At 43.6% G+C, this 113,035-nt stretch carries 117 protein-coding genes, 7 tRNA genes, 3 rRNA genes and 1 pseudogene (2 of these 128 cut by a window edge); 77 read left to right on the forward strand and 51 right to left on the reverse strand.

The window, feature by feature from the left end:
* Positions 1-462, forward strand: partial view of an N-acetylmuramoyl-L-alanine amidase CwlD gene (gene cwlD / locus MKX80_RS00930; protein ID WP_154999523.1) — the 3' portion only. It extends 252 nt beyond the left edge of the window; the window shows 462 of its 714 coding nt (coding positions 253-714); the start codon falls outside the window, past its left edge; it ends in the stop codon at positions 460-462.
* A gap of 85 nt (positions 463-547) precedes the next feature.
* Positions 548-1,609, forward strand: coding sequence for an Mrp/NBP35 family ATP-binding protein (locus MKX80_RS00935; protein WP_154999522.1), 1,062 nt, complete (start codon positions 548-550; stop codon positions 1,607-1,609).
* Positions 1,610-1,662: 53 nt separating this feature from the next.
* On the opposite strand, the gene gerD is transcribed toward MKX80_RS00935, so the two are convergent.
* On the reverse strand, positions 1,663-2,244 hold the full coding sequence (gene gerD / locus MKX80_RS00940) for a spore germination lipoprotein GerD (RefSeq protein ID WP_154999521.1): 582 nt from the start codon (positions 2,242-2,244) through the stop codon (positions 1,663-1,665).
* A gap of 114 nt (positions 2,245-2,358) precedes the next feature.
* On the opposite strand from gerD, the gene MKX80_RS00945 reads away from it, so the two are divergent.
* The gene (locus MKX80_RS00945; RefSeq protein WP_043925528.1) at positions 2,359-2,958 is read left to right on the forward strand and encodes a KinB-signaling pathway activation protein; all 600 of its coding nucleotides are present in this window, start codon (positions 2,359-2,361) and stop codon (positions 2,956-2,958) included.
* An 8-nt stretch (positions 2,959-2,966) separates the two neighbouring features.
* Here the strand turns inward: MKX80_RS00945 and pdaB are convergent, their stop codons facing one another.
* On the reverse strand, positions 2,967-3,731 hold the full coding sequence (gene pdaB, locus MKX80_RS00950) for a polysaccharide deacetylase family sporulation protein PdaB (protein ID WP_154999520.1): 765 nt from the start codon (positions 3,729-3,731) through the stop codon (positions 2,967-2,969).
* 336 nt (positions 3,732-4,067) lie between these two features.
* Between pdaB and MKX80_RS00955 the strand changes: the two genes are divergently transcribed.
* The 5 genes from MKX80_RS00955 to MKX80_RS00975 all read left to right on the forward strand — a co-directional run bounded on the left by MKX80_RS00955 (position 4,068) and on the right by MKX80_RS00975 (position 9,162).
* Positions 4,068-5,617 (forward strand): 16S ribosomal RNA (locus tag MKX80_RS00955).
* Positions 5,618-5,791: 174 nt separating this feature from the next.
* Positions 5,792-8,721: ribosomal RNA gene (locus MKX80_RS00960) — 23S ribosomal RNA — on the forward strand.
* 133 nt (positions 8,722-8,854) lie between these two features.
* Positions 8,855-8,970, forward strand: a 5S ribosomal RNA gene (gene rrf, locus MKX80_RS00965).
* The 16S, 23S and 5S rRNA genes sit together here with 2 tRNA genes alongside, the layout of an rRNA operon.
* A gap of 42 nt (positions 8,971-9,012) precedes the next feature.
* Positions 9,013-9,087 (forward strand) — tRNA-Asn (locus MKX80_RS00970).
* Between the two features lie 2 nt (positions 9,088-9,089).
* Positions 9,090-9,162: transfer RNA gene (locus MKX80_RS00975), tRNA-Thr, on the forward strand.
* A gap of 122 nt (positions 9,163-9,284) precedes the next feature.
* On the opposite strand, the gene MKX80_RS00980 is transcribed toward MKX80_RS00975, so the two are convergent.
* Together MKX80_RS00980 and MKX80_RS00985 are read right to left on the reverse strand one after the other, a co-directional pair.
* A complete protein-coding gene (locus tag MKX80_RS00980) occupies positions 9,285-9,452 on the reverse strand; it encodes a hypothetical protein (RefSeq protein ID WP_176277817.1) in 168 nt (55 codons plus the stop codon).
* Positions 9,453-9,593: 141 nt separating this feature from the next.
* The gene (locus tag MKX80_RS00985) at positions 9,594-10,763 is read right to left on the reverse strand and encodes a serine hydrolase (RefSeq protein WP_154996385.1); all 1,170 of its coding nucleotides are present in this window, start codon (positions 10,761-10,763) and stop codon (positions 9,594-9,596) included.
* Positions 10,764-10,938: 175 nt separating this feature from the next.
* Between MKX80_RS00985 and MKX80_RS00990 the strand changes: the two genes are divergently transcribed.
* From MKX80_RS00990 to MKX80_RS01000, 3 genes are all read left to right on the forward strand, one after another.
* Positions 10,939-11,160: a hypothetical protein gene (locus MKX80_RS00990; RefSeq protein WP_154996387.1), complete on the forward strand. Its 222-nt coding sequence runs from the start codon at positions 10,939-10,941 to the stop codon at positions 11,158-11,160.
* 113 nt (positions 11,161-11,273) lie between these two features.
* Positions 11,274-12,251, forward strand: coding sequence for a bile acid:sodium symporter family protein (locus MKX80_RS00995; RefSeq protein WP_154996389.1), 978 nt, complete (start codon positions 11,274-11,276; stop codon positions 12,249-12,251).
* Between the two features lie 34 nt (positions 12,252-12,285).
* A complete protein-coding gene (locus MKX80_RS01000) occupies positions 12,286-12,699 on the forward strand; it encodes a DUF5391 family protein (RefSeq protein WP_154996391.1) in 414 nt (137 codons plus the stop codon).
* 29 nt (positions 12,700-12,728) lie between these two features.
* Here the strand turns inward: MKX80_RS01000 and MKX80_RS01005 are convergent, their stop codons facing one another.
* From MKX80_RS01005 to MKX80_RS01040, 8 genes are all read right to left on the reverse strand, one after another.
* On the reverse strand, positions 12,729-13,598 hold the full coding sequence (locus MKX80_RS01005) for a PhzF family phenazine biosynthesis protein (protein WP_268310329.1): 870 nt from the start codon (positions 13,596-13,598) through the stop codon (positions 12,729-12,731).
* A 115-nt stretch (positions 13,599-13,713) separates the two neighbouring features.
* Positions 13,714-14,943 (reverse strand): DUF1343 domain-containing protein, encoded by a 1,230-nt coding sequence (locus MKX80_RS01010; RefSeq protein WP_268342981.1) that lies wholly within the window; start codon positions 14,941-14,943, stop codon positions 13,714-13,716.
* A complete protein-coding gene (locus MKX80_RS01015; RefSeq protein ID WP_268342980.1) occupies positions 14,943-16,874 on the reverse strand; it encodes a glycoside hydrolase family 3 protein in 1,932 nt (643 codons plus the stop codon). Before MKX80_RS01015 ends, MKX80_RS01010 begins: the two co-directional genes overlap by 1 nt.
* 15 nt (positions 16,875-16,889) lie before the next feature.
* Positions 16,890-18,239 (reverse strand): penicillin binding protein PBP4B, encoded by a 1,350-nt coding sequence (pbp4b, locus tag MKX80_RS01020; protein WP_339227748.1) that lies wholly within the window; start codon positions 18,237-18,239, stop codon positions 16,890-16,892.
* Positions 18,240-18,305: 66 nt separating this feature from the next.
* Positions 18,306-19,673: a PTS transporter subunit EIIC gene (locus MKX80_RS01025; RefSeq protein ID WP_154996399.1), complete on the reverse strand. Its 1,368-nt coding sequence runs from the start codon at positions 19,671-19,673 to the stop codon at positions 18,306-18,308.
* Between the two features lie 16 nt (positions 19,674-19,689).
* Positions 19,690-20,547, reverse strand: a complete 858-nt coding sequence (locus MKX80_RS01030; RefSeq protein WP_234112532.1) for a MurR/RpiR family transcriptional regulator — start codon at positions 20,545-20,547, stop codon at positions 19,690-19,692.
* A gap of 18 nt (positions 20,548-20,565) precedes the next feature.
* Positions 20,566-21,483 carry an N-acetylmuramic acid 6-phosphate etherase gene (murQ, locus tag MKX80_RS01035; RefSeq protein WP_182069534.1) on the reverse strand — a complete coding sequence of 306 codons (918 nt, stop codon included), beginning with the start codon at positions 21,481-21,483 and terminating at the stop codon, positions 20,566-20,568.
* Positions 21,484-21,657: 174 nt separating this feature from the next.
* Positions 21,658-22,110, reverse strand: a complete 453-nt coding sequence (locus tag MKX80_RS01040) for a DUF523 domain-containing protein (protein ID WP_154996406.1) — start codon at positions 22,108-22,110, stop codon at positions 21,658-21,660.
* A 184-nt stretch (positions 22,111-22,294) separates the two neighbouring features.
* On the opposite strand from MKX80_RS01040, the gene MKX80_RS01045 reads away from it, so the two are divergent.
* The 13 genes from MKX80_RS01045 to MKX80_RS01105 all read left to right on the forward strand — a co-directional run bounded on the left by MKX80_RS01045 (position 22,295) and on the right by MKX80_RS01105 (position 31,792).
* Positions 22,295-22,369 (forward strand) — tRNA-Glu (locus MKX80_RS01045).
* Positions 22,370-22,474: 105 nt separating this feature from the next.
* A tRNA-Val gene (locus MKX80_RS01050) sits at positions 22,475-22,550 on the forward strand.
* A gap of 59 nt (positions 22,551-22,609) precedes the next feature.
* Positions 22,610-22,682, forward strand: a tRNA-Thr gene (locus tag MKX80_RS01055).
* An 8-nt stretch (positions 22,683-22,690) separates the two neighbouring features.
* Positions 22,691-22,775, forward strand: a tRNA-Tyr gene (locus MKX80_RS01060).
* A 4-nt stretch (positions 22,776-22,779) separates the two neighbouring features.
* Positions 22,780-22,851: transfer RNA gene (locus tag MKX80_RS01065), tRNA-Gln, on the forward strand.
* 125 nt (positions 22,852-22,976) lie between these two features.
* A complete protein-coding gene (gene rocF / locus MKX80_RS01070) occupies positions 22,977-23,891 on the forward strand; it encodes an arginase (protein ID WP_268332685.1) in 915 nt (304 codons plus the stop codon).
* Between the two features lie 226 nt (positions 23,892-24,117).
* Entirely contained in the window at positions 24,118-24,681 is a 564-nt protein-coding gene (gene sigW, locus MKX80_RS01075) for an RNA polymerase sigma factor SigW (RefSeq protein ID WP_003178438.1), read from the forward strand.
* Between the two features lie 13 nt (positions 24,682-24,694).
* Positions 24,695-25,315 carry an anti-sigma-W factor RsiW gene (gene rsiW / locus MKX80_RS01080; RefSeq protein ID WP_154996410.1) on the forward strand — a complete coding sequence of 207 codons (621 nt, stop codon included), beginning with the start codon at positions 24,695-24,697 and terminating at the stop codon, positions 25,313-25,315.
* A 165-nt stretch (positions 25,316-25,480) separates the two neighbouring features.
* Positions 25,481-26,302 (forward strand): diadenylate cyclase CdaA, encoded by an 822-nt coding sequence (gene cdaA, locus MKX80_RS01085; protein WP_154996412.1) that lies wholly within the window; start codon positions 25,481-25,483, stop codon positions 26,300-26,302.
* Entirely contained in the window at positions 26,295-27,611 is a 1,317-nt protein-coding gene (locus MKX80_RS01090) for a YbbR-like domain-containing protein (RefSeq protein ID WP_152848519.1), read from the forward strand. Before cdaA ends, MKX80_RS01090 begins: the two co-directional genes overlap by 8 nt.
* A 20-nt stretch (positions 27,612-27,631) precedes the next feature.
* Positions 27,632-28,978: a phosphoglucosamine mutase gene (glmM, locus tag MKX80_RS01095; RefSeq protein WP_154996420.1), complete on the forward strand. Its 1,347-nt coding sequence runs from the start codon at positions 27,632-27,634 to the stop codon at positions 28,976-28,978.
* Between the two features lie 441 nt (positions 28,979-29,419).
* Positions 29,420-31,222 carry a glutamine--fructose-6-phosphate transaminase (isomerizing) gene (glmS, locus tag MKX80_RS01100; protein WP_268298438.1) on the forward strand — a complete coding sequence of 601 codons (1,803 nt, stop codon included), beginning with the start codon at positions 29,420-29,422 and terminating at the stop codon, positions 31,220-31,222.
* 249 nt (positions 31,223-31,471) lie between these two features.
* Positions 31,472-31,792 (forward strand): hypothetical protein, encoded by a 321-nt coding sequence (locus MKX80_RS01105; RefSeq protein WP_154995465.1) that lies wholly within the window; start codon positions 31,472-31,474, stop codon positions 31,790-31,792.
* Between the two features lie 140 nt (positions 31,793-31,932).
* Here MKX80_RS01105 and MKX80_RS01110 read toward each other — a convergent pair whose 3' ends face one another.
* The 3 genes from MKX80_RS01110 to MKX80_RS01120 are packed head-to-tail and all read right to left on the reverse strand — an operon-like array spanning position 31,933 to position 33,780.
* Positions 31,933-32,541 (reverse strand): ABC-2 transporter permease, encoded by a 609-nt coding sequence (locus MKX80_RS01110; RefSeq protein ID WP_268342978.1) that lies wholly within the window; start codon positions 32,539-32,541, stop codon positions 31,933-31,935.
* Complete coding sequence (locus MKX80_RS01115) at positions 32,522-33,403, reverse strand: ABC transporter ATP-binding protein (RefSeq protein ID WP_186807176.1); 882 nt, start codon at positions 33,401-33,403, stop codon at positions 32,522-32,524. The genes MKX80_RS01110 and MKX80_RS01115 overlap by 20 nt, the downstream gene beginning before the upstream one ends.
* Positions 33,403-33,780: a GntR family transcriptional regulator gene (locus MKX80_RS01120; RefSeq protein ID WP_154995459.1), complete on the reverse strand. Its 378-nt coding sequence runs from the start codon at positions 33,778-33,780 to the stop codon at positions 33,403-33,405. Before MKX80_RS01120 ends, MKX80_RS01115 begins: the two co-directional genes overlap by 1 nt.
* Before the next feature lie 180 nt (positions 33,781-33,960).
* On the opposite strand from MKX80_RS01120, the gene MKX80_RS01125 reads away from it, so the two are divergent.
* Together MKX80_RS01125 and MKX80_RS01130 are read left to right on the forward strand one after the other, a co-directional pair.
* Positions 33,961-34,263 carry a metalloregulator ArsR/SmtB family transcription factor gene (locus tag MKX80_RS01125; RefSeq protein WP_242793317.1) on the forward strand — a complete coding sequence of 101 codons (303 nt, stop codon included), beginning with the start codon at positions 33,961-33,963 and terminating at the stop codon, positions 34,261-34,263.
* A gap of 142 nt (positions 34,264-34,405) precedes the next feature.
* A complete protein-coding gene (locus tag MKX80_RS01130) occupies positions 34,406-35,587 on the forward strand; it encodes an MFS transporter (RefSeq protein WP_268342976.1) in 1,182 nt (393 codons plus the stop codon).
* Positions 35,588-35,714: 127 nt separating this feature from the next.
* On the opposite strand, the gene MKX80_RS01135 is transcribed toward MKX80_RS01130, so the two are convergent.
* Together MKX80_RS01135 and MKX80_RS01140 are read right to left on the reverse strand one after the other, a co-directional pair.
* Positions 35,715-36,239: a DinB family protein gene (locus tag MKX80_RS01135; protein WP_339227756.1), complete on the reverse strand. Its 525-nt coding sequence runs from the start codon at positions 36,237-36,239 to the stop codon at positions 35,715-35,717.
* Positions 36,240-36,264: 25 nt separating this feature from the next.
* On the reverse strand, positions 36,265-38,001 hold the full coding sequence (locus tag MKX80_RS01140; protein WP_339227758.1) for an ABC transporter ATP-binding protein: 1,737 nt from the start codon (positions 37,999-38,001) through the stop codon (positions 36,265-36,267).
* 195 nt (positions 38,002-38,196) lie between these two features.
* Between MKX80_RS01140 and MKX80_RS01145 the strand changes: the two genes are divergently transcribed.
* The 7 genes from MKX80_RS01145 to MKX80_RS01175 all read left to right on the forward strand — a co-directional run bounded on the left by MKX80_RS01145 (position 38,197) and on the right by MKX80_RS01175 (position 43,538).
* Entirely contained in the window at positions 38,197-38,841 is a 645-nt protein-coding gene (locus tag MKX80_RS01145) for a DsbA family oxidoreductase (RefSeq protein WP_268342630.1), read from the forward strand.
* Positions 38,842-38,893: 52 nt separating this feature from the next.
* Positions 38,894-39,334 (forward strand): hypothetical protein, encoded by a 441-nt coding sequence (locus MKX80_RS01150; protein WP_234112540.1) that lies wholly within the window; start codon positions 38,894-38,896, stop codon positions 39,332-39,334.
* A gap of 74 nt (positions 39,335-39,408) precedes the next feature.
* Positions 39,409-39,933 (forward strand): SRPBCC domain-containing protein, encoded by a 525-nt coding sequence (locus MKX80_RS01155; protein WP_268342629.1) that lies wholly within the window; start codon positions 39,409-39,411, stop codon positions 39,931-39,933.
* Between the two features lie 110 nt (positions 39,934-40,043).
* A complete protein-coding gene (locus tag MKX80_RS01160; RefSeq protein WP_234112542.1) occupies positions 40,044-40,913 on the forward strand; it encodes an aminoglycoside 6-adenylyltransferase in 870 nt (289 codons plus the stop codon).
* Between the two features lie 63 nt (positions 40,914-40,976).
* Positions 40,977-41,924, forward strand: a complete 948-nt coding sequence (locus MKX80_RS01165) for a phosphotransferase (protein WP_268327783.1) — start codon at positions 40,977-40,979, stop codon at positions 41,922-41,924.
* A gap of 22 nt (positions 41,925-41,946) precedes the next feature.
* A complete protein-coding gene (locus MKX80_RS01170) occupies positions 41,947-42,654 on the forward strand; it encodes a YjjG family noncanonical pyrimidine nucleotidase (RefSeq protein WP_268293133.1) in 708 nt (235 codons plus the stop codon).
* A 155-nt stretch (positions 42,655-42,809) separates the two neighbouring features.
* Positions 42,810-43,538 carry an alpha/beta fold hydrolase gene (locus tag MKX80_RS01175; protein WP_268324783.1) on the forward strand — a complete coding sequence of 243 codons (729 nt, stop codon included), beginning with the start codon at positions 42,810-42,812 and terminating at the stop codon, positions 43,536-43,538.
* Between the two features lie 85 nt (positions 43,539-43,623).
* Here the strand turns inward: MKX80_RS01175 and MKX80_RS01180 are convergent, their stop codons facing one another.
* A complete protein-coding gene (locus tag MKX80_RS01180; RefSeq protein WP_154995439.1) occupies positions 43,624-44,517 on the reverse strand; it encodes a LysR family transcriptional regulator in 894 nt (297 codons plus the stop codon).
* Positions 44,518-44,612: 95 nt separating this feature from the next.
* Here MKX80_RS01180 and MKX80_RS01185 point away from each other — a divergent pair, with 95 nt between their 5' ends.
* The 4 genes from MKX80_RS01185 (at position 44,613) to MKX80_RS01200 (ending at position 47,595) form a co-directional block, all read left to right on the forward strand.
* The gene (locus tag MKX80_RS01185; RefSeq protein ID WP_268342628.1) at positions 44,613-45,857 is read left to right on the forward strand and encodes an ATP-grasp domain-containing protein; all 1,245 of its coding nucleotides are present in this window, start codon (positions 44,613-44,615) and stop codon (positions 45,855-45,857) included.
* Complete coding sequence (locus MKX80_RS01190; RefSeq protein ID WP_182069513.1) at positions 45,841-47,067, forward strand: MFS transporter; 1,227 nt, start codon at positions 45,841-45,843, stop codon at positions 47,065-47,067. Before MKX80_RS01185 ends, MKX80_RS01190 begins: the two co-directional genes overlap by 17 nt.
* 71 nt (positions 47,068-47,138) lie before the next feature.
* Positions 47,139-47,387, forward strand: a complete 249-nt coding sequence (locus MKX80_RS01195) for a hypothetical protein (protein ID WP_003178498.1) — start codon at positions 47,139-47,141, stop codon at positions 47,385-47,387.
* Between the two features lie 16 nt (positions 47,388-47,403).
* The gene (locus MKX80_RS01200) at positions 47,404-47,595 is read left to right on the forward strand and encodes a YbxH family protein (protein ID WP_003178500.1); all 192 of its coding nucleotides are present in this window, start codon (positions 47,404-47,406) and stop codon (positions 47,593-47,595) included.
* A gap of 119 nt (positions 47,596-47,714) precedes the next feature.
* On the opposite strand, the gene MKX80_RS01205 is transcribed toward MKX80_RS01200, so the two are convergent.
* From MKX80_RS01205 to MKX80_RS01225, 5 genes are all read right to left on the reverse strand, one after another.
* Positions 47,715-47,981, reverse strand: a complete 267-nt coding sequence (locus MKX80_RS01205) for a hypothetical protein (RefSeq protein WP_075753565.1) — start codon at positions 47,979-47,981, stop codon at positions 47,715-47,717.
* A 58-nt stretch (positions 47,982-48,039) separates the two neighbouring features.
* Positions 48,040-49,917 (reverse strand): thioredoxin domain-containing protein, encoded by a 1,878-nt coding sequence (locus MKX80_RS01210; RefSeq protein WP_339227769.1) that lies wholly within the window; start codon positions 49,915-49,917, stop codon positions 48,040-48,042.
* 38 nt (positions 49,918-49,955) lie between these two features.
* On the reverse strand, positions 49,956-50,117 hold the full coding sequence (locus MKX80_RS01215) for a DUF255 domain-containing protein (protein WP_165425878.1): 162 nt from the start codon (positions 50,115-50,117) through the stop codon (positions 49,956-49,958).
* Positions 50,118-50,201: 84 nt separating this feature from the next.
* Positions 50,202-50,723, reverse strand: a complete 522-nt coding sequence (locus tag MKX80_RS01220) for an ImmA/IrrE family metallo-endopeptidase (RefSeq protein ID WP_105980646.1) — start codon at positions 50,721-50,723, stop codon at positions 50,202-50,204.
* Positions 50,724-50,760: 37 nt separating this feature from the next.
* Positions 50,761-51,135, reverse strand: coding sequence for a helix-turn-helix transcriptional regulator (locus MKX80_RS01225; RefSeq protein ID WP_268351011.1), 375 nt, complete (start codon positions 51,133-51,135; stop codon positions 50,761-50,763).
* Positions 51,136-51,422: 287 nt separating this feature from the next.
* On the opposite strand from MKX80_RS01225, the gene MKX80_RS01230 reads away from it, so the two are divergent.
* The 18 genes from MKX80_RS01230 (at position 51,423) to MKX80_RS01315 (ending at position 65,638) form a co-directional block, all read left to right on the forward strand.
* Positions 51,423-51,617, forward strand: a complete 195-nt coding sequence (locus MKX80_RS01230; protein WP_076792967.1) for an ICEBs1 excisionase — start codon at positions 51,423-51,425, stop codon at positions 51,615-51,617.
* Between the two features lie 30 nt (positions 51,618-51,647).
* A complete protein-coding gene (locus MKX80_RS01235) occupies positions 51,648-51,860 on the forward strand; it encodes a hypothetical protein (RefSeq protein WP_268351021.1) in 213 nt (70 codons plus the stop codon).
* A 57-nt stretch (positions 51,861-51,917) separates the two neighbouring features.
* Entirely contained in the window at positions 51,918-52,205 is a 288-nt protein-coding gene (locus MKX80_RS01240) for a hypothetical protein (RefSeq protein ID WP_076792973.1), read from the forward strand.
* A gap of 354 nt (positions 52,206-52,559) precedes the next feature.
* Entirely contained in the window at positions 52,560-52,946 is a 387-nt protein-coding gene (locus tag MKX80_RS01245; protein ID WP_326094502.1) for a DUF961 family protein, read from the forward strand.
* Positions 52,947-52,973: 27 nt separating this feature from the next.
* Positions 52,974-54,416, forward strand: coding sequence for a DUF87 domain-containing protein (locus MKX80_RS01250; RefSeq protein WP_326094500.1), 1,443 nt, complete (start codon positions 52,974-52,976; stop codon positions 54,414-54,416).
* On the forward strand, positions 54,409-55,467 hold the full coding sequence (locus tag MKX80_RS01255; RefSeq protein WP_268414263.1) for a replication initiation factor domain-containing protein: 1,059 nt from the start codon (positions 54,409-54,411) through the stop codon (positions 55,465-55,467). Before MKX80_RS01250 ends, MKX80_RS01255 begins: the two co-directional genes overlap by 8 nt.
* Positions 55,468-55,742: 275 nt before the next feature.
* Complete coding sequence (locus MKX80_RS01260) at positions 55,743-56,024, forward strand: hypothetical protein (RefSeq protein WP_158700700.1); 282 nt, start codon at positions 55,743-55,745, stop codon at positions 56,022-56,024.
* Between the two features lie 10 nt (positions 56,025-56,034).
* Positions 56,035-56,358, forward strand: coding sequence for a hypothetical protein (locus MKX80_RS01265; RefSeq protein WP_105980650.1), 324 nt, complete (start codon positions 56,035-56,037; stop codon positions 56,356-56,358).
* Positions 56,355-56,510, forward strand: coding sequence for a hypothetical protein (locus MKX80_RS01270; protein ID WP_164943111.1), 156 nt, complete (start codon positions 56,355-56,357; stop codon positions 56,508-56,510). Before MKX80_RS01265 ends, MKX80_RS01270 begins: the two co-directional genes overlap by 4 nt.
* A gap of 7 nt (positions 56,511-56,517) precedes the next feature.
* Positions 56,518-57,594, forward strand: a complete 1,077-nt coding sequence (locus MKX80_RS01275; protein ID WP_339228523.1) for a conjugal transfer protein — start codon at positions 56,518-56,520, stop codon at positions 57,592-57,594.
* Between the two features lie 17 nt (positions 57,595-57,611).
* Positions 57,612-57,869, forward strand: coding sequence for a hypothetical protein (locus MKX80_RS01280; protein WP_073411681.1), 258 nt, complete (start codon positions 57,612-57,614; stop codon positions 57,867-57,869).
* A gap of 11 nt (positions 57,870-57,880) precedes the next feature.
* Positions 57,881-58,405, forward strand: a complete 525-nt coding sequence (locus tag MKX80_RS01285) for a conjugal transfer protein (RefSeq protein ID WP_095646281.1) — start codon at positions 57,881-57,883, stop codon at positions 58,403-58,405.
* On the forward strand, positions 58,293-60,788 hold the full coding sequence (locus tag MKX80_RS01290; protein ID WP_339227779.1) for an ATP-binding protein: 2,496 nt from the start codon (positions 58,293-58,295) through the stop codon (positions 60,786-60,788). The genes MKX80_RS01285 and MKX80_RS01290 overlap by 113 nt, the downstream gene beginning before the upstream one ends.
* A 320-nt stretch (positions 60,789-61,108) precedes the next feature.
* Positions 61,109-61,435, forward strand: coding sequence for a DUF1874 domain-containing protein (locus MKX80_RS01295; protein WP_339228526.1), 327 nt, complete (start codon positions 61,109-61,111; stop codon positions 61,433-61,435).
* A 10-nt stretch (positions 61,436-61,445) separates the two neighbouring features.
* Positions 61,446-63,674, forward strand: coding sequence for a hypothetical protein (locus MKX80_RS01300; protein WP_339227781.1), 2,229 nt, complete (start codon positions 61,446-61,448; stop codon positions 63,672-63,674).
* Positions 63,675-63,693: 19 nt separating this feature from the next.
* Positions 63,694-64,680: a lysozyme family protein gene (locus MKX80_RS01305; RefSeq protein WP_339227783.1), complete on the forward strand. Its 987-nt coding sequence runs from the start codon at positions 63,694-63,696 to the stop codon at positions 64,678-64,680.
* Between the two features lie 11 nt (positions 64,681-64,691).
* Positions 64,692-65,198 carry a hypothetical protein gene (locus MKX80_RS01310; protein WP_268351016.1) on the forward strand — a complete coding sequence of 169 codons (507 nt, stop codon included), beginning with the start codon at positions 64,692-64,694 and terminating at the stop codon, positions 65,196-65,198.
* Positions 65,199-65,254: 56 nt separating this feature from the next.
* Positions 65,255-65,638, forward strand: a complete 384-nt coding sequence (locus MKX80_RS01315; RefSeq protein WP_268332668.1) for a cystatin-like fold lipoprotein — start codon at positions 65,255-65,257, stop codon at positions 65,636-65,638.
* Positions 65,639-65,666: 28 nt separating this feature from the next.
* On the opposite strand, the gene MKX80_RS01320 is transcribed toward MKX80_RS01315, so the two are convergent.
* Positions 65,667-66,215 carry a hypothetical protein gene (locus tag MKX80_RS01320; RefSeq protein WP_268332667.1) on the reverse strand — a complete coding sequence of 183 codons (549 nt, stop codon included), beginning with the start codon at positions 66,213-66,215 and terminating at the stop codon, positions 65,667-65,669.
* 111 nt (positions 66,216-66,326) lie between these two features.
* Between MKX80_RS01320 and MKX80_RS01325 the strand changes: the two genes are divergently transcribed.
* Positions 66,327-66,545: a hypothetical protein gene (locus MKX80_RS01325; RefSeq protein ID WP_268351017.1), complete on the forward strand. Its 219-nt coding sequence runs from the start codon at positions 66,327-66,329 to the stop codon at positions 66,543-66,545.
* A 229-nt stretch (positions 66,546-66,774) separates the two neighbouring features.
* On the opposite strand, the gene MKX80_RS01330 is transcribed toward MKX80_RS01325, so the two are convergent.
* Positions 66,775-67,911: a Rap family tetratricopeptide repeat protein gene (locus MKX80_RS01330; RefSeq protein ID WP_268308649.1), complete on the reverse strand. Its 1,137-nt coding sequence runs from the start codon at positions 67,909-67,911 to the stop codon at positions 66,775-66,777.
* 302 nt (positions 67,912-68,213) lie between these two features.
* Here MKX80_RS01330 and MKX80_RS01335 point away from each other — a divergent pair, with 302 nt between their 5' ends.
* Entirely contained in the window at positions 68,214-69,404 is a 1,191-nt protein-coding gene (locus MKX80_RS01335; RefSeq protein WP_268308647.1) for a tetratricopeptide repeat protein, read from the forward strand.
* 103 nt (positions 69,405-69,507) lie between these two features.
* On the opposite strand, the gene MKX80_RS01340 is transcribed toward MKX80_RS01335, so the two are convergent.
* The 3 genes from MKX80_RS01340 to MKX80_RS01350 all read right to left on the reverse strand — a co-directional run bounded on the left by MKX80_RS01340 (position 69,508) and on the right by MKX80_RS01350 (position 72,021).
* A complete protein-coding gene (locus MKX80_RS01340) occupies positions 69,508-71,013 on the reverse strand; it encodes a recombinase family protein (protein WP_339227787.1) in 1,506 nt (501 codons plus the stop codon).
* Positions 71,014-71,089: 76 nt separating this feature from the next.
* Positions 71,090-71,260, reverse strand: a complete 171-nt coding sequence (locus tag MKX80_RS01345; protein ID WP_268332663.1) for a DUF255 domain-containing protein — start codon at positions 71,258-71,260, stop codon at positions 71,090-71,092.
* A 305-nt stretch (positions 71,261-71,565) separates the two neighbouring features.
* Positions 71,566-72,021 (reverse strand): NAD(P)H-binding protein, encoded by a 456-nt coding sequence (locus tag MKX80_RS01350; protein WP_268342548.1) that lies wholly within the window; start codon positions 72,019-72,021, stop codon positions 71,566-71,568.
* Between the two features lie 114 nt (positions 72,022-72,135).
* Between MKX80_RS01350 and MKX80_RS01355 the strand changes: the two genes are divergently transcribed.
* Positions 72,136-72,477, forward strand: coding sequence for a helix-turn-helix domain-containing protein (locus MKX80_RS01355; RefSeq protein ID WP_326232548.1), 342 nt, complete (start codon positions 72,136-72,138; stop codon positions 72,475-72,477).
* A 108-nt stretch (positions 72,478-72,585) separates the two neighbouring features.
* On the opposite strand, the gene MKX80_RS01360 is transcribed toward MKX80_RS01355, so the two are convergent.
* Complete coding sequence (locus MKX80_RS01360; protein WP_154999360.1) at positions 72,586-73,470, reverse strand: alpha/beta hydrolase; 885 nt, start codon at positions 73,468-73,470, stop codon at positions 72,586-72,588.
* Between the two features lie 358 nt (positions 73,471-73,828).
* Here MKX80_RS01360 and MKX80_RS01365 point away from each other — a divergent pair, with 358 nt between their 5' ends.
* The 3 genes from MKX80_RS01365 to MKX80_RS01375 all read left to right on the forward strand — a co-directional run bounded on the left by MKX80_RS01365 (position 73,829) and on the right by MKX80_RS01375 (position 77,239).
* The gene (locus MKX80_RS01365) at positions 73,829-74,161 is read left to right on the forward strand and encodes a hypothetical protein (RefSeq protein WP_268293124.1); all 333 of its coding nucleotides are present in this window, start codon (positions 73,829-73,831) and stop codon (positions 74,159-74,161) included.
* Positions 74,158-74,811: an O-methyltransferase gene (locus MKX80_RS01370; RefSeq protein WP_268342549.1), complete on the forward strand. Its 654-nt coding sequence runs from the start codon at positions 74,158-74,160 to the stop codon at positions 74,809-74,811. The genes MKX80_RS01365 and MKX80_RS01370 overlap by 4 nt, the downstream gene beginning before the upstream one ends.
* 1,144 nt (positions 74,812-75,955) lie before the next feature.
* Positions 75,956-77,239, forward strand: coding sequence for an MFS transporter (locus tag MKX80_RS01375; RefSeq protein WP_268315795.1), 1,284 nt, complete (start codon positions 75,956-75,958; stop codon positions 77,237-77,239).
* A 24-nt stretch (positions 77,240-77,263) separates the two neighbouring features.
* Here MKX80_RS01375 and MKX80_RS01380 read toward each other — a convergent pair whose 3' ends face one another.
* On the reverse strand, positions 77,264-78,037 hold the full coding sequence (locus MKX80_RS01380) for a class I SAM-dependent methyltransferase (RefSeq protein ID WP_268324771.1): 774 nt from the start codon (positions 78,035-78,037) through the stop codon (positions 77,264-77,266).
* 165 nt (positions 78,038-78,202) lie between these two features.
* Between MKX80_RS01380 and MKX80_RS01385 the strand changes: the two genes are divergently transcribed.
* The gene (locus tag MKX80_RS01385) at positions 78,203-79,075 is read left to right on the forward strand and encodes an SDR family oxidoreductase (RefSeq protein WP_268342550.1); all 873 of its coding nucleotides are present in this window, start codon (positions 78,203-78,205) and stop codon (positions 79,073-79,075) included.
* Between the two features lie 57 nt (positions 79,076-79,132).
* On the opposite strand, the gene MKX80_RS01390 is transcribed toward MKX80_RS01385, so the two are convergent.
* Together MKX80_RS01390 and MKX80_RS01395 are read right to left on the reverse strand one after the other, a co-directional pair.
* Positions 79,133-79,480 (reverse strand): hypothetical protein, encoded by a 348-nt coding sequence (locus tag MKX80_RS01390; RefSeq protein ID WP_154999367.1) that lies wholly within the window; start codon positions 79,478-79,480, stop codon positions 79,133-79,135.
* A 103-nt stretch (positions 79,481-79,583) separates the two neighbouring features.
* A complete protein-coding gene (locus MKX80_RS01395) occupies positions 79,584-80,090 on the reverse strand; it encodes a DUF1648 domain-containing protein (RefSeq protein WP_268316691.1) in 507 nt (168 codons plus the stop codon).
* Between the two features lie 237 nt (positions 80,091-80,327).
* Between MKX80_RS01395 and MKX80_RS01400 the strand changes: the two genes are divergently transcribed.
* Together MKX80_RS01400 and MKX80_RS01405 are read left to right on the forward strand one after the other, a co-directional pair.
* Complete coding sequence (locus MKX80_RS01400) at positions 80,328-81,962, forward strand: Na/Pi cotransporter family protein (RefSeq protein ID WP_154999369.1); 1,635 nt, start codon at positions 80,328-80,330, stop codon at positions 81,960-81,962.
* A 150-nt stretch (positions 81,963-82,112) separates the two neighbouring features.
* Positions 82,113-82,373, forward strand: a complete 261-nt coding sequence (locus tag MKX80_RS01405; protein ID WP_020449960.1) for a YiaA/YiaB family inner membrane protein — start codon at positions 82,113-82,115, stop codon at positions 82,371-82,373.
* Positions 82,374-82,413: 40 nt separating this feature from the next.
* On the opposite strand, the gene MKX80_RS01410 is transcribed toward MKX80_RS01405, so the two are convergent.
* From MKX80_RS01410 to MKX80_RS01430, 5 genes are all read right to left on the reverse strand, one after another.
* The gene (locus tag MKX80_RS01410; protein ID WP_268342551.1) at positions 82,414-82,887 is read right to left on the reverse strand and encodes a hypothetical protein; all 474 of its coding nucleotides are present in this window, start codon (positions 82,885-82,887) and stop codon (positions 82,414-82,416) included.
* A 37-nt stretch (positions 82,888-82,924) separates the two neighbouring features.
* On the reverse strand, positions 82,925-83,374 hold the full coding sequence (locus MKX80_RS01415; protein WP_154999371.1) for a hypothetical protein: 450 nt from the start codon (positions 83,372-83,374) through the stop codon (positions 82,925-82,927).
* A gap of 202 nt (positions 83,375-83,576) precedes the next feature.
* Complete coding sequence (locus MKX80_RS01420) at positions 83,577-83,996, reverse strand: DUF2000 domain-containing protein (RefSeq protein WP_216930618.1); 420 nt, start codon at positions 83,994-83,996, stop codon at positions 83,577-83,579.
* Positions 83,993-84,901, reverse strand: coding sequence for a DMT family transporter (locus MKX80_RS01425; RefSeq protein ID WP_216930620.1), 909 nt, complete (start codon positions 84,899-84,901; stop codon positions 83,993-83,995). Before MKX80_RS01425 ends, MKX80_RS01420 begins: the two co-directional genes overlap by 4 nt.
* Positions 84,898-85,734, reverse strand: coding sequence for an AraC family transcriptional regulator (locus MKX80_RS01430; protein ID WP_268342552.1), 837 nt, complete (start codon positions 85,732-85,734; stop codon positions 84,898-84,900). Before MKX80_RS01430 ends, MKX80_RS01425 begins: the two co-directional genes overlap by 4 nt.
* A gap of 166 nt (positions 85,735-85,900) precedes the next feature.
* On the opposite strand from MKX80_RS01430, the gene MKX80_RS01435 reads away from it, so the two are divergent.
* On the forward strand, positions 85,901-86,812 hold the full coding sequence (locus MKX80_RS01435; protein WP_326077442.1) for a restriction endonuclease: 912 nt from the start codon (positions 85,901-85,903) through the stop codon (positions 86,810-86,812).
* A 109-nt stretch (positions 86,813-86,921) separates the two neighbouring features.
* Here MKX80_RS01435 and MKX80_RS01440 read toward each other — a convergent pair whose 3' ends face one another.
* Positions 86,922-87,866 carry a LuxR C-terminal-related transcriptional regulator gene (locus MKX80_RS01440; protein WP_268342553.1) on the reverse strand — a complete coding sequence of 315 codons (945 nt, stop codon included), beginning with the start codon at positions 87,864-87,866 and terminating at the stop codon, positions 86,922-86,924.
* Here MKX80_RS01440 and MKX80_RS01445 point away from each other — a divergent pair.
* The 3 genes and pseudogenes from MKX80_RS01445 to MKX80_RS01455 form a co-directional block, all read left to right on the forward strand.
* Positions 87,829-88,587, forward strand: coding sequence for a hypothetical protein (locus MKX80_RS01445; protein ID WP_216930627.1), 759 nt, complete (start codon positions 87,829-87,831; stop codon positions 88,585-88,587). The two genes, MKX80_RS01440 and MKX80_RS01445, sit on opposite strands and share 38 nt — an antisense overlap.
* Positions 88,588-88,605: 18 nt before the next feature.
* Positions 88,606-89,661: an iron-containing alcohol dehydrogenase family protein gene (locus MKX80_RS01450; RefSeq protein WP_216930629.1), complete on the forward strand. Its 1,056-nt coding sequence runs from the start codon at positions 88,606-88,608 to the stop codon at positions 89,659-89,661.
* A 25-nt stretch (positions 89,662-89,686) separates the two neighbouring features.
* A pseudogene (locus MKX80_RS01455) lies at positions 89,687-89,932 on the forward strand (ATPase); the annotation flags it as partial.
* A 38-nt stretch (positions 89,933-89,970) separates the two neighbouring features.
* On the opposite strand, the gene MKX80_RS01460 reads toward MKX80_RS01455, so the two are convergent.
* Both MKX80_RS01460 and MKX80_RS01465 read right to left on the reverse strand, forming a co-directional pair.
* Positions 89,971-90,738, reverse strand: a complete 768-nt coding sequence (locus tag MKX80_RS01460; RefSeq protein WP_216930631.1) for a SurA N-terminal domain-containing protein — start codon at positions 90,736-90,738, stop codon at positions 89,971-89,973.
* 154 nt (positions 90,739-90,892) lie between these two features.
* Positions 90,893-91,657 carry a sulfotransferase family 2 domain-containing protein gene (locus MKX80_RS01465; protein WP_268316684.1) on the reverse strand — a complete coding sequence of 255 codons (765 nt, stop codon included), beginning with the start codon at positions 91,655-91,657 and terminating at the stop codon, positions 90,893-90,895.
* A gap of 346 nt (positions 91,658-92,003) precedes the next feature.
* On the opposite strand from MKX80_RS01465, the gene MKX80_RS01470 reads away from it, so the two are divergent.
* Positions 92,004-92,885 carry a Virginiamycin B lyase gene (locus MKX80_RS01470; protein ID WP_268316683.1) on the forward strand — a complete coding sequence of 294 codons (882 nt, stop codon included), beginning with the start codon at positions 92,004-92,006 and terminating at the stop codon, positions 92,883-92,885.
* A gap of 43 nt (positions 92,886-92,928) precedes the next feature.
* On the opposite strand, the gene MKX80_RS01475 is transcribed toward MKX80_RS01470, so the two are convergent.
* From MKX80_RS01475 to mmuM, 3 genes are read right to left on the reverse strand one after another with little or no spacing between them, the layout of a single operon-like run.
* A complete protein-coding gene (locus tag MKX80_RS01475) occupies positions 92,929-93,309 on the reverse strand; it encodes a DUF2512 family protein (protein WP_154999382.1) in 381 nt (126 codons plus the stop codon).
* Positions 93,310-93,335: 26 nt separating this feature from the next.
* Positions 93,336-94,790, reverse strand: coding sequence for an S-methylmethionine permease (mmuP, locus tag MKX80_RS01480; RefSeq protein ID WP_268293118.1), 1,455 nt, complete (start codon positions 94,788-94,790; stop codon positions 93,336-93,338).
* A complete protein-coding gene (gene mmuM, locus MKX80_RS01485) occupies positions 94,790-95,737 on the reverse strand; it encodes a homocysteine S-methyltransferase (protein ID WP_268342554.1) in 948 nt (315 codons plus the stop codon). Before mmuM ends, mmuP begins: the two co-directional genes overlap by 1 nt.
* 209 nt (positions 95,738-95,946) lie before the next feature.
* Here mmuM and chbG point away from each other — a divergent pair, with 209 nt between their 5' ends.
* The 3 genes from chbG (at position 95,947) to MKX80_RS01500 (ending at position 98,974) form a co-directional block, all read left to right on the forward strand.
* Complete coding sequence (chbG, locus tag MKX80_RS01490) at positions 95,947-96,687, forward strand: chitin disaccharide deacetylase (RefSeq protein WP_268315810.1); 741 nt, start codon at positions 95,947-95,949, stop codon at positions 96,685-96,687.
* Positions 96,688-96,700: 13 nt separating this feature from the next.
* Positions 96,701-98,074: a PTS transporter subunit EIIC gene (locus MKX80_RS01495; protein WP_154999385.1), complete on the forward strand. Its 1,374-nt coding sequence runs from the start codon at positions 96,701-96,703 to the stop codon at positions 98,072-98,074.
* A 123-nt stretch (positions 98,075-98,197) separates the two neighbouring features.
* Positions 98,198-98,974, forward strand: coding sequence for a MerR family transcriptional regulator (locus tag MKX80_RS01500; RefSeq protein ID WP_268293115.1), 777 nt, complete (start codon positions 98,198-98,200; stop codon positions 98,972-98,974).
* A gap of 31 nt (positions 98,975-99,005) precedes the next feature.
* On the opposite strand, the gene MKX80_RS01505 is transcribed toward MKX80_RS01500, so the two are convergent.
* Positions 99,006-99,728: a DUF421 domain-containing protein gene (locus MKX80_RS01505; protein ID WP_154999387.1), complete on the reverse strand. Its 723-nt coding sequence runs from the start codon at positions 99,726-99,728 to the stop codon at positions 99,006-99,008.
* A complete protein-coding gene (locus MKX80_RS01510) occupies positions 99,716-100,426 on the reverse strand; it encodes a carbonic anhydrase (RefSeq protein ID WP_216930647.1) in 711 nt (236 codons plus the stop codon). Before MKX80_RS01510 ends, MKX80_RS01505 begins: the two co-directional genes overlap by 13 nt.
* Before the next feature lie 262 nt (positions 100,427-100,688).
* On the opposite strand from MKX80_RS01510, the gene MKX80_RS01515 reads away from it, so the two are divergent.
* Positions 100,689-100,907 carry a hypothetical protein gene (locus tag MKX80_RS01515; RefSeq protein WP_154999389.1) on the forward strand — a complete coding sequence of 73 codons (219 nt, stop codon included), beginning with the start codon at positions 100,689-100,691 and terminating at the stop codon, positions 100,905-100,907.
* A gap of 458 nt (positions 100,908-101,365) precedes the next feature.
* Here MKX80_RS01515 and MKX80_RS01520 read toward each other — a convergent pair whose 3' ends face one another.
* The 3 genes from MKX80_RS01520 to MKX80_RS01530 form a co-directional block, all read right to left on the reverse strand.
* Positions 101,366-101,764: a DUF2809 domain-containing protein gene (locus MKX80_RS01520; protein WP_268293111.1), complete on the reverse strand. Its 399-nt coding sequence runs from the start codon at positions 101,762-101,764 to the stop codon at positions 101,366-101,368.
* Positions 101,765-101,908: 144 nt separating this feature from the next.
* Positions 101,909-103,339, reverse strand: a complete 1,431-nt coding sequence (locus tag MKX80_RS01525; RefSeq protein WP_182069471.1) for an alanine/glycine:cation symporter family protein — start codon at positions 103,337-103,339, stop codon at positions 101,909-101,911.
* 24 nt (positions 103,340-103,363) lie between these two features.
* Positions 103,364-104,347 carry a glutaminase gene (locus MKX80_RS01530; protein ID WP_154999392.1) on the reverse strand — a complete coding sequence of 328 codons (984 nt, stop codon included), beginning with the start codon at positions 104,345-104,347 and terminating at the stop codon, positions 103,364-103,366.
* Between the two features lie 388 nt (positions 104,348-104,735).
* Between MKX80_RS01530 and MKX80_RS01535 the strand changes: the two genes are divergently transcribed.
* Together MKX80_RS01535 and MKX80_RS01540 are read left to right on the forward strand one after the other, a co-directional pair.
* Positions 104,736-106,064: a sensor histidine kinase gene (locus MKX80_RS01535; RefSeq protein ID WP_326849648.1), complete on the forward strand. Its 1,329-nt coding sequence runs from the start codon at positions 104,736-104,738 to the stop codon at positions 106,062-106,064.
* Between the two features lie 6 nt (positions 106,065-106,070).
* Complete coding sequence (locus MKX80_RS01540; protein WP_154999394.1) at positions 106,071-107,006, forward strand: response regulator; 936 nt, start codon at positions 106,071-106,073, stop codon at positions 107,004-107,006.
* 42 nt (positions 107,007-107,048) lie between these two features.
* Here the strand turns inward: MKX80_RS01540 and MKX80_RS01545 are convergent, their stop codons facing one another.
* The 3 genes from MKX80_RS01545 to MKX80_RS01555 all read right to left on the reverse strand — a co-directional run bounded on the left by MKX80_RS01545 (position 107,049) and on the right by MKX80_RS01555 (position 109,872).
* Positions 107,049-107,585, reverse strand: coding sequence for a GNAT family protein (locus MKX80_RS01545; RefSeq protein WP_154999395.1), 537 nt, complete (start codon positions 107,583-107,585; stop codon positions 107,049-107,051).
* Positions 107,586-107,678: 93 nt separating this feature from the next.
* The gene (locus MKX80_RS01550) at positions 107,679-109,484 is read right to left on the reverse strand and encodes a BlaR1 family beta-lactam sensor/signal transducer (RefSeq protein WP_268342555.1); all 1,806 of its coding nucleotides are present in this window, start codon (positions 109,482-109,484) and stop codon (positions 107,679-107,681) included.
* Between the two features lies 1 nt (position 109,485).
* On the reverse strand, positions 109,486-109,872 hold the full coding sequence (locus tag MKX80_RS01555) for a BlaI/MecI/CopY family transcriptional regulator (RefSeq protein ID WP_075753647.1): 387 nt from the start codon (positions 109,870-109,872) through the stop codon (positions 109,486-109,488).
* A 480-nt stretch (positions 109,873-110,352) separates the two neighbouring features.
* Between MKX80_RS01555 and bla the strand changes: the two genes are divergently transcribed.
* On the forward strand, positions 110,353-111,288 hold the full coding sequence (bla, locus tag MKX80_RS01560; RefSeq protein WP_154999397.1) for a class A beta-lactamase: 936 nt from the start codon (positions 110,353-110,355) through the stop codon (positions 111,286-111,288).
* Positions 111,289-111,630: 342 nt separating this feature from the next.
* Positions 111,631-113,035 carry the 5' portion of an alkaline phosphatase gene (locus MKX80_RS01565; RefSeq protein ID WP_268342556.1) on the forward strand. It continues 347 nt past the right edge of the window, so only the first 1,405 of its 1,752 coding nucleotides appear in the window; the start codon lies at positions 111,631-111,633; the stop codon falls past the right edge of the window.

Genomic DNA, 113,035 nt, shown 5'->3' on the forward strand with positions numbered 1-113,035 from the left:
GTGATGCTGACACGGGAGGACGATCATGATCTCGCTCCTGAAGAAACGAAGGGGCTCAGCAGAAGGAAAGCGGAAGACTTGCGGAAGAGGGTCGACATGATCAACAATTCTGAAGCCGACCTTTACCTCAGCATCCATTTGAATGCGATTCCTTCTGCGCGATGGAGTGGTGCGCAAAGCTTCTTTTACGGGCAATATGAAGAGAACGAACGGGCCGCCAAGTTTATTCAGGATGAATTAAGACATAATCTTGAAAACACGACGCGGAAGGCAAAGCGGATACACGGAATTTATTTGATGCAAAATGTGAAAAAGCCGGGGGCCCTCGTCGAAATCGGGTTTTTGTCAAACCCGAAAGAGGCAAAACAGCTGGCCAAGCCCAAATATCAGGACAAAATCGCAGCATCCGTATATAAAGGCGTATTGCGCTACTTTACAGAAGACAGAGACCCTCCTGAATAAGAGGGTTTCTTTTTGTGTCAAAGACACTATAAGGAAAGATATGCTATACTTATTTTGTAAACGAATACAACAAAGGGTGAGATCAATGTTGCGAGAAGACGATGTAAAAAAAATAGTCGGCGATTTGGACGAGCCATTTCTTCACAAGCCGCTCAGAGAGCTGGATGCCGTCAAGGAAATTAAAATAAAACCCGAAAAACGGCACGTCAGCGTAAAGGTGGCGCTCGCAAAAACGGGATCTGCCGAACAAATGCAGCTTCAGCAGGAAATCGTCATACGGTTGAAGGAAGCCGGTGCAGAGACGGTCGGCCTGCGTTTTGAAGAGCTGCCTGAAGAAGTCGTGATGAGTTATCAAGAGTCTGCCCAAGGGCAGGATCAATCTCTGCTGAATAGTGAAAAACAGCCTGTATTTTTAGCGGTGGCAAGCGGTAAAGGCGGCGTCGGCAAATCGACGGTGTCGGTCAATTTGGCTGTGTCTCTGGCGCGAATCGGAAAAAAAGTCGGACTAATCGACGCCGATATTTACGGATTCAGCGTTCCGGATATGATGGGAATCACTGTACGGCCGACGATCGAAGGAGAAAAGGTCGTGCCGGTTGAAAGATTCGGTGTCAAAGTGATTTCGATGGGGTTTTTTGTTGAAGACAATGCCCCTGTCATTTGGAGAGGCCCCATGCTTGGAAAAATGCTGAATAACTTCTTCCATGAGGTTGAATGGGGAGATGTCGATTATATTATCTTAGACCTGCCGCCGGGAACAGGCGATGTAGCGCTTGATGTTCACTCAATGCTTCCAAGCTGCAAAGAGGTGATCGTTTCGACGCCGCATCCTACTGCTGCGTTTGTCGCTGCAAGAGCGGGCGCGATGGCCTTGAAGACCGATCATGAAATCGTGGGGATCGTTGAAAATATGGCTTATTACGAAAGCGTCAAAACAGGCGAAAAAGAATACGTATTCGGCAAAGGCGGAGGCGAGAAGCTCGCAGAAGAACTCGGCGTTCCAATTCTGGGAAAAATTCCGCTGAAGCAGCCGGATTGGGATGACAGCGAATTTGCGCCGTCCGTTTATGATGAAAGCCATCCGACCGGTGCCATTTATTTGGATATCGCTAAAAAAATCGACGAAAGCATTGGTGCAAAAGCTTAAAAAGCAGAAAAAGCTCCCTCCGCGGAAGAAGCTTTTGGTGAATGAAAAGCGGCTCAGCTTTGTTTTTCGCCGCCGCCTTTCATTTCCTCTTTCATGCTTTCAGAAGCAGCTTTTTTAAGTTCTTCTTCAAACTGCTTTCTGTAGAGAGGGCTTGTCAGGGTGTCGGATATTACTTCCTGCAGGTGGGTTCGGAATTCCTGGCTTCTGACAAGTTCACCGTATTTTTTGGCCATTTCAGGATCCTGCATGACCTGGATCAGCATTTTTTGGTACTCAGGATCTTTCATCAGTTTTTTCAGCACTTTTTCGTGTTCATTTTGAAGTGTTTTGGCAAAGCCTTCTGCGAATTTTGGATCTTCGAAGACTTTTTTCCAAAATTCAGTTCCTTTTTTGGAGGTCATTGTTTTTTCAACGGTTTCCTTGACAGTTTTTTCATCCATTACAAGTGTTTCATTTAATTTGTCATCATTTAATATTTCTTGAATCGCTTTTTTTCCGTCATCTGTCTTTAATATATCAACAACCATCTTTTTGGTTTGATCATAGTCCATCTCAGCTGCTTGGTCCGTGGGAGCACAAGCTGTTACAGATAGAAACAGAAAACAGCTTATCGATAGCATTGTGGTCTTGAACATGCTTAAGCTCCTTTCGAAAACTCGTCTTACCTTTAATATGAATGTCTTTTAAAAATTTATACATAACAAAATATCGCTGTATACAGCGGTTTACTTAGGGGTTGGGAAGTCTCAATGAAAAGCCGTAATCTCGTCCGATTTTTCTTTTCCGTATTGGGTGTCGGAGCTTTGACTACAAGTATTGTCGGTTTTGCCATAGAGTGGGGAAGATATAAGGAGCTGTTTCTTTCCTTCGAGGTATTGGAGATTCTTTCTGTTCTATTTTGGTTTATCGGGGTTGGCATGATCTTTAGCGTGATTGCTCAAATGGGGTTTGTGATTTTCTTAACGATTCACCGCTTTGCACTGGAAATTTTCAGATCACATTCATTGTGGAATTCGATTCAGCTGTTTTTAATTATATTTGTTGCGTTTGATTTGGTTTACTTGCGTTTTCTATTTTTTGAAAAAGAGGGAGGCTCCATCATTCCATATATTTGGCTGCCGCTCTTTATTTTGGCGGTAGGCATTGCGGCCGCTTATGCAAAGCAAAAACAGTCCTCTAAAAAAACGTTCGTTTCCGCGTTATTTCTTATGTTTGTTTTTACTGTGATGGAGTGGTTCCCGGCATTAAGGGTCAATGAAGAGGACTGGCTCTATTTAATGCTGCTTCCTTTACTAGCATGCAACGCTTTTCAGCTTTTAATGCTGCCAAAGTTTCAGGCGCGCACTTAGACCGGTTGCTATTTTACTTCTGAAGATTTTGCATCCGTATTTGCGATTAATTCGCTGACGGTTACGTTTTTGAGTCCCTTGCCTCTGAGGTGGTGCACGATCTCAGGCAGGGCTTCTTTTGTTTGTTTGGCCGAATCTGAAGCGTGAAAGAGCACGATATCACCAGCGTTCACCGTTTCATTTACGTTTTGGACAATCTTTTGAACCCCCGGGTTCGTCCAGTCATCCGAGTTAATACTGTAGTGAACAACGGTGTAGCCGTACTGTTTAGCGACATCGAGTACGTCTTTATTAAACTGGCCGGTCGGCGGCCTTAAAAGCGTGAGGTCGTCAAGCCCGAGTTTTTGAAAGGAGTTTTGTGCTTTTGTTAAGTCTTTTTTGATCTCGCTTTTCTTCATTTGCGAATAGTTTTTATAAGCATAGCCCATGCTCCCGATCTGATGACCGTCTTTACGGATTCTTTCCACGACATCCGGATGGCGTTCCGCCCATGAAGCTGAAAGAAAAAAGGTCGCATCTTTAATACCGTTTGCTTTTAATGTATCTAAAATAGGTATGGCCTTTTGATCTCCCCAGCTGATATTAAAAGTAAGGGCCACTTCATTTGTATTTGAATCTCCTCTATATACCGCTTTTGCTCCGCCTTCTGTAGAAAACACAGGAAGAGGGAGCAGGTTTTGTACATAAAAAAAACTTGCTGTCGCAAAAGCGGCTATCATAATAATGATTAACTGCTTAATCCGTTTGATATGCCACACATAAAAATGGTTCACAGAAAAACTCCTCCTTGTCCATGCTGCTTTGTTTTCATCCTATGCTTGTTTAAAATAGAACATAACAATAATTCATCTTAAGAAAAAAATTAAAAAGAGGGTTGACCGGATTTGAATAAACATGTTATATTATTATTCGTCGCTGATAAACAGCCGACATAAAAAGCTCCAAAAAATAATTTTGAGAAAAGTTATTGACAAATATGTGAGCTTGATGTTATATTATTAAAGCCGCTGAACGAAGCGGAAATGATCTTTGAAAACTAAACAAGACAAACGTACCTGTTAATTCATTAAATAAATCGCACATGTGAGTGTGCGTAGTCATTATCAAACTTCATGGAGAGTTTGATCCTGGCTCAGGACGAACGCTGGCGGCGTGCCTAATACATGCAAGTCGAGCGGACCGACGGGAGCTTGCTCCCTTAGGTCAGCGGCGGACGGGTGAGTAACACGTGGGTAACCTGCCTGTAAGACTGGGATAACTCCGGGAAACCGGGGCTAATACCGGATGCTTGATTGAACCGCATGGTTCAATTATAAAAGGTGGCTTTTAGCTACCACTTACAGATGGACCCGCGGCGCATTAGCTAGTTGGTGAGGTAACGGCTCACCAAGGCAACGATGCGTAGCCGACCTGAGAGGGTGATCGGCCACACTGGGACTGAGACACGGCCCAGACTCCTACGGGAGGCAGCAGTAGGGAATCTTCCGCAATGGACGAAAGTCTGACGGAGCAACGCCGCGTGAGTGATGAAGGTTTTCGGATCGTAAAACTCTGTTGTTAGGGAAGAACAAGTACCGTTCGAATAGGGCGGTACCTTGACGGTACCTAACCAGAAAGCCACGGCTAACTACGTGCCAGCAGCCGCGGTAATACGTAGGTGGCAAGCGTTGTCCGGAATTATTGGGCGTAAAGCGCGCGCAGGCGGTTTCTTAAGTCTGATGTGAAAGCCCCCGGCTCAACCGGGGAGGGTCATTGGAAACTGGGGAACTTGAGTGCAGAAGAGGAGAGTGGAATTCCACGTGTAGCGGTGAAATGCGTAGAGATGTGGAGGAACACCAGTGGCGAAGGCGACTCTCTGGTCTGTAACTGACGCTGAGGCGCGAAAGCGTGGGGAGCGAACAGGATTAGATACCCTGGTAGTCCACGCCGTAAACGATGAGTGCTAAGTGTTAGAGGGTTTCCGCCCTTTAGTGCTGCAGCAAACGCATTAAGCACTCCGCCTGGGGAGTACGGTCGCAAGACTGAAACTCAAAGGAATTGACGGGGGCCCGCACAAGCGGTGGAGCATGTGGTTTAATTCGAAGCAACGCGAAGAACCTTACCAGGTCTTGACATCCTCTGACAACCCTAGAGATAGGGCTTCCCCTTCGGGGGCAGAGTGACAGGTGGTGCATGGTTGTCGTCAGCTCGTGTCGTGAGATGTTGGGTTAAGTCCCGCAACGAGCGCAACCCTTGATCTTAGTTGCCAGCATTCAGTTGGGCACTCTAAGGTGACTGCCGGTGACAAACCGGAGGAAGGTGGGGATGACGTCAAATCATCATGCCCCTTATGACCTGGGCTACACACGTGCTACAATGGGCAGAACAAAGGGCAGCGAAGCCGCGAGGCTAAGCCAATCCCACAAATCTGTTCTCAGTTCGGATCGCAGTCTGCAACTCGACTGCGTGAAGCTGGAATCGCTAGTAATCGCGGATCAGCATGCCGCGGTGAATACGTTCCCGGGCCTTGTACACACCGCCCGTCACACCACGAGAGTTTGTAACACCCGAAGTCGGTGAGGTAACCTTTTGGAGCCAGCCGCCGAAGGTGGGACAGATGATTGGGGTGAAGTCGTAACAAGGTAGCCGTATCGGAAGGTGCGGCTGGATCACCTCCTTTCTAAGGATATTATACGGAATATAAGACCTTGCGGTCTTATAGACAGGTGCGTTTAGATCTTGTTTAGTTTTGAAGGATCATTCCTTCAAAGCGTGTTCTTTGAAAACTAGATAACGAAAGTAGACATTCACATTCAATTGTAATGCAAGATATCACATAGTGATTCTTTTTAACGGTTAAGTTAGAAAGGGCGCACGGTGGATGCCTTGGCACTAGGAGCCGATGAAGGACGGGACGAACACCGATATGCTTCGGGGAGCTGTAAGCAAGCTTTGATCCGGAGATTTCCGAATGGGGAAACCCACTGCTCGTAATGGAGCAGTATCCATATCTGAATTCATAGGATATGAGAAGGCAGACCCGGGGAACTGAAACATCTAAGTACCCGGAGGAAGAGAAAGCAAATGCGATTCCCTGAGTAGCGGCGAGCGAAACGGGATTAGCCCAAACCAAGAGGCTTGCCTCTTGGGGTTGTAGGACACTCTGTACGGAGTTACAAAAGAACGAGGTAGATGAAGAGGTCTGGAAAGGCCCGCCATAGGAGGTAACAGCCCTGTAGTCAAAACTTCGTTCTCTCCTGAGTGGATCCTGAGTACGGCGGAACACGTGAAATTCCGTCGGAATCCGGGAGGACCATCTCCCAAGGCTAAATACTCCCTAGTGACCGATAGTGAACCAGTACCGTGAGGGAAAGGTGAAAAGCACCCCGGAAGGGGAGTGAAAGAGATCCTGAAACCGTGTGCCTACAAGTAGTCAGAGCCCGTTAACGGGTGATGGCGTGCCTTTTGTAGAATGAACCGGCGAGTTACGATCCCGTGCAAGGTTAAGTTTGAAAAGACGGAGCCGCAGCGAAAGCGAGTCTGAATAGGGCGCATGAGTACGTGGTCGTAGACCCGAAACCAGGTGATCTACCCATGTCCAGGGTGAAGTTCAGGTAACACTGAATGGAGGCCCGAACCCACGCACGTTGAAAAGTGCGGGGATGAGGTGTGGGTAGGGGTGAAATGCCAATCGAACCTGGAGATAGCTGGTTCTCTCCGAAATAGCTTTAGGGCTAGCCTCAAGGTAAGAGTCTTGGAGGTAGAGCACTGATTGGACTAGGGGCCCCTACCGGGTTACCGAATTCAGTCAAACTCCGAATGCCAAAGACTTATCCTTGGGAGTCAGACTGCGAGTGATAAGATCCGTAGTCGAAAGGGAAACAGCCCAGACCGCCAGCTAAGGTCCCAAAGTATACGTTAAGTGGAAAAGGATGTGGAGTTGCTTAGACAACCAGGATGTTGGCTTAGAAGCAGCCACCATTTAAAGAGTGCGTAATAGCTCACTGGTCGAGTGACTCTGCGCCGAAAATGTACCGGGGCTAAACGTATCACCGAAGCTGCGGACTGTTCTTACGAACAGTGGTAGGAGAGCGTTCTAAGGGCTGTGAAGCGAGACCGGAAGGACTCGTGGAGCGCTTAGAAGTGAGAATGCCGGTATGAGTAGCGAAAGAGGGGTGAGAATCCCCTCCACCGAATGCCTAAGGTTTCCTGAGGAAGGCTCGTCCGCTCAGGGTTAGTCGGGACCTAAGCCGAGGCCGAAAGGCGTAGGCGATGGATAACAGGTTGATATTCCTGTACCACCTCCTCACCATTTGAGCAATGGGGGGACGCAGGAGGATAGGGTAAGCGCGGTATTGGATATCCGCGTCCAAGCAGTTAGGCTGGGAAATAGGCAAATCCGTTTCCCGTAAGGCTGAGCTGTGATGGCGAGCGAAATATAGTAGCGAAGTTCCTGATTCCACACTGCCAAGAAAAGCCTCTAGCGAGGTGAGAGGTGCCCGTACCGCAAACCGACACAGGTAGGCGAGGAGAGAATCCTAAGGTGATCGAGAGAACTCTCGTTAAGGAACTCGGCAAAATGACCCCGTAACTTCGGGAGAAGGGGTGCTCTGTTAGGGTGCAAGCCCGAGAGAGCCGCAGTGAATAGGCCCAGGCGACTGTTTAGCAAAAACACAGGTCTCTGCGAAGCCGTAAGGCGAAGTATAGGGGCTGACGCCTGCCCGGTGCTGGAAGGTTAAGAGGAGCGCTTAGCGTATGCGAAGGTGCGAATTGAAGCCCCAGTAAACGGCGGCCGTAACTATAACGGTCCTAAGGTAGCGAAATTCCTTGTCGGGTAAGTTCCGACCCGCACGAAAGGCGCAACGATCTGGGCACTGTCTCAACGAGAGACTCGGTGAAATTATAGTACCTGTGAAGATGCAGGTTACCCGCGACAGGACGGAAAGACCCCGTGGAGCTTTACTGCAGCCTGATATTGAATGTTGGTACAGCTTGTACAGGATAGGTAGGAGCCTTGGAAACCGGAGCGCCAGCTTCGGTGGAGGCATCGGTGGGATACTACCCTGGCTGTATTGACCTTCTAACCCGCTGCCCTTATCGGGCAGGGAGACAGTGTCAGGTGGGCAGTTTGACTGGGGCGGTCGCCTCCTAAAAGGTAACGGAGGCGCCCAAAGGTTCCCTCAGAATGGTTGGAAATCATTCGCAGAGTGTAAAGGCACAAGGGAGCTTGACTGCGAGACCTACAAGTCGAGCAGGGACGAAAGTCGGGCTTAGTGATCCGGTGGTTCCGCATGGAAGGGCCATCGCTCAACGGATAAAAGCTACCCCGGGGATAACAGGCTTATCTCCCCCAAGAGTCCACATCGACGGGGAGGTTTGGCACCTCGATGTCGGCTCATCGCATCCTGGGGCTGTAGTCGGTCCCAAGGGTTGGGCTGTTCGCCCATTAAAGCGGTACGCGAGCTGGGTTCAGAACGTCGTGAGACAGTTCGGTCCCTATCCGTCGCGGGCGCAGGAAATTTGAGAGGAGCTGTCCTTAGTACGAGAGGACCGGGATGGACGCACCGCTGGTGTACCAGTTGTTCTGCCAAGGGCATCGCTGGGTAGCTATGTGCGGACGGGATAAGTGCTGAAAGCATCTAAGCATGAAGCCCCCCTCAAGATGAGATTTCCCATTCCGCAAGGAAGTAAGATCCCTGAAAGATGATCAGGTTGATAGGTCTGAGGTGGAAGTGTGGCGACACATGGAGCTGACAGATACTAATCGATCGAGGACTTAACCTAAATATTTGTGAATTGTCTGACCGTTATCTAGTTTTGAGAGAACACCTCTCAGAAAGCCAAAGGCAAGGAAACTCGGCTAAAGGCCCTCACATCCTGTGAGGAACGCCCAGTACCTTCGTCCTGAAGGCATCAGTTTGGTGGCGATAGCGAAGAGGTCACACCCGTTCCCATGCCGAACACGGAAGTTAAGCTCTTCAGCGCCGATGGTAGTTGGGGGCTTCCCCCTGTGAGAGTAGGACGCCGCCAAGCTGTTTATATATCTTTACCCTGCATGAATTGAAGCTATCTTATTCCGCAGTAGCTCAGTGGTAGAGCTATCGGCTGTTAACCGATCGGTCGCAGGTTCGAATCCTGCCTGCGGAGCCAATGCTTCCATAGCTCAGCAGGTAGAGCACTTCCATGGTAAGGAAGAGGTCAGCGGTTCGAGCCCGCTTGGAAGCTTAAGTGAATACGTTGATATGACAAGGTTTCTCCTATTGTGGGGAAAGCTTTTTTTGTTTTTGCGATATTTTGCTTCCGACTTATTGAATGTATAAAAGCAGGCTAAATGCCTGCTTTTACTTTTATCCCCATAAAACGTTCAGTGTGACTTCTAAGACAAGAAGAAACAACATATAACTTGCATACTTTAACGTATCAGGTTCATGCTGTTTTGAGTCTTTAAAAGTCCATATAAATAATGCTGCAACGCCTATAATGGTCACGATTTTGCTAAGCGTTAATAAAGACATGACAACCTTCCTTTATATTGAAAACTCATTTATCATCTATCTTCTATATTTATAATTAAAATCCCTTTTAGCTGTAAAAACACTCTTTTCCATTAAAACAAGCTCTCTGTCATCTGAGACAGAGAGCTTGTTTAAGCATATTTAAAATCCATTTAAAATAGAGAAGATCCGATTATTCACACTGCCAAAAGACTTAATGTTGTTTTGGATGTTGGAAAATAGGATGACGTATCTGCTCCCTGTCAGACTGAAGCTGTTTAATATGTTGTAGCCGGGCATGACACCGTGACTTGAATAGCTTCCAGGAGACACATAAAAGCCCATGCCGTATGTTGCTTTGTTCGGTGTAAACATTTTTGTAAAACTGTCATTGGAAATGATTTTTCTTTCGTAAAGTGCTTTATCAAACAAATACATGTCATAAGCGGTCATATAAATATCACCGGCTCCGTAAAGCTGTGATAGATCCGGCATGTCAGGCGTAAAAAGCTTTTTTTGCAGGTTTAATTTATACCCTGTCGATGGATTTGACTCTTTAGCAAATGTTTTATAAAAGCCTGCGTGCTCCATACCGGCAGGATTAAAAATATGCTTTTTGATGTATTGGTCGACTGGTTCACCGCTTACCATGGAAACAATGTATGCGAGAACAGAGTAATTGGAGTCTCTATAATCCCATTTTCCAGTTGGGTATTTTACGCCCCGTTTTTCGATATCTTTAATTAAATCTTCCGGCGAAATATATCCGCGGCCTTCTTTGTGACCCCTAATTCCGGATGTGTGCGTCAAGAAATGATAAAGGGTGATCTTTGAGCCGTTTGGAAAATCAGGAAGATACTTAGAAACAGGGTCATTTACAGATAGTAATCCTTTTTCCTCAAGCTGTAGAATTGCCGTTGCAATAATCGCTTTTTGTGATGACCCTATATAAAAGACGGTATCCGGTGTATTGGGGACCATTTCTTCGCGGTTTGCATATAAATACCCTTTGCTTGTCACCACTTTTCCATCTTCTACGATCAATGCTGTGCCGCTGAATCCAATGCTTTTTAAATATTGATCCAATTGAGCATTATCATTTTTTGTAACGATAGGGCTCTTTTTTGTTTCATTTTGATTTGTCTTCTTCTTTGCTTCAGGTTGTGCCTTTTTTTCAGTTGCCTGCAATTGGTTTTCCTGGTGATCTCGCATACCGCTTGGAAGTGCAAGATAAATTAATCCACAAACAAGCAGAAAGGAAAATATGATGAGCCTCCTTTTTGTTTTCTGCTTTTTTCTTTTCTTTATTCGCGTTCTGTATGTTCTTGCCATGTCGGGTACTCCTTCTTTTATATGTGACGTATTTACTGACGCAATAACCCCTTAAAAAGTTTCTTCAAAATGCTAATATTTTCATACATGAACTCGAATAATGCCAAAATTTACATTTTGTTTATACTTGATATAGAACAAACGTTCTCATAAAATAAAGATGTGAGGTGAGACGATGAAAAAGCTGTTGTATCGTTCCATGGAAGACGGTTTTCCGGTAGAAATCATTTACATGAAAAAAAGCGGTTTTTCTAAGCGGGCGATTCTTGTAAAAGAAATAAAAAACGGTTATGTGAAAGCATTTTGCTTTCAAAAACAACAGATTAGAATGTTTAAGATGGAGTCCATTTTGTCCGTGTTCCCATATAAAAAAAGAAATTCAGCCCATTATGCTTAAAAGCTGTTCCTCCATCTTGTTGTTTCTTTCTGTATTCCCTTCCTGTTTTGATATTCCATCTTTTGTTATAATGAATGTAAATTCGATTTAAAGAGAGCGGGCGTTTTACATCTATGCTTCAGACGATCAATAAAACACTTGGTAAGATTATGCCTTTACTGACGCCTTTAAGTGTTGTCAGCGGAGTGCTGCTTGCGGATTACTTAAATGGGCTGGCGGGTCTTGTGCCGTGGATTTTTGCGTTCATGACGTTTGCCGGCAGCCTTGGGGCAAATTTTCAGTCGCTGAAAACAGCGATGGTTCATCCCTTGCCGATGCTTCTCGCTTTATTTGTTTTGCACATATTTATGCCTGTTTTGGCATGGAGCACGGGGCATCTCGTGTTTAGCGGGGATTCATTGACGATTACAGGGCTTACCCTTGGTGTTGTCATTCCGACGGGTATTACGAGTATGATTTGGGCTGCCATGTATAAAGGAAACATCGGCTTAACCCTATCGATTATTTTAGTGGACACCATTCTTTCGCCTTTTATTGTTCCGTTCAGTCTTTCCATTTTGGCCGGTGCGCATGTTGAAATGGACGTTATCGGTATGATGAAAGGTTTAGTCGGAATGATTGTGATTCCTTCTTTATTAGGAATGCTCGTCAATCAATTTTCAATACCGGAGCGGACAGCGCGTTTAAGCGCGAATTGTGCTCCATTTTCGAAAATCGGGTTAGCCGCCGTGGTGGCGATTAACAGCTCAGTGGTTGCTCCTTACCTGAAAAACGTCGATTTAAAGTTTTTAACGATAGCCGTTACGGTTTTTTTGGTGGCATTTACAGGCTACCTGACAGCTTGGCTGATAGGCCGGCTGATGAAGCGGCCCCAGGAGGAAATCGTAGCTTTAATTTTTACTGGCGGAATGCGGAATATTAGCGCGGGAGCTGTGTTGGCCACCGGATTTTTTCCGCCGCAAGTGGCGGTACCCGTTGTCATCGGCATGCTGTTCCAACAAGTCCTGGCCGCGCTATTTGGGCATTTGATTGCAAGAAGCGAGCTTAAAAAAGCGTATCATTTGGACAAAAAGACGAGTCTGCCCTCATAGTTGGCAGACTCAAACCTTACAGGAGTGAAAAACAATGAAAACCAATAAAGTAAGTGTGATGATCTGGACTTTAATCTCCGCATTTTTGTTTTGTTCTATGATAGTCACAGCTTCACTTTCTCCGCTCGCTCATTCAGGGCCTCATGCTAATGAGTTTGGCACTTTGGGGATGTGGGCCGCAATCGGAACCGTTTTGCTCTTTTATATGCTGCCCCTCGCTGTTTATATGGCAGGGTTTGATGCAATGAAATTTGTGATGGCTGTTCTTTGCGGAATCGGATTACTCATCGCGCTGACCATGATTCCAGTGGTTATGTTGATTGGCGCTTTTGGCGGATATGCTTTTGCATTATTGGGCGTCGCAGGCCTTTGCATTTTGTTAGCGATCGTGAATGTGATTTGGTTAGTCGTCGCCTTTCGCCGGCCGTCGGCAAGTGCCTCTTTCTGATATTCAAAAACCGCTTTCCCGCGTTCTGTTCAAGTTCGCCAAGTTCCTTTTGCGATCAGGTGGACGTTTCCCCCGACGTAAATCTCTGTGCTGTTTTCCGTTGTTTGCGCTTCAATATAAAGCAGGGAAGGACGGTTTATTTCAAACCCTTGTTCAGCCCTTATGCTGAGTTCATTTTGATTAAAATAACCGTGATGCAGTAAATATCCTGCGAGATCCCCGATTGCGCTTCCTGTTGCCGGATCTTCGGGAACGCTGAGACAGTCGCAAAATACTCGTGCATTGATGTGGTTTTGTTCATGATATGTTTCGGTGGAAAAAACGAGCAGACTGGCTTCTGTTTCTTTTATAAAAGCTTCAAACCGATCCTTGTTGATTTTGCATTTTTTAACTGCATTTAGCGAATTTAACGGTACGATAACTGCCGGAAGGCCTGTAGAAACCTCTTGTATCGGGAAATTCGAATCCATATCATATGTGTCGATTCCTAGTACCTCTGCCATCATTTCTTTATCAAAAGTTTGATTAAACACGGGCGGATTTTGCTTCATCCAAATGATCTGATCATCACCTTTGTCAAACGTCACTGGTATTGCGCCTGCTGTTACATTTAAAATGACATTTGAAGATGGTTCAGTTTCGATTTCATTTTTAATGATAAACGCTGTGCCCAGCGTCGGATGTCCTGCAAACGGAATTTCTTTTTCCGGGGTGAAAATTCGGACATCGTACCCGCCGTTTCCCTGTTTCCCTAGTATAAATGTTGTCTCGGAAAAATTGATTTCCCTGGCTATTTTTTGCATTTCATCACTTGATAGGTTTTTTTCTGTTTTAAAAACAGCGAGCTGATTTCCTGTATATTTTGTTTCTGCAAACACATCCACAAGATAAAATTCCATCTGATGTCTCTCCCCTTTAAAATGACCTTCCCGCCCTAAAGGCAGTTTTACATATCTTACATGAGATGAGAATCATTGAACAGTCCAAAATAAAGAAGAGCGGCTCCCGCTCTTCCTAATAAAGCAAATACTTCTTTCTGATATTCATAAACCGTTTTTGCTCTGCTTCGTATTTTTTGACGATTTCATCAATTGAAGCACTTTGCTCAATCATTGTTTTCACCCATCCGTTCCCGATCAGACGGTTGAAATTGCCTGAAGGGAGGAACTCAAAGTCGTCCGGGTAGAGGTCATGGACGGTTTTGATGATCGCGATACCGGTATTTACAGGCTTAAAAGCGGATCGGTTTGTCACGTAAAGCTCGACCCCGTGGCACAGTTTATTTTGATGCTTTGAAAATGTCGGAGTGAACGAGGCGGCTCTGAATCGGACGCCAGGCAGCTTTAGACCGTTTAATTTTTCGGCGAGCTCCGTACTTTTCATGTAGGGCGCACCAATTAATTCAAATGGCTTTGTCGTGCCCCTTCCTTCTGACATGTTGGTTCCTTCAATTAAACCTGTGCCCGGGTAGACGATGCTCGTATCCGGCGTCGGCATGTTCGGGGAAGGCAGGACGAAAGGAAGACCAGTATCTTCAAAGAACATCTGCCGCTTCCAGCCTTTCATTTTGATGACGGTTAAATCGGCGCCGATGTTAAATTCATCATTAAACAGCTTTGCCAGTTCTCCTGCCGTCATTCCGTGCTTTAAAGGGATCGGATACATTCCGACGAATGAAGAATAATCCGAATCAAGGACAGGTCCTTCCACTTTTAAGCCGCTTTGCGGGTTAGGGCGGTCAAGAACGATAAATGGAATACCGTTTTCTTTTGCCGCTTCCATCGCATATGCCATTGTGTAAATGTAAGTGTAAAACCGTGTTCCGACATCCTGGATGTCAAATAGCAGGACGTCAACGTTTTTCAACATCTCTGGTGTCGGTTTTCTTGTATCTCCGTAGAGGCTGTAGACAGGGAGACCGGTTTTTTCATCAATATAAGAGTCAACCTTATCGCCAGCTTGAGCGTCTCCCCTTACACCGTGCTCTGGACCATAGAGGGCGGTCAGCTCAATACCGGGGGCTTGGTGAAGCAAATCGATGCTGCTTGTTAACGTCGAATTGACACCGGTTGGATTGGTGATGAGACCGACCCTTTTTCCTTTTAACATGCTTTTCTTGTTCATGAGCACTTCAATACCCGGTGAGACCTTTGCTTTCTTTTCTTTGTCCGGAAAGGCAGCTGCTGCGGTTAATGTACTGAAGACAAACATTCCCGCAAGCAGCCAGATCGCTTTTTTTCTCATCATGACCCTCCTTTGTGAAGCGGCTTGCCGTTTTTAATATTCAATCCGTAGCCGTAAGGGTAAAGGATTTCTCCGGGGCGTGTGACTGAAGGAATGTCTACGGGCAATGTTCCTTTAGGCTTTGCCTTTCCGAAGATAACTTCTACTCCGGCCGGGATATTCGGCTGCCTGAAGCGCCCGTTTGCATAGCCTTTAAAGCCGTATACTGCAATCACGGCTTTAGCTTCTTCGAAATTTGCCGTGTCATAAGGGTTTCGCAGGCTCATTAAGACAAATTTTTTCCCGTTGGCCTGTGCGTATTTCATGGCGGCACGCGGAAAAGCAGTTGCCCACTTGCTTGAGTCTTGAATGCTGTCATCAATGACACCGTCGTTCACAACCGGATCGTTTTTGACTACGTAAGATCCTGTGATGACATAATCAGCCTCGTCAATTTTCTTTTGAATCTCTTCATCAAACGATTTTTCTGCAAATCGGGATTCGACCACCTTGATGTTTTTCTTTATTTTGCTGATGGTCTTTGCGATTGCTGCTGTTTGCTCTTCATATGGGGCCAGAATGAGGACGGTGTCCCCTTTTTTCGGCTTGAATGGCAAAGTGCTTTTGTCGTTTTTAAGGATGGTGACGCTTTCTCTCGCCATTTTCCTTTCGGATTTCACGTGTTTGTTGCTGCCGACCGTTTTCAAGGCGTATTTGATTTTTTTCTGAAGCGGTTCGGAACCGGTGTGATCGATGATGCCCCGGTTTATTTTTAATCGAAGGATTCGCTCCACCGACTGATCGATTTGTTCGATGGGGATCTCCCCTTTTTTAACGGCCGTCAGAAGAGCTTCGAATACACGCGCCAGGTTTTTTTCGGTCTCAAGTGATGTGACTTGCGCGGGCATGAGGGCGATGTCGACTCCTGCTTTGACAGCCATGACGACGGCTTCCTCCTGTCCGAAATTATCAGAAACGGCTTTCATATTTAAAGCGTCTGTTACAACAACGCCCTTAAAGCCGAGGTCTTTGCGGAGAAGGTCTGTCATGACTTTTTTGGAAAGCGTTGCAGGCACCATGATGTCCTCGCCGTCTTTTTTGCTTTTATAGGTTGTATCGTCAAAGGCGGGGAACTGGACATGCGCTGTCATGATCATGTCAATCCCTGCAGCGATCGCTTTTTGAAATGGCGCAAGTTCAACGCTTCTCAGCCTTTTTTCATCATGCGGAACAAGCGGCAACCCGTAATGACTGTCAACCGCTGTATCGCCATGTCCGGGAAAATGCTTTGCTGTGGCGATCATTGGCTCGTCCTGAAGGCCCTTCATCATCTGGATGCCGAGCTTTGAAGTCAGCTCAGGCTTGGAACTGAAAGAACGGACGCCGATGACAGGGTTGTCTGGATTGTTGTTGACATCAAGAACAGGACTGAAATTCACGTTGATGCCCAGTGATACTAATTCTTTTCCGATGATTTTTCCTGATCTGAAGGCATTTTTGCTGCTACTTGATGCACCGACTGCCATATTGCCGGGCAGGTTTGTGCCTGATTCGAGTCTGGTGACAATCCCGCCTTCCTGATCGATCGTAATAAAGAGCGGAATGTCAGGACTCGCTTTTTGCAGGCCGTCCGTTAACCGTACGGTCTGCTCTGTGCCTGTGACATTTTCAGCAAAAAGAATGACGCCGCCGAGCCGGTATTTTTGAATGATTCCCGCGACTTCGTCATTCATTTCTGTTAATCCTTTGGCGCTCGATTCCCCTTTTTTCTTCCAGTTTCTAAAGTCAGGCATCAGCATTTGCCCGATTTTCTCTTCAAGCGACATGCTGCTGACCATTTGTTTGATGTTTTGTTCCGGACGCTGTTTTGCTTCTGCTTCGCGAGCGGCCGGCTGCAAAGCGAGAGACGATAACAGCAATGCAATCAACGCGCATTGAAGAAATCTTTTCATATAAAGGGTCGCCTCCTATTGGTGATGTAACGCCTCGTAAACAGCTGTAATGACGTTGCCGTACTTTCCGGTTGCAAATTCATCACCTTCGAATTGATTCGGGTTTTCTTTAGGGTTGATAACAGGAGAGTGCTTTTTATTGGTTAACAACACAATGCCGATTTGATACACGGGATCAATGATAGTAACCGTTCCCGTCCAGCCGGTATGGCCGTATGCTTTGCTGCTGGCGTGCTTGCCGAACATCCACTCCATATCGGTATTGCCGTTGAGCCGCCATCCTAGTCCATATGTGGGATTTGTTTTTGACGGCTCTGTAAATTGTGAAATGACCGAACTGCTGAATAGATGCTGTCTCCCGTAACCGCCGCCGTTCAGCATGACTTGAAGGAGCACTGCTGCGTCGTCAACGGTGGAAAACAAGCCGGCATGCCCAGAGATGCCTTCCATTGAATAGAACGCTTTTTCATCGTGGACTTCCCCTTGAAGCGTGTAAGTTCTAATGTTTGGAAACGAAATGGTACCGTCTCTGGTGTTTCCCATTCGTTCCGTAGCTGCAAAGTGCGACGGTTTAAAGCCCTTTTGGAGCGGATTAAACAAAGTATGCCGCAACCCTAGAGGCCGGTAAAATTGGTTTTCAACAAAGGTATCTAAACGCTCGTTTGTGATTTTTTCAATGATCAGCCCGAGGAGCATATAGTCGATGTCGCTGTAAATTTGCTTTGTGCCGGGTTCATATGACAAGGGGGTTTTGACAAGATATTCAAGCGTTTTGCTCCGTGATTGAGAGTAGAGGTGTCCGGCTGATTTCGGGTCGTAATAATTCCAGCTTGCAGGGAAGCCTGCGTTATGATGGAGCAAATCAATGATGCGGAGCCGGTTTTTTCCCTCTACATCGTCTTCCGGGTGATCCTTGAAATCAGGGAGATAATGTGAAATGTTTTTGTTCAAGTCAAGCTTTCCGGTGCTTACTAAATGCTGCAAGGCAAAATTGACGGCATACATTTTTGTATTGGAGGCGAGGTCGAATATCGTGTTTGTTTTCATTTTTTTCGGATGTTTGAGCGCCGTGAGGCCGTTGTATTTCTGCTTGTAGCCGTATGCTTCTTTTTTGACGATTTTTCCGTCTTTCATCAAAATAAGGGCAGCGCCGGGAAAGCCCGCTTTGACATCCTGTTCGATCAGACGGTCCACAGCTTTAAGCTTTTCCGAAGAAAAACCGGCTTCTTCAGGCGTTTTCGCCTTCGTTAAAACAGGATATGTCAGCCGCTGTTTTGTCTCGTTCGCAATGGCAGTCTGTGCTGATGACGGGAGCGGAAAAAAGCATGTCAGCAACAATAGGGACGACGCGGCTGTGCTGACCATAAACTTTTTCAGCTTGCTTCACTCCTTTCTGTTAAAAAATGTATAGTGGGAATTTTAAACAAACGTTTAATCAAATTCAACTGCCATATCGTCCTTGAAACCAAAAGAGTATGTTAAGAAAAAGCCTGCAGCATAGGAAATAAACAAACCGAGAATATACAAAAGAACTTGGTGGGTATGGACCAAAAATGACAAAGGAAGACCTGATACGCCTATCGATACGGTCGCGATTTTGAAATACGCTTGAAAGGCTCCGCCTACTCCGGCGCCGAGGCAAGCGGTTAAAAACGGACGTCCGAGCGGAAGGGTCACACCGAATATGAGCGGTTCACCGATGCCGAGCAGGCCTGACGGCAGTCCGCCGGCAATGGCTCTTTTCAGCTTTGCTTTTTTCGTTTTGAAATAGATCGCAAAAGCGGCGCCTACTTGCCCTGCACCCCCCATCGCCAAAATCGGCAGCAGCGGGTCATCGCCGATTGAATTGATTAATTCCATATGAACGGGTGTCAGTCCTTGGTGCAGTCCGGTTACGACGAGCGGAAGGAAGGTGGCGCCCAGTACAAAGCCGGCGATAATGCCGCCGAGATCTAAGATGGCGAGAAGTCCTGACGTAATGGCATCGGATATCAAGCCGCCGACAGGCATGAAGACAACGTAAGTGACGATTCCTGTGATGAGAAGGGAGACTGTAGGTGTGATGATGATGTCGAGTGAATGAGGTACAAGGCGTCTGACCCGTTTTTCGAGAAAAGCGATAAATGCAGCTGCGAATAAAATGCCGATTAAACCGCCGCGTCCCGGCAAAAGCGCTTCACCGAAAAGCGAAATGTCACCAACGGCCGGGTTAATGATTAAAATACCGGCTAATCCGCCGAGTGCGGGGGAGCCGCCGAATTCTTTCGCCGTATTGACCCCGACCAGGATGCCCAAATACGTAAATAAACCTGAACCTATTACCGTTAAAATAATGGCCGTTTGTGACGTTTCCGCGAGCCAGCCTGCTTGGATAACGGCTTTGGTGATTCCGGTAATCAAGCCTGAGGCGACCAAAGCGGGGATCAACGGTATAAAAATGCTTGCGATCCGCCGGAGAAACAGCTTAAAAGGCGTCGCGTTTTTCTTGGAAAGCTCCGCTTTATGGTTGGCTGCGGATTGTTTTAAGTCAACGTGTTCTGCGGATTTAAGCAGCTTCCCGAACTCGTCTGATACGTGCTGTACGACGCCTGTGCCAAGGATAATCTGCAGCGTTTCCTCCTCAACTACGCCAATCACGCCTTCAAGCGCTTTGATTGAGTCGATGTCGGTTTTTTTTCTGTTGACAGGCGTGATGCGCAGGCGCGTCATACAATGGGTATAATCCGCGACGTTAGACGGGCCGCCGATGTGTTGTAAAATCAGTTTTGCCAGGCCGGCATATTTTTTCTCATCGCTCATTTTATATCCCCCTTTTTTACAATTCGCTCATTCCCATCATGCGGATGGCCGCTTTTGTTTGATCAATATACTGAATGATGTCCTCGTAGCCCTCCGCGGCCATGCCTAAAAACAGAACGTCAATCATGTAAAGCTGAGTTAAACGAGAGGAGGTGGCAGCGCTGCGAAACGGCGCTTCATTTGAGCATGACGTATATAGGGCGATATCGCTTAATGAAGAGACAGCAGACTGTCCAAACCGCGTCAGTCCAATGGTTTTAATCCCATGTTTTTTGGCGAGTCTGACTGCATTGGCGATTTCCTGCGTTTCTCCTGAATGGGATATGGCAAACAGAACATCATGCTCGCCAGCATTGGCGATTAATGTCGCGACAAGATGCATATCACTAAAAGCAGTGGCCTTTTTATTGATGCGCAAAAATTTCTGCTGGGCATCTTGTGCGACGATTCCTGAAGCCCCGATCCCGCAAAAATGAACCGTTTCTGCGTTGATCAATATTTGAATCGCTTTTTGAAGATCTTCGTGGTCAATGTTTTCAAAGGTATCGCGAATGGCCTGAATTGAATTGCTGGTTGTTTTTTGAACGATTGAATGGAGCGGCTCCTGCGGTTCGATATCCCGGTATCCCTGATCTGACGGCTTCATTAAATCACCGGCGACCCTCATTTTTAAATCTTGAAAGCCTTTCAGCCCCAGAGATTTGCAGAGCCGTATCGCCGCCGCCCCGCTTGTCTTTGCCGAAGAGCTCACCTCTTGAATGGTGCCGTTTACGACCTCGTGAGGGTTTTTCAAAATGTATTCGGCAAGCTTTCGTTCAGATTGCGGCAATTTGTGAAGCATATTCTGAATGATTTCCAATCCTCCTGCAGCCATTGTTTCTTCCTTTCTTATTTAAGATTGTTTTTCATAAAAGGATAGGGCCTTTTCGATATCGCCTTCTGATTTCTCCAGCAGCTTTTCGGCAGCGGCCGCATCTTCGTTTGTTTTCAGCATGATGATGGCGGTTTTGACTTGGTTATTGGACTTTTCCAGTGCTTGCGCCGCCGTTTCTTTTGGAACACCTGTAACCGTTTGGATGATGCGAATCGCCCGCTCCTTTAATTTGTCATTGCTTACTTTTACGTCTACCATGAGGTTTTCATAGACTTTTCCCATTTTGATCATGGCCGCCGTTGAGATCATGTTTAAAATCATTTTATGAGCGGTTGCGGCTTTCATTCTTGTCGACCCGGCAATGACTTCAGGGCCGACGACCACTTCTATGCTGTGATCTGCCGCCTGGCTGATCGCCGAGTTTTCGTTGCATGTCAGTGATACAGTCTTGGCACCTGTTTCCTTGGCATACTTCAGGGCGCCGAGGACGTAAGGAGTCCGGCCGCTGGCAGCGATTCCGATGACGGTATCATTGTTTGAGAGGTTAACGGCTTCTAAATCCCGTCTGCCGAATGCCTCATGATCTTCAGCGCCTTCGACGGCTTGATACAAAGCTTTTTCTCCTCCTGCCATAATGCCTATGACCGACTCGGGAGATATGCTGAATGTCGGCGGGCATTCCGCTGCATCGAGTACGCCGAGCCTCCCGCTAGTACCGGCACCGATGTAAATGATCCGTCCCCCTTTCTTTAACGACCCAACGGCGTAGTCAACGGCGGTCTTAACATCGGGTAAGACTTGTTGTACAGCTTCGGCCACCGTTTTGTCTTCATCATTCATGATTTTCAACATATCGATCGTTTCTGCCTGGTGAATGCGCTTGGATCTTTCATTCCGGCGTTCGGTCGTTAAGGAACCTAAATAGCTGTTTTCCATCGACAAATCCTCCTGATCATGAAGTATATATATTTCTTAATTTTCAGTATATTAAGGATGGAATATTATTTCAATAATAAAAGATGAATATTAAAATTTTGTTTCAAAGAAGTTCTAAACATCGAATTGCCGAAATAAAATAAAGCGCAGAAGAACTGCGCTTATGTCCAGGTATTACAGCTCGTCTATTTGATGTTCGGAAATCACGCGGAAGCCTTCTTTTTTCAGAAGTGCCGCAGTAACGCCGTTGCCGGCTATTTTTTGGCTTGAGAAACTTCCATCGTATATATGGCCGCTGCCGCAAGACGGGCTGTTTTCCTTCAGCACGATCGTATCAGCCTTGACTTGCCTTGCCATCTCCAATGTTTGATAAGCCCCTTTTATATACAGGTCTGTTACGTCTCTTCCCGATTGTGTCTTAATCACCGCCCTGCCGTCTAAAACGTCTTCTCCCGTCCCGTCTATAATTTCGGCCGGTTCCCTTGGTGTTTGAAATCCGCCGAGCAGCTCGGGACAAGCAATCACCGCTTTTTTTTCTTCAACAAGTTTATTGATTTTCCCGACATAGCTGTGCGATCCATTATAGCGGCATTCCACCCCGGCCAGACATGAACTTACCAGTATCATTTTTCGTGTCCCCTCTCTTGCATATCAGATAGCCCTATTTTAAACAAAATTTCCGCGCTTTTCTCAATGTCTATGAATAAAAAATTTGAAAATAAAAATTTTAATTTACCCCTTTACAAATGGGGAGGAACCTGTATATAATAACTTTTGTCAGCTTTACGAGAGCTGCTTGAAACACACTGATGGCCCGTTGGTCAAGTGGTTAAGACACCGCCCTTTCACGGCGGTAACACGGGTTCGAATCCCGTACGGGTCACCATTCTTTTTTGGACAGCACGCTGCGAATGCCGGATTTTTTAAAAGGAAGGCATGCTAAAAGCGCAACATCCTGTTGCAACACATGCACTTGTACGTCCTGTACTTCGGAGGATTAGCTCAGCTGGGAGAGCATCTGCCTTACAAGCAGAGGGTCGGCGGTTCGATCCCGTCATCCTCCACCATTTGTTTGGATCGGTTTTTGTCACAACCGCGCCGGTAACTGCATAAGATACCATATCATGCCGGTCTAGCTCAATTGGTAGAGCAACTGACTTGTAATCAGTAGGTTGGGGGTTCAAGTCCTCTGGCCGGCACTGTTTTTGGAGGGGTAGCGAAGTGGCTAAACGCGGCGGACTGTAAATCCGCTCCCTCAGGGTTCGGCGGTTCGAATCCGTCCCCCTCCACCATTATTGGGCTATAGCCAAGCGGTAAGGCAACGGACTTTGACTCCGTCATGCGCTGGTTCGAATCCAGCTAGCCCAGTTTTTGGACATCCTGTTCGGATGTCCTTTTTATTTTGTCTTTTTTGTATAACTATTCAAAAAAATGTCTTGTTGAGTCAATTCTGAATTGGAAGGTACAATGAAGATCTGAAAGGGGGATATCATATGTTAAAACAGCAGATTTCAATGATCGGCGTACCGATGGATCTCGGTCAGCTGAGGCGGGGAGTCGATATGGGACCGAGCGCGATTCGCTGTGCCGGTGTTAATGAACGGTTGGAAAGCCTTTGTCAGGATATTGAAGACCTCGGCGATATGACGATCGGGCAAAGAGAGGATGAGAAAGAAGGCGGAGAGCCGGCATCTGAAGAGCTAAGAAATTTGAAAGCGATTACAAAAGCGAGTGCCAAACTTGCTGAGACAGTCGATAATATCGTGGCTTCGGGAGCTTTTCCGCTCGTGCTAGGCGGTGACCACAGCATTGCGATCGGAACGCTTGCCGGCCTTGCGAGGCATTATCAAAACCTGGGTGTGATCTGGTATGATGCCCATGCCGATTTAAATACGAAAGAATCGTCTCCCTCAGGCAATATTCACGGCATGCCGCTCGCCATCAGCCTGGGGATCGGCCATGAAGGGCTGACAAGCATCTATGGAAAAGAAACGAAAATTAAAGCTGAGAACATCGTCATCATCGGTGCAAGGTCACTTGATGACGGGGAAAAAGAATTGATTCGCGACAAAGGGATCAAAGTATATACGATGCACGAAATCGACCGCCTCGGCATGACGAGGGTGATGGAAGAAACAATAGACTATTTGCGCGGCAGGACGGACGGTGTCCATCTGTCACTCGATTTAGATGCGCTTGATCCGAACGATGCGCCGGGTGTCGGAACTCCGGTAGCGGGAGGCATCAGCTACAGGGAAAGCCATTTGGCTATGGAAATGCTGGAGGAATCGAAGCTGATTACGTCCGCTGAGTTTGTCGAAGTCAACCCGATATTGGATGAGAAAAACAGGACGGCGGAAGCGGCTGTAGCCTTAATGGGGTCGCTGTTTGGCGAAAAGTTGCTTTAGGTGCGGTTGAAGAGCGGCCACTTGGCTGCTCTTTTTTATGATAGAAGTCTCAACTTCATAATGTTTATGATGTATAATAATTTTAAGCTAATATTAAGCGCATGATCCCTGTCAAAGCATCTACACCCTGCCAAAAATTTGATAAACTATTTTTATGAATTTAATGAAACCTTATAAAAATCAATTCGTATACATAAAGACCGGTGAAGGCAGAGGTTAGATAAATATGGAAACAATGATTAAAAAAAGAATCAAACAGGTGAAAAAAGGCGATCGTAACGCATTTGCAGACATCGTGGATATTTACAAAGACAAAATTTATCAGCTTTGCTACCGTATGCTCGGCAATGCGCATGAGGCGGAAGATATTGCGCAGGAAGCGTTTATCAGAGCATACGTGAATATCGACAGTTTTGATATCAACCGGAAATTTTCCACATGGCTTTATCGAATCGCAACCAATTTGACCATCGATCGTATCCGTAAAAAAAAGCCGGACTATTACTTGGATGCAGAGGTGGCAGGGACTGAAGGACTGACGATGTATTCCCAGGTTGCGGCGGATGTTGCGCTTCCAGAGGATGAAGTGGTTTCTTTGGAGCTGCACAGCACCATCCAGGAAAAAATCTTAAGGCTTCCCGATAAATACAGGACGGTCATCGTATTAAAGTACATTGATGAGCTCTCACTCATTGAGATCAGTGAAATCTTGAATATTCCCGTAGGTACGGTAAAAACAAGAATACACAGGGGCAGAGAGGCTCTCAGAAAACAATTAAGGGATCTTTAAGTGGGGTGATGAAATGAGCTGTCCGGAGCATATTGTTCAGCTTATGCATAAATACCTTGACGGAGACATACTTCCGGAAGATGAAACGCGATTAAAAGAGCACCTCCAATCATGCGAAGGCTGCAGAAAGCACCTTCATGAAATGGAAAAGTCCATCGCTCTTGTCCAGAGCACGTCGCATCTTACAGCTCCGGCGAACTTTACAGCCAATGTGCTGGCGAATCTGCCGAAGGAAAAGCGGACGGTATCGATCAACAGATGGCTTAAAGCCCATCCGTTTTTAGTGGCGGCAGCTTTATTTATAATTTTAATGGGCGGCAGCTTCTTCTCCAGCTGGAAAAACGATCAGGATTTCAGCGTATCCAGCCAGCCCAATCTCGTGGTGAAAAACAACACGGTCATCGTACCTGAAGGCGAAGTTGTCAAAGGCGATGTGACCGTTAAAAACGGAAAGCTGATTATCGAGGGCAAAGTCGACGGCGATGTCACGATTGTTAATGGTGAAAAATATACGGCTTCAGCAGGACAAGTCACCGGTCAGATCCATGAGATCAACGAGGTGTTCGACTGGATCTGGTATAAGATCAAATCGACCGGAAAATCGGTTTTTGGTGTGAAGGAGTCTAAAGAGTAGAGCAAAGCGGGCGAATGAGCTTTGCTCTTTTTTTATGAGGGGCCGCCATTTCACTTGGAAAATCAATTTGTGCTATAATAGCCTCTGTATATGTAAAAATAATAGATCATACCATTTTGAAACATATTAACCTTACTAATGACTGAATTCTTGGAGGACGAGGAAATGGCTTTTGAGGATATCCCTTTCTTGCAGTACCTCGGCGATGCCGTTGATATTCTCCTTGTTTGGTACGTAATATATAAATTAATGATGGTCATCCGCGGGACAAAGGCGGTTCAGCTTTTAAAGGGAATCGTGGTCATTGTTCTCGTCAGGCTGGCCAGTCAATATTTAGGATTAAGCACCCTGCAGTGGCTGGTTGACCAGGCGATCACATGGGGTTTCCTGGCGATCATTATCATCTTCCAGCCTGAATTGAGGAGAGCGCTGGAACAGCTGGGGCGGGGGCGCTTTTTTTCGAGGAGCGGAACACCTGAGGAAGAGCAGCAGCAGAAAACGATTGATGCGATTACAAAAGCGATTAAATATATGGCGAAACGCCGGATTGGCGCGCTTCTGACGATTGAACGGGAGACGGGAATGGGCGATTACATAGAAACGGGGATCCCTTTAAATGCAAAGGTCAGCTCTGAGCTATTGATCAATATCTTTATTCCGAACACACCGCTCCATGACGGCGCCGTGATTATGAAAAATGATGAGGTTGCTGCAGCTGCCTGCTACCTTCCGCTTTCTGAAAGCCCTTTTATTTCAAAAGAGCTTGGGACGAGGCACAGAGCAGCAGTGGGAATCAGTGAAGTGACCGACAGTCTGACGATTGTCGTATCCGAAGAAACGGGCGGCATCAGCGTCGCCAAAAACGGAGACCTTCACCGTGATTTATCGGAAGAGGCATTGAAAAACATGCTTGAAGCGGAATTCAAGAAAAATTCGCGAGAAACTTCCTCAAATCGCTGGTATTGGAGGGCGAAGAAAAATGGATAAGTTCTTAAACAATCCCTGGGCTGTCAAAGTAGTCGCGTTATTGTTCGCGTTTCTTCTTTACTTTGCGGTCCACAGCGCTCAAGCGCCGACTCCGAAGAAACCAGGTGAATCGTTTTTCCCGACATCGACAACAGACGAAGCGACGCTCACCGATATACCGGTCAAGTCGTTTTATGATGATGAAAACTACGTCGTAACAGGCGTGCCGCAGACGGTGAATGTCACGATTAAAGGCCCGACTGGAACCGTTAAGAAGGTCAGACAAGTGAAGGATTTTGAGATTTATGCCGATATGCAACACTTGAAAACAGGCAGGCACAAAGTCGAGCTGAAGGCCAGAAATGTTGCCGACGGCCTCACCTTGACCATCAATCCGTCGGTGACAACCGTGACCATCGAAGAAAAAACGACGAAGGAATTCCCGGTTGAGGTTGATTTTTATAATAAAAACAAAATGAAAGACGGCTATACGCCGGAGCTGCCGATCATCAACCCGAAAAACGTCAGCGTCACAGGCTCAAAAGCCGTGATCGACAGAATCCAGAACATCAAGGCGACGATCAATTTAGAGGGCGTCGACCAGACGATTGAAAAAGAAGCCAAGCTAACAGTATACGACAGGGACGGAAATATTCTGCCGGTTGAAGTCAGTCCATCCGTCGTTAAAATCACCGTTCCTGTGACAAGCCCGAGCAAAAAGATTCCGGTTAAAGTTGACCGGAAAGGGAGCCTTCCGGACGGTATCAGCATTTCCAGCCTCGATATTAGTCCGGGAGAGGTGACCGTCTACGGGCCGCAAAATGTTCTGGATTCGTTAGAATTTGTCGAGGCTGATGAGGTTGATTTAAGTAAAATGAAAGATGACACTGAGTTGGAAGCCAACATTAAAGTGCCGGACGGCGCTAAAAAAGTGTCACCCGAAAAAGTGAAAATCAAGGTGAAAGTTGACAAGGAAGAAGAGAAAAAACTGAAGAACGTTTCAATTAAAACCGCGGGGCTGAATGACAGCCGGGATCTTGAATTTCTCGATCCGAAGTCAGGCAAGCTGGATATCACGGCAAAGGGCTCGACAGCCGCGATCGAAAAACTTCAGCCTTCCGACGTCGAGCTCTATGTCAATGTGGCGGATCTCGATGATGGCGAGCACAATGTGAAGCTGGAAGTAAACGGACCGCAGAACATGACATGGTCGCTGCCGCGGCAAAGCATTCGAGTGAAAATCTCATCTCAAACAACCCAAAACGAAAAAAATAATGGTCAGGATGAAGAAGAAGAGAATCATTCTGAAAAGGATTCACAACCTTCATGAATCAAAAAGGAGCGATATTAATGGGCAAGTATTTTGGTACAGACGGTGTAAGAGGCGTGGCAAACAGTGAACTTACACCTGAGCTGGCCTTTAAAGTCGGACGCTTTGGCGGATATGTCCTAACAAAAGATAAGGAGCGTCCCAAGGTGCTGATCGGCCGTGACACGCGCATTTCCGGGCATATGCTTGAAGGGGCCCTTGTTGCAGGCCTTCTTTCTATAGGAGCAGAAGTCATGCGCCTCGGCGTGATTTCGACGCCCGGCGTCGCATATTTGACGAAGGCTATGGACGCTGAAGCGGGTGTGATGATTTCCGCTTCCCACAACCCTGTCCAGGACAACGGAATTAAGTTTTTCGGCGGCGACGGCTTTAAGCTTTCCGATGAACAGGAGCTTGAAATCGAGCGTCTGATGGATCAGCCGGAAGATCACCTGCCAAGGCCTGTAGGCGCTGATCTGGGCATGGTGAACGATTACTTTGAAGGCGGACAGAAATATTTGCAGTTTCTTAAGCAATCTGCTGATGAAGACTTCACAGGCATTCATGTCGCGCTTGACTGTGCGCACGGGGCGACATCTTCGCTGGCGACCCACCTGTTTGCCGATCTTGACGCAGATGTATCGACGATGGGGACTTCTCCAAACGGATTAAACATCAATGACGGAGTCGGCTCGACCCACCCCGAAGCCCTGGCCAAATTCGTGAAAGAAAAGGGAGCTGACGTCGGCATGGCGTTTGACGGGGATGGCGACCGCTTAATCGCTGTCGACGAAAAGGGTAATATCGTAGACGGCGATCAAATCATGTACATATGCGCGAAGTACTTGAAGAGCGAGGGGCGCCTGGCGGACAATACCGTTGTCTCTACGGTGATGAGCAACCTCGGCTTTTACAAAGCGCTTGAAGCAGAAGGCATTAAAAGCGTTCAGACAGCTGTCGGCGACCGCTATGTAGTGGAAGCAATGAAAAAGGACGGGTTTACGTTCGGCGGCGAACAGTCGGGACACCTGATTTTCCTTGATTACAATACGACAGGCGACGGACTGCTTTCTGCGATCATGCTGATGAACACGATCAAAATGACAGGCAAGCCGCTGTCAGAGCTTGCGGCAGAGATGCAGAAGTTTCCGCAGCTCCTCATGAACGTGAAAGTAACCGATAAACATAAAGTGACGGAAAACGAAAAGGTAAAAGCGGTCATCGAAGAAGTTGAGAAGGAAATGAACGGTGACGGCCGCATCCTTGTGCGCCCATCCGGCACCGAGCCGCTTGTCCGTGTTATGGCTGAAGCGAAAACGAAGGAGCTTTGCGAGAAGTTCGTAGGCCGTATTGCAGATGTCGTGAAAGCTGAAATGGGAGCGGAGTAATTTTCCGCAGAAGACTGACGAACGAGACTTGCTGATTTGACATAAGATAAAGGGAACCGTTCAATCTTGGAAAAAATGTGAACCATTTTGAAAAATGTTTGACGGTTCCTTTAGCATATAGTAAAATCAGCTTGTCTTGTTTTAATTTAAAAGGAAAGGCAGGGTAGAAAAATTTTTATAATTATAGCGCCCGGACTAAGCGTACGGATGAAACAGCTTAGTTGACGAGGATGGAGGTTTATCGAATTTTCGGCGGATGCCTCCCGGCTGACCACAAAGATCACAGCCGCAAGGATTTCCTTAAACCAAAGAGGCGACTCTTTGAACAAAGGGAAATCGCATGATCTTCTATAAAAACATGTAGGAGGGGACGAAGAATGTCCCCGCCTGATAAGCAGACTTTCTTCGTCTCCTGCCTGCGACTTTAGGAGGAAGAAAATTATGTGTGGTATTGTAGGTTATATTGGCCAGCTTGATGCAAAGGAAATTTTACTTAAAGGTTTGGAAAAGCTGGAGTATCGCGGCTACGATTCAGCTGGAATCGCTGTAGCGAACGAAGACGGCGTACACGTGTTTAAAGAAAAAGGACGGATTGCCGATCTTCGCGCAGCCGTTGATGCAAACGTGATGTCGCAAGCGGGAATCGGACACACACGCTGGGCGACTCACGGGGAACCGAGCCGTCTAAACGCTCATCCGCATCAAAGCGCATCAGGCCGTTTTACACTTGTTCATAACGGCGTCATCGAAAACTATGTTCAACTGACGCGCGAATATTTACAAGATGTAACCCTTAAAAGCGATACGGATACAGAGGTTGTCGTTCAAGTGATCGAGCAATTCGTCAATAACGGTCTTGACACTGAAGAAGCGTTCCGCCAAACGCTCATGCTGCTCAAAGGCTCTTATGCGATTGCATTATTCGATCATGAAAACAAAGAAACAATCTATGTTGCGAAAAATAAAAGCCCGCTTCTTGTCGGCCTTGGAGACAATTTCAATGTTATCGCGTCTGACGCGATGGCGATGCTTCAAGTGACTAACGAATACGTGGAGCTTATGGATAAAGAAATGGTGATTGTCACAGACAAAAAAGTCGTGATCAAAAACCTTGACGGAGAATTGATGTCACGTGCCTCATATATTGCAGAGCTTGATGCGAGCGATATCGAAAAAGGCACATACCCTCACTACATGTTAAAAGAAATCGATGAACAGCCGCTTGTTATGCGGAAAATCATTCAGACGTACCAGGATGAAAACGGCAAGCTTTCCATTCCTGGAGATATTGCAAATGCTGTTGCAGAAGCGGACCGCGTCTATATCATCGCCTGCGGAACGAGCTACCATGCCGGTCTTGTCGGCAAGCAATTTATTGAAACATGGGCGAAAGTTCCGGCTGAAGTCCATGTCGCAAGCGAATTCTCTTACAATATGCCATTGCTTTCTGAGAAGCCTCTGTTTATCTTTATTTCTCAAAGCGGAGAAACGGCTGACAGCCGCGCTGTTCTCGTACAGGTGAAAAAGCTCGGACACAAAGCGCTGACATTGACCAACGTACCGGGATCCACGCTTTCCCGTGAAGCGGACTACACGCTTTTACTGAATGCCGGCCCTGAAATCGCGGTAGCGTCAACAAAAGCATATACGGCGCAAATCGCAGTTCTCGCTATTTTGGCAGCCGTGACTGCGGAAAGCCGCGGCAAAGAACTCGACTTTGATCTTGTCAAAGAGCTCGGCATCATCGGAAACGCAATGGAAGCCCTTTGCGACCAAAAAGACGAAATGGAAATGATCGCACGTGAATACTTGACCGTAACACGCAATGCATTCTTCATCGGCCGCGGCCTCGACTATTTCGTCTGCCTCGAAGGATCCCTGAAGCTGAAAGAGATTTCCTACATTCAAGCTGAAGGTTTCGCCGGCGGCGAATTGAAGCACGGTACGATCGCATTGATCGAAGACGGCACACCGGTCATTGCCCTTGCGACACAGGAGCACGTCAACTTAAGCATCCGCGGAAACGTCAAAGAAGTGACAGCCCGCGGCGCCAACCCTTGCGTGATCTCTCTGAAAGGCCTGGAAGAAGCAGACGACCGCTTCGTCCTGCCTGAAGTGCATCCGGAGCTCGCACCGCTCGTCTCCGTCATCCCGCTGCAGCTGATCTCATACTACGCAGCGCTGCACCGCGGCTGTGACGTTGATAAGCCAAGAAACCTGGCGAAGAGTGTGACGGTGGAGTAGGAGTCGTTTGAAATAAAAGTTTGTACCCCTCTTGGATTGGATGATCTGGAGGGGTATTTTTGTGTTTGAAAGAGAAATAAATCTGATCTAGAATTGAACTGAGAAATATTCTGGACGTGGTCTGCACGGTGTTTTTCTGGTAGTCTGAAAGTGCGCTAAATTGTAAGTGAAGCCTGTTCGCACAGCGGAATGCCGGGGCGGTTTGGACGATGCTCGTATATATACTTATCTTTTTAAGGAAGTGTAACCATGAACAATGAGACGTACGTTGAAGTTAACAGAACATCGCAGCTTATGAATAAAATGAGAAAATTTTCAGTGCTGATTGATGGTGTTGAGGCTGGGAAAATCAAAGATGGCGGGAGGCTGCGAATTGATTTGGAGCCCGGCGAACATGAGATCCAAGTGAAAATTGATTGGTGTGTAAGCCAAGCTTTGAGGTTTATTTTAGACGAAGGAGAAGTGTTAAGGTTTAGATGTGGAAGTCCGGTTCGTGGGTGGAAGATGTTCTTCGGACTTTTTTATGTATTGGCAGATCCAGAGAAATACTCGTTTATTGAGCTGGAATAGGCGGTTGAAAGGTGGCTTTGGTCTGCACCATCGCATAATACACTGCACCGCAACAACCTGACTAGGAGTGTGACGGTGCAGTTTTTTTATCCGAGGATGAACATGAAGCGGTGTCAATGATCGAAAAAAGCCCTATCCTTTTAAAACACTTTATTTCTATAAATCCGAATCGACAGAAGCCATGAACACCCGTACAGAGTAATAATTGATATGGCAACGATCAGATAGAGAAAAGTATTTTGTAAGGTTAGAAGCATGTGAATGAACTCTCTAATTTGATCGTTCAAATTTTGGACGAAAAAGTTAACCGTTAGCATATACAAGCCAAATGCAGCAATAGAAGCAATCAACAGATAGTTGCTTTTGAATTTATAACAGAATGGCAGCATGAATGAAGCAGCTGTCATCACAATGGTAACCATTAGCAAAATGTCTTTCCAGATCGTAAATTCCCGGTGAATGATGAAGTGTACGATAAATATGGCTGCAGCCACCATAGATGTAAAGAGAACGACGACAATATACTTTGAACTGACAATCTCTTTCCGTGTATAAGGCAAAGAATTGAGAAGCATATGTATAGAAGACTTTTCATCTATTGAAAAGGCATACATCGATATAACTATACTAAATACAACCCCAACCCAGATTGGAGAAATATCTAACATTAAATAAACACATAATACCAAAAACGAAGCCGCTAATGTTTTTTTCTGCAGGACAATGTCCTTACGTATTAAGTTGAACATGCTCTTTAGCTCCTTTCTTTGTATAGAACATAATATCTTCAAGAGTCGGTTTTTCAATTAACACCATATCCCCAAAAATGTTTTCTGTTCGTGATTTATCCGCAGTCAATGCTTCAAATCCATGAGTTGATTTTCGAACCGCTATAAATTCCTGCTCGGTCTCCCGGTCTAACAACTCCATGCCGCCTTTTACAATTGCATATTGTTCCTCAATTTCGTACAAGTCCTTTGTAAAGATATGCTCTCCTTTATGAATGAACGTGATATAATCTGCAATCTTATCTAAATCAGTTGTTATATGAGTCGAAAAAAAGATCGTCTTATCCCCATCTTGCATGAGCTGATGCAAGATTTCCAACAGCTCCCGGCGGAAAATCGGGTCGAGTCCGGACGTCGGTTCATCCATAATAATTAATTCCGCATGATGGGACAAAGCGACGGCTAATGATGCTTTCATCATCATCCCTTTTGAGAACGTCTTGATTTTTTTAGTAAGCGGCAAGTTAAATGTGCTCACATAATCATTAAATACTTGGTCATCCCAATTGATATAAGATCTTTTCACAATATCTTTCATTTCAGCCAACGTTAAATGTTCATAAAATATGTTGGAATCAAATACAAAGCCAATTCGTTGTTTGATTTCTTTCTCATGCTCCTTGTAATTCATGCCAAATACCGTAATCGTTCCGCTGTCAGGCTGCAATAAGTTCATGATCAGTTTAATCGTTGTCGATTTCCCCACGCCATTTCCGCCGATAAATCCGGTGATAAAACCTTTTTTTACATTCATTGAAAAGTCCTTGAGATGAAAACCATCGAACGATTTATGAACATGCCGGAGTTCAATTACATTGTCCATCATTCTTCCTCCTGGTATAAAATGGTAAGTAAATCTTTTAACTCTGTAAGGGGAACGCCTATGTCTTTGCTGTTTTTTATCGCTGCTGTCAACTGCTCTTCAATTGCTTTCATTTTTCCTTCTTTCATCATTTCGTTATTCTGATCTGATACAAAAGAGCCTTTCCCGACTACGGAATAAATGAAGCCATTTTTCTCAAGTTCTTCATAGGCGCGCTTTGACGTAATAAGACTAACATTCATGTCCTTTGCCAATTGGCGCATAGAAGGCAGCGGCTGTCCCGGTTTCAATTCATTCGCAAGAATATGATCCTTAATTTGGGTGTAAATTTGTTCATAAATGGGTTGCTTTGAACTATTCGAAATTATAATTTTCATTTCAAAACCTCTTTTGTTTATACACAATATATACAATATGTACAATATACACAAAGATCGACTGAATGGCAACGTTTTTTTATGTACTCTTTGAATAACGGGAGTGAACGGTAAGCTGGAATATAGGAAAAGGGCACAATACATATTGACAATTTGCGATATGAAGATATAATGATTGGTATGGAACCTATTGAAATTTTCAAAGCTTTATCAAATGAATCAAGGCTTCAAATTTTGCAATGGCTGAAGGAGCCTGATCGTCATTTTAAACCCCATGAAGGGATTGATATGAACACAATCGGGGTGTGTGTCAGCCAAATAACGGACAAATTGAAAATGACGCAATCGACGGCTTCCCAATATCTCGCGATCCTTTTAAGAGCCGGCTTGATTAAGGCGGAACGAATCGGAAAGTATACGTACTACAAAAGAGATGAAGAGGCCATTAGAAAGCTTGCTGACTTTCTTAAAACAGAGATATGAGAATTTAAAAAATAAACATCATCAAGAGGTGTTTATTTTTACGCTATACATATCGACATATTCCGATGTGTTTATTTTTTGGTTTTATACATCGTTATTTCGCGATATGTAAATATATAAAGTGATGAAGGAGCGAACAATGATGTTTAGCAATTGGAAAATTTATATTTTAGCGATTATCAGTTTTTTGGTAGGGACCTCAGAGTACATCATTTCCGGTATTTTGGATCAGATCGCCCACACACTCGGGATAACTTTAGCTGCTGCGGGCCAGCTTATTACGATCTTTTCACTGGTGTATGCAGTTTTCACGCCGGTTCTGATGGCGTTGACGGCAAGCATGGATAGGCGAAAGTTAATGATGTATGCTCTCGGTTTGTTTGTGATAGGAAATATTTTGGCCTTTACTCTGCCTGGTTATGGTTGGTTTGTTGCAGCGCGGGTCATTATGGCCTTGGGGGCAGGTATGGTTGTGGTCACGGCATTAACGATTGCCGCCAAGATCGCCCCCGAAGGTAAGCAGGGCAGTGCAATTGCTACAGTGGTCATGGGGTTTACCGCTTCTTTGATCATAGGTGTTCCACTCGGAAGAATGACGGCAGAAGCGTTAGGCTGGAAGTCTGTATTTGGAGGAATTGCTTTATTGGGATTCATCGCAATGATTGTGATATTCTTAACCTTGCCGCATACTGAAGGTGACAAGCCTGTTCCTTTGCCTCAACAGCTTTCTCTTTTAAAGAAACGGAAAGTAGCGATGGGGTTATCGGTCACATTTTTCTGGCTCGGAGGATATTCCGTTGCGTATACTTATCTGTCTCCTTACCTTCTGACTGTTTCAGGGATAAGCGGCAATTTGCTCAGCGGCGTTTTGCTTATATTTGGAATCGCGAGCTTGGTTGGATCGAAGTTTGGCGGATATAGCACTGATAAATGGGGAGTTCCTTTTACGCTCGTTGGCGGGATGGCACTGCATATCATCGCACTGATTTTGCTGTCGCTTGTCACCCATTCCTATGTCGGAGTACTGTTGATTCTCATATTATGGTCGTTCGCCGCATGGTCTACCGGCCCGACGCAGCAATATCACTTAGCGACGCTTGAACCCGAATTGTCAGGTGTATTGCTCGGCATCAATCAATCGATGATGCAATTCGCCATGGCCGCAGGTGCAGGAATCGGAGGGATTTTTGTAGAAAAAGTGTCGCTGGCTTCTATTACGTGGTTTGGGGCATTGGGCGTTATGATTGCGATTGTTGTTGTTTTGACGACCTTCAGTTCACAATACAAACGGAAAGCAGCACATGTAAGAGAAATCAGTTCATAATAGCCTTGATTGGTGTTGAAGATTCAATGGTTTCATTCGTCATATCTTATCTGTGCTGACAGGTTGTGATATGGCGAGCCGAAAAATCCAACATCCGCTCGCTGTAAAACGAGCGGATATTTTTTATTTAGTCCGCTAAAATCCGCAAATAAGCCCTCCAAGGGCCGACATCATCCTGATACCGTTTCGCCAGCACTCTTGCGATTTGCGAGATGTGAGTGAGGTCGTGGGTAACCCATGTCGAGATCTGTTCTCTCAGCTTGACGATTCCGAATTCGGGGTGCACCCCCGTTTGTTCGAAGTTGGTTTTAGGATTAATGATCTGCCGCAATATTTCCAGATTCGCCCGTCTGATGTCTGCAAATTCGTTAAGTAGCTGTTCCATCGTTTTCCCGTCGTTTTGATTCAACTGGCTGAAGCGGTCGAACGGCGGAAAAGTGTCAGTTGCTCCTTTTGTCACGATCATTTTGATTCGCGGCAACCAATTGTTTTTTTCTCCCTCAATCAGATGGCCGACTACTTCAAAGGCGTTCCACGTGTCTTCGCCTTCATCGCAGCTGATCCAGGGACTTGATAATCCGGTCAGCAGCTGACTCAGCGTTTGTGGTGTGCGCTCCAGGACTTCGATGGCTTCCTCGAGTTGAAAGTTCATGTGAATGACCTCCTTTCATAAAAGTTCACGTCAACTGCCGCTCAGCAAAATCCCGATACAGCGCATGCGAAGCAATCAGCTCGTGGTGCCGTCCCCGCCCTGTGATCTCGCCTTTTTCGATAAATATAATTTGGTCCGCATTCACGATTGTCGATAGCCGGTGGGCGATGACGAAGGTGGTGCGGCCTTCCATGAGGCGGGCAAGCGCCTGCTGGACGATGGCTTCTGATTGGCTGTCGAGGCTGGCTGTCGCTTCGTCCATCATTAAAATTTTCGGGTCGCGCAGGAAGGCGCGGGCGATGGCGATCCGCTGTCTCTGTCCGCCTGACAGTTTGACGCCGCGTTCGCCGACTTCCGTATCAAGCTGCTCAGGGAATTGTTTAATAAATGTATCGGCATACGCCATTTCTGCGACTTTCCACAGTTCTTGATCATCAATGCTGTCGGCGTGATCCAAGCCGTAGCACAAGTTCTCACGGATGGTGCCGGACATCATCGGGCTGTCTTGAGATACGTAGCCGATCTGGCTGCGCCACGATTTCATCGACAGCTTGCTGATCGGTGTTTCCCCGATGTGAATGGCCCCTGAGTCCGGTTCGTAAAATCGTTCCAAGAGGCCGAACATCGTCGTTTTTCCGCCGCCGCTCGGACCGACAAATGCAATCATCTGTCCAGGATCGACGTCGAAAGATACCTCTCGCAAGACAGACTCACCATCGCCGTAAGAGAAAGATACATTCTCGGCACGTATCGGCAGATTGGAGATATCCATCTCAAGTCCTTCCTGGCCCTGTTCCTCTTCAGTATGCAAAATCTCGATGATCCGCTCTGTTGCCCCTTGTGCTTTTTGCAGCTGAGTGAAAAACATTGTAAACGATGTGATCGGGAAAATGATTTGAAACAGATAAAGCAAAAAGGCGATCAGCGAGCCTGCCGACATCGTCCCCTCAGAGACGCGGATGCCGCCGTAGCCGATGATGGCGACGATCACAATCATAATGACAAGGTGCATAAACGGGGAGACGAGCGCAAATATACGGGCTTCCTTGAGGCCGTATTGAAAGAGCTTCGAAATGCCTGATAACCCTTTCATTTTTTCTGTATGCTCGGCGTTTGATGCTTTCATCAATCTGATTTCGCTTAATGTCTGCTGGACATGTCCGGTGAAGGAAGCTGTTTCATCCTGCAGCGTTTTGGAGATGCGCTGCATTTTCATGCCGAGCGGGATCATAATGAAGGTCGTGATCGGAACGGAGATCAGCATGAGCAGTGTCATTTTCCAATCCATGATCAGCAAAATGATTACCGATCCGACAATGGTGATGATGCCGGAAACAAACTGCGGAAAATGGTCGGAAATCAAGCTTTCAACAATGCCGGTGTCATTGACAACACGGCTGACGGTTTCACCGCTCGTCTTTTCGTCAAAGTAGCGGACAGGCAGGCGCAGCAGCTTGAACCACATGCGCTCGCGCAGGGAAGCGACCACTTTTTGCCCGGCATATGAAAGAAAATAGGTCGAGAACCCGTCGCAGACCGCTTGAACGATAAAAACGAGCGCAAGGATTCCCGCTAAGGCCAGATTGATCGAATTGGCGGAAAAGCCGTCAACCATTTCCCTTGTCAACAGCGGAATGGACAGGCCGACCAGTGTAGTGACGAGGCTTGCGGTCAAACCGACGGTTAAAGCCAGCCTGGGTACGCCGGATGTGAGAATCATGGAGAAAAACGGTTTCATGCTATTGTTGTTTTCTGTTTTCATTTGATAAACTCCTTATCGATAAAATGTCAAAGAAGTGGATGGCGCAAGCTGTAACTCATCATATTACGATATAAACAGCAGAAAGTTCCCGGTCATTGCGGATTTTAGCTTCATGCTAAAAAGATTGACAGGAGAAATAATTGTAACTATTATTGTTACATATAGTTGATTGAATGACAAGAAAGGAAGAAAAACATGACAATAAATATTAAAGTATATTCTGATTATGTCTGTCCATTCTGTTTTCTCGGAAAAGACCAGATCGAAAAAGCGATCGAAGGCAAAGATGTAGAAGTCGAGTGGCTGCCATTCGAACTGAGGCCGCGTCCATCAGAGCAGCTCGACCCATTAAACGACCCGTCCAAATTGGCGATGTGGGACGGCGCCATTAAGCCGCGAATCGAGGCTTGGGGCGTCAACATGAAGCTGCCAAACGTCTCTCCGCATCCTTATACAGATTTGGCTCATGAAGGCTATCACTTTGCAAAAGAACACGGTAAAGCGAAAGCGTACAATGACCGGGTTTATCAAGCCTTTTTCCAGGAAGATCAAAATATTGGCGACATCGACGTGTTAACAGCGCTGGCCAAAGAAGCCGGACTGGATGAACAGGCTTTTAAAGAAGCTTTAAACTCCAGAACATATCAGGACGTACAACGGAAGGCGCTTCAACAGGCTTACGAAGAAGCCGGCATCACGGCCGTTCCGACTTTTATCATTGGCAACGAGCGGATCGCCGGGGCCGCGGCGAGGGAAGTGTTTGAACAGGTGATCGAAAAAGAAAGCAAACAAAATCCTATTGACGGCTTGCAGTGCGACCTTGACGGAAACAATTGCTAAGCAGGAAAAATGAGCGATTTGAAGAACCCTTTAATAGGGTTCTTTTTTATACATGAAAGAAGAGGGAAGACAGTTGACACTCCATCATTTCATTGCAGCCGATCAGGAGCTTCCGCTGGGGAGCTTCCGGGACCAAACAAAAGAAGGTTTGATTAGCATCGCTGAGCTTGATCAAGGGTACGAAATGGTCAAAACAAAATTCAGCAAGCCGTTTGTATATGAGGCAACCGGCTGTTTACATAGACCGGGAAATGACATAAAGGCGCTATTCAACTATATCAATTCAAATATTGCTGAGGGTGAAGATATAGAAGTTTACTCTTGCTGGGACGGTGAGGAAGACAGAGAAAAAGACGACCGCTTAGACTTTTTCATTGATATAAAGGCTCTTCAGCTAGGCAAGCATGTCAAACTGGATAAAAAGAAATCCATCGATGAAATTGCCGGCATGTTTTATTTTGAGGAGCGGCAGCTGGTCAAGATTCGCAAATAAAACACTTGTTGGCACAGGGTTTTCACGGTTTTTTTCGCCGTTTCATTTAGATATCCAATCAAGGAGGAATCAAGATGTCCGATCACAAAGCGGCACACAGCGTTCAAGCGAAAGCAGAGGGAAAAACCTTGGTCATGGAGCGGAGTTTCGAGGCACCGCGGGAGCTGGTGTTTAAGGCTTTTTCTGAATCAGTGCATTTGGAAAGCTGGTGGGGGCCGAAAGGATGGCAGACTGCCAACGGCAGGTTTGAGTTTCAGCCGGATGGCGTATGGCTTTACTGTATGGAATGCAGAGATGAAAACCAAGGCGAATTCTATGGCCGGAAATCTTGCGGCAAGGCTGTTTTTCAAGAGATTGCGGCACCGGAAAGAATCGTGTACACGGATATGTTTACAGACGAGGAAGGGAATGTTGTTCCCGGCATGCCGGAGATTTTAATTGAGGTTTATTTCAAAGAGCACGGAGAACAGACAAATCTGATCACACGCTCTCATTTCTCTTCTCCGGAAGAGCTTCAACAGCTGTTGGATAAAGGGATGGCCGAAGGCTTTTCTTCACAGCTGGATCGCCTTGAAGACTACCTGAAAGATATTCGCTAATAGAGGGGGGACATGTCAATGGCGTTTTTAGAGCATTTCATATAACCGCGTATTCGCGGACCTCCTCAACAAGATTTTCTATAACCATTAAAAAGAGGAGGTTTATATACATGCGTACAGAGCAGGAAATCATCGATCTAGTGCTGAAGATCGCACGGGAGGACAGCCGCGTCAGAGCGGTCGGTATGAACGGTTCGCGGACGAATCCGAACGTCCCGAAAGACCCTTTTCGCGATTATGATATGGTCTATGTTGTAACAGATATGCAGTCTTTTCTCGATGAGCCGGGCTGGGTGGACGTTTTTGGAGAGCGGATCATCATGCAGACGCCGGAAGCGATGGAGCTGTTTCCGAATGAGCTTGGCAACCGCTTTTCGTATTTAATGTTATTTACAGACGGCAGCCGCATTGATTTGATTCTAGTGCCGCTGGAAGAAAAGCTGGAATACTGCCGGGAAGACAGTTTGACCGTGATCTTGCTTGATAAGGATCAGGATCTGCCCGCTATCCCGCCGCCGACGGATCGGGAATATTGGGTGCAAAAACCGTCCCCGCAATGCTTCGCCGACTGCTGCAATGAATTTTGGTGGACATCGACATATGTGGCCAAAGGGTTGTGGCGGCAGGAAATCCTTTATGCACTCGATCACTTAAATCTCGTCAGGGCCATGCTGCTGAAAATGCTCGAATGGAAGGTCGGTTTTGAAACGGGCTTTTCGCTGAGCATAGGCAAGAATGCAAAGTTTCTAGATCGCTATGTTGATCGAAATACGTGGGAAAGACTTTTGGAGACGTATCCGCCAGCTGATCATGAGCGTGTATGGAACAGCTTGTTTAAGATGGGGGATCTGTTTGAAGAGACAGCCGCAGCAGTCGCTGAACATCTGAATGAACAATACCTTTTCGCAGAAGCAGAGAAAGTCAAACAGTACCTGAGGCGCGTTCAGCAGCTGAAACCGGCTGCAAAGGAAATTGACTAATCAGATGATAGCCGCACTCCCGGCAGGTGAGCCGGGAGTGCGTTTTTTGCGGAGGTGAACGGAATGTTCAGTCTTAAAAAAATATTGAAGGACCATTATGGAATCGACAGTGTGAACATTTCTCCCGAGCAAGGCGGGTGGACAGCACTTGCTTATCAAGTAACCGATGGAGAAGCAGCTTTCTTTCTAAAAGTGTATGATAAAAATAGGGCATCGACATCGAAATGGACGGCTCTGATTGATGATTACATGCCTGTTCTCAGGTGGCTGAGGGATCACACTGCTCTCAACGGGAAGCTGCCTGTGCCGCTTTTAACAACAACTGGAGAATACAAGTGTGAAGATGAAGATGCCATTTATGTGCTTTATGAATACATCGCCGGTGAAACCATTGGAGATCAGCCGCTCGGCAAAGGCAGCGTGGAGAAGCTCGCCAGCATCATAGCGGATCTGCACCGATATGATGAGACTATCCCGGTGGAGACAGAAGGAATAAAAGAAAACTATGATATTTCGTTTTTAGGTGAGATGAAACAATGGCTTGATCACCTTCCTTGTGAGTTGGCGTCACTCATTCAACCGTACATCGGATCAATCCGCGAGATGATGGAGGCAGCCTTATCCCTGGCGGATGATTTGAAATGCAGCGGCAGAAGAATGGCTTTGTGCCATACAGATGTTCATGGATGGAATTTGATGAAAACGGGCGGGGAATTGATTCTGATCGATTGGGAGGGCTTGAAACTGGCCCCTGTTGAAGCGGATCTGATGTTCTTTGCTAACCAGCCGTATGCTCAAGAGTTTTTGCGCGTTTACTGCGAGACTCATAAAGGGTTTGAAATCGATCAGAACGCTTTGCGGTTTTATCAGATCAGGCGAAGACTGGAGGACATATGGGAGTTTACTGAGCAGCTGGCGTTTGACATTCAGACAGAGACAGAAAAGGCAGAGACGATCAGCTTGCTGAAAAACGAGCTTGAGGCCATAGAGGACAGCAAGATCGACTACTAAAAAGCTAAACGGAGGAACCCCTGTGAAAAATTATCGTACTTTGTTTTTTGATGTGGATGATACACTATTAGACTTCGGTGCGGCGGAAAAGTCAGCACTGCGTAAGCTTTTTGAGGAGCAGCAAATTTCTTTAACAGCTGAAATAGAAGCGAATTATAAACGAATTAATCAAGGTTTATGGAGGGCGTTTGAAAAAGGGGAGATAGACCGCGACCAAGTGGTGAACACACGCTTCTCCATTTTATTCAAGGAATATGGTCTTGAGGCTGACGGTGTTTTGCTTGAGGAGAAGTATCGCAGCTTCCTTGAAGAAGGGCATCAGCTGATAGACGGCGCTTTTGAATTAATCAAAAGCATGCAGGATCAATATGATTTATATATCGTGACGAACGGTATTTCAAAAACGCAGTATAAGCGTCTGCATGCTTCAGGATTATACCCGATGTTTAAAGGGATTTTTGTTTCAGAGGACACCGGTTTTCAAAAGCCGATGAAAGAATACTTTGATTACGTTTTTGAACGGATTCCTCATTTTTCTGTCGATCAAGGGCTGATCATCGGGGATTCATTGACAGCAGACATAAAAGGGGGACGGCTGGCCGGATTGGATACATGCTGGATGAATCCGGACATGTCAGCGAATGATACGGACATTGAGCCGACTTATCAAATTCAAAGGCTTAATGAACTCCAGCACATTTTAAATCATGGAAAAATACCTTCGGCTTGATCGCTGCTGAAACATGTAAATCATGATGCTGCGATCATTGCATTTGTATGTAAACTGCAACTGGAAGGATGTGGAATCCGCGCTTCCGACGGGTGAGCCGCGGTGCGTTTTTCCGGAAGCTAAATTAAAACCAAGCAGAGGAAGACTGGTGAAATATGCAGCGAAGAAAGGTTTTGAAAACTGCGGCTTTTTCATTAATAGCGGTATTTGTTTTGTTATTCAGCGCGTTTTTTGTGTGGAGCCGTTTCACATATGAACCATCAAGCAAACTCAGAAAGATGATCAACCTTGATCAAATCGAAAGTAAAAACGGTGTTTACACATTTCAAGCGGATGGGGCAAATACCGGGATCATTTTATACCCCGGGGCAAAAGTTGAACCGCTTGCTTATGCTTACATCGGCGAAAAGCTTAAACAAAATGGTTACAGTGTCTTTATCCCGCGCATGCCTTTTTCTTTGGCCATTTTCAATCCGGATCAAGCAGAAAGGATTATAAAAGAAAATAGCAGTATTGATCATTGGTATCTCGGCGGTCATTCTTTAGGAGGGACGGCAGCAGCCATGTACGCTAAAAAGCATCCAGACAAGATTGACGGACTTTATTTTCTAGCCTCCTATCCTTCTGATTCGCAATCGATAAAAAGTGCGCCGTACCGTGTTCTTTCTATATCAGGTGAACGCGATGGCCTTTCAACTCAAGACAAAATAGCATCCTCCAGAAAGAACTTGCCTGACACAACTGTGTTTAAGGAAATCAAAGAGGGAAACCATGCACAATTTGGTATGTACGGCGAACAAAAGGGGGATCGTCCCGCGCAGATCGCAGCTGTTAAACAGCAGGAGGAGATCGTGAACGTGATGCTTGACTGGCTCAAGTCATAAAGAAAGCCCTCGCTTTTCGTGAGAGCTTTTTTTTGTTTATGATCCACTCCTTTAAAGCGCTTTAACCCGTTTCTTCATTTGCCGGCTAAGGTCTATACGGAGCCGTTTTGACCATTTGAATAAAGTTGCTGGCGGAAGGAGCAAGGTGATCTTCTCTTCTGATACATAATGAGATAGGATTTTTTAAGTCGACTTGTTCGACATGAACCCGCGCCATATCTCCTCGGGCAATATATTCGTTTACTTCAAGAGAGGATGTGAAAGCGACTCCATACCCTTCCATAACCGTTCTGATCGTTTCATTCAATCCGTTTATTTGTATACCTATTCTGGGTTTGTCCACATGATGCAATGTACATAAAGAAATTAATTTCTCTCGGGATAAACTCCCTTCTTCACGAAAGATAAACGGTTCTTTCACCACTTCCTCCAATGTCGTGTGCTGTGATGCAAGCCTATGGTTTTTATTGACGACAAACAGCATGTCATCTTCCAAAAGCAGCGTCCCTTTTATGAAAGGGCCGAATTCCGTTGTCCCGCCGATCAGGCCAATGTCCGCTTCGTAGTTAATCAGCTGTTCACAAGCTTTTTGAAAATTCGTTGTCGTGATTTCAACTTCCGTTTTCGGAAATTGCTGTTTATAGCGGCTGAGCCATCTTGGCAGCAAATAATTGGCAGGGAGAAAGGTGGCGGCAATACGCAGTTTTCCAATTGACCCTTCCCTTAACTGTTCCACGTACGATTCAATTTCTTTTTCAAGTGAAAACAGCCGCTTTGCCTGTTTTGCAAGCTCTGCGCCGGACTGTGTCAGCAGGATCCCCCTGCCTTTAGGAACGAATAAGGTGCAGTCGATCTCGCGTTCTAATTTCTTAATTTGCGAGGTGACGGCGGGCTGACTGATGTTTAACTGTTTGGCTGCTTGGGTGACACTGCCTGTTTCAGCGACCGAATAGAACAATCGCAGTGCATGAAGATTCATATTTCACACCTCTATTTATAAATAAAAGTTATCAATGCCAAATAAAGATATATTAGAGTTATCTAAATACTTTTACTATTATAAAGTTGAAAAACATGTTTTACAAGAAAGGAGAAATTGTTATCAGTACGCTTATCCTAAATAAAACAGCTTATTGCAAGTCTCCGTATGATGTATGGCTGGAGGGACTGGACGAACCGGTGGCGATGCTGACTTCATCCGATCGTGCGGATGAATGCAGAAATTATGATGTGATTGAAGCGTTTGACGATTATCCGGTTAATGGATGCATCGAAATGCGCGCTTTGGAGCTGAATGAAACGTATCACTTTAAAACGATTATTGCATCCTCGGAATTTGATATGTTGAGGGCGGGGAAGCTGAGGTCGCTTTTGGGGATAAAAGGGCAGTCTTACGAAAGCGCTCTGTTGTTCCGCAATAAAATATTAATGAAAGAGCATGTCAGAAAAGCCGGTGTAAAGGTTCCGGACTTTAAGAAAATCGTCTCGGCGGCCGACTTATATATGTTTGTTCAAACTTTCGGTTTTCCTGTGGTCGTTAAGCCTATTTATGGATCGGGGTCTGTTGATACAACCGTTTTAAGGGATCGGCAGGACGTGTGGAATTTTCTTTCGAAAGGTCTTCCTGATCATCTGGAGGTTGAGTCGTTTATCGAAGGGGATATGTATCATATAGACGGCCTCATCCTTGATGGAGAGACTGTCCTCAGCTGGCCGTCGCGTTATATCAACGGATGTCTGGCGTTTCAAGATCAACAGTTTTTAGGCAGCCTCCAGCTTGAATGGGAAAATCCGCTCACCCGGCGGTTGACTGATTTTGTTCAAAAAGCGCTTGCTGCTCTTCCTGTTCCAGATTTCACAACATTCCATGCTGAAGTGTTTCATACACCGGATGATGAATTGGTGTTTTGTGAAGTGGCCAGCAGAACCGGCGGCGCTATGGTACGCGAAGCAACTGCGCAGACTTTTGGATTTGATATCAATGAAGCGTGTGTTAAAGCGCAATGCGGCTTGGACTTTCATATTCCGGAGGTGAACAACAATCCGCACCGCCTAAGCGGCTGGCTGTTGATTCCACCAAAAGACGGCGTACTGAAAGAAATCATGCCGGCACCAGCCGCAGACTGGATAGTGAAACAAAATATTTCCGCTCAAGCCGGAGACAGGTTCCACGGCTCGTCTTCCAGTGTAGACGCAATTGCAGGCTGTTTAATTACAGGGCGTACAGAAGCCGAATTGAGCGGCCGTATCAGCCGGCTTGCAACGTGGTTTCATGATCATACCGAATGGGAAAAGACTTCGGATGTTTGCGCAATTTAAAGCATTCAGCCGCCTTCATCCGTTGATCCGATTTTTGCTGATAGGCACGCTTGTTACGAAGGCGGCTAAGTCGATGACAACGCCGTTTTTGGCACTCTATCTTCATATGAAAACGGGAGCCGATTTTGGAACCATCGGGCTTGTGATCGGTTTAGGCTATTTTGCCAGCACTGTAGGAGGAGTAGTCGGAGGAGCGCTTTCGGATAGAATCGGCAGAAAAAAGGTGATGCTTTCATCCATTTTCATCTGGAGCTTTGTATTCATTCTTTTCGGACTTGTTCATGATTTCATGTGGTTTTTATTATTAAACATTTTAAGCGGGCTTTGCCATTCGTGTTTTGAACCTGTGTCAAAGGCTTTGATGGCTGAGTTATCGGAACGGGAGATGAGATTCCGTATTTTCTCTTTGCGGTATTTGGCCATCAATATTGGAGCCGCTGTCGGCCCTTTATTAGGCACTTATTTCGGTCTTGCCAAAACAGGAACTCCGTTTATCATCACAGGGCTTGTCTATTTTGGCTATGCTGTACTTTTAAGCTTGATGATGATTCGGCTGATCACGGTGAAAGAGACAAAAATCGCTCCTAAAAAAGTTCAGGCAGGTTCAGTTTTGAAAACGTTAAAGCATGACAAGGCTCTTCGATTTTACATAGCCGGTGGCATCCTTTTTTTGTTCAGCTACTCGCAAATGGAAAGCACTTTGCTGCAGTATTTAAATAAGGACTTTGCAAACGGAGTTAAAATATTTTCGACTTTAATCACGTTAAACGCGGTGACGGTCATCCTTTTACAAGTACCGCTCACCCGTTTATTTGAGAAGTATAAGTCCTTAACAACAATATCAATTGGAACCGTTTTTTGCATTTTCGGGAATATCGGTTTTTCTGTCGCAAATGGCTGGATTGTTTTTATGCTTTCGATGTTTGTTCTGACAATCGGCGAAATTTTATGTTTTCCTTCAATGAATGTCCTTTTGGACGAGCTGGCTCCGGATCATATGAAAGGCGCTTATTACGGCATGCAAAACTTGTACAACATCGGTGAGTTTCTAGGGCCTTGGCTGGGGGGAATGATGCTTGCCTTGTACGGGGGAAAAGCCGTCTTTCTCATTGCTGCGTGTTCAGTCTTTTTGGCTTTAGCCGCTTACCATGTGGGGAGGAGAAAGTTTTTATCTGCACAGCATCATGGTGTATCGCCTTTTTCTTATTGAAAATTTAGGCCGCTCATGCATGAATCATCAAGAATTCACCCAACCTATAAGGTAAAAAAGGAGATTGAATCATGGACACAACATTGGGCTACCTCCGTGAATCACTGTCGAATCACCTTGAACACGGCATAGGACAAAACATTTACAGAAAAATCGTTTCCGGGCGATATGCCAATGAGGAAGAGTTTGTCGAGCACTTGGAGGAGCGGGAAATGGAATTTCTGAATCAAGTGCTTGAACATGAGATGAAATATGCGCTGAATGAACAGGATCATAAACGAACAAGAGAATTAAACGAAGTGTATGAGCTGTTGTTTTGAAAGGCGGGCATGATCAATGGGTGCAATAGAGCGGAACGGATACACGTTTGAACCGGAATACAGCGTGACCAGACAAAACGGCGCCATCCATGTATACCGGCGCGGCCGGTTTGTCGAAGAGATTCCATTTGAGTTTCACGGGGAGTTTCCAGAGCATGATTTAATTGAAGAGCTTGTCAATCATTATTGTTATGAAAATAAAATATAAGGCTTGAAGAGGCTGCCGACCGGGCGGCTTTTATTTTTGGATTTTGATATCTATCATCCGCTTACAGTTTTTACAACTGCAGCAGAAAAGCTGCCATAAATATGACAGCTCATGCATCGCTATTTTTTCTTTTCATCATAGTATTGAACAGGGTACATAGATCCTTCCGATACCATTTTGTTATCTTCAATATCATGCGGAGACGGATGGCCTGCTTTTTCAACCGGGAATGAATCTACGTTGTGTTTTTCCGAAAAGTAAGGGATCTTTTCTTTGACGCTTTGCAAGTACGATTTCAGTTTTTGTCTGTTTGTTTCGTCTTTAAGCATATATGCGGTGACTCCGGCAACAACGGCGAGACCTGAGATCAGATTCTTTTGCTTCATGGTCATAACCCCTTTCTGATTAGGTGTTTGCAGATGTTATTCCCATGATGGCATCCGTTTAAACCAACTGATTGAGCGCTTCGTCTATATTCGTGGTCGGCTGTCTGCAGGCGAAGTTTTCACAAATATAGACGGTCGTTTTGTCATCGACTGTTTTGTATTCGGCTGCGAAGTCGGCAATCCCTTTGAAATCGTCAGGCGATTCCGCGGCGAGGACGGCATAGTTCGGCTGGAAGGCCTGCTGCAAAGCGCTTACGATCTTCTGTCTGTCCGGGTCATGGCGCTTTCCGAGCACAACGATTTCTTTTTGTGGCATGACATGGCTCAGCAGACCTTGGAGAAAGTTTGTATGGCCGCTCGGATAAGCGGAGACATCTCCATGGAATGCAGAAAACATTTTTGCCGCTTGATCATGGAGCGACAAATCGCCAGTCAGTCTGCCCAACCGGGACAGCTGAACGGCCAGGACACCGTTTCCGGACGGGAGGGCGCCGTCGTATACTTCTTTATCCCGTACGATCAAAGCCTCGGCATCGCTTCCTGTAAAATAAAAACCGCCGTGCTCTTCATCCCAAAACAGCCCGGTCATGTCAGCTGCAAGTTTTTTGGCTTTTCGCAAATCGGTTAAATCAAGTGATGCTTCATACAATTCGATGTAGGCCCAAAGCAGGAAGGCGTAGTCATCGATAAATCCTTTATTCTTCACCTCGCCGTCACGGTAGCGAACCATGACGCGTCCGTCTTGAATCAATTTATTCTCGATGAACTCGACTGCGGCCCGCGCCATCTTCAAGTATTCGGGCACATTGTAGACTTTCGCCGCTTTGGCAAGACCCGCGATCATCAGAGCGTTCCAAGACGTCAGCACTTTATCGTCGACATGGGGATACGTTCTTTCCTGCCGCTTTTCAAAAAGTTTTATTCTCGCTTCTTCAAGCTTGTTCTGAAGCTCTTCATCTGTTAGCGCGAATTCATCCTTGATGTCTTCCAGCCTGGTGTAGATCAAGTTTGGGATATTGTGGCCTTCAAAATTTCCTTCTTGCGTGATGTTGTAAACGGCGCAATACAATTCGCCGAGTTCATCTCCAAGCGTTTCAAGGACTTCGTCTTTTGACCACACATAATATTTGCCTTCTACGCCTTCCGTGTCGGCATCAAGCGCTGAATAAAAAGCGCCTTTGTCATCGGTCATTTCGCGGCGGACAAATGTGATGATCTGCTCTGAAATCTGTTTATAACGGTCGTTTTTCGTGATTTGATAGGCTTCAGTATATGCGATCAGCAATAAAGCATTATCGTAAAGCATTTTTTCAAAGTGGGGAACGAGCCATTCGTTGTCTGTCGAATAGCGGGCGAACCCGTAGCCGATATGGTCGTAAATACCGCCATTCGCCATGCTGTCCAACGTTCTCGTCACGCTGTACAGCGCGTTCTCTTCGCCGCTGTATTGATGATAGCGAAGCAGAAATGCCAGCATATGGGGGATCGGAAACTTCGGCGCGCTGCCGAAACCGCCGTACGCCGCATCAAAGCTGTTGATCAGCTGCTGATACGTCCGCCTCAACATGTCTTCGCCAAGCGAATCGCCGGCATCGCTTTTCGCTTTGATTCTCAGGTTGTTGGCCGCTTTTTCAGCAATATCTTCAACATGTTCCCGGTTTTTCGCGAAGGTATCGGAAAGCTGCTTCACCACCTCAACAAACCCCGGACGGTTAAAACGGCTCGTCTTCGGAAAATATGTACCCGCATAAAACGGCTTCTGATCAGGCGTTAAAAACACATTCAGCGGCCAGCCGCCCTGCCCCGTCATCATCTGGCAGATCGTCATATAAATCGAATCCACATCAGGCCGCTCCTCGCGGTCCACTTTAATAGAAACGAATTTCTCATTCAGAAGCTTCGCGACTTCTTCATCTTCGAAGCTTTCATGAGCCATGACGTGGCACCAATGACATGTGCGTATAGCTACCCAAGCTAGCTATACCCAATAGATACAAGAACAGGCTTGTTCTCGCGTTTCGCTTTTTCAAATGCTTCTTCTCCCCAAGGGAACCAATCCACGGGATTGTGAGCATGTTGGAGTAAGTACGGAGACTTCTCAACGATTAATCTATTGGGTTTATTGTTAGTGGGCATGGGATCACCTTCTTTCTTAGAATGGATTTTTTGGCACTCTATATAGCATACCAAAAAAATAGCCGAATAATTCCTTGGAATGTTTTAGGCGAACCTAGCTATTTTTCTTTGTTCTGTTAGTGATGTTGAATTTTGATGAAAAAGGGTTATTTGAGAAATTTTCTGCTCAATAACGAATAATGGGACTTTGAAAAAAGACGCTATTTGTTTATATGTCCAATTTTTTATTCTTGGCATTTCATCCATTAACATTTTGTCGGTGATTAGAATTTCGGAGGCGAAAATGTTTGCTTGGTGTTCAAGTTTAGCTCCTAAGACGAGGGAGCATTTTTCCATTTGGAATGTGTTTAAATTTTTATGGAGAAAATAGTGTCCTAATTCATGTGCAATAATGATATGAGGGAGTTTTGACTTTTTGTTCACATGGATAATGTATTCATTCTCTTCCTTGTAATATTGGAGAAATCCGTGAACACATCCTAAATTCTCTTTTAATATGATTATTTTTAGGTTTTCGCAGATTTCGAAAACGTCATTTGTTCCATTATCTTGGATAACCTTTTCGGCCTTGTGCTTAATGTTTTTTGAGGTATAGATAAGGATCACTCTTTCTATATGGTGTTATTTGATATATGGATATGAACTACTCTTTCTTTTTCATTGCATCCACATATTTTATGCCATTAATTAATGCTTGTTTGATTAATCGAGCAGTTTCTTCATCAATATCCTCATCATTTTTCATAAATAATAAAGTTTCTTCGTTTCTTAATTCCTCTAGTGCCTCATTTACAGTCTCATCTAATTTTGAAGGTGTATATGGTTTACGGCCTAATAAATAATCAGTTGACACATCATAAACTTCGCTTAACTTTCTTAATGTTTCTGGATCAGGCGTTCTGTAATTTCTTTCATAATTAGAAATTGTTTTTTCAGTGGAGTTAACTTTTTCTGCTGCTTCTTTTTGATTCAATCCGGTTCTAATTCGAGCTTTTTTTAATCTTTCTCCTAGTGTCATTTTAATCATCCATTCCACAAAAAGTTGAGTTACTTATATAATATCAGCAATTGCTGGCTTTTTCTCATATATGAAAAGAAAAGAACGAAAAGTGTACAAATACTCATTGACTCTCCGAATTGGGTGGGTTAATATTGTTCTGAAATTTTCTATGGACAGTTTATTTTTGCATTTTTTATAAAAAAAGTCTCCGAAATGTTCATTTTTTTGTTTACATCTCCGAATCGTGGAGTTATAATAAAGATAACCACAAAGTGTTGAGCATTTTTCAAAGAAAGGAGGATTATATGAAGGAGTTCTATACCGTGGGTGATGTACAAATTATTCTGGGTGTTTCACGAGCGAAAGCTTATAAGATTATCCGCGGCTTGAATGAAGAAATGGAGGAGGAAGGTTATAAGACTTTAAAAGGGCGTGTTAATAAATCCAAATTTGATGATCGGTACATGTACAAAGGGAAACAAAGAAATGGGGTGGTCTGAAAGGTGAATAGAAAGGATACTCATTTGTTTATGAAAAGTGCAGTTTCTTTAGCAAGGGAAATGGAAGGTAATTGGACAGTGAGAATGAAAATGGCTTTAAACACTGTAATTGTAAAACATTATTTTAACAAGCCTTTATCTCTTGATAATGTAAATGCTCTTCTTAGAAAGGGGGTATCTTATCGAAGGATTTGTAAACATTACGGTGTTGGCAGAAAAGACATTGCTTCATTAAAGGGCTAATCATAGTGTGAATTTATACCACTATAACGGCTCGACAAAAATAAAGGTGGTGGTGATTTGACGTTAATCGAAGAGTTTAATTATCATTTGAAAAAATTTGAAGACCATAGAGAACCTGTTACTTTAGCTTTAGCGCAAGTGATTCAAAGGGCTATGGATGAAAAGTTAGTCGAAGAATACCAAGAATTTTATGACTGGTTTATGCGGTGTTTCTACGATGAAGGAAAACCGAAGGAAGTTTTTAGGTTTCCGGTAATTGATGAGGGGCCAATCTTACATGGTGGAAAACCACGAGTGATCATTTTTAGAGATTCGCATATTTCAAGTGTTCCGGTAATTCATTAATGGAGTGTTGCTCTTTGAAAATTACATATAGACAAAGAAAGCGCCTTGACGATTAAATCATCAAGAACGCCATGAAGACCTAGACACCTTCATTATACGGCATTTTTGATGAAAAGTCATGCGTGAGTATTTGGTGATGAACAGTAATCACTTCAAATACTGTAGCAGGCTAGAACAAGCGTGCGAGATAGCTGTAAACAGCTTGATGGCTATAAATAGCCTACTAGGTTGCCATGACGGGTTTATGAGCCAATAGCGACTGAGAAGCGCCACGATGGAATCAGAACCGGAGCGAATTTAAAAATTGATCTTATAAATGAAAAAAAATAAAACTAAAAGAATGGGGAAATGAAAATGAATTTAAACTTTATCGTACCGGATATCAATATGACTTTTGGAGAAATGAAATTTATGGGGTTGAATCGTGAACGTTATGCTTATGTGAACGGAGAAAGAACAGATGAATTAGAATCAAGAGTTTATAATCTGGCTTCTGCTGTACAAGGTGGTCAAGTCGAGGTAACAATCCCCGGGTATGTTGATTTAAAAGAGATTCCTGCATTTGCTGATGTTGAATTAAAAAATCCGAAGATTAGGGCCAGTGCTGCCGCGTCAAGTAGTACAACGGGGAGAACGTATGCCAATTTGAATTGGTATGTTGAAGCTGAGGATATTGTTGTAAGAGGTGCTTCTGCTTCCAAACCTACGTCGTCAACAACTGCATCAAATGACAAAAAGTAATGTTATAAAGGATAACGGGTGATCCGTATGAAAAAATTTCTTGAAAAAAGATTGTGGAAGTATCGTGGAAAACGTATTCGGCCATTTATGAGGAATAACGTTAAATTGGCAGGCACATTAATATTTGTGCCTGCTTTTTTAATATCCATGTTTTTCTTTTGGAAAGATCATCTTCTTCACTTTAATATATCTCAAGTGATTAATCACTTTGAATGGAATGTACCTTTGATCGTTAAAAGTTTGGTTTGTTCGTTGTCTATTGGTATTGGAAGTGTGTATGTTGCCTATTTAACTTTTAATGGACTTTTTAAAAGGTTAAAGCACAGGCAGATGCTTGCAAGAATGATTTTCTCTAACAAGTTTTATGAAAAAGATCATGTGAAGGTTAAAAAGCTATTCTCAAATGATACAGGGGCAAAGGAAAAAATCACGTACTTTCCTAAGGTGTATTACCGAGTTAAAAACAATCACATTTATATACGAATTGCTATGGATATGAGCCGTTTTCAGAATCGCTTCCTGGACTTAGGAAAGGATTTGGAAAACGGCTTATTTTGTGACTTGGTTGATAAGCAAATGGAAGAAGGTTTTGTGTGCTTTAAGCTTCTTTACGATGTCAAAAAGAATCGTATTTCCATTGATGATGCAATAGCTGAGAATGGAGTCCTTCCGTTAATGAAGCATATTTCATGGCAATTTGATAAGTTGCCGCACATGCTCATATCCGGTAGCACAGGCGGAGGAAAAACCTATTTCATGTTGACCATCATAAAAGCGTGTGTAGGACTTGGGGCAGATGTGAAAATCTTAGACCCGAAAAATGCTGATTTAGCCGACTTGGAAGAGGTACTTCCCAAGAGAGTATATTCGCAGAAAAACGGTATCCTTATGTGTTTGAGGAAGTCCGTTGATGGCATGATGCAACGAATGGATGAAATGAAGAAAATGCCTAATTACAAGACAGGTGAAAACTATGCCTATTTAGGCTTGAAACCTGTTTTTATATTCTTTGATGAATACGTTGCGTTTATGGATTTGTTGGATATGAAGGAGAGAAATGAAGCGTTATCTTACATGAAACAATTGGTTATGCTGGGGCGTCAGGCTGGTTATTTTCTTGTTTTAGGGGCACAGCGACCGGATGCAAAATATCTAGCCGACGGGATACGAGATCAATTTAGTTTTCGTGTTGCGCTCGGCAATATGTCTGATACTGGTTACGGGATGATGTTCGGTGATGTTGATAAAACATTTATGGAAAAAGACGTGAAAGGTCGAGGATATGCCTATGTTGGAACAGGTTCAATATTAGAGTTTTACAGTCCAATTGTGCCGAAAGGATATGATTTTATGTCATCTATTAAAAATGCGCTGGTTGGAGTCGAGGGAGCGCAGGCGACGGCAGTCGCCAGCGGCAGCGTAAGCGACCAGACGGCCAGCGGTGAAGGAGTGAGCGAAGCGAATGACTGAACTAAAAAACCCCCCTCACGCTAACAGGGGGGTAGTAATCGTAAAAGAAAAAAATGAAGCCGTTGAAAAGCCTTTAATATCAATGGTTGACTACATCCGAGTATCTTTTAAAACACATGATGTTGACCACATTATCGAGAACGTCCTTCACATCAGTAAAGATTTCATGGCAGAAAAATCGTCCGGCTTTTACGGCTATGTTGGAACATACGAATTAGATTACATCAAGGTCATGTATTCAGCACCAGGTGATAACAGAGGTGTTTTGATTGAATTGTCTGGACAGGGATGCCGTCAGTTTGAATCATTTTTAAAATGCCGCAAGAAAACATGGTTCGACTTCTTTCAAGACTGTTTGCATAATGGTGGCTCGTTTACTCGTCTCGATTTAGCGATTGACGATAAGAAGACGTATTTTTCAATTCCTGAATTGCTTAAAAAAGCCCAGAAGGGCGAATGTATTTCTCGCTTTCGAAAGTCTGATTTCAATGGGTCATTCAGTTTGGCAGATGGAGAAACTGGAGGGACAACAATTTATTTTGGCTCTAAACAGTCGGACGCTTACCTTTGCTTCTATGAAAAGAATTATGAACAGGCTGAAAAATATGATATTCCATTAGAGGAATTAGGCGACTGGAATCGCTATGAGTTGCGTTTGAAAAACGATCGGTCCCAATCTGCTGTAAAAGCCTTGATGAAAACGAAGGATTTAACGCTTATTGCTATGCAGATTATAAATAATTATGTAAGGTTCGTTGATGCTGACGAGAACGTCACAAGAGAGCATTGGAAAACGAGCCTTTTTTGGTCTGAATTTATTGGCGATGTCGGGAAGCTTCATCTTTTCATGAAGCCGCAAAAAGACTTGTATCAAAAATCAAGGAATTGGCTGAAAAATTCCTGTTCACCGACCATGAAAATGGTACTTGAAGCTGACAAACACCTTGGCAGAAATGACTTATCAGACATGATTTTAGAAGCTGAATTATCCGATAAACAACAAAAGATGCTGGAAGTATTTACGGCTGATATCTCTGATATGGTGGTTTGAAGGCTTTTAAAATAGAATTTTACCACTCTTAAAAACAGGTGATGCGATTAAACGTATATGTCAACGGTACCGGAACGAAGTGAGGATAAGGAGTTGACATGTTCAGCGCCACCCAAACCCTCTTGGCATTGAACAAACATTTTGTTTGTTCCTGCCTACCGGCGAGGGAGCCCCCCGAAGAATCGGGGGGATGGGGGGAATGATTATTTGCAATCCAACGTGCATACGTTGGTGGGTTTGGGCAAAGCCCAAGAAATTTAAAAAGAGGTGTTTAAATGTTAAACGTAAATTTGTTAAATCGGGCATATTTAGAAAGTGAGTTGGAGAAGATCGGTTTATTGCAATTGGCTGAGGGATTCATTGAAAGACTGATGGAAACAGTCCCTTATTATGAGAAGGGTCAAAGGATTTTGCTTGAAATTGATACTTTCATTAAAGATGATCTTAAGCGTTTTGTATCTGCTGTCTTTTTCATTCTTGAAAATGAAGATGAAGAAACAGAGGATGTTAATATTGAGTTTGAAATTTTGAGGGCGTATGATAGCCCTCCAAAATGAGGTGGGTTGGATGTCTGCGGTAGACGATCGGTTTAGAAAATTGGGGTTTATTGTGGGTATGCCATCTCTAGTCTTTGTTAGGAGCTTAAGCAGAGATTGTATGTTGGTTGTGGAAGGTGAGACCCGAAAAGGGTATTCCGAATATAGATATACATTTTATAAAACTCGTTATCTGCCTGACGGTCGTATGACAAGCGTAAAAGTTTATATGGAAAATGAAAGCATAAAAAGGGTGTTGCCGCGTGTAGCATCCTTTTTGTCATTCTTAGAAAATATTAAACAAATTGAAAAGACGCAGAAGAAAACCACGACTAGAAAGCGAGGTCTAAAATGAAAGAAACAGTAAAGGTGTGTAATGTTGGCGGCAAAAAAATGAAGATTATCGTTGCTGAAATGAATGAACCAAACTACGGAAAGATTGCAAGTTCAATAATGCGGCTTACTAAAAATATGAAACTTGAAAGCAATAAAAAAAGCACAGCTTAATAAAAGGATGGTGAAGAAATTGCCTGAAAAAGAAAGTTTGCCTGAAAAAAAAGAAGAGTCCTTTTTCAGTTCGGTAATTCAAAAAATTAAACGTGTTCAAAGACCAGAAAAGACAACTAAAAAAGTTCCAAGGGATAGATCGAAAATGGTTGCTATTTCGGTTTGGTCTTGTCTGCTGGTACTGTTGGCTTTTACTCTGTTGTCTGCTTTTCTTTCCGTAAATACTCGATCTGTTGTCAATGATATACGAGTGGATGCAACTAAGCCTTCCAGACAGGATAAACCAGAAGTTTCAGTCCCTGCGGCAGAAAACTTTTTGACGGGTTTTATTAACGAATATGTCAACGTGAAAAATGATCATGAATCTATCGAAAAACGAAAAGAAAATCTTGAAAAATATATGGTTAAACAAAAAGAAAGTAATTATGAAGAAAGTGAAAGATTTCAACTAGATGGAGTAAAGGGAGACAGGGTTTTAAATGACTATAGTTTATATAACGTGAAAGAAGGTGATAAATATAGCCTTTTCCAGTACAAGGTAACATATACGAATGTGTTCCCCGTAGAAAAAGAGGTTGAAAAGAAAGTGAAGGATGGAAAAAAGGAAAAGAAAGTGAAGGAAAAAGTCACCGAAAATGAAAAGGCTGAAAAACAATTATTGTTGAACATTCCCGTAATAAGTAATGGTGATTCGTTTGCTGTCTCTGCTGCTCCTTATTTTACACAAATTTATGAGTTGAGAGGTGACATAACGTTAGAGAATAAAAATGTAATGAAGGATGAATACGCCGGAGATAAGAAGGAAGCAATTGAAAAATTCCTTCAAACCTTCTTTGGAAAATATGCTTCTGAAAAGAAAGAGGATATGGTCTATATGATGAAAGAGCCGGAAGCGTTGGGTGATACTCTAGAATTTGGTGAAATTAAGAATGTAAAAGTCTTCGAGACAAAAAATGGTTTCGAAGCTTTTTGTGTTGTCCAATTTAAAGAAAAAGAAAATGAAATACCAATAACCGAGAATTTTTCTTTGAGTTTAACTGAAAACAGCGGGCAATATTATGTCGAAAAATTAAAACATCAATAGAAAGGAGATTAATTGAAATGGGATTTTTCAATTTCTATAACGATATTATTTTAGGTGGAGCGCTCCCAACTCTTGGAGGTATTCAAGGCTGGGTGAAAGATGTTGTTACTCAGTTTGCGTTTATTGTCGGTGCGTTTCTTGCTTCTAAGCATTTATTGAAACTGAGAGTCGGTGGAATTGTATTTGGTTGCTGTGTTGCAAGTGCTGTTGGTTGGGCAGTGAATCACTGGTCTACACTTTCAGGCTGGGTCGGAAACTTTATTGATAAACTCTAGGAGGTCGAATGATGGGGCGTCTAGTGTTTAACTATCGTAAGGCAATGAGAGAGCCTAAAAAGATTCAGCAACTAACGGAAAATTATTCGCTGCCTTTTGCGGTTGAGTTGATACCAGCAATCAATTATTTCTTATTTGTTGCTCTCTGTTTTGGATTTTGGTACGGCGTGAGGAAGGTTTTTCCTCACGCTTTTGAAAATTCATCAATCTTTGTGATTTTTGGTATTCCGATCTTCTTAACAATGCTTGTGACAAAAATTAAGCCGGAAGGAAAAAATATATATCTATATTTCTTGGATTTGTTGAAGTATTACTTTATGATCAAGCTTCCTCAAAAGAAGTATTGCAATGACCGAAAGGTTGATCTTTGTAATGAAAAAAATGTTGAGTTCCGTAAACTTGTAAAGGTGGTGGGTAAACCGAATGAAATTGAAAACGCCTATGAAGGCAATACACAAAAATTTGTTGTTGACGAGAACGGGAGACGTTTGGGCGTATTACCGCATAAAGAGCAATTCGATTCCTATGCAGAATAAAGAAAAGGTAAATGCTTATAAAAAGAAGTGGCAGCATTTATTTGAAGAAATTACTTCCTATGAGGATTTCCATATGATGATGTATCCAAGTGAATATGAACTGGATAAAAGATTTAAGGATTTGGAATCTGACATTGCGGATGATGCTCTTGACGTGGCGCGCTATTACAATGAAGAAACGGTAAGGCTGCTAGAACAACGTTTGGGTAGACTGACGAAATATGATTTTATTTTTGGGGTAAAGCTAAAAAATAGCTTAGTAAACATCAGTATGGAAATAAAGGACAATATAATTTCACTTTTTAATACGGCAACTGATACAGTCGTGAAAATGTTGGGGTGGGAACAAAACGTTTCCACTTCTTTTTTTAAACAATATGAAGAAGTGGAAGATAACCTTGCTAATATCATAGCGTCTGTTCTTGGGGAAAGGCTTTCTGAAAATGAAATGGTGTATATTAACCGTTATCATTTTGTGCGTGGTTTAAATCATCAAACAAAAGAAGAAAGTGTAGTGAGAAAAATTGATTCAATTACAAATACGATCATAGACCCAACAAATCCATCTGTTTTGAATCTTCATAGTGATCAAGACGAGGGTTTTGTGTCTTTTGTAGTCATTGACGAGTTTCTCCATAATATGGCGGAAAGTGATTTGTTTTATGAAGCTCAATCACTCCCTTTTCCAGTAGAAGTACAGATGAAAGTACAAACTGAATCGAAGTCTATAACCAAGCCGGCTTTAAATATTAAAAAGCAACAACTAAAGGAAGAACAGTTTGAACAGCAAAGTACAGGGGATAGAAGTGATGTTTCAACTGTTACAAGTGCAACCCTTGTTAGACACTTACAAGATGAAATTAAGAAAGAAGAAGTCCATTTAATGAATTGGTTGGCCGTTATTGTTGTTCATGGCAAGACTAAAAAAGAATGCGTTAGGAAAGCTACAATTGTAAGACGGCATTTAAAGGGTGCTGGAATTACATGCAGGCTTCCGGTTGCTGATCAAATTAATTTGTTTTATAAGATGCTGCCCGGCGAAAAAATAGATATTACCGATAAGAATTGGATTCAAAAAACAACCCAGGATGGGATAGCTGAATGTCTGTTTGCGATTAATTCTAATATAGGTTCTAAAATTGGTTTCTTTCTTGGGTGGGTTGACCGATTTATAGAACATACTGATTTAGAAAGCGCAATTAATTCAAGTCGGGATTTCATCTTATTTCATCCGTTTATGGCAAACCAACAAATAAAGGGGTCAAAGACACGATCTCCTCACATATTGATCACAGGAGACACAGGGAATGGAAAATCTTATCTAGCAAAATTACTCTTTATCTATATTTCATTTCTTCGTGTCAAGGCACTTTATATTGATCCAAAAAAAGAAATGCGAAAATGGGTTCGGCGAGTCTTGAACGACCAATATATCCGAGGGAATTTTCCTCTGTTTGTGGAGCATTTAGAAAAATATAACTATATCACATTAGATCATGAGAAAGAAAAGAATTGGGGTGCTCTTGATCCGATTTCATTCTTGCCACCAATGAAGGCAAAGGAACTAGTGCAAGTTATCTTTGAACAGGTGTATAACTTTAAAGGGAAAGATGATGTCAATACAGCCTTTCTGCGGGCAACCTCTGAAGTCATTGAACGAAAGCAACGGGGGGAACAAGTTGGTTCTCTCAATATCATTAGAGAAATGCAAAATCATGAGGAATTGGTTGTAAAAAAAGCCGGAGATTATTTAAACGAAGTCGTCGAGGATTCCATTTTGAAATTGTGTATTCATGATGGTTCAAACCCTGCATTATCTTTAAGTAAACGATTAACCATTTTAGAAGTTGAAAATTTAGATTTACCAGGCCATTCAGAGCAATACGAGAATTATACAATTTCACAATTGAAATCAAGTGCGGTTATGTTTGCGCTAGGAAAATTTTGCGAGTTGTTTGGAATGAACAGGGATGAACAAACAACAGCATTTATGGATGAGGCGTGGATATTTGAGACATCTAAGCAAGGGAAAAAAGTAAATAGACAAATGCGCCGTATAGGTCGATCATATAACAATTCGCTGTGTTTCATTTCACAGTCAACTAAAGATGCTTTGAGTGAAGAAGATTCGGGGAACTTTGGTGTTGCTTTTGCATTTGATGAACCAAATGAACGTGAAGAAGTTTTAAAGTGGATGAATATGGAGGTCACGAAAGAAAATAAAAAAATGCTGGAATCTATGTTCCAAGGTCAATGCTTATTTAAGGATTATTATGGGCGTACGTCAAAAATTTCAATTGAATGTTTATTTGAGGAATGGGAAGGTGCATTAAAAACTGTTGAAAAGAAAGCAGTAGCTTTTGCAGAAGAAAATTACTTGTAATCGGATGGAGGGATTTAAATATGTTCTTATTATGGGCAATTGTAGGGATTGTCCTTTTTCTTATTATTAAAAAAAGATTGCAAGAATTTATTGATTGTCGAAAGATGTCAATGTCTGATGTGCTCGAGTGCTTATACGTATCAACTGTCGGATTTGGTATACTCTTTTGTTTCATCTGTTGGATTGTAGCAGTTTTTTTCCTGATTATATCCTTGGGGCAATAGGAGTTTATTTACTTGCGTACGGGGGATTTCTATGTGCTGCCTTCTATGGTTTAAGAGGATATGAAGAAAAGAAAAAATAATAGAGGGGATGAAAATATGGAAATTGCTTTTTTGAATTCAATGATAATGACATGGCCGGGCATTTACAAAGCAGAGAAAATTTCCTTGGAAGACGTTCATGAATGTGTGGCATCATGCAATGGTTCTTATAAAAGCTTTATTGGTCACAGGTCTACAGCGCTATTTTTACAAGAGCTGCTAGGAATCAAGATTGAACAAAATCGAAAGTGTTTTAGGCAAAGGAGATATCAAAAGGCTATCTGTTTCAGTTTGAAAGAGCGATATCCAGAAAATAAAGTGTTGAAAAAAGCTGACTTGAAAAATGCAAAATATGAATTTTATTTAATCACAAGGTTAGATTAAGGAGGACGGCATGAAAAGAAAAAGGATTTTGATAGTGTCGACTGTTGTCCTGCTGTTTTTAACATTTGCCACGGCATTGTCCGTTTTCTCTGCTGACGGTGATGTAACGACGCAGCCCAAAATTGAAAAAGCTGGCGGGGTTGAGTTGGAAATAAAACGGTTTCCGATTTCCCGTTATCAAGCGAATAATGAAGATTCTGATGACTGGTTAAAAGGTCCGTTCATAGGATTCACGAACGTGTTATTTTCTACTGCTGGAAATGTTGTGCGCGTGGTTGATATGGGAATGGACATTTTGAATAATTTACAGCCTATTGATGAATTTGCAAACTCAATCACAAATGTTTCAAAAAGGGTTTATACAACCTTGAAAGATAACTTTGGAGAAGCGCTTTTTATATTCGCCGTAGGTTATATATTTTATCTGTTTGCAGTAAGAGGAAGCGCTAAAGAAGCCATGAGAAGAATTATCCTTTTTCTTGTGATCTTGATCATTGGCGGTTGGTATATGTCTAACGCTGGCTATGTCATGAAGGCGTTGAACGCTTTGTCTGTCGAAGCCCAAGGGAAGTTATTGAATGCTGGTAATGGACTACTAGGAATTGCAAAAGATGAAGGAAGATTTGTAGAAGCTTCAAACATTGAAAAGGGAAAGGAAATGGAAGGTACAATTGCGGTTATGCGTAATTTGTATTTTGATCTTGCTTTGAAAAAGCCCTATATGATTGTCAATTTTGGTGAAGCGAACGAAAAGAAGATTAATGAAAAAGGCAGCGATGATAAGGGTGGGATGAATCGTGTAGATAAACTACTATCTTATAAATTGTCTTCTGATGGGGAAAAGGCAAGGCTTGAATATATAAAAAGTACAGAAATAGATAAATATAATAATGAAGCTCTTACATCTGGCAATGCGTATAATCAGTTTGGTGAATCAATAATTGGGCTGTTTGCTTCAATTGCATTAGGAATTCCTTTTCTGGGATTGTCTTTTCTAAACTTTTTGCTTCAAATCATTGCGCTTGTGATTGTGTTTTTTGTTCCATTTGCCTTTGTTGTTGCTTATATTCCACAATTCGCATACTCTGGATTTGTTTCGTTGGGGCGTTTGGGCAGCGTTTATATATTAAAGGCAATGTTAGGAATAGTGTTTTTGTTTGTGTATGTAATTTGTTTTATCATAGACAATTTATTGCCTCCTAACAATTTTGGAATGTATCTTCTGAATGTCATAGTGCTTTTCTTGACACTTTTTCTGGGATTTAAGCACAGAAATAAAATTGTGAAGTTTGTAACTGCCGGAAAGGTGGTTTCCGTAGATAATAATATGATGGAGAACATGAGAAGAAATGTTATTCAACCTTCATGGGAATCAGCTAAAGATGTTTGGAATAAAACATTTGGCCGTAAAGACCATAACAAAACCGCTGAAGATTTAAAACATTCATCAGACCCTAGTGTATCTAATAATGCTACAGCTTTAGGAACAGAGAGTTTATCAGTTGAAAGAACTCCACAAAAGGACCAAAATACTAACCTTCTTGATAATAAGAAGGCTTTGGATAGAAAACCTCAACATTCAATGAAGAGTGAACAGCATAATAATCCCTTGAAGAAACAGGACAATGAAAGAAGAATAGTGCCTGAGCAAAATAATGGTTCTGATAATGTTGGACTTCGAAAAGAAGAGGAACAATTTAAGCGTGCGCCAGTAATAAGGAATACTGAAAATGAAGCTGAGCGGACGGATCAAAAAGATTTTGTGAAAAGAAATCGGCTTAACGATTCTCAAAATAAATATAATTCTACCGTTGATATTCAGCAGGAACAAAAAGGTGATAACTCTAGAAAAGCACCGATAGTGCAGGAAAACATAAGAGAAACTGAAAGAACAAAACAGAGTCAATTTGCTGAAATACAAGAGGAAAAGGGTATTAATCAACCAACAAATTTTGAAAACACTCGTACGTTGAATAAAGAAAATGTTAATAGTAATGACGTGAAAATTGTCCGTTCGAACACACCTTCTTCTAGTGTTCAAACAGGCAATTTTTTTAGTGGGGAAAAACAAAATAATCCTTCCAGTGAGACGCACGTAAATAGGGAAGCAGCTGTAAAAAAAGTTGCTCCAAAGGATTCAGGCTTTAAAAGAAGTGATCAAACAGTTGCCTTAAACGATATTGCTAGCCGAACTTCTTCTAAAGCAGAGAATAGGTTAAGAAGCGATAAAAGATCATGATTAAAAAGGGGAGGTTGTCTTGAAAAAGATTTTTATAGGGTTCTTGTTTTCCTCACCTATTCTATTATTCCTAATCATGTTTATTGTCATTGCCGCAATAATAGCAGGCAATAAAAATAATACTAATAATGATAGTATAGGTGGGAATGATAGTGAATATGTTTCTAATGGGATTAGTCCAGAAGTTGAACGCTTTAGGGCAGTGTTTGAAAAATACGCCCGTAAAGAAGGGATTTTTGATCAGGTAGATGTTATTATGGCGCTCACCATGCAAGAAAGTGGTGGGCGCTATTTAGATATTATGCAAAGTTCTGAGAGTATTGGGCTACCGCCAAACACAATAACCGACCCTGAAGAATCAATAAGGGTCGGTATTAAACATTTTAAAAAGGTTTATATAAAAGCTGGAAAAGACATTAAACTTACTTTACAAGCTTATAATTTTGGTTCGGGGTTCATTGATTATGTTAAAAAAAATGGTGGCAAATATACAAAAAAACTGGCCTTAGAATTTAGCCGTATACAGGCACTTAAAATGGGATGGAGAAGTTATGGTGATCCTGACTATGTAGATCATGTTATGCGCTATCTGAAAGGATCGGGAGGTGTTAAACCTGTAGACGGTTCTATAGATGGTTATGAGGCGATTATGAAGGAAGCGTTGAAATATGAAGGGCGGCCTTATGTTTGGGGCGGCTCGAATCCTAAAACTGGTTTTGATTGTTCTGGCTTGGTTCAGTGGTCATATTCTAAAGCTGGAATATCTCTGCCACGAACAGCGCAAGAGCAATATTCAGCAACTAAAAGAATTAATGAAAAACAGGCAAAACCCGGCGATCTTGTCTTCTTTGGCGGTACTTATGCAGGCAAAGCCATTACACATGTGGGAATCTATGTGGGGGGTGGAAAAATGTTTAATTCAAATGACAGCGGGGTTGAATATTCAGATTTGAAAGCTGGTTACTGGCGAAAGCACCTAGTTTCTTTTGGAAGAATAAACTTTTAAGGAGTGAAAAAATGAAAACACATGTTTTATGGGCTTTGGTTTGTGTTTTGGTGCTTATAATAACTTCTTTTTTTGTTCATAGACAACAGGATTTGAAGGTTAAAAATTTGACTGAGAAAAATCAAATTTTAGAAGTGAATATTAAAAAAATGAATCAGAAAGAGATAGACGGCAGCGCTTCTAAAAATAAGGCATTTTTTGAAGCGTTTTTTAATTATTCTGATGCAGATAAGCGCTTTGATGATGTGAAGAAGCTGACAACTAAAAAGGGATTGGATTATGCTTTTCCTTCCCGTACAAATGAAAATCATACAGTCAGTGTACAAAGTGAATTGCTTTCTTTAGAAAGTTATTCAAAGAATATTGATGAATCAAGTGAATTGTTTTTGAATGTTGTGGAGTTGGCTACTACAGCGAATTCTGTTACGACAAATCAAACGTTGATTGTTCAGACGACATTGAAAAAAATAAATAATGAATGGTTGGTTGATGATGTTCAAATTAAAGGGAATGGATGAAATGTGGAAAAACAAGAAAAAATTATATATAATTGATAAAGGAGGGGAAAGCTATTTTGAGACACGTTTTTATTTTCCTTAGTCTAATCATGATGTTTGCATTAACTGCTTGCGGTGGAAATAAGTATGATGAAGCAATTGATAAAGTGATAAGTCAAGAAAAGAAATCCTTAAAGGAAATGAATGCTGATAATGAGGACTTTACTAGGGATAATGCTGTAATTCGGGTTTTTGACAGAGGAAAGTATATACAGTTTGCTTTCTATATGAAAAACCATAGTCGTGAATTATCAACATTTAAATATTATGAAAAAAGCGGAGAATCTTATCAAAAACTAGATCATATGCCAGGTGACGGGAAGGGCGATCGTTTAGGGTTAGATAAGAAAACACCAGATTATGAAGAAGTGAAAGGGAAAGAAACGAAATTAGAGAATTAGTAAAAGCAGGCATATGCCTGCTTTTATGTTATTTCATGCCACCGTAATCATTGGTAATGTAAACTTGAGTTTGCAGTTTCTTTGTGCGTTTTTTGTCTTTATACCAAGTGACATTGTGTTTTATTTGAAAGACATAGCCTGACATTCTCGTATATTTTTTATCTGTGTAGTAAATCCAACTACCTTTATTAGCGATAATCCAGTTTCCTACAATACCAGCAAGTGATAGATGTGGGATTTTCAAATAGACTCCTAATGCGGCCGAAGCAGAGGAAATAGAAGTCCAAACAATTTTATTAGAATACTTGTTTGTACGCCAATATTTCCAACTACTTGCTACATCAACATCTTGAACGTTCGCAGTTTCATTAACTCTGAGAATACTTTCGCCAGGTAAAACAATTGGATTTCCGTCGTCATCATAATTAATGGTTTTAACAAGAACAACCTCAGGTTCTCTATTAACTTCTTTAGATGGTTGCTCGCTTGCGCTTGCTGTTTTTGCACTAGCAAAAGGCGAAGCAATTCCAATTAATAGAGATACGGACAATAATGGAACCAACAGTTTCTTTTTCATTACCAAATATTCCTCCCCTTGAATTTTTTTGAGTTCTAATTTATGGTATCATACAAAAAGGGACAAATAAATAATATTCAATCTAAAAATTTACAAAGGTGGTAATATTTTGTGAATGAATTTGCGCATAGGGCGATTCAAGTTATAGGGATTATTGGTTTCGTTTTAGCTGCTGCACAAATTTCGATTGGTTGGTTCATAGGATTTTTTTGTACTGGTCTTTTCTTTATGATGTGGAAAAAAGAAGGGAAACTAAATACATTTAATTTAATCGTGGGAGTCTTAGCCTTCTTGTACTCATTTTATTGTTTATTTACTCAGGTTTTATAATCAAAAAAATTTAAAAGCAGGCATATGCCTGCTTTTTTTAAGTTAATGTGCTTTCATCTATGTTCACTGATGATGTAATCATTCTGCCTGCAATCTGGTGTGATTCGGACGAATGAGCGAAATTGCTTGAGATCGTTACAAAAGCAGCTAGACATAATACAGTAATCATTCCTATTGAAAATTTCTTCATCATTTAAAACAACTCCCTTTTTCATCAATTTTCATTACATTAATTGCTTTTCGGTAAAAAATGGCCGATTCCTCCCTTTTTGTTGATGTTCATTGCCTTAATTGCTTTTCGATAAAGTTCGACCGACTCTTCTAATTTTCCAATCTTATTATAATGTTCAGCCGCATCTATGGCCATTTCTTCAATATCAGGATACAATCCCTTACTTTCAAGATATTTAAATTCTTCCTCTGTAGAACCATGATCAATGTAAATTTTTTTCAAGATGTTAAGCTGTATTTCATGGGGTTTGTCATTTATAACACGAGAAGACTTTATACCTTGTTCATAGAGGTTTAATGCTTCGACGTAATCTTCTTGTTTCAAACAAACGTACATTAATTGGAATAAAGCTTTTGCTTCATATGCTGACTTTTCTTCTTTAAAAATAGCTAGAGACTTTTGTATATGTTCGTATGATTCTGAAAATTTATTCAAATAAAAATAACAGTTCCCTAAATTGAAGTGAGCAGATGCCAATAAGTGAATGTTGTTAGTTGTTTTTGTTTTATTTAAAGCTGCCTTTAGAGTTTCCAAGGCTTCTTTATATTTCATTGTGTCAACTTGATTTCCTGCTATTACAAAGTAACAATAAATTTCTTTTTCTGTTAGAGTTTCATGGGCTTTAAAAGTGTCAAGAGCCATCGTTGCATAATTCATGGAGATGTAGTTTTGTTTTAAATGATAGTAAATTTCAGATAATTTATAATAAAATTCAGCCTTTTCTTCCTCGCAGTTAACAAAGGCTAATTTCTTTTCGGCGATTTTATAGCAAGTTATTGCTGTGTTAAAGTTCTGTTGTTTAAATTCATACATCCCTTTAAAGAACCAATAATAATAGTTAATCAATTCATCGACTTGAGAGTTTTGCAGGTCTTCCTTCTTTGCTTCGATTTTAGATAATGATTCCGATATGTCTGCTGCTTTGTTCGGTTTCAAGTCTTTCAACATCAGATTATGGCGGAATTCAAGCAAAGAATAATATAACAAAACGTTTTGGTCTTCTTCCATTTGCTCAAGTTCATGTTTTATTTCGGATTTAATAAACTCCGCATCTGTCACTTGATTTTTGCGTATTGTGGAATACCATTCATTAAGCTTAACAGCAACATTCTCTGACGGAATTTTCTGTTTCATAATTTTGCCCCTTCCATGTCCTCACTCTCTGTATCCATATATTGTATATGATAGCATATTTCCTTAATTCTGAAAGTTTTAAACCAAACTTTTTCGGTATCCCGCAAATGAATAAAGAGTAGAGAAAAGAAAAAGGGGACTGTTTCCTCTTTTGAAATCCAACAAAAAACTAATGTTAATACTTTTATACCTTATGTAATGAAATCCCTATTACTTTATGCCCTTTCGTGGGTTTGAGTCATCTGTCATAATACATTTTATCTAAAGGCGTGCAACTTTTCCGGAATGAGGTGAATTTTTTCTTGAGAGGAAGTGTGTCCTATGAGAATCAAACTTCATATAGCGTGATTACTAAGAAACTTAATGAATGGTATATAGCAATAAAAAATAACTTTGATGAAAAAGCTGAGAGATTAAAAAAAGAGGTTGAATATTTAATAGGGAGCATTAATGGCAATTTGGAGTTTATTTATTACCACCAGCTTTTAGATTTTAGGCATGAATTGATGGTGAGTCATATTCAAGCAAAAAATGAAGATGATTTAAGAAATGCCTATGAATCATTAAAAGAGCATGAGGGACATTTAAATGGTATGTTGGACTACTATTATTTTTTCTTCATGGGTATGTATGATTTTAGGCAAAAAGAGTTAGTTGCGGCTATAAGTGCGTATAGGAGAGCTGAAAAATCCCTTGAATTTGTAGATGATGAAATTGAACATGCTGAATTTTATTACAAAATGGCAGAAGTTTATTACTATATGAAACAAACTTATTATTCTATTGATTATATTGAGCGAGCCATTTTGATTTACAATAAATATGAAACACATTTAGATAAGACAATTTATTGCAACTTTGTTATTGCTGGTAATTTAATTGATTTGTTGGATCATGAAAAGGCCATGTTGAAGTTTGAGGAATCACTGAATATTGCGCGAGATATTAATAGAAGTGATCTTATAGCTGTTTCGCATTTAAACATAGGTATTTGTTGTAATGCTGAGGGCTTGTACGAGAGAGCAGAAGAAAATTTATTAATTGCTCTAAGGTTTTTTGAGAAGGAGTATCACCCTTATCTTCTCAAAACGATATTTAATCTTTCACATGTGATGTGTAAAGCAGGCGATTTTAAGGCTGGGGACTCGTATTATGAAAAAGGGTTTAACCTCGCTCTGAAGACTGATAATTCGGAATATATAGCTAAATTTAATTTGTTGAGAGGTCTATATTTGAGTGAAGAGTGTTATGATTTAATAGATGAGGCTTTTGATTTTTTTGAATCACATGAAATGTTTGGAGATATTGATGAATTTGCTTTTGAAGTCGGTGAGGTGTTGTTGAAGAGAGGAGACATTGCTCGATCTTCGAAATATTATAAAAGAGTTGTCGCAGCTAGAAAAGAAATTCAAAAAGGAGAGTTGATCAGTGAAGCACAAATTGATAATCTTCTTGTCAGTCATCCTAATAGGGTGGGGTATTTTAGTGTATGATGGTTTCGTTTCTGGTAAATATTCAAATGACAGTTTACAACTAGCCGATAGGGTGGCTACCTGAACAAAAAAAGTAAGCCAAATAAAAAGGCTCACTTTGTACTTATTCTAACCAGTAAATTTTCATGGTTGGAGGGGATTCGCTATCTCTTGGGCTGTGCCAAATGATTTGATCTATAAAAGTCATTAATTCTTTATTCAAGTCGGTGTCATCTAATTCCCTCCAATTTTGAAGGAATGAATCAATTTTTTTGAGAAAGGACTGTTTGGACTTTACCTCGTCCTTCGGGCTGGATTCTGTTAAGCGGTTAAGTTCTAATTTAAGATTGAGAAGTTGGTTATTTCGTTCTTCTCTTCTGTTTCTAAATTGTTTTAGATCAATAAGCCCTTCCTCGAGCTGTATCTGGATAATTTCCAGTGCTTTTTCTATTTTCCTTATTTGTTCCTTGGTCCGTTTTATTTTAAATTCTTGCATTTCTATGTCGGGCTTATCATTTTTGAGATTCATAATCTCATCTGCTATTTGTTTTCTTTTTTCTCTAATGTTGTCAATTATAAGTTCCATCATTACGTCATACATTATCCCGCTGTTGTTACACTTTTTTCCGAGCGGGTCGACTTTTCGACATGATTGAATAACTCTTATTCCGCCTCTGTCGCTTCTTCGTGAAATAGTATGAGCTTTGCCACATATACCGCATTTTATTAAAGTGGATAATCCGTGCTTTTGCATTCTTGCTCTTGGACTCAAAAGTTTTCTGCTGTCTAAAGCTTTATTTGCTTTGTCCCAAGTATCTTCATCAATTATGATGGGTGAAGCGTTTTCAGCAATAATCCATTGGTCTTTGGGTCTTATTTTGCCGTGGTATTCATTTCTTCCTTTTAGACGATTAGAAACAATCCGACCTTTGTATATAGGTGAACGAATCATTCTCGTGATACTTTGGCCGTGAAAAAATTTTCCTCTATTGGTGCGATAACCAAGTTGATTTAGAGCGACAGCAATATTATCGGCTCCAATTCCACCTATGGCCATTTGGAATACCAATTTCACTGCTTCGGCTTTTTCTTCATCTATTTCTAACTTTCTTTCTAGCCGGTTATATATGTATCCGTAATTTGGTGTACCGTTCGACCATCTTCCCATTTTGGCGCTGTCTTTCTTTCCTTTTCTTAGCTGCGCTTTGATGTTTTCATATTCCCAGTTGTTAACGAATCCCGTAAATTTTAATGCTTGCCAGTCCTCTTGAACTTCTAAATCGTAAATCCTTTCACTATCAGTAACAAAAAGAATGTCTTCTTGTCGAAGTAAACTCATAAATTTAGGTGTTTCTGCGTCATCCCTTGTAACCCTAGCAAGGTTAACAGATAAAACGGCATCAAAAATTCCATCGTTAAGTTTATGAATCATTTTCTTATATTCGTCTCGGTTGTTATCCATTGAGCTTCCGACTTCTTGAAAAATTTCATAATTCCAATTGTTTTTCTTGGCAATGTCTAAAAGGCGCTTTCTGTGTTTTGCGAGTGTTTCTTCTGATTCTTCCCCTTCATTATTTCGAGATTTTCTGAGGTAAATTGCTACACGTTTGATTCTCTCTTTTAAATTCAATGGCATCACCTTTTGAGTAATAGAGTATATTGATAGAGTAGCATATTTTTATATGGGTAGCTATATGAACATGCCATCAATGACAAGTCGAATAGCCGATGCTGACCAGAACCGGCTTGTTTTCGCGTTTCGCTTTTTCGAATGCTTCTTCACCCCAAGGGAACCAGTCGACGGGGTTGTGGGCGTGTTGAAGTAAGTATGGTGACTTCTCATTGATTAATCTATTGGGTTTATCTTTAGAGGGCATGGGATCACCTTCTTTCGCTTATGGTAATTTCTTTGTTTTAACTTACCACACTTCAATAAAAAAATACTTGTAAAATAATCGGATTTTTCAATAAATGATTTGATTATACGTTCATTCGAACGTAACGCCTCATTCTGAGGCGAGTTAGTGAAGGACCCTCTCAAAAAATATTGTATTGAGAGGGTTTCATCTTGAAAGTTTACAGAGATTGTTATCAATACTATAAGATTCTTCTTCAACTGGACATCGGGGAGAAAAGGACCTTTTGCAGCATCATGAATTAAAATGTTTTGTATTTGTGAAAGTCAATTTTCCATGAAGTATCCAGCCCGTAAGTGCAAAACGTTTACCCTTTCTATTTGATTCAGGCGTTGTTCGAGCAAGTGTAATCCTGCTACCGGTACGGTGCCTTTTTCTTTATCTGCTCCCCAACTGCTGAGAGAAACAACATTCTTAACTTTTGTTTGTGCCAGAGCAGGGATTAATGCATTGATAATGCGAGTCTGGTAAGCACGAAAATCAGTGCTCGTCACAATGTAATTAGGCTGAAGCATCACGTAGACAGCTTTCGCGCCGGTAAAAGCCTTCATTAGTCTTGTTGTATCTCCTGGTTCAGAGACAAACGGTTCAGCTCCTTTACGCACAAACGGCTGTAAGCGTTCCGGGTTTCTGCCAATTACTCTGATCGGCTTTCCTTTGTCTAATAAATAGTTTGCAACTGCACAGGCTGTTCGTCCAGTTGCCCCTGTAATCACGTACATAGCCTGCACCTCCGTTGTTTTGATACTATCATAAGAACTATGGTATAAAATAACAAGTAGGCACTTTTGTGACATGCAGTATCCATTTTGATACTAATCTGGGGAGGGAAGCAAGTGCCGGTGAAATACAAGGATAACGAGTATAGATGTTCAATAGAATTGACATTGAAGCTGATAGGGGGTAAATGGAAAGTACTCATCTTGTGGTATTTAGGCGAAAAAAATATGCGCTTTGGCGAATTAAAAAGAGCTTTACCGCAAATTACGCAAAAAATATTAACAAAGCAGCTGAGGGAATTGGAAGAGGACGGTATAGTCAATCGATTTGTTCATCATCAAGTACCGCCTAAGGTAGAATACTCTCTTTCTGAAATGGGCAAAAGCCTTTTGCTGATTTTAAGCACTTTGTCTGAGTGGGGGGCTTTCTATGCGGAGCAGGCTGAATCTAATTATTAATCCCGCAAAAGAAATAGAGCCTCTAAGAGACTCTATTTCTATATTAATAAAAATTTCCAGAATAAGAATAACGATTGAGGTTCTCTTACAAAACTACAAGACTGTGGTTTATTTACTGAAAAAACGTAATACACGTTCATTTACATATTGAGGCTGTTCCATTGATAAAACGTGGCCTGCCTGTTTTATGATTTCCGCTTCAATACCAGGAACGAATGTTGAGGCGCGATGTAAGGCTGATTGAGGGTCATAGATGACTTCATGTTCACCCAGCAATAATAGAATAGGGACTTTTACTGATTTTAATTCGTCATCGGTGAAAACATACGGAAATCCGTCGGCGTTAGGCTTTGGCTGTCTTAATCCATCCTGCCACATTACGCCTGCATGAAACTGCTCTGCAAAAACCGGGTGTAACACATTACGGTCCGCCATCATCCACTTTAAGAAACTCTCTACTCCATCAGGCTCTGTGAGACTAATAGCGTATTGATAGAAATCGTGATGAAACGGCAAAAATGTTTCCGCTGGACTAAGGATAGCTGCGCTTTCTACCCTCTCCGGCGCACGTAAAATGAAATTCATGTTATGAAGGCCGCCAAGCGAAAGTCCAACCATATGCGACTTCTCGATCGCCAGAGCGTCAAACACATCAAGAAGCCAATCGGCGTACTCCGCTCTCGTACTGCATGAGTCTGCAGGGATGCTTTTGTTTTTATCACCTATGATATCGATTGCATATGTTCGGTATTTGCTGCTCCAATCCGCGATATTGGGATACCACATAGTGGAGCTGAATAATGCGCCATGAAGTAATACAAGCGGCGGGGCATCCTCGGGCCCGCTTGCAATAATATGCGTTTGGCCGAAACGGGTAGATACGTAAAAAGCATTGAAGTGAACGGGCCAAAGACCAAGGCTTTCATCATAAGCTTGAAAATAGCGAATGCCGCTGTCGCTTAGTTTTGGAATAATAGGTGAATGGTTAGTCATAAAATTTTTCCTCCCAATCCTGCTTAAAATGTCGTTTTAAAGAAGTTTTGTGTGTATAACAGATTATAATAATAATATAATACAGATTTAATAATTAGTCAAAAAACCTATAAAACACGGTTTCTTTTATTATAACAGTATTGGAATTTTGGTGTAACAGATTTGGCGTGCATTCCATTACCTTGTTTATTTTGAATAATATAGATATAAGCATTTCCCGTTGATTCGATGCGGAAAATATCCGGATGATTCGATAGTTTATTTATAATAATCGATTGCTTTTTGATTATTTCAAATTGACATATTGTATACGTTTGTATACAATAAGCGTCAAATATACAAAGTAAGGTGATGAATCATGAAACATAAGGAATTTAAGAGAGAAGGGAACCATCGGGGCGGGCGTCATAAAGGGAAAGGCGAGCTGGAGCACCGCGGGCCGAAAACGTTCCGCCGCGGGCGGGCGATTGCTTTTTTGGACATGATGAATCTGAAGCGCTCAACCATTAAGCAGCAGCTGGAACAGCCGGAGTTTCAATCGATTCAGCCGATTTTAGTCGGTGAATTAAAAGCTATTGATATGGTCATCAATGAATTTAGTCAATTATTTGAAATACACGAAAGTGAAATGACGGAAAACAATGAGGAAACGCTTGAAAGTCATCATGAGAAGGGGGATGAACCGGAATGAAACAGGTGAATCGTTATATTGATGCCGTGTTTACTCGTGATGACGCTCTTTTGGAGGGAGTTCTATCGTCTATTCAAGAGAACGGGATGCCTTCGATCTCGGTGTCTCCCTCCGCCGGAAAGCTCCTGACGATGCTTGTATCGATTTCCGGAGCCAGGCGCGTTTTGGAAATCGGCGCACTTGGAGGCTATAGCGGGATTTGTCTTGCAAGAGGCTTTGGCGAAGAAGGAACACTGACGTCTCTTGAATTAAAAGAAAGCTACGCCGAGCTGGCACACAGCAATCTCTCTAAAGCGGGATTCGGCAACCAGGTATCGTATATGACAGGACCGGCTTTGGAAAGCCTTGAAACATTAGCCGGCAATCAAAAGCGATTCGATTTTTTCTTTATCGATGCAGACAAAGGAAATTATGAACATTACCTGGCGTATTGCATCAAATTGGCGGAACCGGGCGCTTTAATCGTTGCCGATAACGTACTTGCAGGCGGAAGTGTAGCAGGTCAGGGGACTGAACCGAGACGATATACGAAATTGATGAAGGACTTCAATGAAACTGTCGCTAATCATCCTCAATTAGAATCCATTTTGATTCCGATCGGCGATGGGATGACCGTTTCAAGAGTGAAAACAGAACCGGTTTGCGACTGAGTTTGATTACTGTAATCTTGTTAAAGAGCAAATAATGGTGCTAAAACTGTATTTTAATAGAAGATTAAACTATCCAATCATATAGGAGTGGTCTTCCAGTAAGAAAATTGGTAGGACGTATAGCAAATGCTCAAAGCACAATCTTTTTTTCACTTCGCTTCTTCTCTTGAAGGATACCGCCAATAAGATCGTGGGTGTGTTAAGTATATCTTCGATAGGGTTGCTGTTGTCGCTGTATTATTATTTTTGGTCTGGGATTTAAAGGTCTTTGAACCCCATATTATTGGGGGGATTTTGAAGTACACAGTTTGTGTGAATAGAATAATTTCTATGTTGAGAAGACATGTTGAAAGGTAAGTTATGGGAAATACAGGTTTGCAATTTCATGTTTATTTTAAACATAAAACTAAATAAAATGTTTGATTTTCGGAAAGGCGAAATACAAAAAAGTGGGGGGAATATTATGAACTTACTTTTAAAACAAAATAATAAAGCATATTGCAGTAGTCGCTTCGAGAATCATCGTTTTAGCACTACTTAGTTTGAAAGATTTTTATTCGATTGAGGAATTAATAAATACCATATGGGCTCCAACTTTAATACAGTAGAGTAGCTAGTATAGGAATAAAAATAACGTTAAATTTGTTTGCTGGGATTACTTAAAATGTACAGGATAGAGGTTTTAATATGACGGCTTCTTTTAAAGGTTTTTTTAAGGACGTAAACCTAAAATGTTCTCGATGTGGAAAAGAAATAAATGAAAATGATGAGATGACTGTAGCTATTAGAATGCCGAATAAAAGGCGGATGCCTGTCGGTCCTTTAGATAGAGTGTTATCCAAATTTGCTCACGAAATTTTGTGTAACAAGTGTAAATAGGAAGATTTAATAGTTGTCGCAAGTCGGAAAATAAAAGAACATCATCTGGCTAGTTACTGATTGGGTGACTAGTTTTTTTAATGCCCGAAATGCCGCCACAATCTAAAATCGGAATATGGATAAATTCAGTTCATAAAATGTTGAAGGGGACATGCCCTTAACAAATTGACAAAAGGTGCTTTTGTAGTAAAATTCAACTATTCATAAACGAAAGGAACCGCCGGGTTTGAATGCGGGGACAAATTTTAAATAAGAAGGTGTTGAGGTGGCGGGGTATTCTGATCATACGGTTGAGAGTTACATAGATTCTCCGGATCAATTAAAGAGATTGTACAAAAGAGTATTAATCATCGTGAGTCTGTCGCAGATTTTCGGCGGTGCGGGGCTGGCTGCCGGGATTACGGTAGGCGCCCTTTTAGCAAAGCAAATGCTTGGGACGGATGCGTTTTCAGGAGTCCCTTCTGCCTTATTTACTTTAGGATCAGCAGGAGCTGCTTTCGTCGTCGGAAGGATTTCTCAGCGTTACGGGCGCCGTACGGGTTTAACTGCCGGCTTTATGGTCGGCGGGATCGGCGCAATCGGGGTCGTTGTTGCGGCTGTGACCAACAGCATCATATTGTTGTTCGTTTCCCTGCTTATTTACGGAGCAGGCACAGCGACTAACTTGCAGGCGCGGTATGCCGGCACTGACTTGGCTGATAAAAAGCAGCGGGCTAAAGCGATCAGCGTCACAATGGTGATGACAACATTTGGAGCAGTTGCGGGTCCCAATTTGGTGGATGTCATGGGGGAATTTGCTTCGATCATCGGCGTTCCATCACTTGCGGGACCGTTTATTTTATCGGCGGCAGCTTTTATTCTGGCAGGGCTTGTGCTTTATATTTTGCTTCGGCCGGATCCGTTGGAGATTGCTAAAAAAATTGAAACGTATAGACAAGAAAATAAATTAGCAGACGAATCGAAGTCTGTCGGTGCTTCGGACGATCAAAAGGGGATTACAATTGGTGCCGTTGTTATGGTCCTTACTCAAATTGTGATGGTTGCGATTATGACCATGACGCCCGTTCATATGCAACACCACGGACACAGCTTAGGAGATGTCGGGATCGTGATAGGTTTTCATATCGGTTCAATGTATCTTCCGTCACTTGTCACAGGGGTTCTTGTTGATAAAATTGGCCGGACAGCCATGAGCATCGCCTCAGGAGTGACCTTGCTGCTCGCCGGTGCAGTGGCGGCGCTGGCTCCCAGTGATTCGCTCGTTTTATTGATCGTTGCCCTTTCGCTGCTGGGATTGGGATGGAACTTTGGATTAATCAGCGGAACTGCTCAAATTATCGATTCGACTGAGCCTTCAACACGTGCGAAAGTGCAAGGAACGCTTGATGTTTTGATCGCATTGGCGGGAGCTTCCGGTGGGGCTCTTTCCGGAATGGTTGTCGCTCATTCAAGCTATGCCGCATTATCTTTGGCGGGAGGGCTGTTATCCTTGGCTCTGATTCCAGCCGTCATTTGGTCGCGAAGAAAAACAGACACTCAAAAAGGGTAGGAAAAGGCCTCATCTATACGGGGCCTATCGGACAGAGCCGCCGACCTTTCTTAATTTAAAAACGATGAAATCGGGGCACCTGAGATCTTCTTCAAATGAAGGGTACTTTTTCAGCATCTCTTTTGACGGTCTTGGTTCCTCGATCGCTTCTAATTGGAAGCCGGTTTTGATGATCGTATTGATATAGCTTGTCAGCGTTCTGTGAAAAAGAAACATTTTCTCCTCACCGCCCAACGGCTGCTCATATGCGCCTTCGTAAAAATACCGATCAACGTTCCAATGGAGCTTTTGCCCGTCTTTGGTTCTCTCCCATCCGCTTTCCGGGGTGACGAAACAAGGGTGTAAAATTGAAAAAATAAAGCATCCTCCGTCTTTTAATAACCTGTGCATTTCTTGAAATGCTTTTTCATCATTTGCGAGGTCTTGGATGACCATATTCGATATGATGATATCAAAGCTTTGATCATCTAAAAAATGCAAGTTTTCACAATTGCCGTGCTGATAATGAATGTGTAATTCGTCAGGCGTTCTTTCCTTGGCGATCTCGAGCATTCTTGGCGAGTAGTCAACAGCCGTTACAACGGCTTCTCGGGCGGCCAGCATTCTGCTTAAATATCCTTCTCCGCACCCGGCATCCAGCACTTTTTGATTCTTCACCGTTTCAATGAGAGAAAAGATGACGGGGTTCAAAAAGACTTCTTTATGTATATCGCCTTGTTCAGTATGGCTGGCGGCATAGCTATCTGCAAACCGGTTCCATCTTTGAATCGCTTCTTCAGTACCGGCGTTTTTTCTCATATTACTTCCTCCTTTTGACATGATCATAACACAATTCACATTTCATTTTAGCCAAGTGAAAGACATTCCTGTTGACAAATCAGCCTATATGTAATTATGATAGTTACATCAAGTGTAACGAAATTTGTTACAGATCAGATTAAAACATTCAGGAGGAATTCGAATATGAAAATGCTAGTAACGGGGGCAACCGGAAAATTAGGATCGAAAATTGTGGAAAAACTGCTGGAAACTGTACCGGCGGACCAGCTGGCGGTCAGCGTGCGCAATCCGGAAAAAGCGGAAGCGCTGCGGGCGCGCGGAGTCGATGTGCGCAAAGGGGATTTTGACCGCCCGGAAACATTGGAATCCGCATTTCGAGGCATTGACCGTCTGCTGATCATCTCTGCGGATGGAGACAATGAGACGAGAATCCGGCAGCACGGCAATGCGGTAGCTGCCGCAGAACGCGCGGGAGTTCGGTTTATCGCTTATACGAGCATTGCGAATGCCCGCGAAAGCAAAAACTTCCTTGCGCCGACTCACAAAGCAACTGAAGAAGCGATTTTGAAAACGGGGATTCCATACTCCTTCTTGCGCAATAACTGGTACTTGGAAAATGAAATGTCGAGTATTCAAGGTGTTTTGGCGGGAGCCCCTTGGGTGACATCAGCAGAGAATGGCAAGGTGGGCTGGGCGCTGCAGCAGGATTACGCGGATGCAGCGGCAGCGGTTCTGTCCGGCGAAGGCCACGAAAACACCGTTTACGAACTTTCAGGCGAATTATTAACCCAGGAAGAAATCGCTTCAGCCCTTGGAGAAGTATTGGGCAAAGAAGTTCCCGTTCAGCATGTTGACGATGCTGCCTATCGCGATATCATGAAAAATGCGGGTGTGCCGGATTTTCTGATTCCGATGGTTGTCGAAATCCAAAAAGGCATTCGTGAAGGCACACTTGAAGTCGAAAGCGATGATTTTGAAAAAGTGCTCGGCCGTCCGGTCACTCCAATTAAAGAAGGATTGGCCCAAATCGTTGCAAAAGTCTCAGAAGAGAAATAATGATCAATAGCATTCGAAAGAGTGATGAACAAAGTTACAGTGTTCATCACTCTTTTTTTAAAGATAGATAACTAAAAAACTCACCACAATCACCGCGCATACTTTATAGCCCAAGTTCCTTTTATTAAATAAGTAAAATATCGACTGGATTCCAGAGCTAATGATGAGGGCATAAAAAAAGTGATCAAATGTAAAGTGAAATCCGCGAAATATAAATTGCATGAAAAGGGCGATACCGGTCAGGTAAAACCAGCCGTGATCATCTAACATTTTTTTTAATTCGGATTTAGCTTCATTAGTGGAAGATATAGAAACAGATTCAGTCGACAGCTCCCTTTTTAAAGATAAAAAGCCGGCTGCGAGAACCGAGACCCCTAAAATAAATAGAATAATTGCTTCGAACATCGAATACCTCCTTTTCTATTATCAAATAAAAATCTGTCGGAGCAAAACCGGAAAGGGGACGGCCATTTTTGATTAACAATCTTCACAAATATGCACCTGACCGTTATTTGATTTTCCTTTGCTGTATTACACTTATGACCACAAGCATGACAGTGCCGAGTAAGGCAATCGGAAGAAACCATCCGCCAAATCCGCTTCCCCAGTCTAAAGCGATTGACACGGATTCAATTAATATGAGAGAAAAAATAATTAAGCATGCATTTTTTAAGCGGTTGATCAACTTTCGACTAAGCAGATAGAAGTGTTCGGCGTTTGTTTCATTCAGGCGCTTTGGATGGTTGTGAATCTCAGGGTGCTTTTCTAAGAACTGCATGAACAGAAGGATAAGTAATCCGATTCCCGGCAAAATGAAAAGTTCCCATTTTGACCCCCAGCGATCCACTTCACCGAGTGCGTTGTAGTGTGCGGGCACTTTTTCGGGGAGCGATCCCCAGACAGTGACCAAAAAGATGATCGATCCTAGGTAAAAGAAATAGCCAAATGCGTTCCAAACCCGTTCCCCTTTTGTTTTTTCAATTTTGATCTTAGAACCGTCGGCTCTGTTTGGCATATGTAACCCCTCCTTAGTTTTAAATACGATTTGACCTATGAAAAAGTTCGGGATTTTCGCCTGCTGGAATTGGGTATATTTGCGGTGAGTCCGGGCAATGTTAAGGGAATGTAAATCGTCAGCCGGCAATGTTAAGTTATTGTAAATTTTCGATTTGAATCGTTTACATAGGCTTTAATCTCCATCATAATCATAGTGTTTGGTTTGTAGATTTATGTCGAATTGGGGGGCAAGACTTTGGAAATAGATGTGCAGAAATTGCTTTTTGAATTCATTGGAGGTCTCGGGATCTTTCTTCTCGGTATTAAGTTTATGGGAGAAGGACTCCAAAAATCAGCTGGAGATAAGCTGAGAGACATTTTAGATCGTTTTACAAGCAACCCTCTAATGGGTGTTTTGGCTGGTATAATTGTCACGGTTTTAATTCAAAGCAGTTCCGGCACGACCGTTATCACTGTCGGTCTCGTCAGCGCCGGCTTTATGACCCTCCGCCAGGCGATCGGCGTCATTATGGGTGCGAACATCGGAACGACGGTCACGGCATTTATTATCGGCTTTGACGTTGGTGCATATGCGCTTCCGATCATCGCCATTGGTTCATTTTTACTGTTTTTCTTAAAGAGTAAAAAATTTCAGAACCTCGGACAAATTCTGTTTGGATTTGGTGCGCTTTTCTATGGTTTGGAATTAATGAGCAGCGGAATGAAGCCGCTCCGGACGGTTGAAGCTTTTCATGATTTAACAGTCAGCATGAGTGCGAACCCTGTTCTCGGTGTGCTTGTCGGCACGCTTTTCACAGTTCTCGTCCAAAGTTCAAGTGCAACCATCGGGATCCTGCAAGGGCTGTTTGCTGATTCATTAATAGATCTAAATGGCGCGCTGCCTGTATTATTCGGAGACAATATCGGTACGACAATTACCGCTGTACTGGCATCTCTTGGCGCCTCCGTTGCAGCCAGACGGGCTGCGGCCGTTCACGTATTGTTTAACCTGATTGGAACGGCAATCTTCCTGATTTTGCTGAAGCCGTTCACAGCTTTGATTTTAATGCTTCAATCCTCTATAGGACTGGACCCTAAGATGGTGATTGCGTTTGCCCACGGGATCTTTAATACGTCGAATACGCTGATTCAGCTTCCGTTTGTCGGCATATTGGCTTTGATTGTTACGAAGCTTATTCCGGGCAAAGATTCGGTTGTGGACTATAAAGCAACACATCTTGATCCGCTGTTCATTCAGCAATCTCCTTCAATCGCGCTGGGACAGGCGAAAGAAGAAGTATTGCGTATGGGTGAATTTGCGGTAAAGGGACTTGAGGAAACAAAAGAGTTTTTTAATACAAAACAGGCAAAACATGCGCAAAGCGCTTTTCAAATAGAAGATGCGATTAACAATTTGGACAGGAAAATAACCGATTACTTGATCGAGCTGTCAGCCACTACGCTTTCTGAACAAGAATCTGAAGAACATCATATGTTAATGGACACAGTCAGAGACATTGAAAGAATCGGCGATCACTTTGAAAACTTGGTTGAGCTTGGTGAGTACCAGCAATCCAACAGGGTAAAAATCTCCGAAGCTGCAATGGCGGACTTAACAGAAATGCTTGACCTGACCATTTCCACCGTTAAGGAGTCCATCACAGCTCTTGGGGAAAATAACGAAGATGCCGCAAGACGTGTAGTCGAAAAAGAAAATCAAATCGATAAAATGGAACGCAAGCTTCGCAAAAAGCACATTCTTCGCTTAAACGACGGATTATGCAGCGGACAAGCCGGCGTGATCTTCGTCGATATCACCAGCAACCTGGAAAGGATCGGCGACCATGCCGTCAATATTGCAGAAGCTGTTTTAGGCGAAGAAAAGCATTAAAATCCGGGAGTCATTCCCGGTTTTTTTGTTTTGTAGGTCTTTTTTATCGCGTCGTGACATATTTACTAAATTGTGTGTGAAAAGGAAGAACATTCTTCTTCTGGAGGCCTAAATCAAGTATAATAGTTTTATTCTTTAGGAGGTATTAAGATGCAGAAACACAGAAGAAGAAACACAACGGCCTTTACGGTTATGTCATATTTCACATTTTTTGCGGGGGTCTTTTTGTTCGGTATCGGCCTTTACAATGCGGACAACCTGCAGCTCAATGAAAAAGGCTATTACATAGCGGTGATGATTTTAGTGGCGGTCGGCGCGATTTTGACGCAGAAAGTGACAAGAGACAACGCCGAAGACAATGAAATCATTGCGGAGCAGGAGAGAAGACAGAATTTGTCTAGCGGTGAGTAAGCAGAAAAAAGGCATCTTTAAGGATGCCTTTTTGTTATGTTCAGAAAGAGCGGTTTGAAGTATCCAAGTTTTTCTGGACGTTTTTATAGTTTTGTTTTAAAACAAAATTAATCATGCTTACGATTCGGGCATTTTCTGATCTTTTGGCGAAGTGCTTAATCTGTTGTAAAACACCTTTTCGGGCCATGACGAAAAACCTGATTAGCGTGAAGGTGGATAGCAAAAACAAAACGGCCAGCAGGTAAAGGAGAATGCCGGGTGTATGGATATATGGTATTGTATCGGAAGCGACAGTTGTTAAAAATGCAGCAATCAGACTGCTGGTAAAAGCCCATTTAATAAAATAAATTAATGTAAAAGTTGGATTCGAAAAATAAACTCTCAGTCTGCTTAAAAGGGAAACATCCTGTTTGGCAAGATAAGCGAGCAGCTCTTCATCATTTTCACTGCCGTAGGACATAACAATATCAGCGGCTTCTTTCGTTTTGTGCAGCATTTGTTTATCTTTTTTCATATCAATTGCCTCGCTTTGTTTGGATCAATTTCTGTATTCAGTCATGTTTTAGTGTGTTTTGGTATTTTTGTTCCAAAACAAAATCAATCATCCTATTTATTTTTGCGAATCCGGATTTATGCTCGAAATGCTGGGGAAGCTGAACAGGTTTTCTTCCCCATTTGAGTATCTGAAAATAAAACCAAAGGGCACAGCCAATCGTAAACAGAATGAATAATAGAGGTATAATCGGCAGACTGGGAAAGAAATCTTTTGTCTTGATTAAGAACAGAACATTTAATATCATGGCAGACACGCTGCAGGATAAGCCGATTTTCATAAACAAACTGGACGGGAATCCGGGATCAGAGCAGTAGACTTTCAATTGGTTAAGAGAAAGAGAATCTTGGTTTGAAAGAAAATGCAGAAGTTTGTCGTCACTTTTAAAAAGCTTAATCGTATCCATCATATTTTGTGCTTTTTGGAATGCTTCTTTGTCTTTTTTCATATGATCATCCCCTCACAAGTGTTGCTGCAAGCAGCAATTGTGCTTCTTTCTATAGAGCTTTACGAACAAAAAAATCTCCTAATCGGAGATATGATGTACCTTGTATTTTAGTTTAAATGTTATTGCAGTAAAAAGTCCAGTTGAGTATTGGTTGTTAGTGAAATATTATGACTGTAGAAGAGCATCGAATCGTGCCTTTATTTTATCTCAACAGCCCCAAGCTTCCTGTCAGCCGCGTAATTTTCTTCTTATCGCCGCAAACGCCGATTCCAAAATAGCGGTAATCGGAAGCTGCGGTGCTTTGAAATGTCTCAATATATGCTTCATATGTATGAATGCCTTGCGCGACATCGGTGAAATCGACCGTCAGAATATCGTTGAATTCGTCGGTCAATAGCTTTTGTCTTAATTGATGAAGCAGCTCGGCATTGCCTTTTAAAATGGGGATTGGAAGTTTGACGATACCCAAATGGTCGATTCCCGAGCCGTCCGTTACATTTTCTCCGAGCAGGCCGGGTTTGTTTTTGCCGAGTGCCGCCCCCAGGATTGCAGCTGTATTGGCGATTAGCCCGAGCGGCAGGCTTTCATCGATGATCAATGTGCATTTTGTCTCTTCTATCAAATTTGTTCCTCCTTCAGCTGCGGTTTTGGTTTTGTTTCAGAAATATAAAGCCCGGCCAATGTTAGCGCTCCTCCGCAAAAAGCAACCCATGTCAATTTTTCTTGCAGAATGACGACCGATGCCGCAATGGTGATGACGGGTACCATATAGATATAAGCGCTCGTTTTTACCGCCCCAAGCACACCGACCGACCAGTTCCATGTCACAAAGCAAAGCGCAGATGCACCTGCGCCTAAGAACAGGATGTTCAACCAATTGACGGGGGAGGCAAAAGGGCTTGCGTCGAAGCGGAAATCAAACAGGAACAAAGCCGGAACCATGAATAGCAAGCCGTACAGAAAGATCCGCTGTGTGCATTGGATTGTATGGTAACCGAATGTGCTGATTTTTTTCATTAAAATGGCATATGCCGCCCAGACGAATGCGGAGGCAGCTGCAAGAATGTCGCCGAGCGGATTCAACTTGAGCATCATTTGTCCGTTAAAGAAAATGAGCGCAAGTCCTGTAAAAGCGGCGGCGAATCCAATGAAGAAGCGGGGCTCCAGCTTTTCGCCCGAAAGGAAAAAATGCGCCAATACCGCGGTGATCATCGGAATAACCGCGACGATCATGCCGGCGTTTGAGGCATAGGTAAGAGTAAGTGCGATGTTTTCCAACAGAAAATAAAGCGTCACCCCGCATAAACCTGCTCCCGCAAACAGCGCTTCCTGTCTCCAGCTCCGGAATGTCGGCACATGCGGATGCACCATGATCAGCACAATCAACCCGATGAGAAACCGGTAAAACAATATATCTACGGGCGCAAAATCCTCAAGCAGCACCTTTGTCGAGACAAAAGTGGTACCCCAGATGATGATCGTGATGACAGCTGCGAGGTGTCCGGCGGTTTCGCGTCTTGTCTTCATCCTTTGATCTCCTGCCTGTCATATTCAAAGATTTTCATATATTGTTTCGGCGTCAGCCCGACCTGCCGCTTGAAAAATTTCGTCATATGGCTTTGATCGCTGAAGCCTGTTTGGAAAGCGGCATCGATTGGTTTTACGCCTTCTTCCAACAGCTTTTTCGCATGATTGATACGGACGGTTTCCAAGTAGCTGTAGGGGGAAATTCCTTTCTGCTTCGTAAACGACCGCAGGAGGTGATACTTGCTCCAGCCTGTCAGCTTGCTTAAATGTTCAAGCGTAATGTTCTCCTGGTAATGGGATTCCAAATAACCGCACACCGCTTTGACTTCGTCGGACGGTTCAGGTGCATTTTCGAGAAACGTGACATCAGAATACGTACGAATCAACTCTTCGAGAAGGTTGAGAAAAAGCTCCTCCTTTTTCAGGGCTTTTTCTTTTTGCAAAATTTGAATGTGAAGCTCCTTCAAGCTCGCGTTTAGCTCATGACGGAACAAGACATTCTCCGTGAAATATGGGAGGCTGTCGGTCCCGGTGATCTCCTTCACACATCTTCTCATAACGTCAGGCATCACATTTATGCAGCGATAATCGAGCGCTTTTCCGTCAATCTGCTCGCAACTGTGCGTGTCATAAGGATTGAAAAGCACGAGATCGCCCTGATTAATGATGTATTCTTCTCCCTTGCAAAGCAAATAGCGCTGCCCCTTCTCAATAAAACCAATCACAAAATACTCGTGAAAGTGATTTGGAAACTTCTGCATAATGCCTTTAAAACGGTAGGCTTCAACATTCAGATCAGGGTCGAGGAAAAGCGTGCGGGTTTCATTTCGCATAGCGGGCCTCCTTGGTGTGATGATGTTCAAGTTTATCATGTTTTTGGGAGATTTCTTGTATGATGTTGCTTAGGAAGAATTTCTACAAATTCACTTGTACAACAAAACAGCTACTATGAGATAATTAAATGATGAGTTACATTTTATAGAAATTAATAAATGAGGTGTGAAATTGGCTATTCCAGACTTTCAAGCATTTATGTATCCATTTCTTATTTTATTAAAGGATAAAAAAGAACATTCTTTACAAGAAGCATACAGTTTCCTAGCAGAGCATTTTCAATTGACAGACGAGGAAAAAGAGGAAAGACTACCAAGCGGGAAACAGCTTGTCTATCATAATCGGATCGGGTGGGCGAGAACATACTTAAGCAAAGCAGGTTTACTGCGTATCGTCAGAAGAGCAACTTTTGTTATCACTGAAAGTGGGCAGGAATTGATTAATGATCCATCAATCAATAAGTTGTCAAAGAATGATTTATTGAAGTATAAAGGCATACAGACTTTTCTAAATCAAAAGAGTGAAGGAGAAGTTTTTTCCGAGAAAGAGGTCGAAAATGAATTAACTCCGCAAGAGCAAATAGATAAAAGCTATGAAGTTATTCAGCAGCAAATTAAAGAAGAATTATTAGATAAAGTGAAGAGTTGTACGCCTGAATTTTTTGAGCGTTTGGTTGTTGAGTTGTTGGTAGCTATGGGCTACGGAGGTTCTATTCAAGATGCGGGAAAAGCGATCGGCCGCAGTGGAGACGGTGGAATTGATGGAATTATTAAGGAAGATATATTAGGTTTAGACATGCTTTATGTACAAGCGAAACGCTGGGAAGGAAATGTGGGGCGTCCGGAGATTCAAAAATTCGCCGGGAGTTTAGAAGGACATCGAGCAAAAAAAGGGGTTTTCATTACTACTTCTGAGTATACGATAAGTGCGAAAGAATACATAAATCAAATAGAGAAGAAAATTATTCTAATAAACGGTAAAGAGTTAGCTGAATATATGCTGAAATATGGAATTGGGGTTTCTGAAGTAACGACATACACAATAAAAAAAATTGACCTTGATTACTTTGATGAATAAATATAAGAGTCCTCTTTAGACATACGTATTGGAAAACCGAAACATGGTAAAAAAACTGCCTTGCCATTTAGACGAAAAAATAAAGGGCATGCTTCCAGCCGCCCTTTTCTCACTTCAGCACATCATCAAGCAGCTTCCACATCAGCTCCCGTCGGTTTCCTGCGCCGGTCTTCAAAAAAATCGATTTTAAGTGGTCTTGAACGGTGTAAACCGATATATGCAATTCGTCTCCGATGGCTTTTGTTGATAGTCCGCGGATGACCCGGTAAGCGATGTCTTTTTCCCGGTCGGACAGGCTGTAGGCTTCTGCTATCAGCGGAATGGTTTCTGCGGGTGAAGCAGGCTCGAATGAAACGGCGATCTGGCCTGACGGGCCAAAGCCGTCTAAACGGCTCGCTTTAATGGATAGGGCGGAATAGCCTGGAATCGAGATGATCGTTTTTGCCGGGGCAGCAGTTTTAGCCGCTGCGCGCGTACAGACGGCCCGGACGGGTCTCGGCACGGCTTCGCTGCCGATTCTTTCCCAGCCGCGTAAGATGTTCAGCCAATGGAGGGCTGCTCGGTTGCATGACAAGGGCTGCAGATCTTCCGACAAAATCAGAATGCCTCCGACATGTTTCATGTGAAACACGTCTTTTTTTGGCAGATGGTGTCTGAATTGCTGAAGATGCCGGCCGATAAGCGGTGCGAGAGAAGCGAGCAGGCTCTTATCCTTTTCTGTAAACAGCGGCTGTCCACTTTCCCTCAACAGTGTGAGGTATCCCCAGCATTCCCCCTTGCTGAGCAGAACGGCGCGCAATTCATCTCCAAAGCCTGCCGGCTCCAGAAAATTGCGGTAGCGTTTGCTTTGCCGGAGGTCTCCTTTGACCGTTTCGCTTAATATAGCCGCTGTCTGCCGTGTCTGAATTAAGGCTACGAATCGATTCGCATCCTCATCCGCGTACTCAAGCTCGAATAATTGTGGATGGATTGCTTCAATTTGATCGTCTGTGACGGCTCCGATGGACAGCAGGGTCTTGGGGTCAACAGTCGGCCTGGCTCCGGGGCTTACCAACTTACTTGCGCAGAAAGCTGCCCAGGCTCTCGATGAGACGAGCTGCATTGATATTGCGATCATGCTCGGTTTAGGAGACAGCCACGGAAAAGCGGCGATCGAGTGGACAGTTGACCATCTGAATATGGTATATGATGTGAAAGTAAATGGACGCTTGATGGAAGTCAGCAGTTTTACAGACGGCCGGCGGACAAACTTTGGCGGGCGATTGGGGCGCAGGACAGCGTACCGGTTTCCTTTTTCCGACCAGGTGACATTGCCAGGCACATTAGCCGTCCCTTCTGTTTCTACCCGGCTTTGCTTTGATTCAAGGCCTGCCACAGCGCTGATTGCTGCCATGCAAAAAATCGGCGCAGTCAAGCTCTTAAACAATAAGGTAATTCGAGATCTGGCGGTCCGTATGCTGGGGGCGCTCAACATCGGATCGGCGCAATACGCGGTAAAGGTGGATGCTGAAGGATTAAAAAACGGCCGGAGCGCCGGGACGGGCATCGCGCTACTCGGCGAAAATGAATCATTCATTACCGCACAGACAGCCGCTGCAGCCGCTTCCGCTTTGTATACCGGAAGCTTTCCGCACGGAATATATCACTTGGAACAGCTGTTTGAGCTTGAATGGGAAGGAAGAGAGACCTGCTTAAAGCAGAAAGAAACCGGCGAGCGGTTTGTGATATCGTTTGACATCTTGTTAGAAAGTGAGATGATAAATATTAGAAAATAATAGAAGGAGTGGGGAAATATGCAGCCTGAAGATATTGTCAGAAGCGGGCCGAACCAATACGTTTGCAGAGAGGGGATCGCGAAAGAACTGCCGTCATTTGCGAATGCATTCGAACGCCCCGTCATCATTACGGGGATCAAATCGTTTAAAGCTTTTACACGTTATACAACACTTCCAGCCGATTGGAAAGTTGTTCAGCATACGGGCTGCAGTTCCTTAAGTAAGATTAAAAAAACAGCAGAGGAAGCAGAATCGGCAGACGTCATCATTGGAATAGGCGGGGGAACCGTCTTAGATGCGGCGAAGGCAGCCGCCGATTTGTTGAACATTGAAGTCATGACGATTCCGACGATCCCTGGAACATGCGCGGCAAGCACGCCGTTAAGCGTCATCTATGATGATGAAGGCAACTTTTCGGGCGTCCAATATCATAAGCGCTCCAGCTATTTGACGCTGGTCGATCCGCTGCTGCTCCTCTCTTCACCGATCGCTTATGTGAAAAGCGGAATCGGCGATACGCTTGCGAAATGGTATGAGGCCGAAGCGATCATCAGAAATACGGAAGATTCGCTTTCCATCATGGTTCAGACAGGGCTGAGGCAGTCTGTCTATATTCGGGATATTTTGTTGACAGAAAGCCTGAAAGCCATAGAAAGCCTAGAAAAAGGCGAATCCTCCTCATCTTTCACAAATGTCCTCGAAGCGGTCATTGCGCTGGCTGGCACAGTAGGCGGATATGCGGGCCGCTACGGCAGAATGGCCGGGGCCCATGCAATCCACAACGGCTTAACGTTCATCCCCGAAACCCACCGTGTGTTGCACGGCCAAAAGGTAGCCTACGGGATACTGGTGCAGCTTGCTTTAGAAGGGCGGACAGGTGAAATCGCCGAACTGATTCCCTTTTATGAAGGGCTCGGTTTTCCGAGAAGACTTAGTGATTTAGGCATTTTTGAAAACGTTGAAGCGGCCAAACGGATCATCGCAGCCCATGCCGCGCGTCCGGATGAATCTTTATGTTTGATGGGATCTTTTCATGAAGCCGATGTGATTGCGGCGATAGAGTCGCTCGAATAAACCCGGGTTTATACGCCTTTGAAACCAAAGAATTGTGAACGGTACACAGACGATGACCGTTTATAAACCGATTCCCGCGCTCGCCAAAAAAGGCGCTGAAATGGCTGTTCAAGTGGCGAAAGGCGAAGCGATTCAAACCGATACAACCGTCGAAAACGGCAAAGCCAAAGTACCGGCGATTTTACTTGAGCCGTATGCCGTTACGAAAGGCAATATCAATGAGACTGTGATCAAAGACGGCCATCTGTCCAAAAAAGATATTGATAAATAAAACGAAGTCAGCCATCCGTTACAGGATGGCTGACTTTGTTAAATTTCCACTTTCACATCGGCGCTTTTCTTCAGTTTTTCGACCTGCTGTCCGAGTTTTTCCTGTCTTTTTTGCTGTTTGAGCATGTCTTGAATTTGCTTCTTGACATCGTTAAACGCAGGTGTGTTTTTCTGTCCGCTGTCTTTTTGCTGCGCGGCAAATTGATCATAGTAATCTTTGATTTCTTTGTCTGTGACCTGATCTGCCGGCAGTTCTTTATCAATATATTTTTCCGTTTTGATACTGTTGGCAATGTCACTTTTCAGCGTGTTCATGTTTAAGCCGGCTTTTTTGACCGCTTCCTCAAAATCCTGATCGTTTTTATACTGCTTTTTGCTTTCGTCCAGCTGTTTTTCAATTTCTTTCTCAGATGCTTTGTAGCCTTTTTTGTCTGCTTCCTGGGTAATTAAAGCCTGTCCGATCAGGCTGTCGATCGCCTGCTTTTTGATTTGCTGTGCCGCATTTTTTGAAGTCGGATCCTGTCCTGTTTGCTGATACTGCATTTGTGCGGTTGATAATACGCTGTTATAGTCTTTGCCTGTGATCTTTTCATCGTTTACGACAGCCACGGTTTTTGTTTCATCCACTTTTTGCTGATCAAGCTTTTTCTGCATGGCTTTCATTTGCTTTTCTTGATCCTGCTGCCCGCTTTGGGCTGTTTTCGCTTGATCTTTTGTCTGGGATTGCTGATCATCATGATTTGAAGCGCAGGCGCCCAACACGACAGCCAATAATCCAATCATGAGAGATGATATGCCTTTTTTCATAATATATCTCCTTTCTTCAAACAGAAGTGAATCTTAAAATTACCTTTAGTGGGCATTCTAAACGATCGTCTCTGAAAAAGAAACCATTTGGAATCAATTTTCCAAAATGTAATCGAATTGAAAGGAGATCGTAATGTGATGGCCGAGTTCCGGTTTACTTGATATACTTCGGATCAAAGCCGTAGACTTCGAAGTCCTTCGCAAAAATGTCCTGCACCAATTCTTTTGTTTCGTCATTGTAAAAGCTCTCAAAAGTCGGTAACACCCAGTCGAAGGATGACATGGTCAAAACGGTGTCCGCGAACTTTCCTTTTTTAAGCATAGTATCGGAGAGATGGTGCGGTGATTTTGACAGCTGTGATACCGGAGATTTTAATAATTTGTATTTGTTTTCAACCTCTCTGATTTGCGCGCTGAATTGTTCGAGGTAAATATAATTGGCGACAAACTCTTCTTCTCCTTCGATATACTGGGGACCAAGGTGACGGTCAATGGCGTTAATATCCGGCCCGAGATCTTTTAGATGATGCAAGAATTGGTTGAAAGACAGCCCTGTGTTCATGTCACTGTTGAACAGATAGATAAAATTCGGGGAGCAAATCGCCGCCAGAAAGGAACTGACTGCTCTCCGGAAAGGGTTGCGTACAAGCTTGTAAGTGTCCTTTTTCCCCTCTCTTAAATCTGCCAGAAGATCCTTCACATAATTCGGCTGCTGCGTATAGATCGTATTTCTGTAGTGATGAACTTCCCCGGCGCATCTTCGATCGACATCTTCAAGCAGTCCGTTTTGGAAAAAGAACCAGCGATTCAGCGTTGTGCAGCCGCTTTTTGGAATCCAGAACAGAATGATTGGAAAATCCTTCGCAAAAAGAGGGGTATAAAGGTGAATCAAGCGTTTCAGTCTCTCATTTTCAAACATGCAGAACACATCCACTTCTCTTTTGGTTAAGGACCCGCCTTTGGCAGCGGTTGCCTTTATAAACAAACTATGCCGCTGGCAATGAATTGATAGGGTGATAATATGAAAATTTTTCAAAATGATATGAATATGTTTCAGTGAAAAATCCTTATTAATCCATATTTATAAAAATAAGTAATGATTTAAAGCTATCTTATGATACTAGAGTGAGCCTGTACAGTTCATATTGATGGAATTTTCTGTTTCACTGCATGCTCCGCCTGAGGTAACATGAAAATGAGTAATGCCTGGGAGCGTTCTGAAAGATCAGATGCTCAAGGAAAATAGGATAAAGGGAGGGACGTTCATGCAGATGCGCATGACTGAATATCACGTTCCCGACCCGGAATCGGGTCCGTACGGGATCGCCGTATGTGAAAACGGGCGCATTTGGTTTACTGAACAAAAGGGGAATCGGATCGGTATGCTCACAGAGTCTGGGGATATCACCGAATATACGATTCCGACGGAGAGCGCAGGCGCCTCGATTATTACTTCCGGGATTGGCGGTGAGCTATGGTTTACAGAGTATAAAGCGGGGAAAATCGGCAAAATCACGCCTCAAGGGGAAATAATCGAGTATGCCCTTCCCCCAGGTACTGCCCCGTTTGGGATCGCTGAAGGCTGTGACGATGCTATGTGGTATACGGATATGGCCGGACATCAAATCGGCAGGCTGTCATCTTCAGGCGAAATAACAGAATATAAACTGCCCAAACCCGGCGCCTTCCCGTCATTTATTACAATGGGAGCAGACGGTGCACTCTGGTTTACACAAAATCAAAGCGGTTCCATCGGGCGAATAACGGCAGATGGAGACATCAGCGAGTATCCGCTCCCTCGAGCACAATCCGGCCCGGTCGGGATCACTGCCGGACCGGACGGAGCTTTGTGGTTTACAGAAATAAACGAAAATCAAATTGGGAGAATTACAGTCTCAGGAAAGATCAGCGAACACCCGCTTCCGACAGCCAATGCACGCCCGCACGCGATTACCGCCGGCGGTGACGGGGCCCTGTGGTTCACGGAATGGGGTGCAGGCCAAATCGGCCGCATTACAGTCGACGGGGATATTACGGAATATCCAATCACGACGGCAGATTCTGAACCGCACGGGATAGCGGCCGGACCAGCCCATTCGATCTGGTTTGCAGAAGAGTGCGGCCGTATTGGGAAAATCTCGATCTGAAATGAAAGAACGTCCAGCAAACTGGACGTTCTTTTTTCACATGTTATTCCGTTCTCGTTTCCATTCTGCGGCTGGGCGAGCCAAGGCCTTTATTCATTAAGTAAAAATGGAAGATGTATTCACCGACTGCCGTAGCGACTGCTGCAAAAAACGCGGCCAATGCAGCGGTGTTTGCAGCCGTTCCCATTGCAAGAGCCATCAGCCAAACGACAAGAAAAGCGACGCCTAAATCGGCTAAAGTGGCCGTGATGTTATTGGTCTTCGGCAGAATAAACAAATCACCCAGCAAATAGGATACTGCGCCAAGAACAATCGTGATGAAAAGGGTGTTTTCAAAACTGAAACTAAACCCGAGCCCGAGAACAAGGTACAGAATGACAATCGTCATGATGCCTTTAATAGCAAGGGCTTTCACATGTTCCATAACAATTCGCTCCTTTATACGAGATTTTAGTTTTTCTTTTCCTCGTATTCAGAAAACGAAACATGCAAACTTGCATTTTTAACGGGCTCAGACGGATTCACGCTATTTTTTCGGTTTCTTGCATAGTAGATGATATAGCATAACGCCATAAATGGCACGCCGCAAAAAAGGGCGATCCTTTGGTTCGGATCAAAGGCAATGCCGATGCAAGATGCCAGACATAATAGAAACGCGGCAATCGGTACAGCCGGATAAAGCGGTGTCCGGTATTTTAAGTCGTCTGCAGTGTTTCCTTCAGCCAAAAAGCGTCTGCGGAACATAAACTGCGAGGCTGCAATGCTCATCCAGACGGCAACAACGGCAAACCCTGAAATCGACACAAGAACGATATAGACGGAATCAGGCGCAAAAACGCCGGAGAGCAGCGACAGAATGCCGCCAATCATGCTGAAGATCAGCGCGTTCAACGGGATTCCCCGTGAAGTCAGCTTTTGAAATACTGGGTGCAAAGTTTTTTCTTTTGACAGTGACCAGAGCATCCGGGAGCATGCATACAAGCCTGAGTTGGCCGCGGAAAGCAGAGCCGTCAGAATTACAAAATTCATGATGTCGGCCGCGTATGGAACACCGATGCGGTCAAAGACGACGACGAACGGGCTTTTGATCACACCGGCTTCTTTAACCGGAATGAGGCACGAAAGCACGAAAATCGTTCCGATGAAGAAAAGCACCAGTCTCCAGAGTGTTGTCTTGATCGCTTTTGGAATGTTCTTTTCCGGTTCGGCGCTTTCTCCGGCGGCAATTCCGATCAGCTCCGTACCCGAAAACGCAAAATTCACGGAGAGCATCGCCATAAAAATTGGAAGGAAGCCGTTCGGAAAGAGTCCGCCTTCTCCTGCAAAATTTGAAAGAAGCGGTGCAGAGTCCGCATTTTGTATCGGGATGATGCCGAATATCGCGGCTCCTCCTAAAATAATAAACAATATAATGGCAAGCACTTTAATGCTCGAAAACCAAAATTCAGATTCGGCAAAAAATCTCACTGAGACAGAATTGAACACGAAAATCAGTGCAGCGAAAACCGCGCTCCACAGCCAGACCGAAGTATCGGGGAACCAGCGCTGCATTAATAAACCGGCAGCGGTAAATTCCGAACCGAGCGCGACAGCCCAGGTCAGCCAGTAAAGCCAGGCGACGGTGAACCCGGTTCCCGGTCCGATGAATTTGGCGGCGTATATATGAAACGATCCAGTGACAGGCATGGCGACCGATAATTCGCCGAGGCAGAGCATGACAAGGTAGACGATCAGAGCCCCAACTAAGTAGGCTAAAATTGTTCCGGCAGGCCCCGCCTGTGAGATCGTATAACCTGAACTTAAGAAAAGGCCCGTGCCGATAACTCCTCCTAAGGAGAGCATGATAAGGTGTCTTGTTTGCATTTTTCTTTGAAAGTTCTGACGATTGCTGTTTGACTGTTCCATCATACCTCCAGCTTTCTTGCCCAGTCGGCGACGGCTTTTATGTCTTCAGGCGTTGTTCTGCAGCAGCCGCCGATCAGCTGTGCCCCCTGGTTATACCAGCTGCGGGCGCTTTCTCCAAAAGAAGCTTGGCATGCCGCGCCATGCCATGTTTTCGTCTCCGGATCATACTGTTCACCGGAATTTGGATAGACGATAATCGGTTTAGCTGTATGCTTTTTGATACTGCTGATCAGCGATGAGACATGCTCCAGCCGCGTACAGTTTACGCCTATTGCCGCAACCTGGTCATGCTGGTCGAGCCATTTCGCGCATTCGCCGGCTTTCGTGCCGTCGCTGATATGGCGTCCGTCTTTAGCGCTGAAACTGATCCACGCATGTGTATCCGGGAATTCTTTTAATAACTGAACGATTGCTTTTGCTTCTGAAAAGCACGGTATTGTCTCACAAGCCAAAATATCGGCGCCCGCATTGATTAAAGCGCCCATTCGCTGCCTGTGAAAATCGGCCAATTCATCTTCTGTGACGCCATAGTTTCCCCGATATTCGGAACCATCCGCTAAAAAAGCGCCGTAAGGGCCTACTGAAGCGGCTACAAACGGTTTAGTCCGGCCTTCGCGGTTTTCCGGCGCCGCCCAAAATTCATCGCGTGCTTCTACAGCAAGACGGACAGACTCCCGGATGAGGAGGAGCGCTTCTTGTTCACTGAGTCCGCGTTTTGTGAAACCCTCAATCGTCGACTGATAGCTGGCCGTAATCGCGCAATCGGCGCCCGCACGGAAATAATCCATGTGAACCTGTTTGATAAGCTCGGGGTTTTCGATGAGAATTTTCGCAGACCACAGGCTGTCGTTCAAATCACAGCCGTACCGTTCAAGCTCGGTGGCCATCGCGCCGTCAAGTATTACTATAGGGAATTGTTGTAAAGCAGATCGAATCGGATTTGTCATCTAATTGTTGAGGCTCTGTCGTCCGAGACCCCGGCCTCCTTTTTTTAGAGTTTTTAAAAATATATGAAAAATAGTTTAAAAGACGCGGGTACTTTTGTCAATCTACCGAAAATCAGTTTTCACTAGTCACCTTTGTCGTTTTCTATTTAGGGTAAAACCGTCCGTCGCCGCATATTTTTTTAAAAAAACAGATAAGGGGTATCAGATGGATGAAAAAACTGATTATCAATGCTGATGATTTTGGATATTCAAGAGGTGTGAACTACGGAATTATTGATGCCTATAAGCTCGGGATTTTAACATCAGCGACGTTCATGACGAATATGCCGGGCTCAGGTCACGCGGTCCGGCTGGCTCGCGAATCGCCCGGACTCGGAATCGGCGTACATTTGGTGTTGACCTGCGGAAGGCCGCTTTTGTCTGATCACCGGACGATCGTGGATGCAAAGGGGAATTTTCGCAATCTCGCTTTTTATCAAAGTGCTTTTACGATAGATGCTGATGAAGTATACCGCGAGTGGAAAGCGCAGATTGAAACAAGCGTCAACATGGGCTTGGAACCCGATCATTTGGACAGCCACCATCACATCAACGCTTATCCGCACATCTCAGACGTATTTTTGACGCTCGCCAAAGAGTATCGCCTGCCTGTCAGGCGTAATATGGAGAGTGCCGTAATCACGGAAAAAGGAGTGAAAACAACAGACTCTTTTTCACCTGTGCTCGAAGCGGCTTTAAAGGATGAAGAAGCCGTCTCTGAACTGTTTGAAGAACATAATACCGTGGAGGTCATGACCCACCCGGCATACCTCGATAAGGAGCTTTTGGCGAACTCTTCATATACTTATCCAAGAGTCGATGAACTTGAGTTTTTAACCGATCCGGACGTTGTCATCCGCTTGAACAAGCTTGCGGATGTTCAGCTCGTATCATTTAGGAATTTGATATAAGGAGAATGCCGGAATGAAACATATTCTTCAGCTGCTGGGAAAGTCTTTGCTGATTCCGATTACCGTTCTTCCGATCGCCGGCCTGCTGCTGCGGCTTTCTGCGGAAGATATGCTGAATATACCGCTTTTTCAAGCGTCAGGCGTGATTTTGAACAATATGGATGTTCTGATCGCAATCGGCATTGCCATGGGTCTTGCCCGTTCAAAAGATAAAGGGATTCCTGCGCTGACAGGATATTTGGCGATTACCGTATTAAAAGAAGGGCTCGGCATCTTGAATCCCGACCTTGATATGAGCGTCTTCGGCGGGGTGCTCGCCGGCCTGATGGCGGCTTTCATTTATAATCAATTCCAACATACAAAGCTGCCAAGCATGTTTTCATTTTTTGGCGGAGAGAAGTTTCCAATTACAATGATCGTATTGGTGACCATTCCGGTGGCCGGGTTTTTTTCAGTCGTCTGGCCATATGCAGAGGCGGCGATCGACGCTTTTAGCCAGTCGCTTGTGGGTCTTGGCGCTTTCGGGGTTTTTGTGTTCGGATTTCTGAATCGGTTTTTGCTGCCGTTCGGACTTCACCATGTCATGAATACGTATATATATTTTGGGCTTGGGCGCTATGAGACGGCGTCCGGAGAAGCGGTGACAGGGGAAATTACACGGTTTTTGAATGGAGACCCGACTGCCGGCTACTTTCTAGGCGGATTTTTTATCACGATGATGTTCGGCATTCCGGCGATCGCTTTGGCAATAGCGCATGCAGCCAGAACGAGAAAAAAGGAAACGAAAGCGCTCATGTCTTCCGGAGCAGCCACATCGCTGATCACCGGGATTACGGAACCGGTTGAATTCACGTTTTTATTTACTTCGCCTTTGTTGTACTTTCTTCACTCGGTCTATACGGGACTTGCCGGAGCGGTGCTCTGTTTGCTGGGGATTCGTCACGGCTTCTCATGGGGTGCGGGAGCCATCGATTATTTGCTGAATCTTAATTTATCAGACGGCGGATTATTGATCATACCGGTCGGCCTTGCCTTTTTTGCCCTCTATTATGTTACGTTTTACTTTGTGATTACAAAGCGAAACGTTCCGGTGATCGGAAGGGAACAGGAAACGCCTGAAGGAAACCGGCTGCATCAGTCTATAGCTGCAGGTATTCTTAAGCATATCGGCGGCCGCGAGAATGTCGTGACTTGTGAAAACTGTATAACCCGTTTACGACTGAAATTAAAAGACACGTCATTGGCGGATGAAGCACAATTAAAGCAATTAGGAGCGCACGGTGTGATCAAAATTGACCGGCATCATATTCAGATTGTGATCGGAACGGATGCGGGGAATGTAAAAAAAGACTTGCAGAACTTGATCGACGAATCTACGCCGGATTAAAAACTGAAGTTGCTTTTGAAGAAAATCTGCGCTGCATCGTGCGATTTTTGAACAAATAAGCTTGCACCTCCAGCAGCGTGAGGCTTTATGATGGGTATGAATCGTCAGTTGGAGGTGACTCTTATGAAAAAAGATGAGTATTATTCAATCGGTGTTTTCTCAGAAATGACAGGGACATCCATTCGGACGCTCCATTATTACGATGAAATCGGCTTGTTGAAACCTGAAAAACAACCGGGCACCGGCCGCCGTCTCTACACAGACAGAGATGCGAAAGATTTGCAGAAAATCACATGTTTTAAGTTTCTGGGGTACAGTCTTGAACAAATTCGCGCTTTCATGAAGGATGCGAGCTTCGATGCTGGTCTGATTGAGGCGCTGCAGGAGCAGAAAAGGGTGCTTGAGGAGAAAAAGGAGCATATTGAAACAGGGCTGAAAGCGATCGACAGGACGATCGGTCTCCTGGAGGAGGAAGAGGAAATTGACAGCTCTGTTTTCATGAGCCTGCTGAACAGCATCCAGACGGAGAAGGAACAGCGTAAATGGCTTGAACAGCAGGTGTCCAAAAGTTTTGCCGATGATGTATTCGGCAAATCAGAAGCAGAGATGGCCAAATTGGATCAAGAGTATGTTCGTTTATCTAAGGAAGCCAAGCGGCTCATGGGAAAACCGGTTGATGACCCCGAGGTGCAGGAAATGGCAGACCGGTATATGAAGACGAGTTTGGAATTTATCGGGGAGGGCGTGCTGTCGGCTTTAGGACAGATGGAGACAATAGAATCACAGCAGCTGGCAGAGAAGTTTTCTTCACCTTTTACAAATGAAGAGGAAGCGTGGTTGCAGCAGGTGTTCGAATATTACATGATTCACAACGATTTCTGTCCCGAAAACGGCAGATGAAAAGGCAAATTATAAAACATGCCGGAGCTTTTTAATGCAAAAGCTCCGGCTCAATTTTCGTCGTTTCATTATCGAGCGAAACATGCAGTTCATGGTTTTGATTAATCGAAGCGAAAAAGATTTCATTCATTCGTTCAAGCCCTTTCTTCTTCAGCTGGTTTTTGAGCCAGCTTTCCGTTACATTCAATTGGTGAAGGACAGACGTGTACACTTTCCCGTCAACGATTACCGGATATGAAAATTCGCCGCTGCTTTTTTGAATCCCCATATCTTCAGCCGTGACTTCCATTTTATTTGGCTTTTTGTATACCGTTAAATTTCCGTTCGCTTCTACAAACGCCATTTCTACATCGCTGACATTGAAAACATCTTTTTCCCGAAGCATTTGCAGAATATTATCCACCGAATATCTGATTCGTTTCAAGTTGCCGACGATAAACGTTCCGTTTTTGATGACGATGGTCGGTTCAAATGTAATCAGACGTCCCAGTGTTCTGTTTTTGATCATGATTTTTGAAGCGAGTCTTTGCAATAGGGCAATCGCAGCCACCGCAGCGGCGGTATGCAAATGTTCAATCCTCGGATCGGCTATATCCGCTCCGACGACGGCCCCCAATGTAATAATGATTAAAAAATCAAACACAGGCATTTCCCCGATTGAACGTTTTCCCATAAACAATGTGACAATTAATAAAAGCGGAAGGATGGTGATGATTCGCCCGTAGACAACCAAAATTTCTTTCATAGTTTCCATTGTCTTTCTTCCTTTTTGTAGCCTTTTGCCAATTCAAGGTTGACGGCCGTCATTTTGGAGTTGAGATCATGATATGGGTAAGAATCAGTTATTTCAGGAAGCCGGTTGGCATCCTCCTGGTTTGAAATCACACGCCCCGCCGAAACAAATCGTTTTGGGGGAATTGTAACACCGATTACTTTTGCTCCCGGTTCGATCACCGTATCCTCTTGGATATAGGCATCAAAAATAAGGCTTTGCATCCCGACAAAAACATTTTTGTCAATTCGTACAGGACCGTGAATTTGACATTGCGGGGCAAGTGACACTTTCTCGTCTATGTAAATGGAATACGATTCACGATCCTTAAATACGGAATGTTCAGTAACAGGGCTGTTGTATTCATAGTTTTTCAATCCGTGCAAGACAACTCCGTCCTGGATATTGCAATCATGGCTGATGAAGATTTTCAATCCCACGTCTCCCCTGATCGAAGAGAAAGGCCCGATGAAAACGTTGCGCCCGATGACCACACTGCCGATGACCGAGGCAAAATGATGGATGTATGAGGACGCATCAATATCCGGTATATCTGCTTCTTGATTAAATGATGCGGTAATATTGGGGCTGACATTGTCTTGGATCAGCAACTTTTCAAGAAACTTCCCAGCGAGTGACGAAACCGTTAATCCGAGGATGAGTTTGTTGCTTAATTTCATATGACCTGCCTCCTTTATTCAGGTAGTCTGTCTAAAAAACGGATATTTATTTAAGAAATTAGACGGGGCGGCGGTCTGAAACTAAAAAAGAGGATAAGGGGGAGACAACGGCTAATAAAGCAATGGAATATGTTTTCAAGACGATTACCTTTTTCAGCTCTGAAGAAACAGAGGAAATGATTCATTTTGAGGAGGAAATTTACGGTCAGGCTTGCCCTGGCTGACTCCTCGCCAGAGCTCTATTTTAAGGGAGGTTGAAACTTTGAATCTATCTTTGGCAGTTGCATTAGTTATATCTGTGTTTTTAAATATATTTCAGCTGGCACAGCTCAAATCCAATAACCGTAAAAACGTAAAGTGGGAAGAGAGTACAAAAAGGCCGCTCAACCCCTTCACGGCCATCCTGTGGACTTATTTCGCCATTATCATTCTTTTTATGTTGGCTGCATTAGTAACCGTTATCATACAGCTTAACGTATAATGTTACCGGCGCATCTGAAATGCTTCCTCTTCTGCAGCCGGCTCTTTATTATTGCAACAGTCATAACGAAAAAGGCGCGGAAATTGCAAGGAGAAAAACCGATGAAAACGGGATCGCCCGTTTTGACAAACACACGGAAACGATTGCCCCGAAGGGATTTTATTTTAAATAAGGGGACATTCGAATTTGAAATCAAAAAAGATGGGCAAATCGTAAAGCATGCGGTAGAGAATCATAAGGAAGAGACAAATACCGCAGCTCCTCCTGCCAAAAAGGATAGAGACACTGGACATGTCGAAAAAACAGGAGGCAACCCGCTGCCGAATACAGGAAATGACGGCCTGTATCGTGCTTTACTCATTGGACCCATCTTTCTTATTATCGGACTTGCTATGTTTGTTTTAAACTGTATAAAGACTCAAAATCCAAGTGTGTAAATATTCCCCAAAAAGACAGTGTTACAGCTGTCTTTTTCGTTTGCGGAACAGCATTTCGCCCGCGGCGCCTGCGGAAACGCCGAGCACATAAGCCAATAAATCGCTCCACAAAAATCCGTAACCGAGAATGAGTCCTCCGAGCGGAGCGGCTCTCATATGGTCAATCCATGGAGCGTGATACAGCTGGCTGCATTCAATCAAAAAACAAAACACCAGCGCAATCAGCGCCACGGAAGCGGTCTTCGCGTTTTTGAACAGAAAGCCTGCGCCGAAGAAAATCATCAGCGCCCACAGCGCATCCCCTAAATAGGTATTCACAAAGTCCGGCAGCATATCGGCCGTCTTCCTTGAAGCAAGCCCCGCCGCCATCGCTGCGAATGTCAGCGCAAGCCGGCTGATACGGCTTCTTTTCATATTCATGGCTGAACCCCGTTTCTGCCAAAGTAGGTTAAGTAAATCTTCGGAGATATGACGGATACAAGGGGAAATACGTTTTATTATTTTGGGCGTGAAGCCGGTTTAAATGAACGATAAAAAAGCCGCCGTACCCGGCGGCTTTTCGTGTTATATCGCATTTTTGCTTTCGGCTTTTTGTTCGGTGCCGGAGTGCTCCCAGCATTCGACGCCTTCATGGTTTTCAAGAACATCTTTATAAAAGACCGGGTCTTTGCCCGCTTTGCGCTGTTTCACATAGTCTTTCAAGGCGGCAAATGCCACTTTTGACAGCAGGAAAATCGCAATCAGGTTGACGATGACCATCAATCCCATGAACAAATCGGCGAGGTCCCACACAAGCTGGACTTTTGATACCGATCCGAAGATGACCATCGCAAGCACACAGATTCTGTAAATGAAGAGCCATGCTTTGTTCGTGTGCAGGAATTCAATATTCGTCTCTCCGTAGTAGTAGTTTCCGATCAAGGTGCTGAAAGAAAACAGGAACACCATAATGGCGAGAAAGCCTGAGGCCCATGCTCCGATGTGCGTGCTGAGCGACGCTTGCGTCAACTCGATTCCGCTCAGCCCCGGTTCTTGATACGCATCGGAAAACAATATGATAAAAGCCGTGCTTGAACAAATCACCAAAGTGCTCGTAAAAACCCCTAAAGCCTGAACAAGGCCCTGTTTGACAGGATGGCTCGTGGTCGCTGCGGCGGCGGCATTCGGCGCGCTGCCCATCCCGGCTTCATTCGAGAAGAGGCCGCGTTTGATTCCGTTCATCAGGGCCGCGCCGATGGCTCCGCCTGCCGCTTGTTCAAGGCCAAACGCATGACCGATAATTAAAGAGATGACGTCCGGCAGTTTCGTAATGTTCATCAGCATGACGAAAACGGCGACGCCGATATATAAGACGGCGAGAAATACGACAATATATTCGGACAGCTTGGCGATCCGTTTGATACCGCCGAAGGTAATGATGCCGAAAGCAATCGTAATGATGATCCCCAGTGTGAGACGGTCTGTGCCGAATGAGTTTTCAAAAGCGACCGTTATCGTATTGGACTGGACCGCGTTAAACACGATTCCGAAGGACAATGTGATCAAGACGGCAAACAGCGCACCCATCCAGCGTTTTTTCAAACCCTTTTCCATATAGTAAGCAGGACCGCCGCGGAAGCCGTCTTTATCCTTTATTTTATAAATTTGCGCCAGCGTGCTTTCGACAAAGCTTGACGCCGAACCGATGATGGCGATGATCCACATCCAAAAGATAGCGCCGGGTCCGCCCAAGGCAATGGCGATCGCAATCCCCGTAATATTTCCTGTACCTACTCTCGCGGCCATGCTGATGCAAAATGCCTGAAAAGGCGAGATTCCGTTTTTGTCGGGCGTCCCTTCCTTTAAAACCCGGAACATCTCTTTCAGCAAGCGAACTTGAAAGAACTTCGATTTAAAAGTAAAAAACAGTCCCGAAGCAAGAAGCATAATTATCAATAGTTTTGACCAAAGAAAATCATTTGTGACACCAATGACTTCTTGAAGGAATTGCTGCATGCTTTCACCTCTTTTTTTATGATTTTAAAAAATACTGAGATCCCATTCACGGGCTATATGTTTTAAAAGCATTCCGCCCGTCATGCTGTTGCCGTAATCGTCAATCGCTGGGCCGTAGATGCCGATGCCGCATCCATGCTGAAAAGGCTGTTCCCTTTTCATGCTGGCAGGCACCGCGCACATGATTCCGCCGGAGACGCCGCTTTTTGCCGGAATGCCGACAAAGGCCGCGAATTTTCCTGAAGCATTGTACATTCCGCACGTCAGCATTAAAGCTTTTGTCAGCCTGGCGACATCCTTCGGAATCACCTGCTCACGGCGGAGAGGATGATATCCGTCATTTGCGAGAATCATGCCGATCAAGGCGATGTCTTCAGTGCTTCCTTCCATGGAGCATTGCTTCAGATAAACTTCAAGCGTTTCTTCGACGTCTGCTTCGAGGAAGCCGGTTTCCTTTAAATAATGGGCCAATGCTCTGTTCCGATGGGCGGTTTGCCACTCTGACCGAAATACTTCTTCATTGATCTCAAGCCGTTTTCCAATCATTTTTTCAATGACGTCATGAAGCGACTCCATTTTTTCCAGTGCCGATATACCGGGAAGGATCGACGCAACGGTCAGCGCTCCGGCGTTGATCATCGGGTTAAACGGCTTTCCCGGCTTGTGCATTTCAAGGCGGATGATTGAATTGAACGCGTCTCCCGTCGGTTCTACATCAACACGGTCTAATACGTAAGAAATCCCTTTCGTCAAACACGCTGCGATAAAGCTGATCACCTTTGAGATGCTCTGGAGTGTGAATGATACGTCCCAATTTCCTGCTTTGATCATCGTGTGATCAGAACCGATCACACAGATGCCGAGCTGGTTAGAGTCGATTTTTCCTAAAGCCGGAATGTATTCGGCGTTGCGCCCGCTTGAGGAAAAAGGACGGTAATGTTCGACCAAATCTTCAAGGCGGGATTGCCAGAAAAGGGCGTCATAGCGTTCTTCCAATACTTCATTCATCGAAATTCCTCCAATCTGACCTGATTAAGCTGCAGGTTTACTGAAAAAATACGAGGCTCTAAAAAGCGGTGATTTGGGCATGGCGGCAGAAGGCAAAGGGGTATAAGCCTGTGCCGCACATGTTGTTTTAAAGCCTGTTCTTTCCTGGGAAAAAGGGGTTTGGATTGCACAAGGGAGTGAGTTGCGGGAAAATATAAGCGTTTTCAAATAGAGAAAATATACATTCAATTTATAATGGAACCTACATAAACCTACAAAAAGCGACAAAAATAATTAAAAAATAAGCCGATTGATTTAAAAATCAAATCGACTGTGGGTAAAATGGGAGTTGCGGATAACGTGTGATTAACGTCAAAATAAAGCAACACGTTTGTAATGGAGGATCAGCATGATGGGTAGAAATTGGGGAAGTGTGATAAAAAAGGCGGCCCGGCTTGTAAAAAAAGACGGCTATATCTTAACAGTGATGATGTTAACGGTGCCGCTGGCAGGAGAGCTGAAGTTTTATCCGCTCAACGAGACCTTCCGGGTCAGCTTCGGCGTTCCGACTTTCTTTTTTCTTTTGCTGCTGCTGCGGAATGTGCCGGCTGTGCTGTCCGGCTTTTTAACGGGGGCGGCTGTCGTCGGATTTCGGGTGCTGCTTGATGCATTCGGCCCGGGACAGATCGATTGGCTGTCATCCTTTTACCACCATTATCCGACTTTTTTCTTTTATTTCACATATGCGTTTCTATTCTACTTGGCAAAAGTGAAACGATTTCAATTTCGCCCGCTCTACATCGGGTTTCTGGGTTTCGGAATCGAACTGATTGCCGATGGAGCCGAACTGGCTGTTCAATATATGATGTTCGAGTCTACCGTTACCCCGGGAAAGATCCGCGACATGATGGCGATTGCTTTTTCCCACAGCTTTATTGTGCTGAGCTTTTTTAATGTCATGAAGCTGTATGAAACGCAATCGCGGGAAAAGCAGATCCGCGAACAAAATGAGCACATGCTGATGATCGTTTCAAACTTATATGAAGAAACCGTTCATTTGAAAAAGACGTTGAAGAATACTGAAGAGATTACGAACGAGTCCTATCAGCTGTACAGGCTTTTAAATAGACAGAGCGATAACAATTCCTCCGTCCGGCAAATCAGCCAGAAAGTGCTGCGCCTCGCCGGTGAAATCCACGAGGTCAAAAAAGACAATCAGCGCATTTTCGCCGGACTTTCAAAATTAATTTCAAAAGAAAGCTTCAGAGACTACATGGCTGCAGAAGATCTGGTCCGGCTTGTGACCGGCATTAATCGAAAGTATGCAGAATCGCTCGAAAAAGACATTGACTTTCATTATTCGATAGACGGAGAACATCCGAAATACCACGTGTATACCGTATTATCCGTGATTAATAATATTATGGCGAATGCGGTGGAAGCGATTCAAAAGCAGGGCTCCATCCGCCTCAGCCTCTATAGGCGCAGCGATGACATGCTGGAATGCCGCGTAGAAGATGACGGACCGGGCATTCCCGAGAAAGTCGGGGATGTGGTATTTGAGCCGGGGTACACATCAAAATATGATGAATTCGGAACTCCTTCAACCGGAATCGGTCTGTCTTATGTGAAGGAAACTGTCGAGGAGCTCGGAGGGAGCATTCGATTTCGGAATGATGCAAGCGGTGTTGTGTTTACGATCAGACTTCCGGTCCAACAATTGATTCAGAAAGGGTGAAGACCTGTGCGTTTTTTTATTGCAGATGATGACCGTGCTGTGCGATCAATTTTAAAACAAATCATTGAAGACGAAGATTTGGGTGAAGTGGCCGGAGAAGCGGAAGACGGCTGCGATTTGGAAGGCCACGTCCTGAATTTGCAGCAAATTGATATTTTATTTGTCGATCTTTTAATGCCGCTCCGCGACGGAATTGAGACGGTTCGTCATTTGCATGGAGCTTTCTCAGGGAAGATCATCATGATTTCCCAGGTGGAATCGAAGGAAATGATCGGTGAAGCCTACTCCCTGGGGATTGAATATTATATACATAAACCGATTAACCGCATTGAAATCTTGAACGTCATTCAAAAAGTCAAGGAGCGCATTGAGCTGGAAAGGTCGATCCATGATATACAATCTTCGCTGAACCGGCTTGTGAGTCTCGGCAGCGGACGAAAAAACGGCTTTAGGGAAAAAAGTATTCAGGAAACAGGCGAATTTCTCCTTTCTGAACTCGGAATCGTCGGGGAGAGCGGGTCCCAGGATTTAATCGCCATCCTTCAGTATTTGTTTGATGATGAACAGACCTCATTATATGAAAAGGACTTTCCGCCGCTCAAACAGATTTTTCATCAGATTGCCGAGCAAAAGCTCGGGCCGGCTGCTTCACCCGTAGAGATCAACAGGGAGGTTAAAGCGTCTGAGCAGCGAATACGGCGGGCGGTCAGCCATTCGCTAAACCATTTCGCATCACTCGGTTTAACAGACTTTTCAAATCCGCGGTTTGAAAGCTATGCGTCCCGGTTTTTTGACTTTACCGTCATCAGCAAAAAAATGAAAGAGCTGCAGAAAGACTCTGCCGCCGCCTTGCCGTCCGCCCGCGTCAACACGAAAAAATTCATTCAGGTTTTCTTTTTGGAAGCCAAGCGGTTGAGTGAAAGCACCGGGAAAATGGGTTGAAAAGAGCTTCCTCACCTTAGAGGAAGCTCTTCTGCCTGCCGGTTATCCAGCGTATTCTCTTTTCAGCAGTGAAAACATGTATACGTCAATCAGCTTTCCTTTTGCTTTCTCGTATTCTCTTAACAGTCCTTCCTTTTGAAAGGATAACGAGTTGAGGAGTTTGATTGAAGGCGTGTTTTCAGGCTCTACCTTCGCTTCGATTCGGTTGAGGTTCAAGGTTGTAAAGCCGTAGTCGATCAGCTTTTTAACAGCTTCGGAAGCAAAGCCTTTTCCCCAATGATTTCTCCCTAAGTCATAGCCGATTTCAGCTCTGCTGTTTTCCTGGTCGATCATATTAAAGCCGCACGTCCCGATGACTTCATCCGTTTCTTTTACAACGATCGAAAAGCGGTTCGCCTGCCCTTCAAGGCTTAAATCATTGATCATTTGGATCATGTCCCGCGCTTGGGAGACGTCTGTAAAAGGCGTGATATTCATATACTTTGTGACTTCCGGATCTGACCAGTATTGACAGAGGACATCTGCATCCTCCAATTCCATTTTTCTCAAAGTCAATCTTTCTGTATAAAGGGTTTCCATGATCTTGCCTCCAAGTTCCGTTTTATTTAGGAAGGTGAAAGGACCATTCATCGATCTGCGCATCATTCATGTTCATAGAATAAAATGTAACTGTTATCGGGAAGCGGATGGATAAATCCCTTTTTTATCCAAAATGGAAAGTGCAATCTCGGCAGCAGAGCTTCCGGCAGCCTGTTTTTCACCTTGAATATGAACAGCAAAGAAAAAAGTATTATCGGCAGTTTCTACATATCCGACAAACCAGCCGGCATGAAGTTCTCCGTTGATAACCGATGTTCCGGTTTTACCGGATAAAACTCTGCCATTTGATTCTTCTAAACGTATCGAATCTTTCACAGTTTGAATATTAGACTGTTTAAAATCAAATTCGTTATCATAAAACTTTTTTAATATATTGACCTGTTCAAGAGGGGAAATTTGAAGAGAGCCATCCAGCCAATAATGAGCCGGGTCTGAAAAATCCTCATTTCCATAATGTATAGATTTGAGATAATGACGTAAATGATCCTCCCCAATTTGCCGGTCCAGTTTTTGAAAATACCATGTTGCGGAGCTGCTCATCGCAGAGAATAAATCCTGGTCTTGATTCCATTCTTTATACGGATATTGAGTCCCGTCCCAAGTCATGTGAGAATGGTTCTTCGTGATGATTCCGGATTCCAGTGCGAGCAATGCGCTAAACACCTTGTATGTGGAAGCAGGTGCGAATCTGGAGGTGCTTTCTTTCCTATTGTATATTGTATACTTTTTCCTACTAGAATCCAACAGGACAAAGCCCCCTGAGGCTGAGAATTTATCAAAAAAGGTGCTGTAATCTTCGTATTCTACATTCGTGCCGGGTAAAAAGCGTGTTTCTTGTTGCATGGCCAATATAGACACAGAAGGAGTACCAGCTAACATGATCCCAAGGACAAGGGCGAACACTACGGCACTTTTCACCTTTAGCAAAGGCGATGCCGCCTGGAAGTTGACAACTGTGACAATCCGTCTTTTGATATGTTTGTATGAGCTGCTGAATTCAGAAGCGGCTAACAAAGATGATGTTCTTTGCTTAAGTGAAGTGAATTTTAAAATCACCTCACCATATTTGAGATGTAATTTTTTATCAAGCGTTTTTAATACGGCAAAGTCGCAAGAAATCTCCATCTCCGTTTTCGCTTCCTTTGATAAATACCAAACGAGGGGATTAAACCAATAGACGATTTTCAACAGGCAAAGAAAATAGTTGATGAGCATATCCTTTCGTTTGCAATGGTACAGTTCATGAAGCAAAACACATTTTATTTCGTCGGCAGAAAACATTGAAATATCTTTTGGCAAGATAATATATGGACGAATGACCCCGAATGTAATGGGGGATTTTATCAATGGGGAACGGCCCAAAATGACTTTTTGATGAAAGCGTATTTCCTCTTTACATGTGTTAAAAAGGGTTAATAGCTCTTTACTGTTAACAATTTGCAGGCTCTTTTTTATTTTGCCGATTTTTAGATTGCTATAAAGAGTAGCTATAAGCATAACAGCAATACCCAATATCCAAACTGCGAAAAAGGCTGAATCTATCATTTTGAAAGACGATTGTTCAATCGATATCGAAAAGTCCTGCACCCAGTTTGCATGTTGGCCAATTGCTTCTGTCGCATGATCTGTGGAATGGGTTTGAGAAAATGCTGAATGAGCTCCCCCTAAGTTCAGAATCCAGTCAAAATGATGGCTTTTTAGAAAATGAAAGGGGATAAAAGGAGCGATCAATGCCAAAAGGGAAATCACGCTAATATGATAGTGGGTGCCTACAGTGATTTGAGACTTCAGCAGTTTTTTAAAGAGTATGATGATAGAAAAAAACAAAGACAATAGAATTTGACTAACCAAAAAGGGAATAAAGAAAGAACTGCTCATTTCATTCCTTCTTTCTGTTCTTATGTTCTTCTAATATTTGATACAACTCATTAATTTCTTCACCTGACAGCTGATCATTCTCCAAAAAGTTTAATACCATCGAATTAAGGGTGCCATTATAAAACCGGTTTAAAAAACTGTGACTCTTAACCTCTATATAATCACTTTCGTCTATATTTGGAGTATAAACGAAAACCCGTCCTTCTTTATGGTGGTTTAATGCTCCTTTTTTAATGAGGCGCAGCAGCATGGTTTGAATGGTTTTAGGGCTCCATTCACTGGTTTTGGATAACTCTTTAATCACCTCATTGGTATTGATCGAAGAATGCTTCCAAATGACTTTCATCACTTCTAATTCCGCATCAGAGATTTGAGGTATTTTTTTCATTTCCATCATCCTATACTTACAAATGTAATACTCTCATTATAGGTTTGCCATTTTAAGAAGTCAATGAAGTGCATATTGCCCACAACCTCACATCGAATCACAAAAGCATCTTGTTAGCGTTTTGTAAATATGGCAACTCCCTCTACTGCTCTTCATCGAACCTGTCTTTCATTTTTAATCATCTTTTAAAGGCTAGCACTTTCATAAAAAACTGTTGCAATTAAAACTTACATGTGTAATACTTTCAAAGACTACATTTGTAAGATTTGATGTTTAAACATCAAAATTCGAAGTTGAACACGCTCCAATTGAAAAAAAGGGGGGGATTATCGAGATAGCACGAGGTTGTAGAAGCTGATGTTGAAAAGCAAGCAGAAATGGGGCTTCAACGAATAAATGTAGGTCAAAATTTGCTTGAAATGCTTAACTGCACGAGTGGTTTCTATAAATAAGATATTCGTTACAAAGGAGACGATTTTGATGAAATTATGGAAAACAATTTTCGGCACTTTAAAACTGAAAAAAGTTGCCCCCTTGTTGCTTGTCTCATGTGTAGCCCTTGTCGGATGCAATGACAATAACTCGAATGCCTCACAATCTGCCGAGAAGAATGAAAAGACGGAGATGAAAGATGATTTTGCAAAACTTGAGGAACAATTTGATGCAAAACTCGGGATCTTTGCATTAGATACAGGTACAAACCAAACGATAACGCATCGTCCGGATGAGCGTTTTGCTTTTGCATCGACGATTAAGGTTTTAACCGTAGGCGTGCTTTTACAACAGAAATCAATAGAAGATCTGAACCAGAGAATAACATATACACGTGATGATCTCGTAAACTACAACCCCATTACGGAAAAGCATGTTGATACGGGAATGACGCTTAAAGAGCTTGCAGATGCTTCGATTCGATATAGTGATAATGCGGCACAGAATCTCATTCTTAAACAAATTGGCGGGCCTGAAAGTTTGAAAAAGGAACTGAGGAAGCTTGGTGATGAAGTTACAAATCCCGAACGATACGAACCAGAGTTAAATGAAGTGAATCCGGGAGAAACTCAAGATACCAGTACAGCAAGAGCACTTGCGACAAGCCTTCAAGCTTTTGCTCTTGAAGATAAACAACTTCCAAGTGAAAAACGCGAGCTTTTAATCGATTGGATGAAACGAAATACGACTGGGGATGCCTTAATCCGCGCCGGTGTGCCGGAAGATTGGGAAGTGGCTGATAAAACTGGAGCGGGATCATATGGAACCCGGAATGACATTGCCATCATTTGGCCGCCAAAAGGAGATCCTGTCGTTCTTGCAGTATTATCCAGCCGGGATAAAAAGGATGCCAAGTATGATGATAAGCTTATTGCAGCAGCAACAAAGGTGGTAATCAAAGCCTTAAACAAGAACGGCAAATAAAACATTGCAATAAATTGTGTTAAAACATCATCTTACATAAAGTCACTTGCTGATCAAGCTCATATCATTGTCTGGCAATGGTGTGGGCTTTTTTTGTTTTCTCTCTTTAAAGATCATGTGAAGAAAAACGGGAGAATCGGTCTGCGGGAAACGACCGGGTTTTTGTCGAAATCATAGGCGAATGGGTTGATTTGTGACAAAATTCGACACATCTATCGGTAGTGTGACTTGATGGACCATGTATCGCGTTTCTTTTCCTATTTACAATACTTTACAGATCGTTAATAAACTCTGCCTATAATAGAACCCGATCAATCATTTGTATAGAGAGGGGTAATACGAATGACACATGAAGGACCGCTGGAGGAATGGATGAAAAAGCTGAGCGAGGAAAGCCTCAAGGACAATACGTTTGACCGCCGCCGCTTTATTCAAGGGGCCGGCAAAATAGCCGGGCTTTCGCTCGGACTTGCGATCGCGCAATCGATGGGGGCAATGGAAGTCAATGCAGCACCGACATTCTCGGAGTATCCGTTTACACTTGGCGTTGCATCGGGAGATCCGCTTTCTGACAGCGTCGTGTTGTGGACAAGGCTGGCGCCCGATCCGCTAAACGGTGGCGGGATGCCAAATGAAGCTGTATCTGTGAAATGGGAGCTCGCAGAAGACGAACGCTTCCGCCGAATCGTCAAACGGGGAACCGAAAAAGCGACACCGCACCTTGCACATTCAGTACATGCCGAGGTATCCGGACTGAAACCGAATCATGTGTATTATTACCGCTTTAAATGCGGCAACCAGCTGAGCCCTGTCGGCAAGACAAAGACGCTTCCGGCACCCGGGGCAGATGTTGCTAAATTCACATTCGCTTTTGCTTCATGCCAGCAGTACGAACATGGCTATTATACCGCATATCAGCATATGGCGAAGGAAAAGCTCGATCTTGTTTTTCATCTCGGCGACTATATTTATGAGTACGGTCCGAATGAATACGTTTCGAAAACAGGCAATGTGAGAACACACAGCGGTCCTGAAATCATGTCGCTGCTTGATTACCGAAACCGCCATGCCCAATACCGTTCAGATGCAAATTTGAAAGCCGCGCATGCCGCCTTCCCGTGGGTTGTCACATGGGACGACCATGAAGTGGAGAACAACTATGCGAATGTCATCCCTGAAAAAGGCCAGTCAGTTGAAGCGTTTATTAAACGGCGAGCCGCTGCATACCAAGCTTATTACGAGCATATGCCGCTCCGCCGCAAATCCCTGCCGAACGGTCCTGATATGCAATTGTACCGGAATTTTTCCTACGGCAATTTGGCTGACATTAGCGTGCTGGATACCCGTCAGTATCGCGATGACCAAGCCAATGGAGATGGCAATAAGCCTCCTTCTGATGAATCGAACGATCCGAAGCGGACGCTGCTTGGAGCGGAACAGGAGGCTTGGCTGTTTGACAATCTGAGTCGTTCCGAGGCGCATTGGAACATCATTGCTCAGCAGATTTTCTTTGCGCAATGGAACTTTGGGACAAGCGTAGCGCCGATTTACAGCATGGATTCATGGGACGGATATCCTGCTCAGCGCAAGCGGGTGATCGATTTCATCAAATCTCAAAAACTGAACAACATCGTCGTCCTCACCGGTGATGTGCATGCCAGCTGGGCAAATAATCTGCTCGTTGATTTTGACAATCCGAAATCGGACATCTTCGGCGTAGAATTCGTCGGGACGTCGATTACATCGG

This window comes from Bacillus sp. FSL K6-0972, from assembly GCF_037976035.1.
GTDB classification, from domain to species: domain Bacteria; phylum Bacillota; class Bacilli; order Bacillales; family Bacillaceae; genus Bacillus; species Bacillus haynesii.

Bases quoted from the DNA above. Each gene is read 5' to 3' on its own strand.
- gerD (WP_154999521.1), bottom strand. From the start codon at position 2,244: ATGTTCAAGACCACAATGCTATCGATAAGCTGTTTTCTGTTTCTATCT.
- MKX80_RS01385 (WP_268342550.1), top strand. From the start codon at position 78,203: ATGAAAATGCTAGTAACGGGGGCAACCGGAAAATTAGGATCGAAAATT.
- rsiW (WP_154996410.1), top strand. From the start codon at position 24,695: ATGAGCTGTCCGGAGCATATTGTTCAGCTTATGCATAAATACCTTGAC.
- MKX80_RS01330 (WP_268308649.1), bottom strand. From the start codon at position 67,911: ATGAAACAGAAAATTCCGTCAGAGAATGTTGCTGTTAAGCTTAATGAA.
- MKX80_RS01015 (WP_268342980.1), bottom strand. From the start codon at position 16,874: ATGAAAAGATTTCTTCAATGCGCGTTGATTGCATTGCTGTTATCGTCT.
- chbG (WP_268315810.1), top strand. From the start codon at position 95,947: ATGAAAAAACTGATTATCAATGCTGATGATTTTGGATATTCAAGAGGT.
- MKX80_RS01365 (WP_268293124.1), top strand. From the start codon at position 73,829: ATGAAACATAAGGAATTTAAGAGAGAAGGGAACCATCGGGGCGGGCGT.
- MKX80_RS01190 (WP_182069513.1), top strand. From the start codon at position 45,841: ATGTTTGCGCAATTTAAAGCATTCAGCCGCCTTCATCCGTTGATCCGA.
- MKX80_RS01160 (WP_234112542.1), top strand. From the start codon at position 40,044: ATGCGTACAGAGCAGGAAATCATCGATCTAGTGCTGAAGATCGCACGG.
- bla (WP_154999397.1), top strand. From the start codon at position 110,353: ATGAAATTATGGAAAACAATTTTCGGCACTTTAAAACTGAAAAAAGTT.
- MKX80_RS01140 (WP_339227758.1), bottom strand. From the start codon at position 38,001: ATGAAAACAGAAAACAACAATAGCATGAAACCGTTTTTCTCCATGATT.
- MKX80_RS01395 (WP_268316691.1), bottom strand. From the start codon at position 80,090: ATGCCAAACAGAGCCGACGGTTCTAAGATCAAAATTGAAAAAACAAAA.
- MKX80_RS01555 (WP_075753647.1), bottom strand. From the start codon at position 109,872: ATGAAAAAAATACCTCAAATCTCTGATGCGGAATTAGAAGTGATGAAA.
- MKX80_RS01390 (WP_154999367.1), bottom strand. From the start codon at position 79,480: ATGTTCGAAGCAATTATTCTATTTATTTTAGGGGTCTCGGTTCTCGCA.
- MKX80_RS01470 (WP_268316683.1), top strand. From the start codon at position 92,004: ATGCAGATGCGCATGACTGAATATCACGTTCCCGACCCGGAATCGGGT.
- MKX80_RS01040 (WP_154996406.1), bottom strand. From the start codon at position 22,110: ATGATACTGGTAAGTTCATGTCTGGCCGGGGTGGAATGCCGCTATAAT.
- MKX80_RS01370 (WP_268342549.1), top strand. From the start codon at position 74,158: ATGAAACAGGTGAATCGTTATATTGATGCCGTGTTTACTCGTGATGAC.
- MKX80_RS01230 (WP_076792967.1), top strand. From the start codon at position 51,423: ATGAAGGAGTTCTATACCGTGGGTGATGTACAAATTATTCTGGGTGTT.
- MKX80_RS01175 (WP_268324783.1), top strand. From the start codon at position 42,810: ATGCAGCGAAGAAAGGTTTTGAAAACTGCGGCTTTTTCATTAATAGCG.
- MKX80_RS01360 (WP_154999360.1), bottom strand. From the start codon at position 73,470: ATGACTAACCATTCACCTATTATTCCAAAACTAAGCGACAGCGGCATT.
- MKX80_RS00995 (WP_154996389.1), top strand. From the start codon at position 11,274: ATGCTTCAGACGATCAATAAAACACTTGGTAAGATTATGCCTTTACTG.
- MKX80_RS01185 (WP_268342628.1), top strand. From the start codon at position 44,613: ATGTTTTACAAGAAAGGAGAAATTGTTATCAGTACGCTTATCCTAAAT.
- MKX80_RS01120 (WP_154995459.1), bottom strand. From the start codon at position 33,780: ATGAAAATTATAATTTCGAATAGTTCAAAGCAACCCATTTATGAACAA.
- MKX80_RS01005 (WP_268310329.1), bottom strand. From the start codon at position 13,598: ATGGAATTTTATCTTGTGGATGTGTTTGCAGAAACAAAATATACAGGA.
- MKX80_RS01545 (WP_154999395.1), bottom strand. From the start codon at position 107,585: ATGGAAACCCTTTATACAGAAAGATTGACTTTGAGAAAAATGGAATTG.
- MKX80_RS00980 (WP_176277817.1), bottom strand. From the start codon at position 9,452: ATGTCTTTATTAACGCTTAGCAAAATCGTGACCATTATAGGCGTTGCA.
- mmuP (WP_268293118.1), bottom strand. From the start codon at position 94,790: ATGGAACAGTCAAACAGCAATCGTCAGAACTTTCAAAGAAAAATGCAA.
- MKX80_RS01275 (WP_339228523.1), top strand. From the start codon at position 56,518: ATGGTGAAGAAATTGCCTGAAAAAGAAAGTTTGCCTGAAAAAAAAGAA.
- MKX80_RS00935 (WP_154999522.1), top strand. From the start codon at position 548: ATGTTGCGAGAAGACGATGTAAAAAAAATAGTCGGCGATTTGGACGAG.
- MKX80_RS01250 (WP_326094500.1), top strand. From the start codon at position 52,974: ATGAAAAAATTTCTTGAAAAAAGATTGTGGAAGTATCGTGGAAAACGT.
- MKX80_RS01105 (WP_154995465.1), top strand. From the start codon at position 31,472: ATGAACAATGAGACGTACGTTGAAGTTAACAGAACATCGCAGCTTATG.
- MKX80_RS01500 (WP_268293115.1), top strand. From the start codon at position 98,198: ATGAAAAAAGATGAGTATTATTCAATCGGTGTTTTCTCAGAAATGACA.
- MKX80_RS01290 (WP_339227779.1), top strand. From the start codon at position 58,293: ATGAAATTGAAAACGCCTATGAAGGCAATACACAAAAATTTGTTGTTG.
- MKX80_RS01215 (WP_165425878.1), bottom strand. From the start codon at position 50,117: ATGCCCACTAACAATAAACCCAATAGATTAATCGTTGAGAAGTCTCCG.
- pbp4b (WP_339227748.1), bottom strand. From the start codon at position 18,239: ATGGTCAGCACAGCCGCGTCGTCCCTATTGTTGCTGACATGCTTTTTT.
- MKX80_RS01520 (WP_268293111.1), bottom strand. From the start codon at position 101,764: ATGAATATGAAAAGAAGCCGTATCAGCCGGCTTGCGCTGACATTCGCA.
- MKX80_RS01550 (WP_268342555.1), bottom strand. From the start codon at position 109,484: ATGAGCAGTTCTTTCTTTATTCCCTTTTTGGTTAGTCAAATTCTATTG.
- MKX80_RS01300 (WP_339227781.1), top strand. From the start codon at position 61,446: ATGAAAAGAAAAAGGATTTTGATAGTGTCGACTGTTGTCCTGCTGTTT.
- MKX80_RS00945 (WP_043925528.1), top strand. From the start codon at position 2,359: ATGAAAAGCCGTAATCTCGTCCGATTTTTCTTTTCCGTATTGGGTGTC.
- MKX80_RS01405 (WP_020449960.1), top strand. From the start codon at position 82,113: ATGCAGAAACACAGAAGAAGAAACACAACGGCCTTTACGGTTATGTCA.
- MKX80_RS01165 (WP_268327783.1), top strand. From the start codon at position 40,977: ATGTTCAGTCTTAAAAAAATATTGAAGGACCATTATGGAATCGACAGT.
- murQ (WP_182069534.1), bottom strand. From the start codon at position 21,483: ATGGAAAACAGCTATTTAGGTTCCTTAACGACCGAACGCCGGAATGAA.
- glmS (WP_268298438.1), top strand. From the start codon at position 29,420: ATGTGTGGTATTGTAGGTTATATTGGCCAGCTTGATGCAAAGGAAATT.
- rocF (WP_268332685.1), top strand. From the start codon at position 22,977: ATGTTAAAACAGCAGATTTCAATGATCGGCGTACCGATGGATCTCGGT.
- MKX80_RS00990 (WP_154996387.1), top strand. From the start codon at position 10,939: ATGAAAAAGCTGTTGTATCGTTCCATGGAAGACGGTTTTCCGGTAGAA.
- MKX80_RS01200 (WP_003178500.1), top strand. From the start codon at position 47,404: ATGGGTGCAATAGAGCGGAACGGATACACGTTTGAACCGGAATACAGC.
- MKX80_RS01265 (WP_105980650.1), top strand. From the start codon at position 56,035: ATGTCTGCGGTAGACGATCGGTTTAGAAAATTGGGGTTTATTGTGGGT.
- mmuM (WP_268342554.1), bottom strand. From the start codon at position 95,737: ATGACAAATCCGATTCGATCTGCTTTACAACAATTCCCTATAGTAATA.
- MKX80_RS01260 (WP_158700700.1), top strand. From the start codon at position 55,743: ATGTTAAACGTAAATTTGTTAAATCGGGCATATTTAGAAAGTGAGTTG.
- MKX80_RS01285 (WP_095646281.1), top strand. From the start codon at position 57,881: ATGGGGCGTCTAGTGTTTAACTATCGTAAGGCAATGAGAGAGCCTAAA.
- MKX80_RS01535 (WP_326849648.1), top strand. From the start codon at position 104,736: ATGATGGGTAGAAATTGGGGAAGTGTGATAAAAAAGGCGGCCCGGCTT.
- cdaA (WP_154996412.1), top strand. From the start codon at position 25,481: ATGGCTTTTGAGGATATCCCTTTCTTGCAGTACCTCGGCGATGCCGTT.
- MKX80_RS01510 (WP_216930647.1), bottom strand. From the start codon at position 100,426: ATGAAATTAAGCAACAAACTCATCCTCGGATTAACGGTTTCGTCACTC.
- glmM (WP_154996420.1), top strand. From the start codon at position 27,632: ATGGGCAAGTATTTTGGTACAGACGGTGTAAGAGGCGTGGCAAACAGT.
- MKX80_RS01430 (WP_268342552.1), bottom strand. From the start codon at position 85,734: ATGCGAAATGAAACCCGCACGCTTTTCCTCGACCCTGATCTGAATGTT.
- MKX80_RS01025 (WP_154996399.1), bottom strand. From the start codon at position 19,673: ATGAGCGATGAGAAAAAATATGCCGGCCTGGCAAAACTGATTTTACAA.
- MKX80_RS01495 (WP_154999385.1), top strand. From the start codon at position 96,701: ATGAAACATATTCTTCAGCTGCTGGGAAAGTCTTTGCTGATTCCGATT.
- MKX80_RS01425 (WP_216930620.1), bottom strand. From the start codon at position 84,901: ATGAAGACAAGACGCGAAACCGCCGGACACCTCGCAGCTGTCATCACG.
- MKX80_RS01465 (WP_268316684.1), bottom strand. From the start codon at position 91,657: ATGTTTGAAAATGAGAGACTGAAACGCTTGATTCACCTTTATACCCCT.
- MKX80_RS01245 (WP_326094502.1), top strand. From the start codon at position 52,560: ATGAATTTAAACTTTATCGTACCGGATATCAATATGACTTTTGGAGAA.
- MKX80_RS01130 (WP_268342976.1), top strand. From the start codon at position 34,406: ATGTTTAGCAATTGGAAAATTTATATTTTAGCGATTATCAGTTTTTTG.
- MKX80_RS01460 (WP_216930631.1), bottom strand. From the start codon at position 90,738: ATGAAAAAAGGCATATCATCTCTCATGATTGGATTATTGGCTGTCGTG.
- MKX80_RS01030 (WP_234112532.1), bottom strand. From the start codon at position 20,547: ATGGCTGCAGGAGGATTGGAAATCATTCAGAATATGCTTCACAAATTG.
- MKX80_RS01155 (WP_268342629.1), top strand. From the start codon at position 39,409: ATGTCCGATCACAAAGCGGCACACAGCGTTCAAGCGAAAGCAGAGGGA.
- MKX80_RS01415 (WP_154999371.1), bottom strand. From the start codon at position 83,374: ATGAAAAAAGACAAAGAAGCATTCCAAAAAGCACAAAATATGATGGAT.
- MKX80_RS01475 (WP_154999382.1), bottom strand. From the start codon at position 93,309: ATGGAACATGTGAAAGCCCTTGCTATTAAAGGCATCATGACGATTGTC.
- MKX80_RS01235 (WP_268351021.1), top strand. From the start codon at position 51,648: ATGAAAAGTGCAGTTTCTTTAGCAAGGGAAATGGAAGGTAATTGGACA.
- MKX80_RS01115 (WP_186807176.1), bottom strand. From the start codon at position 33,403: ATGGACAATGTAATTGAACTCCGGCATGTTCATAAATCGTTCGATGGT.
- MKX80_RS01010 (WP_268342981.1), bottom strand. From the start codon at position 14,943: ATGAGAAAAAAAGCGATCTGGCTGCTTGCGGGAATGTTTGTCTTCAGT.
- MKX80_RS01110 (WP_268342978.1), bottom strand. From the start codon at position 32,541: ATGTTCAACTTAATACGTAAGGACATTGTCCTGCAGAAAAAAACATTA.
- MKX80_RS01270 (WP_164943111.1), top strand. From the start codon at position 56,355: ATGAAAGAAACAGTAAAGGTGTGTAATGTTGGCGGCAAAAAAATGAAG.
- MKX80_RS01145 (WP_268342630.1), top strand. From the start codon at position 38,197: ATGACAATAAATATTAAAGTATATTCTGATTATGTCTGTCCATTCTGT.
- MKX80_RS01320 (WP_268332667.1), bottom strand. From the start codon at position 66,215: ATGAAAAAGAAACTGTTGGTTCCATTATTGTCCGTATCTCTATTAATT.
- sigW (WP_003178438.1), top strand. From the start codon at position 24,118: ATGGAAACAATGATTAAAAAAAGAATCAAACAGGTGAAAAAAGGCGAT.
- MKX80_RS01255 (WP_268414263.1), top strand. From the start codon at position 54,409: ATGACTGAACTAAAAAACCCCCCTCACGCTAACAGGGGGGTAGTAATC.
- MKX80_RS01225 (WP_268351011.1), bottom strand. From the start codon at position 51,135: ATGACACTAGGAGAAAGATTAAAAAAAGCTCGAATTAGAACCGGATTG.
- MKX80_RS01310 (WP_268351016.1), top strand. From the start codon at position 64,692: ATGAAAACACATGTTTTATGGGCTTTGGTTTGTGTTTTGGTGCTTATA.
- MKX80_RS01135 (WP_339227756.1), bottom strand. From the start codon at position 36,239: ATGAACTTTCAACTCGAGGAAGCCATCGAAGTCCTGGAGCGCACACCA.
- MKX80_RS01505 (WP_154999387.1), bottom strand. From the start codon at position 99,728: ATGGAAACTATGAAAGAAATTTTGGTTGTCTACGGGCGAATCATCACC.
- MKX80_RS01410 (WP_268342551.1), bottom strand. From the start codon at position 82,887: ATGAAAAAAGATAAACAAATGCTGCACAAAACGAAAGAAGCCGCTGAT.
- MKX80_RS01000 (WP_154996391.1), top strand. From the start codon at position 12,286: ATGAAAACCAATAAAGTAAGTGTGATGATCTGGACTTTAATCTCCGCA.
- MKX80_RS01350 (WP_268342548.1), bottom strand. From the start codon at position 72,021: ATGTACGTGATTACAGGGGCAACTGGACGAACAGCCTGTGCAGTTGCA.
- MKX80_RS01345 (WP_268332663.1), bottom strand. From the start codon at position 71,260: ATGCCCTCTAAAGATAAACCCAATAGATTAATCAATGAGAAGTCACCA.
- MKX80_RS01195 (WP_003178498.1), top strand. From the start codon at position 47,139: ATGGACACAACATTGGGCTACCTCCGTGAATCACTGTCGAATCACCTT.
- MKX80_RS01150 (WP_234112540.1), top strand. From the start codon at position 38,894: ATGAAAGAAGAGGGAAGACAGTTGACACTCCATCATTTCATTGCAGCC.
- MKX80_RS01280 (WP_073411681.1), top strand. From the start codon at position 57,612: ATGGGATTTTTCAATTTCTATAACGATATTATTTTAGGTGGAGCGCTC.
- MKX80_RS01295 (WP_339228526.1), top strand. From the start codon at position 61,109: ATGGAAATTGCTTTTTTGAATTCAATGATAATGACATGGCCGGGCATT.
- MKX80_RS01210 (WP_339227769.1), bottom strand. From the start codon at position 49,917: ATGGCTCATGAAAGCTTCGAAGATGAAGAAGTCGCGAAGCTTCTGAAT.
- MKX80_RS01530 (WP_154999392.1), bottom strand. From the start codon at position 104,347: ATGAATGAAGTATTGGAAGAACGCTATGACGCCCTTTTCTGGCAATCC.
- MKX80_RS01525 (WP_182069471.1), bottom strand. From the start codon at position 103,339: ATGCAGCAATTCCTTCAAGAAGTCATTGGTGTCACAAATGATTTTCTT.
- MKX80_RS01125 (WP_242793317.1), top strand. From the start codon at position 33,961: ATGGAACCTATTGAAATTTTCAAAGCTTTATCAAATGAATCAAGGCTT.
- MKX80_RS01380 (WP_268324771.1), bottom strand. From the start codon at position 78,037: ATGAGAAAAAACGCCGGTACTGAAGAAGCGATTCAAAGATGGAACCGG.
- MKX80_RS00985 (WP_154996385.1), bottom strand. From the start codon at position 10,763: ATGGCAAGAACATACAGAACGCGAATAAAGAAAAGAAAAAAGCAGAAA.
- MKX80_RS01180 (WP_154995439.1), bottom strand. From the start codon at position 44,517: ATGAATCTTCATGCACTGCGATTGTTCTATTCGGTCGCTGAAACAGGC.
- MKX80_RS01450 (WP_216930629.1), top strand. From the start codon at position 88,606: ATGCAGCCTGAAGATATTGTCAGAAGCGGGCCGAACCAATACGTTTGC.
- MKX80_RS01090 (WP_152848519.1), top strand. From the start codon at position 26,295: ATGGATAAGTTCTTAAACAATCCCTGGGCTGTCAAAGTAGTCGCGTTA.
- MKX80_RS01205 (WP_075753565.1), bottom strand. From the start codon at position 47,981: ATGAAGCAAAAGAATCTGATCTCAGGTCTCGCCGTTGTTGCCGGAGTC.